The following is a 91815-nucleotide window of genomic DNA, read 5'->3' on the forward strand; positions in this document are numbered from 1 at the left end:
AGTCGCCATTACCGCCATCATGCGAAAACTCATCGTTCTCGCCAACGCGCTGTTGCGGGACAACCGCCTCTGGACGCCAAAAGCCGCTTGATCACAACGGATACTCTCAGGCGGGGTGCGCCGCCGCGCCGGAGAACAGGGTGACGATGGCCGGGCAGAACAGCTTCAGGTCGCCCGGATCGCGCGCGGTGACCAGTGTGCCGTCGGTCACGACCGATTGGTCGACCCAGTGCGCGCCGGCATTGGTCAGGTCGGCCCGCAGCGACCGCCACGAGGTCATGACATGGCCGTTCACGCCGCCGGCGTCGATCAGGGTCCAGGGGCCGTGGCAGATCGCGGCGATGGGTTTGCCGGCCTGCACGAATTCCCGCACGAAGCGCACGGCGTCGTCATCCATCCGCAGATGGTCGGGGCTGGTCGTGCCGCCGGGCAGGACCAGCCCGTCGAATTCCGCCGCCGCCGCCTGTGCGACCGGCAGGTCGACGTCGTACCGCCTGGTCGGCGTGACATCGGATTTCATGGCCTGGATCTGGCCGGAATGCAGCGACACCAGCACCGTGCGCGCCCCCGCGTCGCGCAGGGCCTTGACGGGTTCGGTCAGTTCCACCTCCTCGACGCCGTCGGTGGCGAGGATCGCGATCGTCCTGCCGTCCAGCGCGCCCATGATGCTGCCCTCGTCCCGGCCGGCCATGTGCGCCTGGTGTCGTGTGGGGAAGGGCACAAGGCGGTCGTCGCCCTGATCGGTCAGCCGGCCGGGAAATTCGCCCAGGTTCTCCTGCAGGAAGGCATCTTCCACCCCGTCCTGTTCGTCGGACGGGCGGATCTGTCCGGCCCCGGCGCTGTCCGCGATGCCGACCAGGGCGCGGGCGGCCTCCAGATAGGCGGCGTCGCCGCCCTCGGGGCATCCGTCCTCCTGCCACAGCAGCCGGGCCTTCGCGCGGATGCGGGCCTCGCGGAGCGGGGAAAAATCGAGGGGATTGTCGGTCATCGTCGTTCTCCGTCTGCCGGCCCTGTCCGTGGGCAGCGCGGGGGATGCCGGCCCGTTCCCTCACATGACGGGGAGGCGCGCCACGTCAGGCCATCAGGCGCGTCAGCGGAATGCACAGGGTGATGACGACGCCGGCCGGCAGCCATTCGCGGTGCACCTGCCCGTGCAGCGCGCCCTGGACGGTGGCCCGTTCCAGCCGGCTGCCGAACCCGTTCTCGGGCGTGGGCGGCGTGACCGGGGGGCCGCCGATTTCGGTCCAGGTCAGTTCCATCATGTCGCCCGTCCGGGCGAGGGCGACGTTCAGCCGTCCGTCCGGGCACGAGAGCGCACCGTATTTCGCGGCATTCGTCGTGAATTCATGCAGCAGCAGGGCCAGGGAGGTCAGCATTGTGCCGGGCAGCACGATATCCGGCCCCGAGATCGCAAGGCGGCTGCCGTCGTCGTTGTCCAGCGGGGCCACGATCGCCGCAAGCAGGGCATGCAGCGAGGTTTCCGAAGGCGCGGGCAGGGCCTGGGACAGGTCGGGCATGGTCAGTTCATGGGCGCGTGCCAGGGCCATGACCCGCTGGGACAATGCGGCGGCAAAAGCGTCCGCGTCATCGGCCGACCGGGCGCTGAGGGCGATCAGGCCATTGACCAGCGCGAACAGGTTTTTCACCCGGTGGTTCATCTCGTGCAGCAGCAGGTCGCGCCGCGCGTCGGCGCGCTTGCGGTCGCTGATGTCGCGGGCGACCTTCGAGGCGCCGACGACGCGTCCGGCCTGGTCGCGCACCGGCGAGACCGTCAGCGAAATGTCGATCAGCGCGCCATCCTTGCGGCGGCGCACGGTTTCGTAATGATCGACGCCCTCGCCCGCCTGGATGCGGGCCAGGATGATCGCGTCCTCCCGCCGCCGGCTTTCGGGGATCAGCATGGTGATGGGGCGGCCGATCGTCTCGGCGGCGGTATATCCGAAAATACGCTCGGCCCCCGCGTTCCAGCTGAGGATGATCCCGTCCAGCGTCTTGCTGAGGATGGCGTCGTCGGAACTGGCGACGACCGCCGCCAGCCAGGCGTTGGCCGTGGGAAATGGCGGTTCCGGGAGCGGGGTTTCGGGGGCGGGGGGCGCGTCACCGGCAGGCTGTCGCGTTTGGTCGGCGGAAGATGACAACGGGCCGGATATCGGCATCAAACTGATGATTCCCCCTGGCTGGCCGATTTTCTCGGCTGGACCAGGGGAGCATGGCATTGTCCGGTGCGCGGCAGAAGCAAAAAAGCGGCCCCTGCCGGCCGGCGGGCGTGCTAGGCCGGTAATCCGTAGCGGCTCAGGGCCTGGTCGAGCATCGGATTGCGGATGTCCGAAATCGCCCGCAGGACGCCGTCGCGCCGGCAGTCGGACCGTTCGATGGCGCGCCGGATTTCCGCCGCGAGCGCGGTGTCGTCGCCGCAGGCCACCAGGGCCGCCCTGTCCAGCCGGGCGATGAACTGCCGCGCATGCGGCACGTCCTGAAGGTCGCGGGCAAAGTAGACGACCCTGACGTGATGCGTCGCCTCGACGGTGACCTGTTCCGATTCATTGGTGATCTGATCGGTGGATTGCGCGTGGACGGCGCCGGGTACCGCCAGCATCGGGGCCACGCCCAGGACGGCCGCAAGGGCAAGCGTCCGGAACACTGTCGTCATGGCGTATCCTCCTTCCTTGAATCCCGGGAGGGCTCATTCATTTCGGGGGCAGGTCTTGCGGCTGTCATGATTCGCATCGTGACGGCTCGGAAATTCCTTCGTATTTTTGTAGTCCAGAAAACGAAAAAAATCAAGAAAGGCCGGGTCGTGGGCCATGGCGCCGGCGCATGGATGCCCGGCCGGACCCTCGGAATCCGCCGTGCGGTCAGTCGCACAGTCCGAAGCCGGTCGCCTGGAGATGGAGATGACCGGCATGCAGTCCGTTATAATCGGGGGACAGTACGACGCCGAAGATCGCGCAGGCGCCGTCGCGGACGCGGCGCAGGAAGACGATGCGCGGGTCCGGTCCGTGGGTGGGCGCGCGCCATGCGCTGACGGGGATTTCGCGCCCGTCCTCCAGCACGAAGGCGGAGACGTCGATCGCGTCGGCGGTGGCGTGGCTGCTGATCGCGCCGGGGCGGTCGCGGATATCGCGACAGGCGAAGCTGCCGGCCTGACGGATGCCACGCAGGCCCATGCCGAACACCGCGCGGGCGGCCGGTTCCGCCACGTCGGTCTGGAACATCGACCAGCGCACCGCCAGACGGCAGGACGCCAGGAAACCGGCCGGCAGGGACGGCGCCGGCCCACCATCCACCCGTTCGCCATCCGTCACCGGGCAGGCCGCCGTTCCCCCTGCCGGCACGGGGCGAAGGCGCAGCGCCGACGTCGCCAGCGCCGCCCGGCACATCGCCCGGTCCGAGGACAGCACCCGCAGCTTGACCGGCGTCATGAAGGTGCGCGGCGCCCCCAGGTTCAGCGGCCGGGTCGGGTCGTAGGCGGGCGGCAGCCAGGCCCGATGGGTCGCGATCGCCATGCCGGCCGCGACAACCAGGGACCACAGCACGATCCGGCCCATCATTCGGCGTGATGGCATGACGGTACCCCTGCGGCAACGATGCGTCGTGGAAATCCTGGCCGCCCCATGGAAAAACGCAACCTTCGTCGCGATATATCCGTTCGACGCCCAGGCCGGGCGACCGGTGGCCGGACAATGCCCTGGTCGAAAATCCCGGGCCGTGCCGGCGCCGTTTCATAATGCGCCGGCGGCGGAAGAATCGGACAGGGAAGGAACGCGACATGATTGATGCGGACGAAGTGCGGCCCGGCATGCCCGTCGTCGGGTGCGATGGCCTTCAGGTGGGTGTCGTCCGGGCGGTGGAAGGCCGGGCCCGCCTGCAACTGACGGGCGCCGACGGCGCCTATCATTTCCTGCCGCTCACCGACGCGGTCCGGATCGCCGGACAGTCGATCGTCCTGGGCCGGCATGCCGCCGACGCCATCGGATCGTTCGACGAGGATATTCCCGCCGGCGAGGACACCACCTGACCGACACGGGACGCCCGGACCGGGTTCTCTCCCGGTCCGGGCTGTCGTTCATGAAAGGGGTCTATACCAACCCGCCTTGTGATTGACGTATAGCCAGGGCTCTGCCCTGGACCCGGCAGGGCCTGAGGCCCTGCACCCCAATCATTTGATAACGAATGGGTTTCCAAAGGGCGACTGCCCTTTGGTGGGTCAAGGGCAACGCCCTTGGCGGGGACATCTCATGCGCCTGGCGTCAGCAGCGCGGCCGGCATGAAGGGGCGGTTATCGGGCGTATCCCGGTGTCCGCGCCGGTCGCGCGCGATGGGCGTCGGCGTCGCGGTGGTTGGTTCGGGGGTCGGCCGTGGTGTGGTTGCTGTCGCGGATATAGGCGCTGAGTTCGTGGGTCACGTGTTCCGCTTCTTCCAGCCGGGCCTTGACGATATCGCCGATGCTGACCAGGCCGATGACGGCGCCGTCGTCGAGGACCGGCAGATGGCGGGTGCGGCGCTCGGTCATCCGGCGGCCGATTTCCATGATGCTTTCATCCAGCGTGGCGGTCGGCACGTCGCGCATCATGATGTCGCGCGCGGCCAGCCGGCCGAAATGCGCGCCGTGGGTGGACAGGGCCGTGACCAGCGTTCGTTCCGACACCAGCCCGGCCAGCCGTCCGGCCATGTCCATGACCGGAACCGCGCCGATGCGATGACGCACCATCGCGTCGGCGATCTGCCCCACCGGCATGTCCTCGCGGACGGTGAAGACGTGATGGCCCTTGTGGTCGAGCACCTGAAGAACGGTGGCGGTCATGGCAGCAGCCTCCCGCATCGCGTGGTGGAATGGAGTGCCCATCCGCGTCATGACTGACGTGTCGGCGGCATGCCTCAGGGCCTCAGGCCCTGGCGGGTTCGGGCAGAGCCCGACCTGTCCTGCCAGATGCGTCCTTGCTTTCGGCGGTTGGTATAAAGGGAAAATGGGACAGGCCGGGGCTACCGCAAGAGGCGCTGCCTCGGCGGCGGGGTGCTAGCGTACAGAATGTCGTGAGAGGCCGCGAGTGTTGCCCCGCCCGGCCCGGCGGACCGGAACAGCGCCGTGGTGCGCTGGACCAGCGGCCCGGGAAACAGGCCGAGCAGCACGGTCGCCAGCGCCAGCGCCGTCAGCAGGACGGTCGTCCCGGAGGCGGCGGCCCCGGCCGGGGCGGCGGTGTCGGGGGCGGGCGTCATCATGACCCGGGCGACGTTCAGGTAGTAGCACAGCCCGATGATGCTGCTGACGATCAGCGCGGCCAGAAGCAGCATCCGGTGGGCCGACATGCCGGCCGCGACGATATAGGCCTTGGCGAAGAAGCCGACGGCCGGCGGAATGCCCGCCAGCGACGCCAGCATGATCGACAGGGCCAGCGCCACGGCGGGCCGGCGGTGGAACATGCCGCGCCACGCGGCCAGGTCCGGCTGGTCGGGCGCCGCGCCGAGGGCGGCGAACGCGCCCAGGGTGGCCGCCGCATAGGCCGCCAGGTAGAACGCGGCGCTGCCCGCGCCCAACGGCCCCGCCGACAGCAGCGCCACCAGCAGATAGCCGATATGGGCGATGGACGAGCCGGCCAGCAGGCGCTTCAGCTTCGTCTGTCCGAACGCCAGCAGGTTGCCGCCGACCATGCTCAGCACCGCGACGATTGCAAGATCCTGGGCGGGCCAGGCCGTGCCGGTCAGGTCGGTCATCGCGAAATAGCGGGCCAGCGCCACGAACAGCGCGATCTTCGAAACCACGGCGATGAAGGCCGCGACCGGTGTGGGCGCGCCGTCCAGCACGTCGGCCAGCCACAGGTGGAAGGGGGCGGCCGACAGCTTGAAGAACAGGCCCGTCAGCACCAGCAGCGTCGCCGCCATGGCCAGCGCCGGTTCGGCCGGGTTGGCCGCCAGCGGGACGGTGAAGCGCAGGTCGCCGGTTTCGGCATAGGCCAGCGCCAGGCCGAACAGCAGGATCGCCGAGGAGGTGCCGGCCAGCACCAGATATTTCATCGCGGCCTCGACGGCGTCGGGCAGGCGGGGGCGATAGGCGATCAGCCCCAGCAGCGACAGGCTGAGGGTTTCCAGCCCCACGAAGAACGCGATGGCGTTGGCGCTGCCGGCGACGACGACCGCGCCCAGCGTGCCCAGCAGCAGCAGCAGATGGGCCTCGTCCGCGCGTTCGCCCGCCATCTGTCGCCAGGACATGGCCAGGATGCCGCCCGACGACAGCAGGATCAGCCCAGCGCCGTAGGCGAACCAGGCATCGGCCGCAAACAGCCGCGCCATATCGGCGGCGTGCGGCGGCGCGGGGGACCACAGGCCGGCGAAGGCGAGGCCGAGGGTGGCCGCCGCGATGATCGCCCCGGCCACCGTCCCGCTTTCCCGTCCCGGCCGGCGACAGGCGATGGCCAGCAGCAGGACCAGGATGCCCGCCGCCAGGACCAGCACCGGCGCCGGCACGTCAGGCAGGGCGGCGATCAGGGTGGCCGTCATGGGCGCGGCCCCCCGGTTAGGGCGGCGTGGGGTAGGGCGGAATGGAGCAGGGGCGCGGGCAGCGACAGGTCGAGCACCGGCTGCGGATACAGGCCCAGCGCCAGCAGCAGCGCCATCGCGGCCCCCAGCACCGCCATGTGTCGCGCCCCGAAATCCGGCAGGGCCGGCCAGCCGTCGCCGGGCGGGGGGCCGAGGAAGGCCCGGCCGACCATCGTCAGCGCATAGAGCGCCGACAGCACCAGCCCCGCCGCCCCCAGGATCGCGATGGGCGGGCTGATGCGCCAGGTGGCCAGCAGCACCAGGAATTCGCCGACGAAATTGCCCAGCCCTGGCAGGCCCAGCGACGCAATGGCGAAGACCAGGCCCGTGGCGGACAGATGCGGCAGCGCCGGCCACAACCCGCCCATGCGGCGCAGGTCGCGGGTGTGCAGCCGGTCCTGCAACGCGCCGGCGATGACGAACAGGGCCCCGGTGCTCAGTCCGTGGGCCACCATCTGCACCACCGCGCCGGCCACGCCCAGCGGCGAGGCCGAGAATACCCCCAGCAGGACGAAGCCCAGGTGGCTGACGCTGCTGTAGGCGATCAGCCGCTTGATGTCGTCCTGCACCAGCGACAGCCACGCGCCATACAGGATGCCCAGCGCGCCCAGCGCCAGCGCCACCGGGGCGAAGCGTATCGCCGCGTCGGGAAACAGCAGGACGACGAAGCGGATCAGCCCGTATCCCCCGGTCTTGAGCAGCACGCCCGCCAACAGCACGCTGCCCGCCGTGGGGGCCTGGGTGTGGGTGTCGGGCAGCCAGACATGCAGCGGCACCACCGGCAGCTTCACCGCGAAGGCGACGAAGAAGCCCAGCATCAGCCCCATCGCCAGCACCGGCGACAGATGGGTCGTGGCCAGGGCGAAGTAATCGAAGGTCAGGATGCCGGTCTGCTGCTGGTGCACGAATGCCAGCCCCAGGATCGACAGCAGCATCAGCAGGCCGCTGCCCTGCGTGAACAGGAAGAATTTGAAGGCCGCGCGGGTCCTGTCCTCGTGCCCCCACACGGTAATCAGCACATACAGCGGCACCAGCATCAGTTCCCAGAAAAAGAAGAACAGGAACAGGTCGGTGGCGATGAACACGCCATCGACGCCGGCGATGGTCGCCAGCAGCAGGGCATGAAACGTGCCGGGTGTGTCCGTGATATCGCGCGACGCCAGCAGGACGCACGGAAAGGACAGGACCACCGTCAGCCACAGCAGCACCAGGCCCAGCCCGTCCATGTCGCAGCGCAGGGTGATGCCCAGCGCCGGAATCCACGGGGCGGAGGCATGCGCCAGCCACGGCCCGCCCCCCGCCGGCACGGCCCAGGTGATGTAGGCCAGCAGGGCCGCCAGCAGCACCAGGGTCGCGACCGCGACGGGCCAGGGCGCGCGCGGCGATGCCCGGCCGGCCAGCCAGGCGGCGGCGGCGCCCACCAGCGGCAGCAGCACCAGGGCATACAGCGCCATCATGGCCGCACCGCCAGGCACAGTGCGGCGACCGTGCCGGCGGCGATCCAGCCGGCATAGCGTCGGACCTGCCCGTCCTGCATCCGGCCCAGCAGCCGCGCCCCCCATCGCGTCGCGGCGGCCAGCAGGTCGGGCACGCGGTCGAACAGGTCGCGGCGGTTCAGCCACCCCAATGCCAGGAACGGCCGGACCAGCAGCAGCCCGTAGGCGGCGTCGAACCCCCAACCCGCGCGGGCCGCGCGCGCCAGCCCGTCATCGGCAGGGGCGGGGGCTCCGGCGCGCGGACGCCACAGGCCCCAGGCCACGGCGATGCCGGCCAGCGGCGCCAGCGCCCCGGCCAGCAGCAGCACCCCCGCGCCCCCTTCCGCGCCCTCCGTCGTCGGGGGGCCGAGCACCGGCGCCAGCAGGCGGAACAGCAGGTGCACCGGGGCGATGGCGTCGGGCATTTCGATCAGGCCGCCGGTCAGCGCCAGCACCGACAGGCCGGCCAGCGGGATGGCCATCGACGCTTCCGTCCGGCCCGTGGGCGCGGTGCGGACCGGCCCCAGGAACACGATGAAGACGCAGCGCGAGATATAGAGCGCGGTCAGGAAGGCCCCCAGCAGCGCCCCCGCCCACAGCACGGGGCCGGCGCGCCACGCCTGCTGCAGGATCGCTTCCTTGCTGTAGAACCCGGCGGTGACCAGCGGCAGGCCGGCCAGCGCCGCCGCCCCGGCCGCGAACGCGGCGAACACGCCCGGCATCGCGCGCCCCAGCCCGCCCATGCGGAAGATGTCCTGCTGGTGGTGCACGCGCAGGATGACCGCGCCCGCCGCCATGAACAGCAGCGCCTTGAAGACGGCGTGCGTCACCAGATGGAAGATCGCCGCCCCCCACGCGCCGGTGCCCAGGGCGAGGAACATGTAGCCAAGCTGGCTGATCGTCGAAAAAGCCAGGATGCGCTTGATGTCGGTCTGCGCCAGCGCGCTGCCGGCGGCCAGCAGCAGCGTGACCAGCCCCAGCACGGCGATGGCGGTCATCACCGCCGGCGCGGCCAGGAACAGCGGGTGCAGCCGCGCGATCAGATAGACCCCGGCGGTGACCATGGTCGCGGCGTGGATCAGCGCCGACACCGGCGTGGGGCCGGCCATGGCGTCGGGCAGCCACACCTGGAACGGCGCCTGCGCCGACTTGGCCAGCGCGCCGCCCAGCAGCAGGGCGGCGGCGGCCTCGGCCACCGGGCCGCCGGGCTGAATGGATCGCAGCACGCCTGCGATCTCCAGCCCGCCGGTCCGGGTGGCCAGCAGCAGCAGGCCGCACAGCAGCGCCGCATCGCCGATGCGCGTGACGATGAAGGCCTTGCGCGCGGCGACGCCATTGGCGGCCTCGGCATACCAGAAGCCGATCAGCAGGTAGGAGCACAGCCCCACCCCTTCCCAGCCGACATACAGGCACAGCAGGTCGGACGACAGCACCAGCACCAGCATCGCGGCGACGAACAGCGTCATGCAGGCGAAGAAGCGCGCCACGTCCGGATCGCCGCGCATGTAGCCGCAGGCATAGAGATGGATCAGGAACCCCACCCCGGTCACCACCAGCATCATCACCAGCGACAGCGGGTCGAGCGTGAAGGCGATGCGGGCATCGAACCCGCCCACGCGCAGCCAGTGCCACAGCACGACATCCAGCCGGTGCGCGGGCGGCGGCGCCGACAGGAAGCGCACGGCCAGCCACAGCGTCAGCGCCGCCGCCAGCCCCACCGCGCCCGCGGCCAGCAGCCGGGCCGCCGGGGGCGGCATGCGCCCGGCCGACAGCAGCAGGATCGCGGCGGCCGCCAGCGGGCACAGGACGATCAGCGGCGGCAGCAGGGCAAGCATGGTCCCTTATCCCTTCAGGCGGTTGCCGGTATCGGCGTCCAGCGTCGGGCGGCCGGCGGCATGCAGGCGCAGCAGAATCGCCAGCCCCACGGCGGCCTCGGCGGCGGCCAGCGCCAGGATCATCAGGAACATGACCTGGCCGTCGGCCGCGTGCCAGCGCATGCCGGCGGCGACGAAGGCCAGGGCGGCGGCGTTGAGCATGATTTCGATCGACATCAGCATGAACAGCAGGTTGCGCCGCACCAGCACCCCCAGCAGGCCCAGCGCGAACAGCATGCTGGCCAGCAGCAGGGCCTGGGCCGGCGCGGCGGTCATGGCGCATCCTCGCCGCGGATATGCCGGCCGATGCGAAAGGCGCTGACCAGGCCGGCCAGCAGCAGGAACGACGCCAGCTCCACCATCAGGACATAAGGCCCGTACAGCGCCAGCCCCACCTGCCGCGTGTCGATGACGGCGATCGGCCCGCCATCGGGGGCGGCCACCACCAGCGCATCGGCCAGCGCCGCCAGCAGCAGCGCGGCCAGCAGCCCCGGCCCGATCCAGCCGCGCGGCGCGATCCAGCTGTTTTCGCGCAGGCGGTCCGGCCGGCCGAGATTGAGCATCATGACCACGAACACGAACAGCACCATGATGGCGCCGGCATAGACGATGACCTCGAGAATCGCGGCGAACGGCGCGCCCAGCACGTCGAAGACGCAGGCCAGCGCCAGCAGCGCCACCACCAGGTACAGCAGCGCGTGGATCGCGACCGCGCGCGTCACCACCATGAAGGTGGCCCAGACCGCCACCAGGGCGGACAGCAGGAAGGGCATGCTGGTGGTCATGGCAGCAGGCTGTGCAGATCGACGGGCGGCTGCTCGCGTTCGGCCTCACCCTTGTCCTTGCCGGGGATTTTCACGCCCGAGACGCGATAGAAGCTGTAGTCGGGATATTTCCCGGTGCCGCTGATGAGCAGGTCCTCCTTTTCATAGACCAGGTTCGGGCGGACATACTCGCTCATCTCGAAATCCGGGGTGAGCTGGATGGCGTAGGTCGGGCAGGCTTCCTCGCAGAATCCGCAGAAGATGCAGCGGGAAAAATTGATCCGGAAATAGTCCGGATACCAGCGCCCGTCCTGTTCGGCCTTCTGCAGGCTGATGCAGTCCACCGGGCAGGCCACCGCGCACAGGTTGCACGCGACGCAGCGTTCCAGCCCGTCGGGGTCGCGCGACAGGATGATGCGTCCGCGATAGCGGGGCGGCAGCGCGGGCCTGGTTTCCGGATAGCCGACGGTGACGCGCCGATGGCCCAGATGCAGGAACGTCAGCCACAGGGTACGCAGGATTCCGAACATGGCATGTCCCCCCGTCAGCCCGGCGCGCGCAGCAGCAGCACCGCGCCGGTCGCGACGATGTTGAGCAGCGACAGCGGCAGCAGAACTTTCCAGCCCAGCGCCATCAACTGGTCGTAGCGTGGGCGCGGCAGGGCGGCCCGCAACAGGATGAACAGGCACACCAGCGCGCCGGTCTTGGCGGCGAACCACAGGGCCGGCGGCAGCACCGGCCCCTGCCAGCCCCCCAGGTACAACGTCGTCACCAGGGCCGAGACCAGGACGATGCCGGCATATTCGCTCAGGAAGAACATCCCGAACTTCATGCCTGAATATTCGGTGTGGAAGCCCGCGCCCAGTTCGTTCTCGCCTTCGGGCAAATCGAAGGGCAGGCGGTGGGTTTCCGCGATTCCGGCCAGCAGGAACACCACGCAGCCCAGGCATTGCGGAATGACGAACCACAGGCCCGCCTGCGCCTGCACGATGTCGCGCAGGCCGAACGATCCGGCCGTCATGACCACGCCCAGCGTCGACAGGCCCATGAACACTTCGTAGCTCATCATCTGCGCCGCCGCCCGCATGCCGCCCAGCAGCGCGTATTTGCTGTTCGACGCCCAGCCCGCCAGCACCACGGAATAGACCCCCAGCCCCATGGTGGCGAACACGAACAGCAGGCCGATATTCAGGTCGCCGGCGATGCTCCACAGCGCGGTGACGGGAATGACCCCGAAGGCCAGCAGGACCGTCATCATGCCGATGGCCGGCGCCAGGACGAAGACCGGCCGGTCGGCGAAGGGGGGAATCCAGTCCTGCTTGAACAGGATCTTGATGCCGTCGGCCACCGCCTGGAACAGGCCGCCCGGCCCGACGCGGTTGGGGCCGTAGCGATCCTGCCACAGGCCCAGCAGCCGGCGTTCGGCCCAGGTCAGCATCGTGGCCAGCCCCAGCAGCACGACCAGCGTGGTGGCGATGACAAGCAGCGGCGGGGGCGTCATGGCGTATCGTCCCCGTGAGGCTGGACGATCGCCCAGGCGGGGGCGGCGAAGGCGCGCAGGGCCATGTGCGGCGGGCACAAGGCGATGCCCGGCGGCAGGGCCGGATCGCGGATGACGGGCAGGACCACCCTTTGGCCATTGAGGCGCAATGCGATCGTGGGCGTGGCGCCGCCGTCATCGGCGATGCGTAGCGCGGCGGCTTCGACGCGGGCGGCGATGGGGGGCGACAGGGTGCTGAGCTCCTCGGTCCCGAACAGGCGGGGTTCGGGCAGCAGCAGGATTTCCCCCGCGCGGGGGACAAAGGGGGCGGGGATGGCGGTGGCGTAGGCGGAACGGGGGCGCGGGGTTTCGTCCTGGCGTGCGCCGTCCAGCAGGCGCACGCCGGCGTCGCCGCCGCGCATCGGCCCGCCGATTTCCTGCTGGAAGCGATTCAGGGACTGGACCGAATTCCAGCCCGGCGCCTGGTAATAGGGGACCAGCGCGCCGGGGATGGCGGGGCCGTACGCGCCCTCCATCGTGGGCGCCAGCGGGGTGTCCGGCGCCGCTGGAGGGGGACGGTCGCGGACGCTGATATTGGCCCGCACGGCGGTGCGGCCGCTGATGCGCGGCGGTTCGCTGCGGAGGCGCGCCCCGTCCAGGCGATAGGCGGCATCGGGCGCGGCCCGGCCGATCGGGGCCAGGGACGGGATCTCGGCGGCGATGGCGGCGACGATATCGTCCAGATCCTGCCAGACGGGGGCCGTCCCCGGATCGGCTGCCTGCGCCAGGTCGCGCGCCCAGCGCCAGCCGGCCTGAAGGGGCGGGTCGGGGAACAGGACCTGCAGGAAGCGTTGCGCCCGCCCCTCGGTGCTGACCAGGGTGCCGCCGCATTCGGCGAAGCTCGCCGACGGCAGGACCAGGTCGGCCCGGGCGGACAGCGGGGTCGCGGTGTGGTCGATGACCACCAGATGCGGCACGGCGGCCAGCAGGGCGTCGAGCGCCGCCGGGTCCAGCCGGCGGGTCAGATCGTTTTCCATCACCACCAGCGTGCCGATGCCGCCGTCCCGCGCCAGCGCGCGCACTGCGTCCAGCGACAGCCCGTCCATCAGCGCCAGCCCCATGCTGTCGCAGTCCGGCAGGATCAGCGACAGCGCGGCGGCGCTGTTGTGCGCCGCCAGCGCGGCGGCGATGGCGGCGGCGGCCTGCGGCAGCGCCGCCGTGCCGTACTGGGTGCCGGCGACGATCAGCGGACGGGCGGCGGCGCGCAGGGTCGCCGCGATGTCGGCGGCCAGCCGGGCCGCGTCTTCCGGCAGGTCCGGCACATCGGGGGCCGTGGGGTCGATGCCGTGCGCGATGGCGAAGCCCAGGCGGGCGATGTCGTCCGGCGCGGCGCGATAGGTGGCGCGCGCGATCGGGTCCAGATCGGTCGGGCCGGGGGTGGCGACGAACAGCGGCGAGCATGCCTCCGCCCCCAGGGTGCGGACGGCGGCGTCCATCCAGCGCGGGATGCGCGCGGCGTCGGCGATATCGAAGGCGGCCTGCCGCACCGCCTGCCGCAGGGCCAGGCCGGCGCGGGGGGCGGTGACGGTGACGTTCTCGCCCAGGATCAGCACGGCGTCGGCCGATTCCATGTCATGCAGGGTGGGGTTGCGCGCGGGACTCGCGCGCAGCAGGTCCGCGACCAGGCGCGCCAGCCCGTGCTCCGGCTCGGCCATGCCGGTCGAAAACCGCGCCGGCCCGGCCAGCGCGCGCAGCGCGAAATTGGATTCCAGCGATGCGCGGCTCGACCCGATGCCGACCACCGGTCCGTCCTGCGCCATCATCTGGAAGCGGCGCAGGGCGTCCTGCACCGGCACCGGCGTCGGGCGGCCGTCGATCCGGGCCAGGGGCGCGCGCAGGCGGGACGGCGCGGCGGTGAAGCCATGGCCGAAGCGCCCCCGGTCGCACAGGAAATAGCGGTTGACCGCGTCGTGATAGCGGTTGAGCACCCGTCGCGTGCTGTCCTGCCGCGCATTGACGATGGTGTTGCAGCCCACGGCGCAATGCGTGCAGACCGAAGGCGCGCCCCGCAGGTCCCATTTGCGGCTGTAGACCGCCGAGAACGGCTTGTCGGTGAACACCCCGGTCGGGCAGATTTCCACCAGGTTGCCGCTGAAGCCGTTTTCCAGCGCGCCGTCGGCATGGCGGCCGAAATAGACGTCGTTATGGGTGGCGAAGGCCGCCAGGTCCTCGCCGCCCGCATAGTCGCGATAGAACCGCACGCAGCGATAGCAGGCGATGCAGCGATTCATCTCGTGATTGACGAAGGGGCCGAGATCCTGGTTGCGATGGGTGCGCTTGGTGAAGCGATAGCGGCGGACGGCGTGGCCGGTCATCACCGTCATGTCCTGAAGATGGCATTCGCCGCCTTCCGCGCAGACCGGGCAGTCGTGCGGGTGGTTGGTCATCAGCCATTCCACGACGCTGGCGCGGAATTCGCGGGCCTCGGCATCGTCGATGGACAGGATCGCGCCGTCGGTGGCCGGCGTCATGCAGGCCATGACGATGCGGCCGGTGCGGTCGTCGGGGCCGCTGTATTGCCGCACGGCGCATTGCCGGCACGCGCCGACCGACCCCAGTTCGGGGTGCCAGCAGAAATAGGGCAGGTCGGCCCCGGCCTCGAGACATGCCTGAAGCAGGTTCTCGCCCGGCCGGGCGGGGCAGGGGCGGCCGTCGATATGGATCGTCGCCATTGCCCGGCGTCCCCCTATGCGGCCTGGCGCAGCGGGCAGCCGCGCTGGTGGATGTGGGCCTCGAAGTCCGCGCGGAACAGGCGCAGCCCGCTGGCCAGCGGCGCCATCGCGCCCGGCGCGTGCGCGCAGAAGGTGCGGCCCATCGGCCCCAGCAGGCGGGCATGGTCGGCCAGGCGGTCCAGGTCCTCGGGCGCGCCGCTGCCGTCCTCGATCGCGGCCAGCAGCCGTTCGACCCACGGCAGCCCGTCGCGGCAGGGCGTGCACCAGCCGCAGGATTCCTGGGCGAAGAAATGTTCCAGGTTATGCAGCATGCCGATGGGGCAGGTCCGGTCGTCCAGCAGGATGGCCTGGCCGGTGCCCAGCCGGCTGCCGGCCTTTTCCACCGCGCCGTACTCCATCGCCACATCGACCTGCCCGGCATCGAGGAAGGCGGTGGACGCCCCGCCCGGCAGCAGCGCGCGCAAGGCGTAACCGTCGCGCATGCCGCCGGCATGCTGTTCGATGATCTCGCGCAGGGGGGTGCCCATCGGCAGTTCCCAGGTGCCGGGGCGACGGACGCGCCCGCTGATGCCGTACAGCTTGGTCCCGCCGTCGGGGCCGAGGCCCAGCGCGCGGAACCACTCCGCGCCGTTGGCGACGATGTGCGGCACGTTGCACAGGGTCTCGACATTGTTGACGACGCTGGGCGCGCCCCACAGCCCGCCGACCTGGGGGAAGGGCGGCTTGCTGCGCGGCTGGGCGCGCTTGCCTTCCAGTGCGGTCAGCAGCGCCGTTTCCTCGCCGCAGATATAGCGCCCGCCGCTGGTATGGACATGGATGTCGAACCCGAAGCCGGAGCCCAGGATGTCCGCGCCCAGCCAGCCGGTGGCGCGGGCATCGGCGATGGCGCGGGTCAGGCGGTCCAGCGCCACATGATATTCGCCGCGCAGGAAGATCACCCCGTGGCCGGCCTGGATGGCGTAGCCCGCGACGATCATGCCCTCGATCAGTTGCAGCGGGTTGCCTTCCATCAGCAGCCGGTCCTTGAAGGTGCCGGGCTCCATCTCATCGGCGTTGGCGATCAGGTATTTGCGGCGGGTGGCGGCCGGCTCCTTGGGCACGAAGCTCCATTTCTGGCCGGTCCCGAACCCCGCCCCCCCGCGTCCGCGCAGGGTCGAGCGCGTCACGACGTCGATCACCGCGTCCGGCGTCATGTCCCGCAGGGCCGCGCGCGCGCCCCGCCAGCCGCCGGCCCTGCCGTACGCGGCGCAGTCGGGCGGGCCGGCGGCGGGGTCGATCATGGCGGTCAGCGGCCGTTCGGTCATGTCGGCGGTCCCTCGGGCGTGTCCGCGGCCAGGGCGTTCGCGATCCGGTCGATGCCCGCTTCGTCCAGGTCGCCATGCAGCGTGCGATCGACCAGCATGGCGGGGGCGTGGTCGCAATGGCCCAGGCAGACGATGGGCAGCAGCGTGACCGCCCCGTCCGCCGTCGTCTGGCCCGGCCGGATGCCCAGCCGGTCGCACAGGCGCGCGCACAGGGCGTCGCGCCCCATGATCCAGCACGACACGCTGTCGCACATCAGGATGACGTGGCGGCCCACCGGCCGGCGGAAGACCAGGTTGAAGAAGGTGGCGACCCCGTCGAGGTCGGCCGGCGACAGGCCGAGCAGGCCGGCGACGTCGGCCAGATGCGCGTCGCTGACCCAGCCCAGGCGGGCCTGCACCGCCATCAGGGCGGGGATGGCCGCCATGCGCGCATGGTGCTCGGCCGCCGCCATGGCCGCGATGTCGGCCCGCAGGTCCGGCGGCAGGGGGGCGTCAGCGGTCGACATCGGCCATCACGAAATCAATGCTGCCGATGATGGCGATCAGGTCCGCGATCATGGTGCCCCGGCTTATCAGCGGGATCATCTGAAGATGCGGGAAGGACGGCGTGCGGATGCGCGTGCGGTAGGACATCGTCCCGCCGTCGCTGACCAGATGGTAGCTGTTCAGCCCCTTGGTGGCCTCGACGCAGGCGCGGGCCTCGCCCGGCGGAATGACCGGCCCCCAGCTGACGTTCAGGAAATGATGGATCAGGGTTTCGATGTCATGCATCGTCCGCGCCCGGGGCGGCGGCGTGGTCAGGGGATGGTCGGCCTTGATGGGGCCGGCCGGCATGTTGTCCACGCACTGGCGGATGATGCGTAGGCTCTGGCGGATTTCCGCGATATGCACGACGACGCGGTCGTAGCAATCGCCGTTCGCAGCCGTCGGGATGTCGAATTCAAGCTGGTCGTAACAGGCATAGGGCGCCTGGCGGCGATAGTCCCATGCCAGCCCGCAGGCGCGCAGGCCGGGGCCGGTCACGCCCCATTCCACGGCCTCGCGCACCGTGTAGGCGCCCACGCCCCTGGTGCGCGCGCGAAAGATGCCGTTTCGCATCACCATCTTGTCGTATTCGTCCAGGCGGCGGGGCAGGTAGTCCAGGAAGGCGCGGACCAGGCCATCCCAGCCGCGCGGCAGGTCCATCGCCACGCCGCCGATACGAAACCACGCGGGATGCATGCGAAAACCGCAGATGGCCTCGATGATCTCGAACACCCGTTCGCGGTCGCTGAACATGTAGAACACGGGCGACAACTGCCCGACGTCCTGCGTCATGGTGCCGTAGAACACCAGGTGGCTGGCGATGCGGAACAGTTCGGCCAGCATCACGCGGATCATCTGCGCGCGGTCGGGCACGGTGATGCCGGCCAGCTTTTCCACCGCCATGACATAGGGAAAATTGTTCATCACCCCGCCCAGGTAATCGACGCGGTCGGTGTAGGGGATGAAGCTGTGCCAGGACTGGCGTTCGCCCATTTTCTCGGCGCCGCGATGGTGGAAGCCGATGTCGGGCACCGCGTCCACGATCCGTTCGCCGTCCAGTTGCAGGACGATGCGGAACACGCCATGCACGCTGGGGTGGTTGGGGCCGAGATTGAGGAACATGAAGTCGCTGTTTGCGGAATGCCGTCGCATGCCCCATTGGGCGGGGTCGAAGCGCAGGGCCTCCTGCTCGGCGAATTCCTGGTCTTCGGTCAGGCTGTAGGGCGGCATCTCGGTGGCGCGGGCGTAATGGTCCTTACGCAAGGGATGGCCGGTCCAGGTCGGCGGCGTCAGGATGCGGCGCAGGAACGGGTGCCCGTCGAACACGATGCCGAACAGGTCCCAGACTTCGCGTTCGTACCAGTTCGCGTTCGGCCACAGGTCGGTGATGGTGGGGGCATGCGGACTGTCGGCCGGCAGCGGCACCTTCAGGCGCAATTCATCGCCCGGCCCGGCAAACGACATCAGGTGATAGACCAGCGTGAAGGCGCTGTCCGGCTGGTCCGCGCGATGCGTGCGCTGCCGTTCGTCGATCGCGGTCAGGTCGAACAGCATGCGTAGGCCGGCGTCCGGCTGCCGCAGCCGCGCCATTGCCCCGTGCAGGTGTTCCCGGGCGATCCAGACGGTCGGCACCTCGTCACGCGTGCGTTCGACGGCCAGCACGATGGGGGGAACGGTGTCCGAGATCTGCGCCAGCATCGTGGCGTCGCGCGCATCGGCGGGGCGGGGCGGGGCGGTGACGCTCATCGGCCCGGGCGCTCAGATCGTGTCGGGCGCGCGCAGGTCGCGCGCCGCCCGTCGTGCGTCGCGCTTCATGTCGCGCAGGCTGGGCGGGGTCACGCGCTCGACCCCCTGGGGGCCGATCATCCAGCTTAATGGCCGGCGCTGGGTGGCGATGGAGCGTTGCAGCAGCATCAGCCCTTCCAGCAGCGCGTCGGGCCGGGGCGGGCAGCCGGGGACGTAGACATCGACGGGCAGGAAGCTGTCGACGCCCTGCACCACGCTGTAGATATCGTACATCCCGCCGGAATTGGCGCAGGAACCCATCGAGATGACCCAGCGCGGTTCCAGCATCTGGTCGTACAGATATTTGATGATCGGGGCCATCTTCACGAAGACGGTGCCGGAGATCACGATCAGGTCGGCCTCGCGCGGGGTGGCGCGCAGTACCTCGGACCCGAAGCGGGCGATGTCGTACTTGCTGGTGAAGGCCGTCGCCATTTCGACATAGCAGCAGGACAGGCCGAAATTGAACGGCCAGATCGAATTCTTCTGCCCCCAGGATACGAAATCCTGAAGTCGGCCCATGACCAGGTTGCGGCGTATGGTCTCGGTCACGCTATGGGGCGCGCCGCCCGTCTCCGGGCCGCCCGCTGCGGGTGTCCCCCCTGCCGGGGTCATGGTCCAGCGCATGTCCTATCCCCTGTCCGGCCGTGCGCGGGGCGTCGGGCCCCAATCCAGCCCGCCGCCGCGCCACAGGTAGGCCAGCGCCGCCGCCAGGAAGAAGATGAAGACGACGATCGCGCCGTATCCCCGCCATCCGGCCTCGGTCGCGACCGGCGCCCAGGAAAACAGGAAGACCGATTCCACGTCGAAGATGACGAAGAACATCGCGATCAGGTAGTATTGTATCGGCAGGCGCAATTGCGCCGAACCCACGGGCAGGATGCCGGATTCGAACGGCAGGTTCATGGACCGGCCCCGCGCCGGGCCGACGCGCCGCGTGCCCGTGATGGCCGACAGGGCCAGGATCACGACGAGAAGCCCGGCGATCGCCGCCGCATAGGCCGTCAGGGGGTGCAGAGACAGGAAGTCCGACAAGGCCATCACCCCCGTGTCATCGTGACCGAGATTGCGGGACAGGCTGTGAGTGTCGCGTGGGACGACAACGTGGCCCCCCGGCAAAAGTTCGGGTCCGGGGGACGGGGTTTTTAAGAGCCTGTTTGAAAATGTGGGCTGGCGAGCGAGAGCGGAGCGCAGTGAAGCGCCCGGCGTGTGTTTTTGAGCACCGAAGCGGAGCGGCCTTATGGGCCGTGAGCATCGGAGCGCAGAAAACGCGCGTCGGATCGCCGCCAGCGCGCATTTTCAAACAGGCTCCAAGGAATGGGCGCGCCGGCGCGATTACCAGATCCAGCGGCCGACATGCGCCTTCAGTTCATGGTCGGGCACCTTGACCAGATCCTTGTCCAGCACGCCGATGACCCGGCAGCCGACCTCGGGGACGAGATTCTGGGTAATGACGGCGCTGGTGCGCGCGGGCGCCACCACTACCAGCGCGTCGTCCAGTGTCTGGCGCGCGTTGATCTGCGCCGCCACCAGGCGGGCGAATTTCTGCTTTTCCAGACTGTGCAGGTCATGGCGCGGGGCCAGGGCGTGATGGGCGGTGGAATCGCTGTGGAAACTGGCCCCCGGCGCGTCGTCCCCCAGATCGGAGGACTGCTTGTGCGCCGCCGTCGAATCGAACGATGCGATGCTGTGCAGGGCGTGGTTGTCATCCGCCTGCACAAAGCGCGCGTGCTCGCCATCCGCGATGACGAAAAGAATATTCTGTTTCCTGTGCATGATGTCGTGTTCCGCCGCGATCCGAGGAAATGAACAACGCCGGGCGTGCCCGCCCGTTCTACATAGGCCCCCCTCTATATAGGCATCGTCGTGCCCGTCATCGGTTCGACGAAGACCAGGTGGTCGATGACGGATTCGACGCCTTTCACGTTTTCCGCCGCCACGCGGGCCGCCGTCCGCAATCGGGAATCGAAGATCGCGCCGCTGAGTTCCACCACCCCGTTATGGACCTGGACGTTGATGAAGCTGGGGCCGGCCCAGCGCGGCTCGTTACGGTATTCCTCGAGGATGGCGGCGCGGATGCTGTCGTCGTCGGTGGTGCTCTCCTGCGGCGTCAGGACCTGGAGCAGGGCGCGCAGGATGTCGGCGCGCGACAGGATGCCGACCAGCCGCGCGCCGTCGAGCACCGGCAGGCGCTTGACGTGATGATGGACCATCTCGTCCACCGCGTCCTCGACCGGGGACGTGGCGGCGATGGCGATCGGCTCCGCGGTCATGACGTCGCCGACCGTGCGCCCGTGGGTGCGGACATACTCGGCCGCCGCCCGGCCGGGGGATTGCAGCAGCGTCCCCAGCCACGAGCGCATGCCCTCGGTGCCCAGTTCGCTGCGGCGCAGCAGGTCGCCTTCGGTCAGGATGCCGACCAGTTGCCCCTGCGACGTCACCACCGGCACGCCGCTCATCTTGTTGGACAACATCAGACGCGCCGCTTTTTCGATGGTGTCGAACGGATCAATCGCGATGGCCGGCGACGTCATGATGTCCCTGACCTGCATGACACGCGCCCTTTCCCGTGGTGTGGAACGGACATGCGTCCCGGCGGACGGGGGTGCAATCCTGCTCGTGGATTCGTGATCCTGGCCGATCGGCGCAGGGGGTGTGGATCGGCGGCCCGCACGCGATCTGTTCAAAAAAGGGGGCTGTTCAAAAAAAGGGGGCGGCGATGACCGATCTGATCGACGACACGGTGCGCCATCGCTTCGAGCTTCATGCCGAAGGCGGGGTGGCGTTCGTGGCTTACACCGTGGAGGGCGGGCGGCTGGTGCTGGGCCATACCTCGGTTCCGCCCGCGCTGGAGGGGCGCGGCATCGGGTCGGCGCTGGTGCGCGCGGTCCTCGATGAAGCGCGGGGGCGGGGGATGCGGGTGGTGTCGCGCTGTTCGTTCGTCACGGCCTATATCCGCCGCCACCCGGATTATGCCGATCTGCTGGTGCGCGGCGCCTGAGGATCGGTGGTGGACTCCGGCGTCCGCCGCGTCGCCAGCGGGCGTTCGGGCAGGAACAGGATGGCGACCAGCGACAGGGCGATGATCGCGGCGCCGGCCAGGAAGGTCGTGGCGATGGCGTGGCGGTAGAGCGCGACCGTCGCGGCATGGTCCCGCGCTGAACCCGCGCCCGCCGGTACGCTCCGGGCCAGGATGACGCCGGCCCCGGCGACGCCGGCCAACCCGCCCAGCGACCGGAAGAACGCCAATGTCGCGGTGCCGACGCCGCGATGGGCGACGGGCAGCGCGTTCTGCACGGCGATGGTCATGTTCGGCGTGACCAGCCCGAGGCCGCATCCCAGGGCCGTCATCGCCGGTTCGATCACGCCCAGCCCGCGCGCGGTGGCGCTGGCCCAGCCGAGGATCGCGAAGGATGCCAGCGCCAGCGTCAGGCCGCCGATCTGCGCCGGCTTGTAGCGGCCCGAGCGCAGCAGCACCCGCCCGTTGAACACCGACGAGGCGACGACCCCGATCATCAGCGGTCCGGTCAGGAAGCCGGAATGCGACGGGCTGACCCCCATGACCAGCTGGAAGAACAGCGGAAAGAACAGGCCCGCCCCCATCAGCCCCATGAACGCCAGCGCCAGGACCAGGCTGGCCACGACGAACAGCCGGTCGTGGAACAGGCCGGGCGGCAGGACCGGTTCCGGCACGCGGCGGATATGCCGGACGAACAGGAACAGCAGCAGCGCCGCCGCCGCCGCCAGGCCCGCGGTCGGCGCGGACGCCCATGCCCATTCCGACCCCCCCAGGGTCAGGACCAGCAGGAAGGCGGTGGTGGCCCCGGTCATCAGCAGGGCGCCCGGATAGTCGATCCGCCGCGCGCGGACCGGGTGACGAAACCGCCGCAACGCCCGCGTGACGACCAGCAGCGCGGCGGCGCCGATCGGCAGGTTGAGGTAGAAGATCCAGTGCCAGGACAGCAGGTCGGTGACGACCCCGCCCGCGACCGGCCCCAGGACGCTGCACACTGCGAATACGGACGCCACCATGCCCTGCCGCCGGCCGCGCCGGGCGGCGGGCACCAGGTCGCCGATGATGATCTGGGTGAGCGGCAGCAGGCCCCCCGCCCCCAGCCCCTGGATCGCGCGGAACAGGATCATCTGAAAAAGGCTGTGCGCTGCGCCGCACAGTACCGACCCCAGCAGGAAGGCCAGCACGGCCCCGGTCAGGACCGGCTTGCGGCCGTACTGGTCGGCCAGCTTGCCGTAGAGCGGCATGACGCTGGTCGAGGCCAGGACGTAGGCCGACACGATCCACGACATATGGGTGACGCCGCCCAGGTCGCCGACGATGCGGGGCAGGGCGGTGGCCACGATGCTCTGGTCCAGCGCGCCCAGCGCCAGGACGATCATCAGGCCGCGCACCACCGCGCGGATTTCCGCCGGTGTCGGTGCGTCGGGATCGGGCGGGGCGTCGTCGGGCGGGAGGGGCACGGCCGTCATTGTCCGATCTCGGCCAGCGGTTCGATGGCCGCGCGGATCGCCTGTCGGGCGTCCGGCGACAGGCGGGCCAATGCGCCGGCCAGCCAGTCGGTGCGGCGCCGGCGCAGGGCGGCGATGGTCGCCTGCCCTTGCGAAGTGACGGCAAGGCCGGTCCGTCGCCGGTCGTGGGGCGAGGACGCGCGGTCCAGCAATCCGGCGGCGACCAGGGATTTGACATGGGCGCTGATCGTCGGGCCCCGCACATTCTCGCGGCGCGCCAGTTCGGCGACACCGATGCCCGGATGGTCCATGACGACGGTCAGCAGAAGGGTCTGCAAGGGGGAAAGGCCGGCTTCGCCGTCCTCGCGCCGCAGCCGGCGATAGAGGCGGTGCAGCGTCGGGCGCAGGGTTTCGGCCAGGTCGGCGGCGTCGTCCAGGGGGCCGGTGTCGGCGGGTAAGGTTGGGGACGGCATGGTCGAAGGACCCGTTGCTGCTTAGGTAGAAAACCTATCTATATGCATTGTTGGCGGCTGTGCAATATTGATGCGTGCAATTCCCCGCGCGACTCTATAGCATAGCGCGCGGCTGGACTTTTTGGCCTCGGCAGGATCGCACAAGAGCCGCTCGGCGAAGTTCTGGTCTCTCCATTTTAAAAAGTCTCGATGCCACGCATGTTCGCGTGGAAGCCCGAATATCAGGAGACCTGCAATGGCGACAGGTACCGTAAAGTGGTTCAACTCGGAGAAGGGTTACGGCTTTATCCAGCCGACCGACGGCTCCAGCGATGTGTTCGTGCATATCAGCGCGGTCGAGCAGGCCGGGCTGCGTAGCCTGAACGAGGGACAGAGCGTCAGCTACGAGCTGGAGAAGGGCCGTAACGGCAAGACCTCCGCCGTGGGTCTGAAGGCGGAGTAAGTCCCAGGCCCGGTCGGACGGGGTGACCGGTCCGGCCGGGCCAGGCGATCGTCCCGGTGACGGTGACGTATCCGGAAATGGCGGCGTTCCCTTTTTGGGGGCGCCGCCATTTCTGCTTTCGGGGCGTCGTGCGGCGGCGGATTTTGGTGGGGACGCCGATTGAGGTAATGCTGATGGCCCAACCGTGTCACGGGGCGGCGCGCGACGGCGCCCGGCGGGTTTTTCGGGGCCTCGGCCCCCGGTCGTGAGGGGTAGCAGAGGTCCGATGACAGCGTTTCTTGCTCGGCGTCATGTTCTGGCAGGGGTGGCCGGGGGGGCGATGGCGACCTTGCAGCCCGGGGGCCGCGCCGCGCGGGCCGCCGGCATGGATGACTGGACGTTCTATCGGCGGCATTTCGTTTCGCCCGACGGGCGTGTGATCGACAATGGCAACGGCAATGTCTCCCATACCGAGGGGCAGGGGTATGGCATGCTGTTCGCGCAGGCGTTCGACGACCGTGAAACGTTCGACAGCCTGTTTCGCTGGACGGAAAGGACGTTGCGTCACCAGGGCGATGCGCTGCACGCCTGGCATTACCTGCCCGATGCGCCGAACCACGTGCCGGAAAGCGAGAACGCGACGGACGGCGACCTGCTGATCGCGCTGGCGCTGACCCTGGCGGGCGACCGCTGGGGGCGGCAGGACCTGACCGCTGCCGCCTGCGCGATCTATGCCGCGCTGCGCGAAAAAATCGTGGTCCAGGCGGGGGCGTACACCGTGCTGCTGCCGGGCCTGTACGGGTTTGCCTTCCCGGACCGCGTGGTGCTGAACCCGTCCTATTACATCATGCCGTCCTTGCTGGCGGGGGCGCTGCTGGACGACGCCGGCCTGTGGATGCGGGTGGTGCGCGACGGGCGGCGCCTGTTGCATCAGGGGCGCTTCGGGCGGTGGAACCTGCCGCCGGACTGGCTGTCGCTGCCCAGGGTCGGCGGCGTGCCGGGAATCGCCCAGCCCTGGCCGCCCCGCTTTTCCTACGATGCCATCCGCGTGCCGCTGTACCTGCAATGGGCGGGGATGCTGGATGCGCCGATGCGGACGTCGCTGCGGCGATATTGGGGGGCATGGGGTGCGGACGGCCTGCCGGCCTGGGTGGATCTGAAGACCGGCGAACGTGCGCCCTATGGCGCCCCGCCCGGCTTCCACGCGCTGGGCGTCGCCTGCGGCCTGGCGGACCCGTCGGATTTTCCCGCGATGGAGGCCAACACCAATTATTATTCCGCGTCGCTGACGCTGCTGTCGCGGCTGGTGCAGGAGGGGATGGCCGCCGGCATCATGCGCCAGGCGGCCTCGGGGGGGTGATGTTGCGGGCCGGAAAGCGTGCCGATCTGCCGTTCTTGCAGTGGATTGGTTCTATGTTATAAAAATTTCCCAATCATTTTACTCTGCCTCCGGACCGTCGTGGAAGCGGTGTTCGGGTTTCATGCGGCGAGGGTAAGGATATTTGGGATGATATCGGGACCGGTGGTGCCGGCCGGGCCGTGAAGAAGGGCTGGCATCCGCCCTGATGCGGCTAAGGCGGGGGCCGGGCCGCGATGCCTATTTCCCGATGGATGGTGTTTCAGGGGTGCCTTGATGGCAAACGATACCGACGCCGATTTCCCGTTGTTGAACGCCGCATTGCCGTCGGCGGGTCCGGCCGGCGTGAATGATGCCGGCGCCACCGATGTCTCGGGCCTGCGGGTCGCGGTGGGCGAGCCGTCGTTTCCCTATCGCGCCTTCGACAATCTCGACCGGATTCACCCCGGTTCCGTCGCATCGCGGGCCGCGCCCGCCGACCCTTCGCCCCTCCCGGCGGCGGTGGCGGCCCCGGCCACGCCGCTGTCGGGCCTGGCGGGGTTGGGCGGCATCGAACCGCCCGCCCCGTGCGATGGCGGCGTCTTGTCCGGCCTGGCCGCCGTGCCGGCTGCAGCGGCCCCGGCGTCTTCCTTCCCCGCGTCGGCGCGGCCGCCTTCGGCCCCTTCCGATGCGCCGCACGGCCTTGCGGGGCTGGCCGGCCTGGGTGGTCTTGGCGGCGTGCCGGCCGGCGGGATGTTCTCCGCTCCGGCGGCCCAATCCCCGGCGGCCCAGTCCCCGGCAGTGGAACGCGCGCCCGTGCGTTCGCCCGAGCCCGCGCGCGGCATCAGCCTGAGGGAGATGTTCTCGGTCCTGCGCCGGGCGGCCCCGCCTGCCGGGCCGTCGGACACCAGCCTTCGGGATATTTTCCGCTGACCGCGCGGATGTCCTGCCATCGCGGCATGGGGCCTGGGACGATGACGGATGCGGCGGCGAAGGGTTTTCGATGCCGTTGATCTGTTGTGTTTCTCCCAAAGGCGGTGTGGGCAAGAGCACGATGGCGGCGAACCTGGCGAGCGCGCTGGCATCGGACGCGACGCTGCGTGTCGTCGCCGTCGATCTGGACCCCCAGAACATGCTGCGCCTGCATCTCGGCGTGCCGCTGCATCAGGTGCGGGGCTTCGCCCAGATGCTGGATCAGCCCCATCTTTGGCACCAGGTGGGGCAGCGCACGGTCGATGGGGTGACGGTTCTGCCGTACGGCGCGATGGACATGGGGGCGTCGGTGAACATATCGGCCCGGCTGGAACAGGCCCCCGCCCTGCTGGCCGAGCCGCTGCGGATTCTGGCCGCCGACCCCGCGACGATGGTGATCGTCGATACCGAACCCGGCCCGTCGGCCGCGTTGCGGGCGATCCTGCCGCATGCGGATGTGCTGCTGACGGTGCTGGCGGCCGATGCGGCCTCGGCCGCCCTGTTTGCGGACATCGAGTCCGGGCGGGCGTACGGCCATGGGCTGCCGGCGGCGCAGTATTTCATCATCAACCAGTTCGATCCGATGACGCGCCTGGGGCCGCGCATCGCCCGCAGCCTGGCCGCCCAGATGGGGCCGCGCCTGCTGGGGATGGTGCATCGCGACGAATACGTGCCCGAGGCGCTGGCGGCGCAGCAGAGCGTCGCCGCCTATGCCCCGCGCGCGCAGGCCAGCCACGACATCGCCGGCATCTGCCGGAAATTGCTGATGGCGCTGGGGCGGCGATGAAGGCGAAGACGATGGCCCGCCGCTCCTCCGGCCTGCTCGGCAATCGCCTGGTGAGGTGGCTGAGCTACCGTTGCGCCCGCCTGGCCGAGGGGCGGCACGGGTCGAAATTCCTGGCGGCGTGCGGGCTGGCGGGTTCGGCGACGGCGCTGATGGCGACGCTGGCGCTGCTGTCCGACGACCAGCAACTGGTGGTGGCGGCGGCGGGCATCGTGCTGTTCTTCGTCGTCGACCGCCGGGAGGGTGGCGAGGCGACCCTGTTCCTCAAGATCCTGTCGCTGGTCGTGTCGTTCCGCTATGTCGCCTGGCGCCTGACCGAGACGGTGGAATGGCGATCCTGGCCGCAGGCGTTTCTGAGCACCGGCCTGCTGCTGGCCGAGGGCTACGCCCTGATGATGCTGGTGCTGAGTTATTTCCAGACGCTGCATCCGCTGGAGCGCAAGCCGGTGCCCCTGCCCGACGACGTGTCGGCCTGGCCCAGCGTGGATGTCTATGTCCCGACCTATAACGAGGACCTGGCTATCGTGCGCGGAACGGTGCTGGCGTGCATGAGCATGGACTGGCCCGCCGACCGGCTGAACGTCTATATCCTCGACGACGGCCATCGCGAGGAATTCCTGGAGTTCGCGCAGGCGTGCGGCGCGGGCTATATTTCGCGCCCGAACAATGCCCATGCCAAGGCGGGCAACCTGAACCACGCGATGTCGGTCACCCGGGGCGAGTACATCGCGATCTTCGATTGCGATCATGTGCCGACCCGCGCCTTCCTGCAGACCACCATGGGCTGGTTCCTGGTCGATCCGGGCGTGGGGCTGGTGCAGACGCCGCATCATTTCTATTCTGCCGATCCGTTCCAGCGAAACCTGTCGGAAGGGCGCAATGTGCCGCCCGAAAGCAACGTATTCTATGGCCTGGTCCAGGACGGCAGCGATTTCTGGAACGCGTCCTTCTTTTGCGGTTCGTGCGCGGTGCTGCGGCGCCGGGCGCTGGACCAGGTGGGCGGGATCGCCACCGAGACCGTGACCGAGGACAGCCACACCGCCCTGAAGATGCAGCGCCTGGGGTGGTCCACCGCCTATCTTCGCATGCCGCTGGCGGCCGGGCTGGCGACCGAGCGGCTGATCCTGCATATCGGCCAGCGCATCCGCTGGGCGCGCGGCATGATCCAGATCCTGCGCCTGGACAACCCGCTGCTGGGGCGTGGCCTGACATTGCCGCAGCGGCTGTGCTACTTCTCGGCCATGGCGGGGTTCCTGTTCGCCATCCCGCGTCTGGTGTTCCTGAGCGCGCCGCTGTCGTACCTGCTGTTCAACCAGACCCTGATCGCGGCCTCGCCCGTCGCGCTGCTGGCCTATGCCGCGCCCCATTTCTTTCACTGCATCGCCACCTCGTCGCGCGTGCAGAAGAACTGGCGCTATTCGTTCTGGAGCGAGATCTACGAAACCGTGCTGGCGCTGTTCCTGGTGCGGATCACGATCGTTACCCTGCTAATGCCCCGGCTGGGGAAATTCAACGTGACGGACAAGGGCGGCATCCTCGATCGTTCCTATACCGACTGGCGGGCCATCTATCCCAACCTCGTTTTTCTGAGCGTGCTGGCCTGCGGGGCCGGCTGGGGGGTGTGGCGGCTGCTGGCGGTCCACAACGACCGGCTGACTATCGATGCATTGTGGACGAACCTGGCCTGGATCGGCGTCAGCATGCTGATCGTGCTGGTGGCCATCACCGTGGGGCACGAGACGCGGCAGGTGCGGCGCGACGCGCGGATTGCCGCCACGCTGCCGGTGACCCTGCGTACCGCTGACGGCCGCCTGTGCCGGGGCACGACCATCGACGTGTCGCGCGGCGGCTGCCGCGTGCAACTGGACCTGGCGGCGGGCGAGACGTTCGTTTCCGGCGCCTCGGTGCATATGTTGCTGGAGCCGCACGATCCGCCGGTCAGCGCCCGTGCGCTGGCCCTGCGGGACGGCGTGGTGAACCTGCAATGGACCCCGGCCACCCTGCAGGATGAGGCGCGCTTGATCCGTTTCGTGTTCGGCCGTGCCGATGCATGGGTTTCGTGGGCGGACTACCCGCCCGATCGTCCGCTGCGTAGCCTGTGGATGATCGTCTCCAGCCTGCGTAGCCTGGCGACGCGCGGCGACCGTCCGGCCAGCGCCAGCCGCGATGCCCACGCGGCCAAGGCCGCGCGGCGCGCGCGGCAAAGCGTCAGCGTCAATCGCCGCCGCTCGGTCACGGTGGAACCCCGCAAGACCGGCGCCCCCCTGATGCTGGCGGGAATGCTGGCGCTGTCGTCGGCGCTGCTGTTCCCGGGCGTGGTGCGGGCGGAGACAAGCCCGGCTGGCCCGATTCCGCCGCCGGTGGATCCGGCCGCGCTGACGCCCGCATCGGTTGACCCGGCCGCGCCGATTCCGTCCGGGCCGCCCCCCTCCACCAGTGCGCCGTCCGGAGGCGATGACGCCGTTCTGCTGCCCGAGCATGCCGGCGCGTCGCAGGGTGGCGATGCCGTGCCGGCCGCGCCGCCGGCTGCCCAGCCCGCCCAGCCCGCCGACGCCCCGGCCGGCGATTTGCCGGGCACCTCCACCCGGACGCGCACGCTGCGTCAGTTCGGCGCGCCGCAATCCCTGCGGATGACGCCCTTCGGGGCGATCCAGGGGCTGAATTTCGGCATTCCCGGCAGCCAGGTCGTCACCGCCGCGCACCTGACCCTGAGCGGGGCGATATCGCCGGCCCTGCTGCCGTCGGCCAGCAGCGTGACCGTCCGGCTGAACGACCAGTATATCGGCACCATTCCCGCCGATCGCGACCATCCGACTTTCGGGCCGGTGACGTTCCAGATCAACCCGGTGTTCTTCCTGGGGCAAAACACGATCAATTTCACCTTCGCCGGGCAGGAGGACGCGGTCGGAACGGGGGGGCAGGGGTGCAGCAATCCGTACAGCGGCATGTTGTGGGCCGAGGTGTCGGGCCAGTCGACGCTGGCGCTGACCACCGCCCCGCTGCCGCCCCGGCGGATCCTGTCGCACCTGCCGGCCCCGTTCCTCGACCCCACGGTCGCCGAACCCGCGGTGGTGCCGTTCGTGCTGCCCGCGGGGGCGGAGGCCGCGACGCTGAAGCCGGCGGCGGTCGTCGCGTCGTGGTTCGGCCGGCTGGCGGACTTCCACAGGGTCGGCTTCCCGGTGTCCGAGACCGCGCCGGCGTCGGGCAATGCGGTGGCCGTGGGCGTGCTGTCGCGCCTGCCGCCCGCCATCACGAAGGGGGTCGCGGTCGGTGGGCCGACACTGGCGGAAATCGCCAATCCGAACGATCCATTCGGCACCATCCTGCTGGTGACCGGCCGCACCGAGGACGAGGTGGCCGCCGCCGCCCGCACCCTGGTGTTCATGCCCGAATCCCTGGCCAGCGCGCCCAGCCAGACGGTCGTGCCCGTCAGCGTGCCGGCGCGCCGGCCTTATGACGCCCCGGCCTTTATCCCGACCGACCGGGTGGTCCGCTTCGGGGAGCTGGTCAGCGTCGGCGCGCTTCAGGGTTATGGCTATGTGCCCGGCACGCTGGCGGTGCCGTTCCGCATTTCGCCGGACCTGTACACCTGGCGCGACCGGCCCTTCATTGCCGATTTCCGCATCCATACCCCGTTGGCCAGCAATTTCGACCTGCAGCAGACGCGGGTGGATGTCAGCCTGAACGGGCTGTACCTGCACAGCTATGCCTGGCGTCCGCCACGGAAACTGCCGGGCTGGATCGCGCAATATCTGCCGCTCGATTCGGCGCTGGAGGCGGACCGGCTGGCGCTGCCGCCATGGGGCGTCTACGGCCAGAACGAATTGCAGTTCTATTTCGACGGCCGCCCGATGGCCCGGCGGGATTGCAGCGTGGTGGCGCAGGACATGGCCGTCAGCGTCGATCCGGATTCGACCCTCGATTTCCGTCGCGCGCATCATTTCACCACCCTGCCCAACCTCGCCTATTTCGCGAACAGCGGCTTTCCGTTCACGCGGATGGCGGATCTGTCGGACACGGTCGTGGTCCTGCCGGACCAGCCCGGACCGGCGGTGGCGACGGCGTTCCTGGATTTGATGGGGGTGCTGGGCTCCTATACCTGGTTTCCGGCGGAACGGGTGACGATCGTGGGCGCCGGCGGCATCGGCGCCGTCGCTGACCGCGACCTGCTGGTCATGGGCATGGTGCAGAACAGCGGCCCGATCGCCACGTTGCTTGGCCAGACCCCGTACCGGATCGAAAACGGACGCCTGCGCGTGGCCGAGCGCAGCATCCTGAACGGCATCCGCTATGCCTTTGCCGACGCGGCGCCGGACGCATTGCGGACGGTGACGGTGAACGGCTCTCTGGGGCTGGAATCCGGCGGGGCGCTGATCGGCGCGCGCTCGCCGTTCGCGGCGCACCGTTCGATGGTGATGATGCTGGCGGGCACGCCGCAGGGGCTGGACGAACTGGTCCATGCCCTGCAGGTTCCCACGCGGCAGCGCGGCATTCAGGGTGACCTGACGGTCATCAACGGCGACAAGATCGTGGCGTCGCGCAACGGGCCGACCTACACGGTGGGAACCCTGCCCTGGTGGCTGTGGTTCGACTGGTTCCTGCGCGGCCATCCGGTCCGCGTGACGCTGTTCGCCGCACTCGGCGCATTGGTCGCCGGCCTGGCGCTGCACAAGGAGATGTCGCGGCGGGCGGCGCGGCGCAAGGCCTATCTCGACCCGCGTGACGCGCCTGGCCCCGGCAACGGGGATGGGCGGGCGCAGTGACGAGGGCGCTGGCGGGAACCGGTATCGGATTGCTGCTGCTGGGGGCGTCACCGCTGGGGCTGTCGACAATCGCGCGCGCCCAGGTCGCGGCCCCGGCCGCGGACCAGAATGCGGGGCTGGTCGCGATCCTGCTGGAGCGGGCGCGATATTGGTACGATCACGGCCAGATGGACCACGCACAGCAGGCCCTGGCGCAGGCGCGGCAGATTGCGCCGGGCGATACGCGGGTCATGGCGCTGTCGGGCGAATGGGCGTTGCATTCCGGTGACCTGGAGGGCGCGCGCAAGGTGGCGCAGTCCCTGACCGCCATCGCGCCGACGGCGCCGGAGACCCTGAGGCTGAACCAGGTGCTCCAGGCGCAGGCCGTGCCCGACTCCAGCATCGCGCAGGTTCGCCAACTGGCGCGGGAGGGCCACACGGGCGCCGCCGCCGCCGGATATCGCCGGTTGTTTCCCAACGGGCCGCCGCCGCAATACGCGGTGGAATATTACGAGACCCTGGCCGGTGCGATAGGCTATCGCGAGGAGGGACGCGAGGGGCTGAAGAAACTGGTCCAGGCCGATCGCAACAACATGGCCGCGCAGATCGCCTATGCCCAGGTGCTGACCTGGCGCGTGCAGACCCGGACGGACGGGCTTGCACGCCTGCAGCAGATGGCGGGGCTGCCGAACCTGCAGCCCCAGGACCGTGACGCGATCCGCCAGGCGTGGCGCGCGGCGCTGAACTGGCTGCAGGAAGCACCGGAGAGCGTGCCGTACTTCGACGCCTGGCTGGCGATCAACCCGGGCGATGCGGATGTCCAGGCCCTGCGGTCCAAGGCTCAGGCGGGGGTGTCCGAGCAGGCGGTGCTGGAGCGCACGCAGGGCTTTCAGGCGTTGGGCAGCAACGATATCGAAGGGGCCGGGACGCATTTCGCCGCCGCGCTGGCGCGTGCGCCCAATGACGGTGCGACGTTGGGCGGCCTGGGGTTGGTCCGCGCGCGGCAGGGCCGGCCGCAGGAGGCGCGCGACCTGCTGGAAAAGGCCATGCAGGCCGACCCCGAGAACGCGGCGCAATGGCGCGACGCCCTGAACGGGCTGAAGGTTTCGCAGGCCTATTCCCAGGTGCGGGCCTTGCTGGAGCAGGGACATCTCGACGAGGCGCGGCGGCTGGCGGATGACATGCTGGCGCTGGACCCGTCACAGACCGGGTTGCTGGCGCTGAAGGCGGATATCGAACACCGGCAGGGTCATCAGGCCAGCGCCGAGGATTTGTACCGGCAGGTCCTCCGCAAGGAGCCGAACAACCAGACCGCGTTGCAGGGGCTGTATCACCTGCTGGCAGGCTCGGGGCGCGCGCAGGAGGCGGCGGCGCTGATGGATCGCCTGCGCCGGCTCTCGCCGGCGTTCGAGCGGCAGGTCCAGGCGAGTGACCTGGTGGCGCGGGCCGAACGCACGACGAACCTGGATGAAAAGATCTCGTTGCTGCGGCAGGGGCTGGATACGCAGGGCGGCGATCCGTGGGTTCGGCTGCATCTGGCGCAGGCGCTGGTGCAGGCCGGCAACCGCGATGAGGCCCGAGAGGTGATGGCCCCGCTGCTGGCGGACGATCGGCACCCCAGTGTTGCGGCATTGCAAGCCAGTATCTATTTCGCCAACCAGAACAACGATATGCGGACCGTGCGCCTGCTGCTGGCGCGCCTGCCGCGTGCCGGCATGACCGCCGATATCCGCCGCATCGCCGATCGGGCGCAGGACCAGGAACTGGTCGAGAACGCGCCCGTCGATCTGTCGGAGGCCCGGCTGTATTTCCTGCAGATTGCCCGCAAGGGGCATGACCCGGACGGCGCGCGGGGGCGGTTGATCGCCAATGCGATGATCGACCGGCACGATCCGGCCGGCGCGGCGCGGGTGTTGCAGGCGTTTCTCGACGCCACGCCGTCGCCGCCGGTGGCGCAGCGCCTGGCCTATGCCGGGACGTTCCTGCGGATGCAGCAAGCGCAGAAAGTCCGCGACATGCTGGAGCACGTCGATGACGCCAGCCTGGACGACCAGCAGCAACAGGTCCGTCGCGACCTGCAGACCGGCCTGGCCGTCATGACGTCGGACCGCCTGAACGCGCAGGGCCGGCAGGCCGACGCCTTCGACGTGTTGCAGCCCGCGCTGTCCGGCAGCCAGCCCAGTCCGGCGGCCCGCCTGGCGCTGGCGCGGCTGTACCAGTCCAGTTCCCGGCCCGCGATGGCATTGTCGATCAGCAAGGCGGTGGTGGCGCACGACCCGACCGACCTGGACGCCCGCCTGTCGGTCGTGCGGCTGGCGCTTCAGACCGACGATCCGGACGAGGCCGACAACCAGCTGCGCGAGATGACCGAGCAGGCGCCGGCCGACCCGCGCACCTGGCTGGCCTCGGCCGCCATCCACAGGGCCGGCGGCAACTGGGTCGCCAGTCTGGACGACCTGTCGCGCGCCCGCGCGCTGCGCCGCCAGCAGATCGGCGCCGACCGGGCCGGGGAGGGTGTCGACGGCCCGGCCGAAAACCCGTTCCGCGCCTTGGCCGCGGACGCGCATGCCGCACAGCCGGGCGAGCAGGACCCGATCCTGGCCCTTATCGACAACGACGTGACCAGCACGGCGCGGGAATTCGCCCCGTTCGTGGAGATCAACCCGGTGTTCAGGGGGCGCTCGGGCATCGGGTCGAGCAAGCTGACCGAGGGCGACCTGGCGATGACGGGTTCGCTCGCCGTCGGGCCGGGCCGGGTGTCGCTGGGCCTCACGCCGACGGTGCTTGCGTCTGGCGCCGACGACATGATGGAGGCCACCGAGGGCAGTGCGGTCGGCGTTGCGACGGACGCCGCCTATACGTGGAAGTGGCTGAAGGCCGATGTCGGGTCGTCCCCTCTGGGCTTCCGCATCATGAATGTGCTGGGCGGTGTGGAACTGAGCCCGCAGGTGGCGAACCGCCTGCGCCTGCGGGTCACGGCCGAACGCCGCGCGGTGACGGACAGCCTCCTGGCCTATGGCGGGTGGCGCGATGCGTCTGGCGTGAACTGGGGCGGGGTCGTGCGCGATCGTGCCCACGGGCAGCTTGAATATGGCGACGAGATGATGTCGTTCTATGCCGGGGGTGGATTTTCCTACCTTCAGGGCAAGCGCACCCAGGACAACGAGGAATACGAGGCCGGGGCCGGCGGCAGCGTCTCGGTCTTTCATGACGCGGTGCATGACGTGCGGCTGGGCATTGACATGAACTGGTTCAAATACAACAACAACCAGTACCTGTTTACCTTGGGGCATGGCGGATATTTCTCGCCGCAATCCTATTTCGCGCTTCTGGTGCCGGTACGGTACGCGGGTCATCAGGGCAACTGGACCTGGCAGATCGGCGGATCGGCGGGCTATCAGTCCTATTCCCAGCGGGATGCCGAGCGCGATCTTACGGCAGAACAGGACCCGAATTACCTGGCGCGCGCGCGGTCGGCTTCGGGCCTGGTGGGCGGTGCGGACGCGCTGCTGTCCTATCAGGTCACGCCGACGCTGCGCGTGGGCGGCAATTTCATCTATCAGAAGGCCGGGCCGTGGAGCGAGACGACGGCCGGCCTGTCCGTCCATTACGATTTCATGGGTATGCCCTGACATGTCTGCTGACCTGACGCTTTTCCTGCGCGAATTCGCCCGCGCGTTCGACGAACAGGCGGGCGCGCCGGCGCGGGATCGCTTCCTGCGCGGGGTCGGCGCACGCATGGCCGAGCGGCTGGTGCTGCCGCCCTGTGCGACGATCGAGGCGATGGAGCACGAGATGAACGCCCTGCTGGCGCTGGTCGGCTGGGGGCGGGTCGGCCTGTCGCTGGATCGGGGGCGGCAGGTCCTGCAGATCCGCCATGCCGGGCTGCCTACGCTGGGCGGTATGGGCGTGCCTTCGGGATACTGGCTGGCCGCGTGCCTCGCGGGGGTATACGAAACATGGATCGGCCGGCAGCCGGATGCGGTGGGCGGCTGCGCGATCACCTGGCGGCCGGATCAGCCGCGCGAGGGTGACGCGTTCGTCATGGAATATGGAAGCGTCTGACGCTTTTGGTCTGGAAAAAGGAATGAGGGCGGAATGCACCCGTTACTGGTCGGTCTGACCGTGCTGTTGATTGGCGATAGTCACATCACTTTCAAGAACTCGCTGCTGGCGACGCTGCCCGACGAACTGGCGCGGCAGGGGGCGAAAGTCGTCACCTATGGCCTGTGTTCGTCGAAACCCGAGGATTGGGTGGATGAAAAGCCCGCGAACGCGTGCGGCTATACGATGCGCGTGGGGGTCGAGCCGATCAAGCTGTTCATGGGCAAGGACCAGGCCCCGCCGAACATGACGGCGCTGGTGGCCCAGTGGCATCCCAACGCGGTGATTACGGTGTTCGGCGACGCGATGGCCGGATATGGGCAGAAGACGCTGCCCCGCGACTGGATCGACGAGCAGGTGCACGCCCTGGTGGGGCAGATCGGGTCCGCGACCTGCATCTGGGTCGGGCCGACCTGGGGGCAGTACAACCCCCGCTACGGCAAGACCGACCAGCGTGTGACGGAACTGGCGGCCCTGCTGAAGCAGGACGTGGCGCCCTGCCATTACATTGATTCGACCACCCTGTTCCAGCCGGGCAAGGTCGAGACCGAGGACGGCGTCCACCTGACCGCCCCGTTTTACCAGAGCTGGGGCAACGACCTGGCGAAGGCGATCATTCCCCTGCTGGCGCAGAAGCAATAGCGGCGTGGGCGGACTGGGGGTCGGGCGCCCCAAGCCCGCCCCTGCTGCGCGCCGTTCGTCAGCAGCCGTTCGGGGGCGGCGTCCATCCCCAGGCCGGACAGCCAGCGCGCCATCATCCTTGGATATGTAACAAGTGTCACGTCGCCTATCCTGCCGCGATACGGATGACATCCGGGCCGATGACGGCAATGACACAGGCGGGACAGGTCGGGCGTTGCCCGAACCCACCGGGGCCTGAGGCCCTGGACGTGGTCATGAATGAAATGAAACCCAGGTTCCGCACGATGCCGATCATTTCCCGCCTGTCCCGTGCGCTGTGCGGCGTCCTTCTGGCCGCCGGACTGGTCCGGCCCGCGGATGGCGCGGACAGCGTGGACCATGGCGCGGCGCTTTCGGGCAATGTCGATGTCGTGGGGCGGTTCGCGCAGGCCGAGCCGTCGGGGATCGCCCTGCTGCCCGACGGGCGGCTGGTGCTGTCCTTTCCCACCAGCGCCCAGGATCATCCGGGGCCGCGCCTGGCGACATGGATGGATGGCCGCCTTCTGCCGTTTCCCAGCGCGGCCGCGCAAAGGACGTTCCTGTCGCCGCTGGGCATGACGCGTGACGCCAGGGGGCGCCTGTGGGTGGTGGACGAAGGGATGGTGGCCGGCGTCCGGGCCGCGCCGCGGCCCGCCCTGATCGGGATCGACCCCGCGTCGGGCGCGCTGTTCGCCCGCATCGCCCTGCACGCGCCGGCCGTCCGGCCGGATTCCCATGTAAACGACGTGCGGGTCGATCTGACGCATGGGGCCGCGGGGACGGCCTATCTGTCGGACACGTCGCAGGCCGGCCATCCGGCGTTGATCGTCGTCGATCTGGCGCGCGGGCAGGCGCGGCGCGTGCTGGCCGACCGGCCCTGTGTCAGCGCCGAACCCGGCTTCGCGATGGAGGTGGACGGCCGGATGGCCCGCTACGACCTTGCCCATCCCGCCATGGGGCAGGGGGGCGTGAACGGCATCGCCCTGGACCGGGACGCCAGCCGCCTCTACTGGGCGCCGCTGTCCTCGCGCCGCCTGTACAGCGCGCCCACGGCGCTGCTGGCGGACCCGGCGGTCACGGACGACGCACTGGAACGGGCGGTGCGTGACGAAGGGGAGGCCGGCGTCGCGGACGGCATGGCCACGGCGCGGGACGGCAGCCTCTACATCACCGATATCGAACGCCACGGCGTCCTGCGGCGCACGCCGGACGGGCGGCTGTTCATGGTCGTCCACGATCCGCGCCTGATCGCCCCGGACAGCCTGGCGCTGGACGGGGACGTGCTGTGGATGACGGTGGGGCAATGGTCGCGCCTGCCCGTCTTCCACGGGGGGCGGGACATGCAGGAACGTCCCTATCTGCTGGTCCGCATCGCGCCCGTTGCGCCCTGATCGGCGTCAGCGCTTGCCCTTGCGCCGCTTCTCCTTCGCGGCGGCCTGCGACGGGGCGGAGGCGCCGCCGCGCGCGCGGTCCAGGACGAAGCGCGCGTAATCGTCCATGTCGCCGTCGAAGGGCGCCACCGTATTGTCGGCGGCGAGCCAGAGCCGGTCGGCCACCAGTTCCATCAGCGACCGGTCGTGGGTAATCAGGATCACCGCGCCCTCGTAATCGTTCAGCGCGTCCAGCAGGGCGCGGCGGCTGTCGATGTCCAGATGGTTCGTCGGTTCGTCCAGGATCAGCAGGTGCGGGGCGGCCATCGCCACCATGTTCAGCAGCAGGCGCGCGCGTTCGCCGCCCGACAGGGCCTCGACCGTCGTGCCCTGTTTCTCGAAATGGATGCCGAACTGCGCCAGGCGCGAGCGATGGGACTGGTCGCTGTCGGTCGGGCGGGCGGCACGGATGATGTCCAGCGGCGTATCGGAGGGATTCAGGGCCTCGATCTGGTGCTGGTGGAACCAGCCGACCTCCATCCGCCCGGATCGCGTCACCCGTCCGGACCGGGCGGCCAGCGCGCCGGCGGCCATCTTGGCGAAGGTCGATTTGCCGGCGCCGTTCACCCCCAGCAGCCCGATCCGGTCGTCCACATCCAGCCGCAGGTCCAGCCCCGCCAGGACGGGCGCGTCGTCGCCATAGCCGATCTCGACCCCCTCCAGCCGCATCAGCGGCGGGGCCAGCGGGCGCGGCGGCGAGGGCAGGATGAAGGGGGAAACCCGGGCCTCGATCGTGGTGGCGACGGGTTCCAGCTTGGCCAGGCGCTTCATGCGGCTTTGCGCCTGCGCGGCCTTGCTGGCCTTGGCCTTGAAGCGGTCGACGAAGGATTGCAGGTGGGCGCGCTCGGCCTCCTGCTTGGCGCGGGTGGCGCTTTGCAGGCGGATCTTCTCGGCGCGCTGGTGCTCGAACGAATCATAGCCGCCGCTGTACAGTTCCAGCTTGCCTTCGGTGACGTGCAGGGTGAAATCGACCGAATTGTTCAGCAGCTCCCGGTCGTGGCTGATGATGAGCGCGGAATGCGGATAGCGCGCCAGCCGGGCCTCGAGCCACAATGCGCCTTCCAGGTCCAGATAGTTCGTCGGCTCGTCCAGCAGCAGCAGGTCGGGCTGTGAAAACAGGGCGGCGGCCAGCGCCACGCGCATCCGCCATCCGCCCGAGAACTCGGCCATCGGCCGGTCGAGGTCGGCGGTGGAGAAGCCCAGCCCGTTCAGGATCTCGGCGGCGCGGGCGGGCGCGCTGTCGGCGTCGATCTCGATCAGGCGCGACCAGATGTCGCCCATGCGTTCGGGTTCGGCGGTCTCCAGTTCCGCCATCAGCGCCGCGCGTTCGGTGTCGGCGGCCAGGATCGTATCGATCACGCTGGTGGGCGTCGCGGGATGTTCCTGGTCCACGGCGGCGACCCGGGCGGCCTTGGGGATCGCGATCTCGCCGGAATCCGGCTGCAACTCGCCCATGATAAGCTTGAACAGGGTCGATTTGCCGACCCCGTTGCGTCCGACCAGGCTGACTTTCGACGGGTTCGGCAAGGTCACCGAGGCACGGTCAAAGAAGCGCCGCCCCCAGGCGTTGAAGACGAGAGAGTCGATCTGAAGCATGAGGCAGGCCACACCGTTCGGGACAAAAGGACGGGACAGGACAGGGCGCGCGTTGCCGCGCCCCGTGGGTCTGATGCCCCGGTGTTCTAGGGTATGGTCGGGGAATTGGCGAGGCGCTTTCTCCGGATCGGGCGTTGCCCGAACCCACCCGTTACCCAGGATCCGGGGCCTGAGGCCCTGGACCCCGATCAGGGAAAAACGACTGGGTTTCCAAAGGGCCGAGCCCTTTGGCGGGTTTCAGGGCAGCGCCCTGAGCCGTGCCGCCGAGGCGCGCGCGTCGATATTCAGCGGCTCTTGGCGGAATTGACGAGTTTTGAAGTTTTCTCCTGAGGCTGGGGCGTCGCACGAAGCGTCTCCGGCTCGCCGATATGGAACTCCCCGACCAGGCGGGACAGTACGGTTGCCTCCTTGTTCAAGGAATGGGAGGCCGCGCTCGACTGTTCGGACATCGCGGCATTCTGCTGGGTCACGCGATCCATCTGGCTCATGGTGGCATTGACCTCGCTCAGTCCGCTTGCCTGGTCCCGCGCCGCCAGTGAGATCCGGGAAATGAATTCGCTGAGCCGCCCGACCTGGCTGACGATGCGGTCCAGCGCAGTGCCCGTTTCGCCAACCAGCTTCACGCCGCGACCGATTTGCTCGCTGGACGTGGAGATCAGGGCTTTTATCTGCTTGGAGGCCTCGGACGACCGTTCGGACAGCGCCCGCACCTCGGTGGCGACGATGGCGAAGCTGCGGCCGGCGTTGCCCGCCCGGGCGGCCTCGACCGCCGCGTTGACCGCCAGAAGATTGGTCTGGAACGCTATTTCATCAATCAGCCCGAGAATGTGCCGGATTTCACCGACCGCGTCCTTTATTCCGGCCATTGCCGCGACAGTCTGCTTCACCACCACGCCGGAGTGCTCGGCGTCGGCCGAGGCGCTGCTGACAAGCGTATCGGCGACACTTGCCCCCTCGGCGGTCTTCCGGACGGTGGCCGTGATCTGGTTCAGGGCGGCGGTGGTTTCTTCCAGGCTGGCGGCCTGCTGTTCGTTCCGTCGGGACAGATCCTCCGAGGCCACGGCGATCTGCGATGAACCGGCCGTCACGCTCCGTGCCGAGAACGCAATGGATGTTATGACCTCCTGCAGCTTGTCCATTGCGATATTGAAATCTTCACGAAGCACCTCGTATTCGGGCGCGAAGCGTGCACGCAGGCGAAACAGCAGGTCGCCACCGGCGAGACGCTCCAGCCCGTTTCCCAACGCCTTGACGACGTCTTGCAATTCGGCGGCTCGGGCGGCCTGCGTGGCCTGGGCTTCGGCGCGCAGCACCTCGGCCTGGCGACGGCTCTCGGCAGCCGCCTCCTCGTTGCGCCGGCCCGTGGCCAGGGCAACGCGGAAACCGTCGAGGGCGACCGCGATGGTGCCGGTTTCATCGCGTCGGTGCTGGCCCATGACGGGCCGGGCGTAATCGCCGCGGCTGAGCGTCTCGACCGAAGCCAGCAGGGATTCCATCGGGCGGCGGACCAGCACGACGACCATCAGATAGAGCGTCCCCAGGACAAGGAGCGCGGTGACGATCCCCCCCAGGATCATCATCCTGACGTCCTGCCAGACCGGCGTCGCAAACACGTCTTCGGGGATATCGACGATGATGGCCCACGTCGTCTTGAGATTCGGGATGGCGAACGGATAGATCACGCGTTCGATGGTCCTGCCGTGGATTTCGTGCAGGATACGGGAGCGACCGTCGGCGAGGGCCGCGGCGAGTTCCCTGGCGCCGTCCCCCGCATAGGCCGTCATCAGAAGATGCGCGTCCGGATTGGTCACCCAGGTGCCGTTTCCGGACACCAGCATGACATGACCGCTGCCGAAGGGCCGCATGGTGCCCAGCATGCGCGAAAGCCGGTCGAGGGGCGCGTCGATCCCGGTGACGCCGATCGCCTTGCCGCCGAATTTCACCGGATAGGCAAAGGAAACCATCTCGATGTTGCTGCCTTCATCGACATAGGGTTCGGTAATGATGCCCTTGCCCTGCGACATCGGCAGTGTGTACCACGACTGCGAATAATGGGCCGGCAATGCCGAGAATTCGAGCTTGCCGTCGCTTCCGCGCAGCCAGTAGGGATTGAAGATCCCGGACGTGTTGTCCCCTGGCGCCTTTGGATCGCTCGTTCCGTCGAAGCCGAGCGGGGCCTCTTCCATCCACGAGCCATAGAGATCGGGGAACCGGCGTTCGTTCATCCGGAGCATGGCCACGATGAGGCCACGGTCATGCAACCCGGCCTCATGCGCGGCTTCCACGGCGCCGCTCATCAGGTTTGCCGCCGAATTCTGCTCGGCCAGCTTTGTCGCGACTTCATTGGCGGCGATCTGCGCCTCGGCCTCGGCCTGGGCATATACGAAACCTTCGACGCGTGTCTTGGTGGTCCAGGCCAGCAATGCGATCGCGCAGCAAAGAATGACGGCGAATGCGGCCCCGGCGGTGCCTATCAACTTATGGGAAAGGGATTCAAAAAACCGTCTCTGCGGGACAGGCGTCATGTAGCTGGCTTCTCTCATGCGAAGAAGGTTTAAGGATTTATTTCTGGATAATTCACTTTTGTAAGTCAATGCGACTCCGCAAGGACATGTCTGCCGTCCGCACCGTGCATCCCAGGGGCGCATCCCAGGGGGCGCGTCCCAGTGGGTGCGTCCTGGTGCGATCGCACAAAACGGTGAGGCGTCGCGCGGCGTTGCCGATACGGGATTCACCGGACGGATGAACGATCGGCGGCAGGGGCGCGTTGTCTGGCCTCCAGAAGCCGGGCAGGTCGGAGAAGGCGCGATGACAGAGCCGCGAAGCGGGCCGCGAAAGGAGGGCGGGGCGTCCGGACCCGCGTCCCTGTTCGATCCGGGGACGCTGCTGCGCCTGGGGGCGATCGGCCTGGTCATGATGGGGGTCGTGACCGCCTTCGCCTGGAGCGCCGGGTGGCTGTCGCCGCGCCGGCTGACGCAGGCGCGGATGATGGACGCCCTGGCGGCGGTGGACGGCGTCCATCCCGGCTTCCGGCGCAACCACGCCAAGGGGGTGTGCGTCGCCGGCTGGTTCGAGAGCAGCGGCCAGGCCGCGTCGCTGTCGAAGGCGGCCGTGTTCCGGCCCGTCCGCTCGGCGGTGATCGGGCGCTTCGCGCTGGCGGGCGGCATGCCGTTCCAGGCCGACGCCCCGGCCAAGGTGCGGAGCATGGCGTTACGCATCATGCCCCCCGACGGGGCGGAATGGCGCATGGGGATCAACGACATTCCGGTGTTCGTCGCGCGGACGGCGCGGGAATTCCGCGACCTGCTGCTGGCGACCCGCCCCGACCCCGCGACGGGCAAGCCCGATCCGGCGCGGGTGGGGCCGTTCCTGGCCGGCCATCCGGACGTCGCGCGTGCGCTGGCCCTGGTGGGCGCGCGCCCCATCTCCCCGGGCTTTGGCGACGACACCTATCGCAGTCTCGACGCCTTCCGCTTCATCAACGCGGATGGCGTCTCCACCCCGGTACGCTGGGAGATGGCGCCGATGCAGCCGGGAGGACCCGCAGGCGCCGTGACCGGCCAGGATTATCTGTTCGACGACCTGCTCACCGCCCTGGGCCGGCATCCGCTGTCCTGGCGGCTGATGGTGACAATCGGCGCGCCGTCCGACCCGACGGCCGATCCGACCCTGCCGTGGCCTGCCGACCGCCGGCAGGTCGAGGCCGGAACCCTGACCCTGGACGTCGCGCAGAGCGAGGATGGCGGGCTGTGCACCGGCATCACCTACGACCCGCTGGTGCTGCCGCCCGGCATCGCACCGTCGGACGACCCGATCCCGGCCGCGCGATCGGCGGCCTATATGCGCTCGTTCACCCTGCGCGCGGGCGAGGTCAAGCTGCCCAGCGCCATTACCCCCGCGATGATCGCGGCGAAGGAAAGGCCATGAACCCCGTTGTCCGCTTTTCCGCCCTGGCGCGGGTGCTGCACTGGCTGATGGCGGCGATGGTCCTGGGCATGCTGTTCGTCGGCGTGTTCATGGCCGCGACCGAAGGGCCGGCCTATGCCAGGCTGGTCGCCCTGCACCGCCCGATGGGCGTCGCGATCCTGCTGCTGGCCTGCGTGCGGCTGGCCAACCGCCTGCTGGTGCCGCCGCCGCCGCTGCCGGCCGGCATGCCGCGGGTCCAGCGGATCGCCGCCCTCGGTTCGCACATCATGCTCTACGCGCTGATGTTCGCCATGCCGCTGGTCGGCTGGGGGATGCTGTCGGCGGGGGCCTATCCGGTCGTGCTGTGGGGGCCGGTGCGGCTGCCGCCGATCCTGCCGCACGATCCGGCGTTGTTCGCGGCGCTGCGCCACCTGCATGGCTGGCTGGCCTTTACCCTGTTCGGCGTGATCGTCATCCATCTGGGCGCGGCGCTGTTGCATGGGCTGATCCTGCGGGACGGAGTCTTTGCGGCGATGGCCTCGTGGCGGCGCGGCCGGCGGGACGGCATCTGACAGGGACGGGTGGGCGAGACCGGCATGATTGCCCATTTTTCCGATCACGCCGCCAACGAGCGGACCTTCCTGGCCTGGATCCGCACCGCGCTGGCCGTCATGGCGTTCGGGTTTCTTGTCGAACGGTTCGACCTGTTCCTCCAGGTTGCGGCGGCGTCGCTGGGCGGCCACCGCGTCTTCGTCGGCCGGCACCTGTTCGGCGATATCGTCGGCCTGCTGCTGTTGCTGCTGGGCGGGGCGATGATGGTGGTCGCGACCCTGCGGTACCGGCGGATCCGTCGCGGGATCGAGGCACAGGACATGCAGGCGGGCGGCGGTGGCCGGACCGACCTTGTCCTGATCGGGATCCTGCTGTTGCTGGGCGGCGCGCTGTTTGTCTATCTGGCCTACAATGTCCTGGCGTCGCCGTAAGGACATGCCATTGCCCGATCAGATTAAAAGAAAAATTAAAATATAGTTGCGCGGCGGCAAACTGCCTTAGGCTGTCGCCGTGGCCGGGTGTCCGCGTTGCGCGCGTGCCGGTCTGAGGACACGGGCATAACGCTTGCGCGCGGCGGTGGTGGGTCGATGAGGCATGCGGGGCCGGGATCGGGAATGTGGCATCCTGTCTGGCTGCTGGCCGGCCTGCTGGCCCTTTTGTACATCCCCCCGGCGCGCGCCGTGTCGCTGAACCTGCTGATCTGGGAGTGGGACCTCGATCCCGGCCTGGTGAAGGCATGGACCGGCACGACCGGAACCGAACTGAACCAGATCATCTTCGACAATGGGGAGCGGCGCGACCTGCTGATTGCCAGTGCCGACGCGCCGATCGACATGGCGGTCATCGACAGCGCCCATATCGACGCGCTGGGCCAACGCGGGCTGCTGGTCGATCAGGACCGGTATCCCCTGCCCCCCGAGGCACGGAGCGAGGCACGGTGGCGGTCGATGTGCGGCCGGTACGGCATTCCCTATATCTGGGGGGGCACCGGCATCGTCTATCGCGCCGACCGGGTGAGCACCCCCCCGGAATCATGGGCCGACCTGCTGCGCCCCGCGCCCGCCCTGGCGGGCCATGTCGCGATGACCGACGACCAGGAGGAGATTCTGGCTGCGGCCCTGGGGTTTCTGGGCCGGCCGATGTACAGCGGCGACCCCGAGGAGCTGAAGCAGGCGTTTGCGATCCTGAAGGCGCAGGTTCCGGCCGTGCTGACCTACAGCCTGCCGGTCACCGCGCAGCAGGAGAAAAGCTTTCGCGACCGGATCTTCATCGGGCTGGGCAATTCGGGGGACCAGAGAACCCTGAACATGACCAGCGGCGGGTCGCGGTCATGGCGATTCGTAACCCCCCGGGATGGCGCCATACTGTGGGTGGACTGCCTGGCCGTCCTGGCCCGGTCCCCCCATCCGGATCTGGCGGAGCGCTTCATCGCCTTCCTCGCCCGTCCGGACAATGCCGCCCGGAACGCGATTTTCCTGCAACAGCCGACGACGAACCTTCATGCCGCCGCCCTGCTGCCGCAGACGATGCGGGACGACCCGCAGATCTATCCGCCGGCGGGGATTCCGGTCACGTATCGCCGGTCCGCGCCGACGGACAGCCTGCCGCTCCGTCGTCGGATCCTGAGCGCCCTGATCGCCATTCATGACGCTCAATAAACGCGCGCTTGCCCTGATTTTCCCGATCGTGCTGCTGGGATACGCCCTGGCGGGGGGACTGGCCTGTTACGGCTACCGGACGGCGCTGATCGGCTTGCAGAAGGCGCGGCTGGACCAGGAGGTCTTCCAGCTCAAATCCTCCTATGCCGATTATGTGTCCCTCGGGTCCCGGCTGTTGTACGTTGTGCGTAACAGCAACGCCTTCCTGCTGTTTCTCAACGAAACCGACGAGGCGTACCGGACGCGCGCGCTGGCCGTCGGCATCCAGGACAGTCTCCAGTCCCTGGATCCGCGGGACGATACGTTCGTGTCGTGCAGTATCTTTCAACCCGATGGCCGGCTGGTCTTCCATTCCGACAATGGCCAGGATCCGTTCAGCACGGCAGGCGAGCGCCAGCGGGCTTTCGCACGGGCGGCGATCGCGGACGAGGCGCCGACGCGCTCGGCGCTGATCGTCGAGGATGACGGCCTGCCCTATCTGCTGATGTCCAGCCTGGTGCAGGCGCGGACCGCCCGCCAGCCCGTCCTGTCGCAACGGGAGCAGGCGGTGCTGTTGCAGATCGCGATCCGCCCGGTTCATTTCCAGGCCCTTCGGAGCGCGCTGGAGGCCGAGTACAGGACCCGGATCGAACTGTCCGCGACGCCCCTGGCGCCGAACGGCGAACTGTCGGCCGTCACCCGCCTGGCGCCGGACCTGTATGCCCGCCTGACGCCGCCCGATTCCTACCTGCATGGCCGGTTCCGCAGGATCGCCACCATCTCGGTCGTGATGAGCCTGAGCCTGAGCCTGGTGTCGATCGGCGTGCTGATGGTGCTGGTGCGGCGTTTCGTCACCGGCCCGGTGGAGGAACTGGACCGGCAGGTGAGCGGCATCATGGCGCAGCAGCGCGAGACCATCGACCTGCCCGGCACCGGCGAGGTCGGACGGCTGGCGGCGAATGTCAGGCGCCTGCATTGGGAACTGGACCAGGCGCTGAAGCGGACGCAACGCCTTTACGAGACGGATTCGGTGACGGGGATCGGCAACCGGATCTATTTCAATGAAATGCTGGAGCGTTTTTTCCACGAGGAAAGGACCACCGGGCAGCCGGTCACCATGCTGTTCATCGACCTCGATAATTTCAAGATGGTCAATGACGGGTACGGTCATCGCGCCGGCGACGCGCTGCTGGAGGCCGTGGCCCATGCCCTGGTCCAGGCCCTGAGCGAGACCGCCCGCGCCTGCGATGCGGCGCCCGGCATCGCCGCCCGGTTCGCGGGGGACGAATTCGCCGTCCTGGTGCAGGCCGGCCCGCGGACTGCTTATGTGCAGGACCTGGTCCGTTCCATCCTTGCGCTGTTCCAGGGGGGATTCAGTGTCGATGGGGTTCGCCATCCGGTCACCGCCAGCATCGGCGTGGCCTCGGCGCCGGAAGACGCCCTCACGACGACTCTGCTGATATCGTGCGCCGACCATGCCATGTACCACGCCAAGGCCAGCGGCCGGAACACCGCCGCCTTCCATGGCGACCTGCCCACCGTTGCCCTGACCGGGAAATCTCCGCGGAACCGGTAGGGAGGGAGGCTGGTTCATCAGATGCGGGTATCGGGACGGATGCCCGTCCGGGGCGAGAGATGCAGGATATAGGTCGGGTTGCGGATCAGCCGGCCCGGCCCGGTGGCGACGGTGCGGACCGTATGGCTGAGTTCGATCTCGTCGTGATGTTCCAGCGCGACCGAAAAGACGTGCTGCCGCCACGACAGCGCGGCCTCGAACTCGGACGCTTCCTGCCCGTAGCGCAGGCTCATCCCGTCCTGCCGGACGATCTGCCCGCCGGCCAGGGTCAGCATCGCGACACCGGCGGCCACCGTCGCGGCATGGCCGATATGGCGGAACAGATGGTCGTGCAGGCGCGGCAGGATGTGGCGCATCAGCACCGAAGACAGGATCGCCGCCATCGCCACCGCCAGCCCGACGGTCATCGCCCGGGTCGTCAGCAGCCCGAAGCCGGCGTACAGGCCCAGCTTCATCAGATGCAGCAGGATCTCGTTCGCGGCCCGGGTCGCGACGATTTCCTCCTTGCACAGGCCCAGGCGGCGATAGAACCCGTTGAAGACCAGCCCCACCGCCCCGGTAAAGCCCGACAGGAACCCGGCCGCCGCCCCCGTCGCGACCAGCCACCCCAGCCGGACCGGCCGGTCGGAAACCGGGCGCGGCGCGCGGAACAGAAGCGGCAGGTTGCCCATCAGGAACAGGCCCAGCAACACATCCAGATAGGCCGGGTTCATGCGGCTCAACCCCCAGGCGCCCAGCGCCGCGAAGGGCAGGGCGGCGGGGGCGAAGCGCCAGACCACCGCCCAGCGGATGGACCGGCGGAACGTGGCGATGCGGGCCAGCGAACTGGCCGCCGTGCCGATCGACAGGGCGGCGGGCACCTGCGCCGCCGGGACGACCAGCCCCAGCAGAGGCATCAGGATCAGCCCCGCGCCGCCGCCCGAGACGGTGCTGAGGCCGAAGGCGAAAACCGAAGCGACCAGGATCAGGCACCAGACGAGCATGCGTCGCAATTTCCGTGATCGGGGCACATGTCGCGGGGGCGACGGCGGGCCGTTGACGGCATCATCATGACGTCCGGCCCTGCTGAAATCAGGTTAAAACCTCCCAATCTGCCGCACCTGCCCTTTCGTGGGGGGCGGGCGGCTTCTATCGTCGGCGTCGCTGTCGTGGTCCGTCGGCCGGACCCTGTGGAATGGAGAACCCCGATCGTGTCGGGCATGAGATCGTGACGGGGATCGGTGCGACGACCCGCCTGCTGCTGGTTGAGGACGACCCCGATACCGCCGCCTATGTCCGCAACGGCCTGGCGCATGAGGGGATCGCCGTCACGATCGCCGACAACGGGATCGACGGCCTGTCCACGGCCTTGGGCCGGGAATGGGATGCGATCGTGTTGGACCGGATGCTGCCGGGCATGGACGGCCTGTCCATCCTGACCCGCCTGCGCGAGGCCGGCAGCCATATTCCGGTCATCTTCCTGACGACCATGGACGGGGTCAGCAGCCGCGTCGGCGGATTGCGCGGCGGGGCCGACGATTATCTGGTCAAGCCGTTCGCCGTGCGCGAACTGGCGGCGCGCATCGCCGTCCTGCTGCGCCGGGTCGGCCCGACGCGGCATGTGACCGCCCTGCGGGTGGCGGGGATCGTGCTCGACCTTCTGACGCGGGAGGTCACCCGCCATGGCCGGAAGATCCTGCTTCAACCGCAGGAAGTGAAGATCCTTGAATATTTCATGCGAAATCCCGAGACGATCCTTTCGCGCCAGATGCTGCTGCATTATGCCTGGAACGTGGATTTCCCGGTCCGCACGAATATCGTCGAAACCCATATCAGCCGCCTGCGCGACAAGCTGGGACATGACGGCCGGCAACTGATCCAGACCATCCGGGGTGTGGGCTATGTCATGAGGGACAGCGATCTTGGCAGCATTCCCCCCGGCTAGGGGCCGGATCGCCGCGATCGTCAGGGTCGTTTCCAGTCTCTCGTTCCGGATCGTCATTCTGTTCGCGGGTTTCCTGATGCTGTCGGGCATGCTGGTCATCCTGCTGTCGGGCCTGCACAGCCAGCGCTCGCTGCAAGGCCAGATCCGCCATGCCGTGGCGACCGAGCGGGCGGAGGTGCTGTCGGCGGCGGGGGGGCAGGATCTGGGGCACATGCTGCCCGTGGTCCGGAACCTGGTCCGGAACGAACCCGCGTTCTTCTATCTGCTGCAAGATGCGTCCGGCGCGGTCCTGGCCGGCAACATGCTGCATCTTCGCCCGGTTTCCGGCAGCCGCTGGCTGTCCTGGGCGCACCGGCTGCCCTTTGGGCTGAACGATATCCCGGTCTATGGCGAAGGGGTCGTGCTGGCGGATGGCGGCTATTTCTTCGTGGGCATCGATGCCTCCCCGCTGAGCCGGCTGCGGCGCGACATCGGGGCGATCGTGATCTGGAGCCTGTGCGGATTCTGCGTGCTGGGCATCGGCGGCGGCCTGATCCTGAGCGCCGTGATCCTGCGGCGGATCGAGACGATCAGCGTGACCGCCCGCCGGATCATGAGCGGCGATATCTCGCAGCGGATTCCCTATCAGGGGACGGACGACGAATTCGACCATCTCGCCCACAGCCTGAATGCGATGCTGGAACAGAACGAAAGGCTGATCGCCAGCCTGCGGCAGGTGTCCAACGATATCGCGCATGACATGCGCCGTCCGCTGTCGCACCTGCGCCAGCGGCTGGAGACCGCGTCCCTTGCCGAGCATACGCCCGCCGGGTTCCGGGCGGCGATCGACGATGCGGTCATCGACCTCGATCTGGCACTGGAGATCTTTTCCTCGCTTCTGCGCCTGTCGCGGATCGAGGGCGGGATCGCGACCGACACGATGATGCCGGTCGCCCTCGACACCGTGACGGCGCAGGTCGCCGAACTCTATCGCCCGGCGGCCGAGGACCGGCATCAGGCCCTGCTCGTCGCGTCCCCGGTGTCCGGGACGGTCGCCGGCGATCCGGTCCTGCTGATGCAGATGCTGTCCAACCTGGTGGAAAACGCCCTCAACCACACGCCGGACGGCAGCCGGATCACCATCAGCGGCGTGGCGGACGGCGAGCGGGTGACGCTGGTCGTGGCCGATGACGGGGCCGGCATTCCCACGGGCAGCCGCGAGCGTGTCTTCGACCGTTTCGTGCGCCTCGACAGCAGCCGCTCGGTGCCGGGCAGCGGCCTGGGGCTGAGCCTGGTGCGCGCGATCGTGCGCCTGCATGGCGGGAGCATCACCCTGTCGGACAACCGGCCCGGTTTGCGCTGTACGATCGTTCTGCCGCATATCGCCTTATTCAACCCTGTGCGGGATGCGGGCCCGGCCAGGGAACAGCCAGGAAACATGATGTGAGCACCACGTCCGAACGACCGGAATCGCGCCCTCTGGCTGTCGTGACCGGGGCGACCGGTGGAATCGGGCGGGAAATCGTCGCCCTGCTGGTCGGTTCCGGCTATCGCGTGACGATCCTGGCGCGCGGGGGCGCGGCTTCGCCGGGCGTTGCGTCCGGCGGCCCCGCGTGGGGGGCGCATGTCGCGGCGGTGTCCTGCGACCTGGCCCGGGTGGAGTCCATCGCCCAGGCGGCGGCCGCCATCGTGGCGGCGGGCGATCCGGTCATGCTGCTGGTTCATTGCGCGGGGGTCATCAGCCCGGGGCAGGGCGATGGCCTGTGCGGCGACGGCGTGGCGCGGCAGGTTGCCGTCAATCTGACGGCCCCGATGCTGTTGACCTCGCGGTTGCTGGAATGCATGCCGCGGGGCGGCCATGTCGTGTTCGTCAATTCCATGGCCGGCGTGATGCCCCTGCAGGGCAGCGGGGTCTATGCCGCGACCAAGTTCGGGCTGCGCGGCTATGCCCTGTCGCTGGCGCTGGACCTGCGCCCGCGCGGCATCCGCGTGTCGTCCGTCTTCCCCGGGGCGGTCGATACGCCGATGCTGTGGCGGGAAATGGCGGAAGGCGGGTCCGTCCTCAATTTCGTCAGCCCGCCCGCCGCCCCCGCGGACGTGGCGCGGCGGATCGTCGCGGTCTGCCGCCGGCCGCGGCGCGAGGTGTTCCTGCCCCCGCTGGACGGAATGTTCGCCAATCTCTGCCTGCTGCTGCCCGGCGTGTTGCGCCTGTCCCTGCCGCTGCTGACCTTCAGTGGCCGCCGGGGCTATCGCCGGTTCCAGAAGCGTTGCGGGCCTGTGGAATAGGCATGAAGGCAAGGGCTTCGCCCTTGACTCACCAAAGGGCGCAGCCCTTTGGAAACCCAGGACTTTAATAAACGAATGGGATGCATGGGCCGCGGATCTGGCGCGGGATTCCGCTTTCCTTTCGCTTATTTGTTCTCTATATGTTCCAATCCCGGAGGGGGACATGACGAGAACGGACCGAACCGACATGCTGGCCCGCCTGCGCGGGCAGATCGCCCGGATGGAGCGGAATGCCGCCCGCGTCGCGCCGGATGCGGGATGGGGCGATGGTCCGGCGCCCTGGGGGCTGGCGGTGCCCGAGATCGACCGGCATCTGCACGGCGGTCTGCTGCGCGGTGCGGTGCATGAGGTGATCGGCCAGGGCGGGGACATGACGCTGGCGGTCCTGCCGGCGCGGTTCGTCGCCCATGTCCTGGGGGTGGGCGACGGCCCTGTGGTCTGGATCGGGGGCGGCCTGTTCGACCTGCATGCGGACGGGCTGGTCCGGGCGGGGGTCGATCCCGGCCGCCTGCTGGGTGTCGCGGCGGGGCGGGACGACATGCTGGCGGTCTGCGAGGATTCGGTGCGGGCCTGCGGCGTCGCCGCGGTGGTGGCGGAACTGGACGGCGCGCTGTCGCTGACGGCGTCGCGCCGCCTGCAACTGGCGGCCGAGGGCTCGGGCGCCACCTGTTTCCTGATCCGCCGGTCGCGGCGGCCGGACGATCGCACCCTGTTCCAGCCGACGGCCAGCGCGACCCGCTGGCGCATCGCCGCCCTGCCGTCGCCCGCCCCCATCGCGGGGGTGCGGGGCGTCGGCGCGGCGCGCTGGTCGGTGGATCTGCTGCGGTGCCGGGGCGGGCGGCCGGGCTCATGGATCGTGGAGGTGGGGGATGCGCCGGATCGTCTCGTTATGGCTGCCGTTCCTGCCGGTCGAGCGACTGCGGCGGCGGCATGCCCTGTCGCCGGACCGGCCGCTTGTCACGCGGTCGCATGACGGGCGCCGGCAGGTGATCGCCGCCGCCGACCCGGCCGCCCGCGCCCAGGGGGTCGTGCCCGGCCAGCCCCTGGCCCAGGCGCAGGCGCTGGTCCCCGACCTCCAGGTCCTGGCGGCGGACCCGGATCGCGATGCCGCCGATCTGGCGCGGCTGGCCGGCAGGTGCCTGTGGATGTCGCCGCTGACCGCGCCGGACGGGGTGGACGGGATCTGGATCGACGCGTCCGGCTGCGCGCACCTGCATGGGGGCGAGCCTGCGATGCTGGGCCGGTTGCTGGACGACCTGGGGCGGCTGGGCCTGTCCGGCCGGGTTGCGATCGCCGACACGCCGGGGGCGGCCCATGCGCTGGCCCGGCATGGCCGGTCGCGGCTGGCGGTGCTGCCGGCGGGCGCGCCGGAGACCCTGTTCGATTCCCTGCCGGTCGAAGCCCTGCGGATTGCCGGCGACACCGCCGACATGCTGCACCGGCTGGGCCTGGGGCGGATCGGCGCGGTGCGCGCAGCGCCGCGCGCGCCGCTGGCCCGCCGCTTCGGGCCGCTGCTGCTGACGCGGCTGGACCAGATGCTGGGGCGGGTGGCGGAACCGATCCGGCCGGTCCTGGCGCCGGAGATCGTCCAGGCCCGGCGCGGCTTCGTCGAACCGATTTCCACGCCAGACGCCTTTCGCGTCGTGATCGACGCTCTGGTCGCCGAGGCCTGCACGGCGCTACGCCGGCGGGGCGAGGGCGCGCGGCGGCTGGATCTGGTCTTCGAACGGGTGGACGGGACGGCGCGCGCGGTCCGGGTGGGCACGGCGCGGGCGGTGCACGATCCGGCGCATCTCGGCCATCTGCTGGCGGAACGGATCGAAAGCGTGGAACCCGGTTTCGGGGTCGAGGCGATGCGCCTGCTGGTCACGGCGGCCGAACGATGCGCGCCGGTCCAGGATGGCGGAGGCCGGAGGGGGATCGGGGATGAGGCGGACCTGTCGGTGCTGGTCGATCGGCTGTCCAATCGCCTGGGGCCGGAGCGGGTCTTTCGCCTGGCCCCCGTGGCCACCCATGTGCCCGAGCGCCGCCAGCGCCGGGTGCCGGCCGACCGTGCCGGCGGGGGCGGGACCTGGTCGGCCGACTGGCCGCGCCCGATCCGCCTGTTGCCGGCGCCGGAACCGGTGCGGGTGACCGCGCTGCTGCCCGATCATCCGCCGCGCGCCTTCATCTGGCGCCGCTCCCGGCACGAGGTCGTGCGGGCCGACGGGCCGGAACGGATCCTGGGCGAATGGTGGCGACCCGCGACCGATGCCGACAACGACCGGGTGCGCGAGTACTGGACCGTCGAGGACCGCGACGGCCGGCGCTTCTGGCTGTTCCGCCGGGGGGACGGGCAGCATGTCTGGTCGGGCGATCAGGGATGGTTCCTGCATGGCTTTTTCTGAAAGCCCGCTTGAAAACGCATTTTGCCGGCGATCCGACGCGCGTTTCCTGCGCTTCGGTGCTCACGGCCCTCAAGGCCGCTCCGCTCCGATGCTCGCAAACCCACGCCGGGCGTGCCGCTGCGCGACACTCTCGCTCGGCAAAAAGCGTTTTCAAACGGGCTTTGAGAAATCGCTTGAGCACGCCTGCCACGGGGGCCGGTCGTGACAGGCTATGTCGAATTGCAGGCGATCACGAATTATTCGTTCCTGCGCGGGGCCAGCCATCCGGATGAACTGTTCGCCCGGGCGAAGGCGTTGGGGTACGCGGCGCTGGGGGTCGTGGACCATAACAGCGTGGCCGGCATGGTGCAGGCCTGGACGGCCGCCGAAAAACATGGGGTGCGTCTGGTCGCGGGATGCCGGCTGGATCTGGTGGACGGGCCGCCGCTGCTGGCCTACCCGACCGATCGCGCCGCCTGGGGACGGCTGTGCCGCCTGCTGACCGAGGCGAAGCGGCAACGCGACGATCGCGATCCGGGCCTGCGGCGCGTGGATCTGGCCCAGGGAAGCGACGGGCTGATTCTGGTTCTGCTGCCCGACCGGCCGGACGACGCCCTGGCGCGGGACCTGGCCTGGCTGCGCGGCCTCTGCGGCGCCGAGGGGACCGATCGGGGCTACATGGCCCTGACCCTGCGCCGGCGGCCGGGCGATGCCGTGCGGCTGCATCGTCTGGCGGACATGGCGCGGGCGGCCGGCGTGCCCGACGTGGTGACGGGGGATGTGCTGTACCACGTGGCCGAACGGTCGGTGTTGCAGGATGTCCTGACCTGCATCCGCGTGGGCTGCACGGTCGATCTGCTGGGCGACCGGCGCGAAGCCTATGCCGACCGGCACCTGAAATCGCCGGCCGAGATGGCGCGGCTGTATGCCGATCATCCCGCCGCACTGGCTCGCACGGCCGAGATCGCGGCCCGCTGCGGGTTCTCGCCGGCCGATCTGCGCTACCAGTATCCGGCGGAAAGCGACGACCCCGCCGAGGCCCCGCAGGACCGGCTGGACCGTCTGGCCCGCGCCGCCCTGCGCGACCGCTACCCCGCCGGCGTGCCGGACGGGGTGCGCGCGCAGGTGGAATACGAACTCGACCTGATCCGCCGGTTGGACTACGCGCCCTATTTCCTGACGGTGCACACCATCGTCCGCCAGGCGCGCGCGCAGGGCATCGTCTGCCAGGGGCGCGGATCGGCCGCCAATTCGGCCGTCTGCTACGCGCTGGGCATTACCGAGATCGACCCCGCGACGTCGAACCTGCTGTTCGAACGCTTCCTGTCGGCCGAACGGCGGGAACCGCCCGATATCGACGTCGATTTCGAAAGCGATCGGCGCGAGGAGGTCATCCAGTGGATCTACCGGCGGTATGGCCGCGACCGCGCGGCGCTGTGCGCCACCGTGATGCGCTATCGGGCGCGCGGCGCGCTGCGCGACGTGGGCAAGGTGATGGGCCTGCCCGCCGATGTCACCGGCCTGCTGTCGACGCATCTGGGCGGCATGTCCTTCGACGAGGGCGCGTTTCATGAGCGGGCGCGGGAACTCGGCCTCAACCTGCACGATCGCCGTCTGCTGCTGACCTTGCAACTGGCGGGCGAACTGATCGGCTTTCCCCGCCAGTTGGGCACCCATCCGGGCGGTTTCGTGCTGACCCGCGACCGATTGGACGATCTGGTGCCCATCCAGCCGGCGGCGATGGAAGACCGGCAGATCATCGTATGGGACAAGGACGATATCGACGCGTTGCGCTTCATGAAGGTCGATGTGCTGGGCCTGGGCATGCTGGGCTGCATGCGCCGCGCGTTCGAGCTGCTGGAGGACCATCACGGTTTGCGCCTGAGCCTGGCCGGCATTCCCCATGATGACGCGCCCACTTATGCGATGATCCGCCGCGCCGACACCATCGGCACCTTCCAGATCGAAAGCCGGGCGCAGATGGCCATGCTGCCGCGCCTCAGGCCCCGGGAATTCTACGATCTGGTGGTGCAGGTCGCCATCGTGCGCCCCGGCCCGATCCAGGGGGACATGGTCCACCCCTACCTGCTGCGGCGCGAGGGGAAGGAGAAGGTGCACTACCCGACCCCGGAGATGGAGAAGATCCTGAAAAAGACGTTGGGCGTCCCGCTGTTCCAGGAACAGGCGATGCAGATCGCCATCGACTGCGCCGGCTTCACCCCCGGCGAGGCCGACGAACTGCGCCGCGCCATGGGCACCTTCCGGGGCGAGGGCACGGTGTCCTATTTCCGCGAGCGGCTGATTGCCGGCATGACGGCGCGGCATTATCCGGCGGAGTTCGCCGAACGTATCTTTCGCCAACTGGAAGGATTCGGATCGTACGGCTTTCCGGAAAGCCATGCGGCATCCTTCGCCCTGGTCGCCTATGCCTCATCGTGGATGAAATGCCATTATCCGGACGTGTTCTGCGCGGCCCTGCTGAACAGCCAGCCGATGGGCTTCTACCGCCCGGCGCAGATCGTGCGCGACGCGCGGGCGCATGGCGTGTGCATCCGTCCGGTCTGCGTCAATGCGTCGCGCTGGGAGTGTACGCTGGAACGACGGGAAGGCGCGGGGCTGGCCGTGCGCCTGGGCCTGCGGATGGTCAAGGGCCTGTCCAATCGGGACGCGGCCGATCTGGTGGCCCACCGCATGCCGCCGTACGAGAGCCTCGACGATGTGTGGCGTCGCGCGGGCCTGCGGCCCGATGCGCTGGAATGCCTGGCCCAGGCCGACGCCTTCCAGGCCCTGGGCCGGGACCGGCGCGCCGCCCTGTGGGATATCAGGGGGCTGGCGGACACACCCCTGCCGCTGTTCGCGGCGGCGGACAAGGGCCGCAACCGTCCGCTGCCCGAATTCGTCGAGCCTGATGTCGCGCTGGCGCCGATGACCGAGGGACAGGACGTCGTCGAGGATTATCACGCCACCGGCCTGACTCTGCGCCGCCATCCCGTCGCGTTCCTGCGCGATGCGTTGCAGGCGCGCGGCATGGTGGCCTGCGCCGACCTGCGCCGGCTGCGCGACGGATGCCGCGTCGTCGTGGCCGGGCTGGTGCTGATGCGCCAGCGGCCCGGCACCGCCCGGGGCGTGATGTTCATGACGATCGAGGACGAAACCGCGATGGCCAACCTGATCCTGTGGCAGGATCGCATCGCCGCGCAACGCCAGCTTGTGCTGTCGGCCCGCCTGGTGGCCTGCCATGGCAGGCTGCAACGCGAAGGGGAGGTGACGCACATCGTCACCGACCGGTTGGAAGACCTGACGCCGCTGCTGCGCGATATCGGCCGCGCGGATCTGCGGCCGGGTACGCCGCTGGTCATCCCGTCGCGGGATTTCCGATGATCGGGGTCGGGCAACGCCCGACCTGTCCTGCCAGTCGATACGGCGCTTACCGCGCCCACGCGACGATCGCCGCGCCGACCTCCTGTAGAACGGTTTCCTGCTGCGCCTGGCTCAGGCCCGGCGCATCGTAATAGCAGGCCATCAGCAGGGGCGCGTGTCCGGCGCGCCGCACGATCGCATAGTCATTGCACGCGCCGTTGCCCGTGCCGGTCTTGTCACCGGCGATCCAGCCTGGCGGAAATGCCGCGCGCAGGCGCGCCGAGCCGGTCCGGCAGGCGACCATCCAGCCTTCGAGCGTCGCTTGCGATCGGGGGCTGAGGACATGGCCCAGCAAAATCGTCCGGGCGGTTTCCACGATCGCGCGGGGCGTGGTGGTATCGAGATCGCCCGATTTACGGCTGGCCGCCACTTCATAGCGATCGAACCGCGTCGTCCCGTCGCCCAGCTTCCGCACATAGGCGGTCAACGCCTGCGGCCCGCCGACCCGCGCCAGCAACAGATTCGCCGCACCGTTGTCACTGTACAGCACAATGGACGCGCAGAGTGTTCCGACGGACAAGGCGCCCTGCGCCACATGGGCCGCGGAGACCGGGGAATAGCCGACGATATCCTTTTCGCCATACCGAACGAGGTCCGACAGGCTGTCGCGGCCGGCATCGACACGGGACAATATCAGGGCGGCAAGCACGCCCTTGAACGTGCTGCACATGAGAAAACGCTCGTCGGCCCGATGGGCCAGAGATCGCCCCGAGCCGGTATCGACGGCCCATACCCCCAGCCTTCCGCCATGTCGCCGTTCGATGGCCGCCACGGTGTCGTCCGCGACGTCATGCGCATGCGCGGTCCCTGTCGCAATCAGGGCAGGAACGCACAGACCCAGGCTGCGACGTGTAAGTGCAGAGCGCATGTTTTCAGAGTGCCTTTACGCAACGGAGAGGCTGGAGGGGCAATATGGGAAGCAGACAGAAAGAACATGGTCGTTTTATGGTTGCGTCGATCATGAATGAAACGACTGGGTTTCCAAAGGGCAATGCCCGTTGGCGGGTTTCAGGGCAGCGCCCTGAGGCATGCCGCGAAGCGCCATTCGCAATGCCTTTTCACCTTCCCTCCCACCGGGCGGGGGCGCCGGTTCCGAACGCGGCGACGCCGCGATGGAAATCGTCGCTGCCGTAGCAGCGCCGGATCAGGTCGGAAATGTCCGGCGTCGCCTCGTCGCCCAGCCGGCGCAGCGTTTCGCGCGTGACGTCGATGGTGATCGGCGCATGTTCGCGTACCCGCCGGCAGAGTCTGGCGATGCTGTCATCCAGGCCCTCGGGGGGGACGATGGCGTGGAGATAACCGGTGCCGGCCAGGTCTTCGGCTGTCGGCAGTTCGGCCAGCAGCGTCATGCGCTTGACCCAACTGAGTCCCAGCGTGCGTTCCAGCCGACCGAGATTGGCCGCCGACAGGCAGTTCCCCAGGGTCCGGGCGATCGGCACGCCGAAGCGCGCGCCCGTCGCCGCGATGCGAAAATCGCAGCTATTGGCGATGGCCAGGCCGCCGCCGACCGCCCAGCCCTCGACCACCGCGAGGGTGGAGATCCTGATCCGCTCCAGCCGGGCGATGCACTGGTCGATTCCGCGTTCGTACGCCACCCCGTCCTCGCCCGAACGGAAATCGCGGAACTGCGCGATATCGGTGCCGGCGACGAAGGCCTGGCCTCCGGCGCCGCGCAGGACCGCGATCCGGACGGTCGGGGTGGCGTCGATCTGTTCGATCGCGGCCCCGAGGTCGCGATACATCTGCCAGGTCATGGCGTTGCGGGCCTGGGGCCGGTCGAAGACGATGAAGGCCACGTCTCCGTCGATCGCAAGGCGCACCTGTCCGGCGGCGGGGTCCTGCTGTGATGACGGGGGGCTCATGACGCGAACGCTCCATCGGCCGCGAGGCCGGCGATCGCATCGTCGGACAGGCCGCGTTCGGCCAGGATCTCATGCGTGTGTTCGCCCAGCAGCGGCGGCGGGCGGCGCACAGTCTGCGGCGTGCCGCGCAGCTTTACCGGGAAACCGATATTGGGGATCGTGCCTTCGACCGGATGGGGAATATCCATCTTCATCTCGCGGAATGTGCCGTGGTCGCTTTCAAACGCCTCGGGATAGGTGTTCATGCGCCCGGCGGGTATGCCCTTGGCCAGCAGGGTTGCCACCCATTCCTCGGACGGGCGGGTCATGAAGGTCTTTTCCAGTTCCTCGATCAGCACGACCCGGTTGGCCAGCCGGTCGGAAATCGTGGCGAATCGCGGGTCGTCCAGCAGGTCGCGCCGGTCCAGCTCGCTGCAGAGCAGGACCCATAATTTCTGGTTCGTCGCCCCCATTACGAAATAGCCGTCCGACGAGCGCACCGCCTGGTAGGGCGCGCTCATGCGGTTGGCGGTTCCCAGCGGTTCGGGAATCGTGCCCTTTCCCCAATATTCCGAGATGTCCCATATGGAAAATGCAAGAGCCGAATCGAACAGCGACGCGTCGATGAACTGGCCGCGTCCGCTCTTCTCGCAACCGATATAGGCCGCCAGGATCGCATAGGTCGCGAACAGGGCGCAGCCGATATCCGCCACCGGTACGCCGGCCTTGACCGGCGGGCCGCCGGGATGCCCGGTCACGCTCATCACGCCCGACATGGCCTGCGCCATCAGGTCGAAGCCCGGTCGCGCGGCCCACGGTCCGGTCTGGCCGAAGCCTGATATGCTGGCATAGACCAGGCGCGGGTTGATCCGCGACAGTGTCTCGTAATCGATGCCCAGCTTGCGGACCACGCCGGGGCGGTAATTTTCCACGACGATATCGGCGGTTTTCACAAGATCGAGGAAGATTTTCCGCCCCGCCGGGTTCTTGAGGTTCAGCGCGATGCTGCGTTTGTTCCTGTTCATGTTCAGGAACCCCATGCTGTCATCACCCTTCATGCGAAACCCCATGGCGCCGCGCGTCTGGTCGCCGGTGCCCGGCGGTTCGATCTTGATGATGTCGGCGCCCAGGTCGCCCAGTAGCATGGTGCAGACCGGCCCGGCCATGACCTGCGTGATGTCCAGAACCCGGATGCCGGCCAGCGGCAGCGGGCGGGCGGCGGCCGGGGCGGGCCCTGTCCCGTCCTTCAGCCGGTCGTCTTTTCCATCGTGAGGAACAGATGTGTTTTCGGACTGGAGCATGCTGTCCATCGTCGCGAACCCTCCGTGTTTATCCCGTTTTCGTGATTGAACGGGTATCGGTATTTTGCATTCATAATTCATAATTCCGATGTGCTACAAGCATTCCGACAGGGCCGGGGCGAGAGTACTCCGTTCTGTGAGAGGCCAGGAACCGCCCCGCCGGTCCATGCTGCCAGTCGGGACCGACGACGGCGAACTCAAAAAAAAACAAGAAACGAGGCCGACAATGTTCCAGGGCAAGACGATGACGCCGACCGCCTATCTTCGTCACACCTTCACGACCGCGCCGGGCCGGGTCTTCGGCCTGGTCTGCGTCATGTATTTCATCACCTATGTCGATCGCGTGAACATCTCGACCCTGGCGCCCGTGATGGCGCGCGATCTTCACCTGTCGAACGTGCAATTGGGGCTGGCGCTATCCGCCTTCGGCTACCCCTACGCGCTGCTGCAGATCGCGGGCGGCAGCCTGGCCGACAGCCTGGGGCCACGCCGGACGCTGGTGTTCAGCGGCATCATCTGGGGGGCGGCGACCATCCTCACCGGCCTGGTGGGGGGCCTGTTCTCGCTGATCGCGATCCGGGTCCTGCTGGGCATCGGCGAGGGCGCCACCTTCCCCGCCGCCACGCGTGCGGTGGCCGCGTGGGTTCCGTCCACCCGGCGCGGCTATGCCCAGGGCATGATGCATTCCTCGTCGCGCCTGGCGAACGCCCTGACGCCGCCCCTGACCGTGATGGTCGCCTTGTGGCTGGGCTGGCGGGGGGCCTTCATGGTGCTGGGCTGCGTCAGCCTGTTCTGGACGCTGGCCTGGGCGTTCATGTTCCGCGACCGGCCCGCCGAACATCCCGCCGTGACCGCCGGCGAGTTGGCCGAGCTTCCGGTCATCGAACCGCACCGGGCGGGTGCGCGGGCGGGCGACATTCCCTGGCGCGCGCTGGTGCGCGCGATGATGCCGGCGACGCTGATCTATTTCTGCTATAATTGGACGTTGTGGCTGTACATCACGTGGCTTCCCAGCTTCTTCGTGCAGGCGTACGGGCTGGACCTGAAACATACCGCCGTCTTTTCCTTCGGCGTGTTCGCCGCCGGCGTGGTCGGCGACACCTGCGGCGGCCTGTTCACCGATTATCTGTATCGCCGCCATGGCAACCTGCCGCAGGCCCGGCGCCAGGTCATCATCACCAGCATGATCGGTTCCATGCTCTGTCTGGTACCGGCGCTGTTCATCCATAATCTGACGGCCATCGGAATCGCGCTGGCATCGGCCTTCTTCTTCCTGGAATTGACTGTGGGGCCGATCTGGGCGATCCCGATGGACATGGCCCCCCGATACGCAGGCACCAGCAGCGGAATCATGAATACGGGCTCGGCGATCGCCGGCATCCTGTCGCCGTTCGCCTTCGGCCTGATTATCCAGCTGTCACATAGCTACAGCCTGCCGTTCCGGTCGTCCTGCTGCTGCTGGGGGCCGCGCTGGCGTTCCACTACCTGCCTTCGGGACCGGATGCGGCCCCCGCGTCGTCGAACCCTGCGTCGCCCCGGCCGGTGCATACGATCGGCAATGCCCATGGCCGCTGATATCCCCGGCGTGGCACGTCCGCGCCCCCTGATCGGCCGGAGGACCCAGGCGTCATGACCGCCCCCACGATCGTTCCACGCCTGAACCTTCACGACACGGTCACCACCGCGTTGCGCGGCATGATCCTCGACGGCGTGCTGGCGCCGGGCGAGAAGATCGCCGAGCGCGCCCTGTGCGAACGGTTCGGCATTTCGCGGACTCCGTTGCGCGAGGCGCTGAAGGTCCTGGCGTCCGAGGGGCTGATCGACCTGCTGCCCCGGCGCGGCGCGACCGTCGCGCAGATTACCGAGGCCGACATCCGGGACCTGTTCCCGATCATGGGCGCGCTGGAGGGCCTGGCGGGCGAGCTGGCCTGCGCGCGGGTCGATGCGCGCGACATCCGGCATCTGCGCGCGTTGCACGACCAGATGATGGACAGCTACGCACGGCGTGACGAGCATCGCTACCTGCGCCAGAACAGGAAGATCCACGAGACCATCTTCGCGCTGGCCCGCAATCCGGCCCTGTCCGAGATGTACCAGCAGATCCTGACGCGCATCCATGCCTGCCGCTTCATCCTGAAGAAATGTGACCGCGACTGGGCCGCCGCGGTCGCGGAACATGCCGAAATCATGGACGCCCTGGCGCAGCGCGACGGGGCGCGCCTGTCGCGGTTGATGCGCGATCACATCGCCGGGACCAGCGCGCGGATCGCGCTGGCCTCGCTGGACGGGAATGAGGAACGAGATGCTGTTTGAATTCGACGGCCAGACACCCGACCTGTCGGCCGAAACCGGCTATGTGGCGCCGAACGCCACCCTGATCGGCGCGATTACGGTTGGGGCGGACGCCAGCGTCTGGTTCGGCGCCGTCCTGCGCGGCGATTCCGAACGCATCGCCATCGGCGCCGGCAGCAATGTGCAGGACAATTCCGTCCTGCATACCGACCCGGGATTTCCGCTGGAGGTCGGCGAGGACGTGACCATCGGGCACATGGTTGTCCTGCATGGCTGCCGGATCGGCGCCGGATCGCTGATCGGCATGGGGTCGGTCATCATGAATGGCGCGCGGATCGGTCGAAACTGCCTGGTCGCGGCGGGCAGCCTGATCCCGGAGGGCAAGATATTTCCGGACGGCTCGGTGATACGCGGCCGCCCGGGCACGATCGTCGGACCCGTCACCCCGGCGCACGAGGCCATGATGCGGCGCGCCAGCCTGGCCTATCGGGATCGTGCGCGCCGCTATCGCGACGCGCTGCGCCCGGTGTGAAGGTCACGGCCCCGACCCCGATAATATCCCCCGATTCCAGGACGGACCATGGAACCTGATGCGGCGGCATCGCTTACCCTCATGCCCGAGGGAGAGCGCCGATGAGCCCGTCCGATCCTTCCGATTCCCCCAAGCCGGCCGAGCCACCCGTGCCCGACCGGGTGCCGCCGGGCGTCGATCCGCACAAGCCGGCCGGACCATCCCCGCCGCCGCACGAACACGAACCGCCCCTTGAGCCGGATCCCTACACCCGGACGGAGGTCCGTCCGGAACGGGGCGGATAAGCATCGGGCGGATGTCGATTTTTCCGCCCTCCCCCTACCAACGGGCCGGATATTCGCCATGTGCCTGGAGTAACCGAAGTACCTGACGGGAGGGAGATGCGATGTCGCAAGTCCCGGCGTTTCAAGATGGCCCACGCCCAGAACCTCCGGTTCCGGTGCCGCCATGGCCCGTGCCGCCCCCAGGCGACGTCCCCGTCCCGCGTCCGGACGAGGAGGATGAGGAGGACGAGGAAGATGAAGAGGACGAGGCCGATGACGCGGCCCGGCGCAGGCCGCTGAACCGGTAGCCTGACGGGCGATGGCGGCAAGCGGGGGCCGATTGACGTCGAAAAGGCATGACATGGGGCGCGCGTTGGCCGGCCCGAGGGCGAGTCCCTGACGCAACCGCGCATTCGCACTTGCGTCCGGCAGCAGCATTCCGCCGTCCAACACATTGATATCAAGAAAGATGGTGCCGACACTCGGAATTGAACCGAGGACCTACTGATTACGAATCAGTTGCTCTACCCCTGAGCTATGTCGGCCGGCCGATGAGGGCTATATCCGACCCGTGGCATGGCTGCAATATGCTGAATGACTATCCATCCCCCGAAATTGAATTATATGTGGGGGGGTGATGAGCGAGACGATCTCTGCCCGGACCACCCGCCTGGTCCGTGGGGCCGGCTGGTCCCGCCGGACGGCGGCCTTGCGCCATGTCTGGACCATCGACGGCCTGGTCGAATGCTCCGGATGCGGTCTGTTCCAGCGCATGCCGGCGCTGGAGCCGGGGCATCTGGCGTCCTGCGCCCGATGCCAGCAGACGCTGGAATGGCGGCGGCGGACGTCGCCCCTGCAGACCCCCCTGGCATTCTGCATCAGTTCCTGCGCGCTGTACTTGGCGGCGCTGGCGTCGTCGCTGATGACGCTGGATGTCTATGGCCGCGAACGGACCGTCAGCCTGCTGACCGGGCCGATGGAATTGCTGCACGAGGGTTGGGGCGAGGCCGGGTTGCTGGTCGGGATCGTCACCATCGTCGCGCCGGCGATCGTCATCGGCATGATGTTCGCGATCCTGTATGCCGCCAGCCGCCGCCAGATGCCGGACTGGGCGCCCCATCTGCTGATCTGGTACGAAAAGCTCCGTCCCTGGTCGATGGTCGAGGTCTATGTCCTGGGCATCTTCGTCGCCTATACCAAGCTGACGGATCTGGCCCATGTCGATGTCGGGCCGGCGGTCTACCTGATCGCGGCGCTGATGCTGACGATGGCGGCCACCGATTCGACCCTCGATACCGAACTGATCTGGCAGCATCGGCGCGTGGAGTCCATCACCCGGATGGAAAACGGCGAACGGGTGCGGGTCCGCCATGTGCGGATAGACGAGATCGACATGCCGCCGGTGGACCATCTGGTGGCGTGCCCCGCCTGCGGCCTGGTGGGCGAATTGAGCCGGCCGGTCAGCAATCTGCAATGCGTGGGCATGTGTCCGCGCTGCGACCACCGCGTCTGGCGCCGGGCGCCCCAGGCGCTGGCGCGGCCGACGGCGTTCCTGATTTCGGCGGTGATCTGCTATTTTCCCGCCAACCTGCTTCCGGTCATGACCTTCTTCAAGATCGGCGGCGGGGGCGGGCACACCATCATCGAGGGCGCGATCGAGCTGTGGCAGGACGGGATGGTGCCGCTTTCGCTGCTGGTCTTCTTCGCCAGCATCGTCGTGCCGATGCTCAAGATCCTCAGCCTCGGCTGGATGCTGATCGCGACCTGGCGGGGATCGTCCTTCGCGCTGGTGCAGCGGACGCGGCTGTTCCATGTCGTTGACATCATCGGGCGCTGGTCGATGATCGACGTGTTCATGGTGTCGATCCTGGTGGCGGTGGTGCGATTCAATTCGCTGGCCAATGTCACGGCGAATGCCGGAATGGTGTCCTTTGCCGCGGTGGTCGTCCTGACCCTGTTCGCGGCATGGAGTTTCGATCCGCGATTGATGTGGGACGCGGCCGGGCAGAACCGGCCGGCCCCCGGCGGCGGGCAGGCGTCCGCGGTGGTGCGTACGCGCGACGGCCATGCCGTGGCGGAAACTGAGATGATGGAGCCAGGGCAGGCGTGACGGACGACCCTCAAGATCATACCGGTGGACGATCGTCCGTTCCGCCGGAAGCCTCGGAGAGGCGGTTCCGGTTCTCGATCGTCTGGTTCGTTCCCATCGTGGCGATCGGCATCGCCGGCTACCTGGGCTGGCGCGGCTTCATGGGACGCGGGCCGGAGATCACGATCACCTTCGACACCGCCGACGGGCTGACCAGCGGCCAGACCCAGGTCAAGAACAAGGCCGTCCCGCTGGGCACGGTCGAGGCCGTCACCCTGACCCCGGACATGCGCCATGTCGAGGTCCGCGTGCGGATGAGCGCGCGCTCGGCGCCGATGCTGACCGATCATGCGCGCTTCTGGGTGGTCCGGCCCCGGCTGAACGGCGCCAGCATCACGGGGCTGGAGACCCTGATGTCGGGGGCCTATATCTCGATGGACCCGGGCGAGCCCGGCGGCCAGCGCACGACCGAGTTCAAGGGGCTGGAATCCCCGCCGGGCATCCGTTCCGACCAGCCGGGCAACACCTACACCCTTATCAGCGCGACCCTGGGGTCGATCGGGCAGGGGGCGCCGGTCTTTTTCCGCGACATCGACGTCGGCGAAGTCCTGGGCTACACCATGCCGCCGGGCGGCGAGGGGCCGATCCTGGTCCAGGTCTTCATCCGCGAACCCTATGACCGCTATCTGCGGACCGACACGCGTTTCTGGAACGTCTCGGGCGTGCAGGTCGGGTTCGGGGCCGGCGGGCTGAAGGTCAAGCTGCAATCGTTGCAGGCCCTGTTCTCGGGCGGGGTGGCGTTCGGCCTGGCGCAGCGGCGCGAGGCGCAGGGCGTGCCCGCGGCCCCCAAGAATTCGGTGTTCCGCCTGTACGAAAGCCAGGAAGCCGCCGATAATGCCGGCTATCGCGAGCGGCTGTCCCTGGCGACCTATCTGACCAGTTCGGTATCCGGGCTGGCGGTCGGGGCGCAGGTCACGATGTTCGGCATCCAGGTCGGGACGGTCACCAGCGTGAAGCTGGATCTGGACCCGAAGGCCGGGAAGGCCCGCGTCCGTGTCGGCATGGAGATCCAGCCCGAGCGGATCCTGGATGAGGACGAAATCCATCACGACGCCATGGCCGGCATGGTCCAGGCGCTGGTGGACAACGGGCTGCGCGCCTCGGTCGATACCGCCAGCTTCCTGACCGGCGAGGCGGTCATCGGCCTCAATTTCGTGAAGAACGCCACGCCCGCCGTGGTGCAGGCCGAGGGCACGACGCTGGTCATTCCCGGCAAGGCCGGCGGCATGGGCGGCATCATGGATTCGCTGTCCACCGTCGCGGACAAGATCGCCGCGATGCCGCTGACGCAGGTGGGCGAGAACCTGAACAATCTGCTGGCCCATTCCGACGCACGCATCAACAGCCCCGAGGTCCGGCAGGCGATCGCCGCCCTGCGGGATTCGCTGCGTAGCGTCCAGGGCCTGGCCGGCGACGCCCGCCACGGCATGCATCCGCTGTTCGAGCGCCTGCCGCAGATGAGCGAGCAGTTGGACAAGACGCTGAAGAACGCCAACGTCCTGCTGGCCAGCTATGGCGGGGACACCGATTTCCACCGCGACCTGCAACATATGCTGGTGCAACTGGACGAGGCCGCGCGGTCGCTACGCTTCCTGACCGATTTCCTCAATCGCCATCCTTCGGCGCTGATTACGGGACGCTAGTCGATGACATTGCCTGGGTACACATCGAACCACCGCCCCGCGTCGCGCCGGGCGGTGCTGGGGCGCGGTCTGGGCCTGCTGGCGGTCGCGGCCGTCGCCCCGCTGGCCGCGTGCTCGTCCGATCCGGCCTTCTATACGTTGGCTCCCTGGCCCGGCCCGGCCCAGGGCGGGGCGCCCGCGGTGATCGAGGTCCGGACCCCCACCGTCGCGCTGTCGCTGGATCGTGACCGGATCGTGGGCAGCGATGGTGATTATCGGATCAAGCTCAGCAGCGGCGATGCCTGGAGCGAATCGCTGCCGACCATGATCGCTCATGTGCTGACCGCGAACCTGCAGCAACGCCTGCCGGGGAGCGCGGTGTTCGCGCAGAACGATTCAGCGGCCGGCACGCCGCTGGCGGTGGTGGAACTGGATGTGACGCGCTTCGCGCGCGACGGCGCGGGGCGTGCCGTCCTGGCGGGCAGCCTGGCCGTCCACCCGGTTGGCGTGCCCGGATCGTCCAGCGTGCTGGGCCTGACCCTGCCGGTGCAGGGCGGGGGCACGCCCGGCATGGTGGCGGCGCTGAGCGGCTTGCTGGGACAGGTCGCCGATGAGGCGGCGGTACGGCTGCGAACCCTGGGTGCAGGCCTCAAAACGCTGCCCTGAAATCGGGGTCCAGGGCCTCAGGCCCTGGTGGGTTCCCCACCCAGCGGAAATAAAAAAGGGCGCCACAGGGCGCCCTTCGTTCGTCCGGAACCGTCGGAGACGATCAGAGCTTCTCGACCTGGCTGTATTCCAGATCGACCGGCGTGGAGCGGCCGAAGATCGAGACGCTGACCTTGAGGCGCGCCTTTTCCTCGTCCACTTCCTCGATCGTGCCGTTGAAGGAGGTGAACGGGCCGTCGGAGACGCGCACCTGCTCGCCGATCTCGAAGGTGACGGAAGGACGGGGGCGTTCCACCCCTTCCTGCGCCTGCTTCATGATCCGCTCGGCCTCGGCGTTGGGAATCGGCGAGGGACGGGTCTTGCTGCCCAGGAAGCCGGTGACCTTGGGCGTGTCCTTGACCAGATGCCAGGCGTCGTCGGTCAGTTCCATGTTGACCAGGACGTAGCCGGGGAAGAATTTCCGCTCGGAGCTGACCTTCTGGCCACGGCGGACCTCGACGACCTCCTCGGAGGGCACCAGGATATCGCCGAAATGGTCGGACAGCCCCTTCTGCGCCGCCTGCTCCTTGATGTGCTGGGCGATCTTCTTTTCGAAGCCTGAATAGACGTGAACGACGTACCAACGTTTTGCCATGGTCCGTTCCTCAGCCTCCAAGCCCAAAAAGTTCACGTACGCCGAGGCCGATGATCTGGTCGACGACAAAGAAAAATGCCGACGTCAGGGCGGCCATGGCCAGCACCGCCCCGGTCGTCACCAGTGTGGCGCGACGCGTGGGCCATGTGACCTTGCCCGCTTCCGCACGGACCTCTTGCACAAATTTCGCGGGACTGACCGACACGAAACACCCTTCTTGTAACACCACGCCGCCGTCCATCCGGCGAGAATGGCGGACGGGGCTGAAAAACGCCTCAACTGCATGTCGGGGCACCGTAATGCACCGCACGGGGTCAACCCGAACGGGGCGGTTGGCAGGGGCGGAGGGTCTCGAACCCGCAACCTCCGGTTTTGGAGACCGGCGCTCTAGCCAATTGAGCTACACCCCTGCATGCCGCCTTCGGCGCCGACCAAGAGATAGCGGAAAGCTGTCCCCTTGGCCACCCGTGCGAACCCGGCGCAGGCAGCGGAAAAAAGTATGCCCGGCCGGCAAAGTCAAGGGGGTGCGTGCGATTCCCGTGACCAGGGACCCTGAGCATGGGGGAATGGCGGCGTATTGCATGTGGGCGGGACTTGCCGCCGGGCGGGGTTCGGCGTTATGAACGTCGCCATGGGCGGGCGTAGCATAGTGGTAATGCAGTAGCCTTCCAAGCTTCTGAGGAGGGTTCGATTCCCTTCGCCCGCTCCATTTCCCCATCCTGAAAAATGATCCCGGTATGGTGGTGCGGCATGTGCGCGCGTCATGCGCCGGGGAAATTGTCGGGGCTGCATGTCCGATTCGCCCCTTCGCCCCAATGTGGTCCTGGCGACCTGTTGCCTGAGCCTGCTGCTGGTGATGATGGACGTGACCATCGTCAACGTGGCGCTGCCGTCGATTCGCGCCGATCTGGGCGGGCGGTTCTCGACCCTGCAATGGGTTGTCGATGCCTATACGCTGGTGGTGGCCAGCCTGCTGGTGCTGGCGGGGTCCACCGCCGACCGCATCGGCCGCAGGCGGGTCTTCGTGACGGGAATCGCGACCTTCTGCCTGGGCTCGGTCCTGTGCGGCCTGGCGCCGTCCGCCCTGGCCCTGGTGCTGGCGCGGGGGTTCCAGGGGCTGGGGGGCGCCATGCTCAACCCGGTGGCGCTGTCGATCATCGCCAATGTCTTTACCGCCCCCGGCGCGCGGGCGCGGGCGATCGGGATGTGGGGGGCCATGTCGGGCGTGGCGCTGGCGCTGGGGCCGCTGGCGGGCGGCGTGCTGACGACGTACGCGGGGTGGCGGGCGGTGTTCTGGGTCAATGTGCCGGTCGGCCTGCTGGCGATCTGGCTCAGCCGGCGGTTCATCCCCGAATCCCGTGCCGTACGGGCGCGGGCGATCGACGTCCCGGCGCAGGTCCTGGTCGCGCTGACGCTGGCCGCCGTGACGGCCGCCCTGATCGAGGTCCGGGATTATGGCTGGCGCGCCCCGGCGATCGGCGGGGGGCTGGGGCTGGCGGGGCTGGGCGTGGTGGCCCTGGTCGCGGTGGAACGACGTCGCGCGCAGCCGCTGCTGGATGTCCGCTTCTTTCGCGCGCTGCCGTTTACCGGCGCGATCCTGATCGCGATCTGCGCCTTTGCCATCTTCAGCGCCTTCCTGTTCCTGAACACGCTGTACCTGCAGGACGTGCGGGGCCTGTCCCCTCTGCGCGCGGGGCTGTGCACGCTGCCGTTCGCGCTGGGGGTCATGGCCTGCGCGCCGCTGTCGGGCCGGCTGGTGGCCGCGCGGGGCGCGCGCCTGCCGCTGCTGCTGTCGGCGACGGGGCTGGGGGGCGGGGCGCTGCTGCTGACGGGGCTGGCCGATGCGACGCCGCTGGGCCTGCTGGCGGTGTCCTACGGGCTGTGCGGGTGCGGATTCGGCCTGTGCAACGCGCCGATCACCAATACCGCCGTGTCGGGCATGCCGCGCGACCAGGCGGGGCTGGCCGCGGCCCTTGCCTCGACCAGCCGGCAGGTCGGCGCGCTGCTGGGGATCGCGGTATCCGGCACGATGACGGCGTCGGCGATGGCCGGGGCGGGCCCTGCGGGGGCCGGCGGCGATCGGGTCGCCATGGCCCTGCTGCCGCTGGCCAGCCATCGTGTCTGGTGGGGCGTGGTGGCGCTGGCCGGCTTCATCGCGTGGCTGGGCCTGCTGTCGACCGGTGCGCGGGCCCGCGCCAGCGTCCTGGCGGTTCGTGCGATGCTGGAGGGCGGGGCGGGTTCCACCCCGGACATCCGCCCGGCCGGTCAGAGGACCGAGAGCACGCCCCCGTCCACATAAAGCGTCTGGCCATTGACGAAGGACGAGGCGTCGGAGGCCAGGAAGACCGCCGCCCCCTGCAATTCCTCGACCTTTCCCCAGCGGCCGGCGGGGGTCCGCTTTTTCAGCCAGGCGTTGAAATCCGGGTCCTCGACCAGCGCGCGATTCAGTGGCGTCTCGAAATAACCCGGCCCGATGGCGTTGATCTGCAGCCCGTGCCGCGCCCAGTCGGCGCACATGCCCTTGGTCAGGTTCTTCACCGCGCCCTTCGATGCCGTGTAGGGGGCGATGCCCGGCCGGGCGAGTTCGCACTGCACGCTGCCGATATTGATGATCTTGCCCTCGCCGCGCGGGATCATGTGCCGGGCGACCGCCGTGCCGACATAGAAGACGCTGTCCAGGTTCGTCCGCATCAGTTCCGACCAGTCCTCGGCCGAAAAACTGTCCAGCGGCGCGCGGCGCTGGATGCCGGCATTGTTGACCAGGATGCGGATGGGGCCGGAGGCCTCCTCCAGCCGGCGCACGCCGTCCTCGACGGCCAGGCGGTCGGTCACGTCGAACGCGCTGGTCAGAATGGTGCGCTCCACCCCGTCCGGGGCCGCCTGGCGCAGCAGGGCGGCGGCGGCGTCCAGGCGGGCGGCGTCGCGGCCGTTCAGCACCACACGCGCGCCGGCGTCGGCCAGGCCGGCGGCGATCGCCAGGCCGATGCCGCCGCTCGATCCCGTCACGAGGGCCAGCCGTCCGGTCAGGTCGAAAAGGGCAAGAGAAGACATGTTGGGCGGTTCCCGTTCCTGTTCTTGATAGGCCGGCCCGTATCGGGACAGGAACATGGCGGCCTTGTCCATATTTCCGGCGTCCATTTCACCTGCCCCGGACTATAAGTTTCCGTGAGCGATTCGACGCGGGCAGGCAGGGGTTTTAGGGCCGGGCATGACAGGCAGGACGCGGACAGGGGTCGGCTTGGCCGGGCAGGTGATCGAAATCCCTGCTCCGTCCCCCGTGGCCGGGGCGCGGGCGCAGGGCGGGCGGCCCACCATCATGGATGTCTCGGCGCGCGCCGGGGTGTCGCGCATGACCGTCTCGCGCGCCCTGCGCGCGCCTCACCTGGTGCGCGAGGACACGCGCCGCGCCATCGAACGTGCGATCGCGGAGCTGGGCTATGTGCCCGATCGCGCAGCGGAGGCCCTGTCCACCCGTCGCAGCGGATTCGTCGGCCTGGTGGTGCCCACCCTGACCAACACCAATTTCGCCGATGCCGCGCGGGGGCTGACCGAGGTTATCCGCCGCGAGGGATATGAGTTGCTGATTGGGTATACCGATTATGACGAAAACGCAATGCTGCGCCATGTGCGCGACATGCTGGCCCGTCGGGCGGAGGCCCTGGTGCTGCCGGCGGGGCCGCGCGGCCCCGCCCTGCGCGGCCTGCTGGCGGCGGAGACGATCCCGATCGTCCAGATGGCGGGGCTGGCCAGCCGGCCGGTGCACCGCATGGTCGGCTACTCGAATCGCGAGGCAGGCCGGATGGCCGCGCGGCACCTGATGGCGCTGGGCCACCGGCGCATCGGCGCGCTGGGGGCGGCGGGCGACGGGCTGTCCTGCGACCATCGTGGCGGCGAGCGCCTGGACGGCTTCGCCGAGGCGCTGCGCGAGGCCGGGCGGTCCGACGCGCTGGTGCTGCGCCTGGGCAATCCGCCGGTCTCGTTCACCCATGGCGCGCAGGCCATGGCCCATTTGCTGGACCTGGCGCCGGACCTGGAGGCCGTGTTCGCCGTGTCCGACCTGGTCGGCGTGGGTGCGCTGATGGAATGCCGCAGGCGCGGCGTGCGGGTGCCGGAGGATGTGTCGCTGATCGGATTCGGCGGGTTCGAGGTGGGGCGGCAGATGGTGCCCGCCCTGACCACCGTCGCGGTCGATTTCCGCGCCCTGGGCGAGCGGACGGGGGGCATGGTGCTGGACCTGCTGGCCGGCCGATCGGACGTGCCCCGGATCGTCGATCTGGGCGTGACGCTGGTCGAGCGCGAAACGACCGCCTTCCGTCCGGCAGGCGGCACGTCCGCCGCATGCGCGCCCCCTTGACAAGAGGCCGGACGGCCCCTTCGGACGACGCTCGGGGCAATCGCCTCGGTTGCGTGACGCGGGGCAGCGTGCTAGACGCGCCGCCAGTGGCATCGGGTGCGTTCTGGCGCCTGCCGGCCTGCTGTAGCGACCAAGATCTGGGATGGAAAAACCGACCGTGGTTTCGGGTGGAACGACAACAATACCGATCGCCTCCGTTGCCAATGGCCTCGCGGGTCGTTACGCAACGGCACTCTATGAACTGGCCGCCGACCGGTGGTTGCTGGACGAGGTCCTGCCGCAGGCCGTGGCCCTGCGCGGGCTGATCGACGGCAATGCCGACTTCCGGGCTGTCCTGACCGACCGCACCCTGGACATCAGGGATGGCACGCGCGCGGTGCTGGCGGTGCTGGAGGCCCAGGGCTTCGGTGCGACCATCCGTAATTTCGTGGGCGTCGTCGCCCGCAACCGCCGCCTGTCCCGCCTGCCGGACATCCTTGACGCGCTGTCGGCGATCGCCGCCGCCAAGCGCGGGGAAGAGGTGGCCGAGGTCGTTTCGGCCCAGCCCCTGACGGACTTGCAGCGCATCCAGCTTCAGAGCCGCCTCGCCGAGGCCGGCTATTCCAGGGTCAACATTCAGGAGCGTGTCGATGCGGCGCTGCTGGGCGGTCTGGTCGTGCGCGTCGGCGCCCGGCTGTATGATACCAGCCTCAGATCCCGCCTGACCCGCCTGCACCACGCCATGAAGGGAGCCGCGTGATGGAAATCCGCCCCGCAGAGATTTCGGATATCCTCAAGCAGCAGATCGCCACGTTCGATACGCCTGTCGATATCGCCGAGACGGGGACGATCCTGTCCGTCGGCGACGGCATCGCCCGCGTCTACGGGCTGCAGAACGTGCAGTCCGGCGAGATGGTCGAATTCCCGGCGACCGGCCAGCGCGGCATGGCGCTGAACCTTGAAAACGACAACGTCGGCGTCGTCATTTTCGGCGATGACGCCGACATGCGCGAAGGCGACCCGGTGTCGCGCACCGGCGCGGTCGTCGAGGTCCCCACCGGCAAGGCCCTGCTGGGCCGCGTGGTCGACGGCCTCGGCAACCCGATCGACGGCAAGGGGCCGCTGGTCGGCGACGTCGTCATGAAGCGCGCCGACGTCAAGGCGCCGGGCATCATGCCGCGCCAGTCGGTCAGCGAGCCGATGCAGACCGGCATCAAGGCCATCGACGCCCTGGTGCCGATCGGGCGCGGGCAGCGCGAGCTGATTATCGGCGACCGCCAGACCGGCAAGACCGCCATCCTGATCGACACCATCGTCGCGCAGAAGTCGGTCAACGCGCTGGGTGACGACACGAAGTCGCTGTACTGCATCTATGTCGCGATCGGGCAGAAGCGCTCGACGGTCGCGCAGCTGGTCCGCACGCTGGAGGAAGCGGGCGCGATGGAATATTCCATCGTGGTCGCCGCCACCGCTTCCGAGCCCGCCCCGCTGCAGTACCTGGCCCCCTACGCCGCCTGCGCGATGGGCGAGTATTTCCGCGACAACGGCATGCATGCGCTGATCGTCTATGACGATCTGTCCAAGCAGGCGGTGGCCTATCGCCAGATGTCGCTGCTGCTGCGCCGTCCGCCGGGCCGCGAGGCCTATCCGGGCGACGTGTTCTTCCTGCATTCCCGTCTGCTGGAACGCGCGGCCAAGATGTCGGACGCCTATGGCGCCGGGTCGCTGACGGCCCTGCCGGTCATCGAGACCCAGGCCGGCGACGTGTCCGCCTACATCCCGACCAACGTGATCTCGATCACCGACGGCCAGGTGTTCCTGGAGACCGACCTGTTCTACCGCGGCATCCGTCCGGCGGTGAATGTCGGCGGCTCGGTCTCGCGCGTCGGCTCCGCCGCGCAGATCAAGGCGATGAAGCAGGTGGCCGGCAAGATCAAGCTGGAGCTGGCGCAGTATCGCGAAATGGCCGCGTTCTCGCAGTTCGCCTCGGACCTCGATCCGGCGACGCAGAAGCAGCTGGCCCGCGGCGCGCGCCTGGTCGAGCTGCTGAAGCAGCCCGAGACCTCGCCCCTGGTGGTCGAGGAGCAGGTGGTCGTGCTGTTCGCGGGCACCCGCGGCTTCGTCGATGCCGTGCCGGTCGACAAGGTGATCGCCTACGAGCGCCAGCTGCTGGCCGAGATGCGTACCGCCGGCAAGGACATCCTGGCCTCGATCCGGACCGAACGGCAGATCACCAAGGACAACGAAGCCCGTCTGACCGAATTCCTGACGTCGTTCGGCCGTCAGTTCGCGGGCTGAGGGACAGCAGGCACCCATGGCTTCCCTCAAGGAACTCCGCGCGCGGATCGGAAGCGTCAAATCGACGAAGAAGATCACCAGCGCCATGAAGATGGTGGCAGCGGCCAAGCTGCGCCGGGCCCAGACCCGCGCCGAGGCCGCGCGCCCCTACGCCACGGCGATGCGCCGGATGCTGTCCGAACTCGGCCGCAGCGCGAAAGGCCAGTCCGGCCTGCCGGCGCTGCTGGCCGGAACGGGGAACGACAAGGTCCATCTGCTGGTCCCGATGACCAGCGATCGCGGCCTTGCGGGCGCCTTCAATGCCAACATCAACCGCGTGACGCGGAACCTGGTCCGACGCCTCCAGGCCGAGGGCAAGACCGTTCGCCTGCTGCCGGTGGGGCGGAAGGGGCATGACTACCTCACGCGCGAGTTCGCGGACCTGATCGTCGATCATGTCCATGGTTCGGGCGGCAAGGAAATCCCGTTCTCGGCCGCCGCCGAACTGGGCGAGGCGATCACCAGCCGGCTGGGAAAGGGCGAATTCGACGTCTGCACGGTGATCTACAACCGGTTCAACAACGTCATGTCCCAGACGCCGACCGAGTTGCAGCTGATTCCGCTGGCGATGCCGGAGAACGACGACGCCGCCGTGCCGGATGCGCCGGTCTACGAATTCGAGCCCGGCGAGGAAGATCTGCTGTCCCGCCTGCTGCCGCGCAACCTCCAGGTCCAGCTCTATGCGACCATGCTGGAGAGCGCCGCCGGCGAGCAGGGCGCGCGCATGACCGCGATGGACAGCGCCACGCGCAACGCCGGCAAGGCTATCGACCGCCTGACACTGACGTACAACCGTACCCGTCAGACCAACATCACCAATGAACTGATCGAGATCATCTCGGGCGCCCAGGCTGTCTGAGATCCGGTCTCCTCGCCGCAGGAGCTGACTATGTCGGAAACCACACAAAACGAGGCTCCTGCCGCCGCGCAGGGCCAGCCGCAGAAGAGCAACGTCGTCGGGCGCGTGACCCAGGTGAAGGGCGCCGTCGTCGACGTGCAGTTCGAGGGCACGCTGCCGCACATCCTCGATGCGCTGCATGTCACGTTCAACGGCCAGACCCTGGTGCTGGAAGTGGCGCAGGAGATCGGCGAGCATGAAGTGCGCTGCATCGCCATGGACTCGACCGACGGCCTGGTCCGCGGGACCGAGGTGGTCGACACCGGCGCGCAGATTTCCGTGCCCGTCGGCCCCGGCACGCTGGGCCGCATCCTGAACGTCATCGGCGAGCCGATCGACGATCGCGGCCCCGTCAAGTCCGACAAGCGCTACCCGATCCACCGCAAGGCCCCGGCGTTCGACGAGCAGGCCGCCGCGACCGAGATCCTGGTCACCGGCATCAAGGTCGTCGATCTGCTGTGCCCGTACCTGAAGGGCGGCAAGATCGGCCTGTTCGGCGGCGCCGGCGTCGGCAAGACCGTCATCATCCAGGAACTTATCAACAACATCGCCAAGGCCCACGGCGGCGTTTCGGTGTTCGCCGGCGTCGGCGAGCGCACGCGCGAAGGCAACGACCTGTATTACGAAATGCAGGACGCGGGCGTCATCAAGCTGGGCGAGGACACCACCGAGGGGTCGAAGGTGGCCCTGGTCTACGGCCAGATGAACGAGCCGCCGGGGGCCCGCGCGCGCATCGCCCTGTCCGGCCTGTCGCTGGCCGAGTACTTCCGTGACGAGGAAGGCCAGGACGTCCTGTTCTTCGTCGACAACATCTTCCGCTTCACCCAGGCCGGCGCCGAAGTGTCGGCGCTGCTGGGCCGCATCCCCTCGGCCGTGGGCTACCAGCCGACGCTGGCGACCGAGATGGGCGCGCTGCAGGAGCGCATCACCTCGACCAAGAAGGGTTCGATCACCTCGGTCCAGGCCGTCTACGTCCCGGCCGACGATCTGACCGACCCGGCGCCCGCCGCGACCTTCGCGCATCTCGACGCCACGACGGTGCTGAACCGCTCCATCGCCGAGATGGGCATCTACCCGGCCGTCGATCCGCTGGATTCGACCTCGCGCTCGCTGGATCCCAAGATCGTCGGCGAGGAGCATTACCAGGTCGCCCGCGACGTGCAGCGCATCCTGCAGACCTACAAGTCGCTGCAGGACATCATCGCGATCCTGGGCATGGACGAACTGTCCGAGGACGACAAGCAGGTGGTCGCCCGCGCCCGCCGCATCCAGCGCTTCCTGTCGCAGCCCTTCCATGTCGCCGAAGTCTTCACCGGCGCGCCGGGCAAGCTGGTGTCGCTGGAAGACACGGTGCGCTCGTTCAAGGCGATCGTCGCGGGCGAGTACGACCATCTGCCGGAAGGCGCGTTCTACATGGTCGGTTCGATCGAGGAAGCGGTGGCGAAGGCCGAGAAGATGAAGGAATCGGCCTGAACGGTCGGATCCGGCGCAAGGAAGACAGCCCATGCCGATTGAGGTCGAGATCGTCAGCCCCGAGAAAGTCCTGTTCTCGCGTGCTGTCGATATGGCGGTAATGCCGGGCCTGGAAGGCGATATCGCCGCCATGCCCGACCACGCGCCGATGATGCTGCTGCTGCGTGGCGGCGTGGTCGAACTGTATCAGGACGGGGCGGTGACCGACCGGTTCTTCGTGGCGGGCGGCTTCGCCGACCTGACCGCGACGCGCTGCACCATCCTGGCCGACCAGGCGACCGTACTGTCCGACCTGTCGGTCGATGCGGCCCAGGCCCGCCTGGCGGCGCTGGAGGCCTCGTACGAGGCCGCCGACAAGATGAACGTGCCGGCGCTGGACCTGCTGATGGAAAAGATGCAGTCCGCCCGCGCCGAGATCGAGGCCGCCGGCGGCCCGGCCGCCTGAACGGGGCCGGCGACGATCCGGACGGCTGGAACAGCACCCTTCGGGGTGCTGTTTTCATATGTAGAGGGAAGGTCGGGCTCTGCCCGAACCCGGCAAGGGCCTCGGCCCTTGCATCCCGTTCGTTTCAAAAGTCCCGGGTTTCCAACGGGCCAGGGCCTTTGGTTGCCTTGACTTCACCCCCGCCCGCGATAGCCCGGCACATCCTGGGGTGGAATCCACACCCCCTGCGGCGGCTCGCCGCTCTGCCAGAACACGTCGATGGGCATGCCGCCGCGCGGATACCAGTAGGCGCCGATCCGCAGCCAGACCGGCGACAGCAGATCGACCAGCGTGGTCGCGATCTGGACCGAGCAGGACTCGTGGAACGCGCCGTGGTTGCGGAAGCTGGTCAGGAACAGCTTCAGCGACTTGCTTTCGACGATCCACTGGTCGGGGACATAGTCGATGACCAGATGCGCGAAATCGGGCTGCCCGGTCACGGGGCAGAGCGAGGTGAATTCCGGCGCGGTGAAGCGGACCAGATAGCGGCGGTCGGGATAGGGGGCGGGGACGCGCTCCAGCGTCGCCTCCTCGGGGCTGGCGGGCTGGATCGAGGCCTGTCCAAGCTGGGTCAGCGTCTGGCTGCCGTCATCCGGGCGGGGGGGTGCGCTCACGTCGCGTGTCCTTTGTTGCCGAGGGGCGGCCGGGCCGCCATGTCCGGGAGGGGTGATGTCAGAGCGGCATTCCCGCCGTCAAGCGGCAGTTTTTTCGCCCGCCAAAGCCTTCGCGCCGGTATCGGGCCATGATAACAGGACGACATGGCACGCGCATCCTCAGCGGGTTTCCCCGATCCTGTCCTCATTACCACCACCGATGAGCTGACGGCCGTCGTCGACAGGCTGCGGCAGGAGCCCTTCGTCACCATCGACACGGAATTCGTGCGCGAACGGACGTACTGGCCCGAGCTGTGCCTGGTGCAGTTGGCCGGCCGGGACGAGGTGGTGGTGGTCGATACCTGCGCGTCGGGGCTCGACCTGGCGCCGCTGGGCGTGCTGCTGGATGACGCGCAGGTCGTCAAGGTCTTCCATGCCGCCCGGCAGGATCTGGAGATCTTCCTGCATATCTTCGGTCATCTGCCGGCGGCGCTGTTCGACACGCAGGTGGCGGCGATGGTGGCGGGCTATGGCGACCAGGTGGGGTACGACAATCTGGTCGCGTCCCTGGTCGGCGCGCATATCGACAAGGCGCACCGGTTTTCGGACTGGTCGGCGCGGCCGCTGTCCGCCGCCCAGATCAGCTACGCGGCCGCCGACGTCACCTATCTGCGCGCCGTCTACGAACTGCTGCTGGACCGTCTGGAGCGGGAAGGACGGATGGGGTGGGTGTCCGCCGAACTGGCGGTCCTGTCCGACCCCGCGACCTTCCGGCCCGACCCCGAGACCCTGTGGGAAAGGATGCGGCCCCGGACGTCGAACCGGCGCATGCTGGGCACCCTGCGCGCGATCACCGCGTGGCGCGAGCGCGAGGCCCAGCGGGTGAACGTGCCCCGCCAGCGCCTGCTGAAGGACGAAAGCCTGCTGGAAATCGCCGCGACGGCGCCCCAGGATGTCGACGCCCTGGCGCGCATCCGTGGCGTGTCGCGCGGCTTCGCCGAGGGCCGTAGCGGCGCGGGCCTGCTGGAGGCCGTGGCCGCCGCCCGGGCGCTGCCCGACGCGGCCCTGCCGCGCCAGGCCCGTGGCAAGGATGGCCCCCGGCCGTCGCCCGCGCTGGTTGCGTTGCTGAAGGTGCTGCTGGCCGCGTGCTGCGAACAGCATGACGTGGCCCCCCGCCTGGTGGCGTCGTCCGAGGATCTGGACCGGCTGGCGCTGGAGGCCGAACCCGACCTGCCGCTGATGACCGGCTGGCGCCGGGAGGTCTTCGGCGAGGATGCGCTGGCGCTGAAGGCCGGGCAGATGTTGCTGGGCGTCGATGGCAGCCGGGTGAAACGGATTCGCGCCTGACGATCCGCACACCGGTTTTACCGGGGTTGTGAACAGGTTATGCCCAGCCTTGTCCACAAGATTTTGTGGTGGAATAGTTGAGTCGACCACAAGATAAGCCTAATTTCCGGTCATCCTTCGTCAGGAGATGGTGGCATGGCAATGGAATGGACCGAGGAGACGATCACGCGTCTCCGCGAGCTCTGGCAGCAAGGGCTGTCGACGGCTGAAATCGGTCGGCAACTGGAAGTGACGAAGAACGCGGTGGTGGGCAAGGCGCATCGCCTGGGTCTGCAGGCACGTCCGTCCCCGATCCGCAGGCCGGCGGCATCGGCCCGTTCGACAGTCAAGGCGCCCGCGACCCCGGCGGAGTCCATTCCCGCCCCGGCCCAGGAAATGACGGCCCCGTCGGTTTCGATCCCGGCCGCGTCCGTTGCACCGGCCGGCATGCCGCCCGCGACGACCCAGCCGCCGCAGCCGGTGGCTGAGGTCCGTCCCGTCGCGGCCACCCCGGCCGAGGTCGCGCGTCCCGTAGTGGCCGCCCCGGTTCCGCCCGCCCCTCCGGTCGTGGCGCCTCCGGTCGCCGCGCCGCGGGCCGAAGCCCCTGTTACCCCCCCGGCGGACGAGGAAGCCGTACCCGCTGCCCGTCCCGAGGTCCGCGTGCCCCTGCGCGCCGTCGCGCCGCCGGCCCCGCGCCGCAGCGGCCTGACATGCTGCTGGCCGCTGGGCGATCCGGGAACGCCGGGCTTCCACTTCTGTGGCGCGACACCGGTGCCGGGCAAACCCTATTGCGTGGAGCACGCCCAGCTTGCGTACGTGAAGCTGCGCGACCGGCGCGACAACGTCGCCTGAAGATGTCTTCCGCCCCGGTCGGGGCGCGGAATGAAAAAAGCCGTTGCGGACTCCGCAACGGCTTTTTTTTTGAGGCGCGGCATCCCCCGCCGGCGGACCGGCGGGAGAGGTCGGGTCAGGGTGTTTCCGGTTCGGCCAGCTCGGACGGGGCGGCCACCGGAGCGGGGGTCGTGTCCACCTCGCCGGGCAGTGGGCTGGCGCCGGTAATCATCTCCAGCTGGCCGGTGACCTGGCCGCCGTCCTCGACCTGCAGGCGGCGGCACTTGGCCTTGCCGATCAGGCGTCCGGTGGTGCGGATGGTCAGGCTGCCCCGCACGGTCAGCGTGCCGTCGATGGTGCCGGCGAGGTCCGCATCCTCGACCTCGATCTCACCCCGGAACATGCCGCCCTGGGCGACCTGAAGCTCCGTCGCGTGGATCATCGAGGATTCGACCGTGCCCTCGACCACCAGGCGCTCGGCGTCCTGGATGGTGCCCTGCACGCTGATGCCGCGTCCGACCACCAATGTCCGGCGCTCCGCGCTGTCCTTGCGGCCGGCCGGGGACAGGCCCGGACGGGCCGGGGAGGGGGTGCCGGGGGCAGTGGGGGACGGTGCGGGCGGGAACGGGGCGCGGGCCATTGCGGCGGTCTCCTTGGACGGAACGGAAGAGGGGGATGCGGCGGCGGGACGCGGGGACGGAGCCCCCGACGGCGGCGGCGGGAAACTCGTCTGCGGATTGGCCGGGCGGACCGGTTTCTCGTCTTCGGGCTTGCGTCGTTTGAACAAGGGTACCCCGCTGAATGCAGTCTGTGATGGTGCCGGATGGGCTGGAAGATTGGTTTCAAAAAACCGCTGTGCAGTACAATTACACGCACGAGTCGGGGCGGAACAAGGGCGAAGCGCCAAGTTTGCGGACTTGAAATGTCCGCCATTGCGACCCTTTCGTCCCGGTGTTAGCGAAGGGGGCTTGTGATTGACGATATTGGTTATTTGATGGCGCGGCGACCGGAAAGATCCGGGCCGCCGACAGGGGGAGCGAACATGAACGCGATGGACGGTGGCGCGGGGGCGGGGGCGGGATGCCGCTTCGATCTGCTGGGGATCGGAAACGCGATCATCGACGTCCTGGCCCCGGTCGATCCGTCATTCCTGCTGGATCACGACATGGTCCCCGGCAGCATGACGCTGATCGACGCGGCGCGGGCCGAGACGCTGTACAACCTGATCCACCGCGAAAGGGAAATGGGCGGCGGATCGGCCGCGAACACCTGCGTCGTGGCCGCCAACATGGGCGCGCGGGTGGCGTACCTGGGCAAGGTCGCGGACGACGCCCCGGGCCGGGCCTTCGCCGCGGATCTGCAGGGGTCGGGCATCTTCTTCCCCTCCAGCTTCCTGACCGGGCGCGCCGCCGACGGGCAGCCGACCGCGCGCTGCCTGGTGCTGGTGACGCCCGACGGGCAGCGGACGATGAACACCTATCTGGGGGCCTGTGTCTCGTTCGGGCCGGAGGACGTGCTGGCCGACCTGGTGGCCAGCGCCCGCGTGACCTACCTGGAAGGCTATCTGTTCGACCCGCCGCACGCGCAGGAGGCCTTTCGCCGGGCCGCGTCGCTGGCGCACGAAGCCGGACGGCAGGTCGCGCTCTCGCTGTCCGACCCGTTCTGCGTGGCGCGTCACCGCGCCGCCTTCCGCGACCTGGTGCATGGCCATATCGACATCCTGTTCGCCAATGAGGAGGAAGTCTGTTCGCTGTACCAGACCGAGGATTTCGAGGCGGCGATGGAACATGCCGCCGCCGACACGCACTTCGCCGTCCTGACGCGGTCCGGACAGGGCAGCGTCATCATCCGCGCCGGCGAACGGATCGACGTCGCGCCCGTGGCGACCCAGGTGGTGGATACGACGGGCGCGGGCGACGCCTATGCAGCCGGCTTCCTGGCCGGATGGACGTCGGGCCGCTCGCTGGCCGAATGCGGCCGCCTGGGCAGCGTCGCGGCGTCCGAGATCATTTCCCATTATGGCGCGCGGCCGCTGGTCAACCTGCGCCAGGACATGGAGCTGTAGTCCGCCTGTCGGATCAGCCGCCCAGGAAGAAGGCGACGCCCCCGCCCCGTCAGCCTGGCGGGGGCGCCATGGCCGGCGCCGGGTCGCAGGATGCCTGACAGAATCTTGATCGCCGTGGATTATCCCGCCCCGTTGGGGCCGATCAGGTGCGGCGCGCGAACGGCCACCGGCTACTGGCGGGCGGCGTGGACATGGTCTCCTTATGGCCGCCGGGACGCTGTTGCGCGCGGGGCGCGCCCCCGCCGGGCGGTGGGGGCATGAAGTTTCGCGTGCAATCCGCGTGCGTCCCCTCTATCAACCCCGGGAATACGGAATCATCTGTCGGTCCTGTCCGTGACGCAAGGGCGCCCGGGCCGGCCGGCGCGCCCGTCGGGTGCCCCGCGAAGGAAGTCAGGTCACACACGTTATGGATATCCGCAATATCGCCATCATCGCCCATGTCGACCATGGCAAAACCACGCTGGTGGACCAGCTTCTGAAACAGTCGGGCTCGTTCCGCGAGAACCAGCACGTGGCCGAGCGTGCGATGGACAGCAACGACCTGGAACGTGAGCGCGGCATCACGATCCTGGCCAAATGCACGTCGGTCGTCTGGAAGGACACCCGCATCAACATCATCGATACGCCGGGCCACGCCGATTTCGGCGGCGAGGTCGAGCGGATCCTGAGCATGGTCGACGGCGCGGTCGTGCTGGTCGACGCGGCCGAGGGCGCCCTGCCGCAGACCAAGTTCGTGGTCGGCAAGGCCCTGGCGCGCGGCCTGAAGCCGATCGTTGTCGTGAACAAGATCGACCGCGGCGACGCCCGCCCCGACGAGGTGCATAACGAGATCTTCGACCTGTTCGCCGCCCTGGGCGCGAATGACGAGCAGCTGGACTTCCCGATGCTCTACGCCTCGGGCCGCCAGGGCTGGGCGGATGAGGAACTGGAAGGCGCGCGCAAGGACCTGTCGCCGATGTTCGACCTGATCGTGCGGCATGTGCCGGCGCCGACGGTGGACAAGGACGCGCCCTTCGCCATGGTCGCGACCATCCTGGAAAACGACAACTTCCTGGGCCGCGTGCTGACCGGCCGGGTGGAGCAGGGCCGCGCGAAGGTGAACATGCCGGTGCGCGTGCTGCGCCCCGACGGGTCGGTCGTCGAGACCGGGCGCCTGACCAAGCTGCTGTCGTTCCGCGGCCTGGACCGGGTGCCGGTGGACGAGGCCGAGGCCGGGGACATCATCGCCGTCGCGGGTCTTTCCGAGGCCACGATCCCCGAGACCATCGCCTCGCCCGAGGTGACCGAGCCGCTGGCCTCGACCCCCGTCGATCCGCCGACCCTGTCGATGACCTTCCGCCTGAACGATGGCCCGCTGGGCGGCCGCGAGGGCAAGAAGGTGACATCGCGCCAGATCCGCGACCGCCTGTTCAAGGAAACCGAGGGCAACATCGCCATCCGCGTGACCGACAGCCCCGAGAGCGAGGCGTTCGAGGTGGCGGGCCGCGGGGAACTGCAGCTTGGCGTGCTGATCGAGCAGATGCGCCGCGAGGGCTTCGAACTGACGATCGGCCGCCCGCGCGTGCTGTTCCACACCAACGAGGAAACCGGTGAGCGCGAGGAGCCGTTCGAGGAGGCCCTGATCGACGTGGACGAGCCCTATTCGGGCGTCGTGGTCGAGAAGATGGCCCTCCGCAAGGGCCTGATGCAGGACATGCAGCCGTCGGGCGGCGGCAAGGTGCGCCTGACCTTCCTGATCCCGTCGCGCGGCCTGATCGGCTATCACGGCGAATTCCTGACCGACACGCGCGGCACGGGCATCATGAACCGCCTGTTCGCGGGCTACCAGCCCTGGGCCGGGCCGATCGAGGGCCGCCGCAACGGGTCGCTGATCTCGTCGGAAGACGGGGCGACGACGCAGTATTCGCTGTACTCGTTGCAGGATCGCGGGACGCTGTTCGTCGATGCCGGCGAGAAGGTCTATGTCGGCATGATTATCGGCGAACATTCGCGCGAGAACGACCTGGACGTGAACGCTGTCCGCGAAAAGAAGCTCACGAACATCCGCGCCGCCGGCAAGGATGAGGCGCTGCTGCTGACGCCGCCGCGCAAGATGAGCCTGGAGCAGGCGATCGCCTATATCGAGGACGATGAGCTGGTCGAGGTCACGCCGTCGGCGGTGCGTATCCGCAAGCGCTACCTCGACCCGCATGAGCGCAAGAAGCGCGGCAAGGGCGCGTCCAACTGATCGCCAGGGCCGGGTGGTCCGCCAGGACGGCGGGCCACCCGGCCAGACATCATTCGTAATGTTTCAGAAATTGCGATTGCGTTGCAATTAAGGCACTACAAGTTAGACTGGCCTTAGATTTACGTATTTTAATGCGAGACGCACATGGTCCGGCATGCTAGCAAAAGCACGCCAGACCGTGTGCGGCATCATGCTTCCTCGAATCGGGGGGCGTCTCCGGGCATCGGTCTATAGGCATTGGGATGACGTCCTGATTTCTGGAGAGATTCTATGATCGTTTCGACTCGTCGGTTCCTGGCCGCCCTTTCGACTGTTGCCCTGATGGGCGCAGCCGTTCCGGCGATCGCGCAGGAGGCCCCTGCTGCTCCGGCTGCCCCCGCTGCTCCGGCCGCGCCCGAGGCCGCTGCCCCCGCCGCCCCGACCGCTCCGGCCGCCCCCACCGAGGCGCCGAAGGCGAAGAAGCATCACAACAAGCACCACAAGAAGACCACGCCGCCGGCCGCCAACTGATCGGTCGCCGATGACGGCCGGCCAGGATTTCGGTCCCGGCCGGTACGAAAAAGGGCGGAGACGGGGTAACCCGCCTCCGCCCTTTTTTTGTGCCTACGACGCGTACCGGTCGATCGACAGGTCCAGATGCGGGATGTTGGGTCGCCGGCCGGCGATCAGGTCGGCCAGCAGCCGGCCCGAGCCGCAGGCCATGGTCCAGCCCAGGGTCCCGTGCCCGGTATTGAGCCACAGGTTGCCGAAGCGGCCGGACGGGCCGACGATCGGCGTGCCGTCGGGTGTGTTCGGCCGCAGGCCGGTCCAGTAGGTGGCGCGCGACAGGTCGCCGCCGCCGAACAGTTCCGAGAAGGAAAGTTCCAGCGTCTGGCGCCGGTCGGGGCTGAGCCGCAGGTCGTAGCCGGTCAGTTCGGCGGTGCCGCCGATGCGGATCCGCTCGCCCAGCCGCGTGATCGCCACCTTGTAGGTCTCGTCATTCACCGTCGAGACCGGGGCGCGGCTTTCATCGGTCAGCGGCACGGTCAGGGAATAGCCCTTCACCGGATAGACTGGCATGCGGATGCCCAGCGGCCGCAGCAGCAGCGGCGAATAGCTGCCCAGCGCCAGCACGTAGGCGTCGCCGGTGATCCGCCCGGCCGTGGTCCGCACGCCCAGGATCTCGGTCGCGCCGGGTTCCAGGGCCTCGATGGATGTCTCGTAGCGGAAGGTGACGCCCAGTTCCTCGGCCTTCTGCGCCAGGCGCTGGGTGAACATGTGGGCGTCGCCCGATTCGTCGCCGGGCAGGAACAGCCCGCCCTTCAGCAGATGCCGCGCCTGCGCCAGGCCGGGTTCGCGCGCAATGATGCGTTCGACATCCAGCAAGTCGTGCGGCACGCCGCTTTCGGCCAGCAGGCGCATGTCGTCCTGGGCGTGCGCGACCTGTTCGTCGGTGCGGAACAGCTGGATCAGCCCGCGCTGGCGGTCGTTGTAGGTGATGCCGGTTTCGTCGCGCAGCGCGGTCAGGCAGTCGCGGCTGTATTCCGCGATCCGCAGCATCCGGGTCTTGTTGATGTCGTAGGCATGTTCGTTGCAGTTCAGCAGAAGCTGGGTCATCCAGCGGAACATCGCGAAATCGACGCGCGGGCGGATGACCAGCGGGCTGTGCTTCTTCAGCATCCAGCCCAGCGCCTTGCGGGGCAGGCCGGGCATCGCCCAGGGCGTGGAATAGCCTGGCGAGACCTGTCCGGCATTGGCGAACGAGGTTTCCATCGCCGCCGCCGGCTGGCGGTCGATCACCTCGACCTCATGACCCAGTTTCGCCAGATACCAGGCCGAGGTCACGCCGATGACGCCCGCCCCCAGAACGATGACCTTCACGCGCTTGATCCTTTCTGCATGTCGTCGATGACCGCATCGTCGGTGACATGGGCGCGGTGGTAGCGCGCGCCCAGGCCGGTCAGGAGTTCGTAGCCGATGGTCCCGGCGGCGGCGGCGACGGTATCCAGCGGATTGTGCGGGCCGATCAGGTCCAGCGCGGTCCCGGCGTCCAGCGGGCCGTCCCCCAGGTCGGTCACGTCCACCGCCAGGCAATCCATGGAAATCCGCCCGATGACCGGCAGCTTCACCTCCGGGCGGCCGGGCAGGATGGCGATGCCGCGCCCGCCCAGCACGCGGGGGAATCCGTCGCCATAGCCCACGGCCAGGGTCGCGACATGGCTGGGCCGGTCGGCGATGAAGGCCGCGCCGTAGCCCACCGCCGTGCCGGGGCCGATCCATCGCGTCTGCACGACGCGGGCCTGGAGGCGCACCACCGGGCGCATCGGGTTGGGGTGGCCCGGCGTCGGGTTGATGCCGTACAGCGCCGCCCCCGGACGGACCATGTCGAACCGCCAGTCCGGCCCCAGGAACAGGCCCGACGACGCGGCCAGGCTGGCCGGGGCGCGGGGCAGGCGCGCGCGCAGCCGCAGGAAGGCCGTGCGCTGGGCCAGGTTGGCGGGGTGCGCGGGGTCGTCGGCGCAGGCCAGGTGGCTCATGACCAGCAGGGGGACGATGCCGGCCAGGGGGGCGGCCCGCGCCATCAGCATGTCCACATCGCCGTCCGACAGGCCGAAGCGCGACATGCCGCTATCGACCTGCAAAGCGGCGGGCAGGGGGGTGTCCAGCCGGCGCGCCAGCTCCTGCCACCGGGCGATCTGATCCATGCTGTTCAGGACCGGCGCCAGCCCCAGCCCGTGCAGGTCGGCCTCGGTCCCCGGCATGGCGCCGTTCAGGACGAAGATGGTGCTGTCGGCCCCGAGCAGCGGACGGATGGCGGCCCCTTCGGCCAGATGCGCGACGAAGAAGACGCGGCAGCCGGCGGCGGCCAGCACCGGGACGATCCGGTCGGCGCCCAGCCCGTAGGCATCGGCCTTGACCGCCGCGGCGCAGGTCGTGCCCGGCCCGACCCGATCGTGCAGCAGCCGGTAATTCGCGGCGACGGCGCCCAGGTCGATGGTCAGCAGGCCACCGGCCCACGCGGCGGGCGGATCGGGGCGGTACTGTCGCGCACTGGGATGCATCGCGGCCTCCGAAAGGGAGAGGGCGCCATGCTATAACAGGAGCGCGAGGCGACGCCACCCCGCAGGGACGATCCGGATACAGAACGAGCCCGCATGCCGGGTTGGAGTCCTTACGCCCGGTCGGGCACGCCCTTGCTGGTGGAATATTCGAAATGCAGCGCGGTGTCGGGCCGCACGATCGGGTGGATCGCATGGGCGGCCATCGCGCCCTCGCTGAAGCCTTGCAGGATCAGCTTCAGCTTGCCGGGATAGGTCGCCACGTCGCCCACGGCGAACACGCCCGGCAGGCTGGTTTCGCAGGTCGAGGGCACGACGGGGATGGTGCTGCGTACGGAATCCATCCCCCATTGCGCGATGGGGCCGAGGTCGGTCGACAGGCCGAAGAACGGCAGCAGGCGGTTGCCCGGCAGGATGCGGGTGTCGCCGTCCAGGGTCGCGACTTCCACCCCCTCCAGCGCGCCGTCGGCGCCGTGCAGGCCGTGCAACTGGTAGGGAACGACCTTTTCGATCAGGCCGGCGGCCACGGCCTCGTCCAGTTGGCGCAGGCTTTCGGGGGCGGCGCGGAAGCGGTCGCGGCGGTGTACCAGCCAGATCTTCTCGGCGATGTCCTTCAGCGACAGCGCCCAGTCGATGGCGGAATCGCCGCCGCCGGCGATCACGATGCGCGCGCCGGCGAAATCGGCGCGGCGGCGCACGTAATACTGGACCGCGCCCGTGGCCTCGAACCCGTCCAGCCCGGCCAGCGGCGGGCGGTTGGGGCCGAATGCCCCGGCCCCGGCGGCGACGATGACGGCGCGGGCGCGGATGGTGTCGCCGCGATCGGTGCCCAGCACGAAATCGCCCCGGTGGCCGGTCAGGCGCTCCACCCGCCGGCCCAGCAGGCGCGGCACGTCGAAGGGGGCGATCTGCCGGTCCAGCGCCTCGACCAGGGCCGCGCCCTCGATCGCCGGATGGGCGGGAATATCGTAGATCGGCTTTTCGGGATACAGGGCGGCGCACTGGCCCCCGACCTCGTCCAGGGCGTCCAGCAGCACGCAGTTCAGCTTCAGCATGCCGCATTCGAACGCCGCGAACAGGCCGGCGGGGCCGGCGCCGATGATGGCGACATCGGTCGAAAGGGAGGGGGCGTCCGTCATGGTCGAAATCCGTATTCCTGGGCGGGTCGATACTGGGCAAGGGTTGTGCGGCCTGCGCGGGCCGAGCGCAAGCGTGGCCCTTGTGCGGGCGGTGGCCCCGCGCGCAGAATGGCCGCATGGAATCGCTTGTCGTCATGTTGCCCGACCAGGGGGCGACCGAGGATCTGGCGCGCGCCGTCGCCGGGGCGTCCGTGGCCGGGGACGCCATCCTGCTGTCGGGGGTGCTGGGCGCGGGCAAGACCGTGTTTTCCCGCGCCTTCCTGCGCGCCGCCTGCGATGATGCGGACATGGAGGTGCCCAGCCCGTCCTATACGCTGGTGCAGGCCTACGACGCGCCGTCCGGCACCATTTCGCATTTCGACCTCTGGCGCCTTGACGGCCCCGACGCGCTGCACGAACTGGGCTGGGACGATGCCTGCGAGGGGATCGTGCTGGTGGAATGGCCCGATCGGCTGGCGGAACTGACCCCTCCGGACGCCCTGCGGATCGAGATGCGGGTCATGGACGATGGCGGGCGGCAGGCGGTGCTGGAAGGCTGGGACGGCCGTCCCGTGATGGCGGCGCTGGCGGCGGACCGAGGCGAAAGGAGTCAAGGCGGATGAGCGTGCCCGTACCCGACCGCGCCATGGTCTTCGCCGCCGGGGTGGGTGGCCGGATGCGTCCGCTGACCGAGAATACGGCCAAGCCGCTGCTGCTGGTCGATGGGCGCAGCATTTTAGACCATGTGCTGGACCGGCTGGACAACGCGGGCGTGCGCGACGTCGTGGTCAATGCGTTCTGGCAGGCCGACCGCGTGGCGGCGGTGCTGGACGCCCGCGCGGCCGCCGGGTCCGGTCCGCGCGCCGCGATCCGGCGCGAGGACGCGTTGCTGGAAACCGGGGGCAGCGCCGCCGCCGCGCTGCGCGACGGGGATCTGGGCCCCGATCCGTTTTTCCTGCTGAACGGCGATTCGCTGTGGTTGAACGGCCCGGTTCCTGCCTTGCGGCGGCTGGCGGCGGCCTTCGATCCGGCACGGATGGACGCGCTGCTGCTGCTGGCGGGGGTGACCCGCGCGGTGGGCGAGGTCGGGCGTGGGGATTTCACGCTGGACTCCGCCGGCATCCTGCGCCGGCCGGCCGAAGGGGCGTTGACGCCCTATGTGTTCGCGGGCGTGCAGATCGCAACGCCGGCCCTGTTCGCGGATGCGCCGGCGGGGGGCTTCAACATGAACGCGCTGTGGGACCGGGCGATCGGGCGGGGGCGGCTGGCCGGCATCGTGCATGACGGGCTGTGGTGCCACCTGTCCCGCCCGCAGGACCTGGAGGCCGCGTCGCACGCCCTGCGCGCCGCGCGCGACCCGGACGCGGCGAACGGGGATGCGATCGTATGACCCGTGCGGTCACGATCCCGCCTCATGTCCCGTTTCTGGATCAGGTCGCGGCCCGCTGGATGGCCGAGGTGGGGGACGACCCGCAGCGCACCGGGCTGGGGCTGATCCTGCTGCCGAGCCGTCGGGCCGCCCGTGCGTTGACCGAGGCTTTCCTGCGCCGCAGCGACGGGCGCGCCCTGCTGCTGCCGCGCATCGCCGCGATCGGCGCGCTGGATGAGGCCGGGCTGGCGCTGTCGGGGCTGGAGGCCCTGGATCTGCCGCCGCCGGTCGAGCCGCTGCGCCGCCTGACCACCCTGACGTGGCTGATCCTGCAAGTGGGCCATGCGTTCGGCGACGTGCGGACGGTGGACCAGGCCTGGCCGCTGGCCGAGGCGCTGGCCGCGCTGATGGACGAAGCCGAGTGGGCGGAATGCGACCTGGCCGAGCGCCTGCCGGCGGCGGCCGAGGGCGATTTCGCCGAACATTGGCAACGGACGCTGGAATTCCTGTCCATCGTCACCGACGTCTGGCCGGCCTGGCTGGCGGAACAGGGGGTGATGAACCCGGTCGCGCGCCAGGTGGCGCTGCTGCACGGGCAGGCGCGGCGGTGGCGCGCCGACCCCCTGCCGGCGGACGAACGGGTGTGGGCCGTGGGCTTCGCCGACGCCATGCCCTCCACCGCTGCGATGCTCGGCGCGGTGCTGGACATGCCGGCGGGGCGGCTGGTGCTGCCCTGGGTCGATCTGTCGCTGGACGACGCGGTGTGGTCGGCCCTGCCGGACGGACATCCGCAGGCCGGTACGGCGCGGTTGCTGGCCGATCTGGGGCAGGATCGTGCGGCCCTGGGGGTATGGGACGACTCGCCGGGCGGCGGCGCGCCGGAGTGTCCGGCGGGGCGGGGGGGCATGCTGGGCCGCGCGCTGCTGCCGGCGGCGGCATTGGGCGCGTGGCTGCACGACCCGGCGCCCGTGGACCTGATCGGCCTGTCGATCCTGCGCGCCGCCGACCAGCAGGAGGAAGCGGCGGCCATCGCGCTGGTGCTGCGTCAGGCGATCGCCGTGCCCGGCCGGCGCGCGGCGCTGGTGACGCCGGACCGCGGGCTGGCCGGGCGCGTGGCGGTCGAACTGGCGCGCTGGGGCGTGGTGGCCGACGACAGCGCGGGCGAACCGCTGGGCGCGACCCCGCAGGCGGCGTTCCTGCGCCTGGTCGTGCGGGCGGTCACCGCCGGCCTGTCGCCGGTGGCGCTGCTGTCGCTGCTGAAGCACCCGCAGGGGGCGTGCGGCCTGTCGCCGGGGGCCTGCCGCGCCTCGGCCCGGCTGCTG

80 protein-coding genes, 3 tRNA genes and 2 pseudogenes are annotated in these 91815 nt (G+C 69.0%); 46 read left to right on the plus strand and 39 right to left on the minus strand.

Going from position 1 to position 91815, the window contains the following annotated elements:
* Nucleotides 1-106 precede the first annotated feature (106 nt).
* The 5 genes and pseudogenes from HLH21_RS17060 to HLH21_RS12990 all read right to left on the minus strand — a co-directional run bounded on the left by HLH21_RS17060 (nt 107) and on the right by HLH21_RS12990 (nt 3566).
* Nucleotides 107-664 carry a type 1 glutamine amidotransferase domain-containing protein gene (locus HLH21_RS17060; RefSeq protein WP_246379735.1) on the minus strand — a complete coding sequence of 186 codons (558 nt, stop codon included), beginning with the start codon at nt 662-664 and terminating at the stop codon, nt 107-109.
* 201 nt (nt 665-865) lie between these two features.
* Nucleotides 866-988, minus strand: a pseudogene (locus HLH21_RS17065) (DUF2934 domain-containing protein); the annotation flags it as partial.
* 85 nt (nt 989-1073) lie between these two features.
* Nucleotides 1074-2156, minus strand: coding sequence for a PAS domain S-box protein (locus HLH21_RS12980; protein ID WP_182944179.1), 1083 nt, complete (start codon nt 2154-2156; stop codon nt 1074-1076).
* Nucleotides 2157-2269: 113 nt separating this feature from the next.
* Nucleotides 2270-2650 (minus strand): UrcA family protein, encoded by a 381-nt coding sequence (locus HLH21_RS12985; protein WP_182944180.1) that lies wholly within the window; start codon nt 2648-2650, stop codon nt 2270-2272.
* A gap of 205 nt (nt 2651-2855) precedes the next feature.
* Complete coding sequence (locus HLH21_RS12990) at nt 2856-3566, minus strand: extensin-like domain-containing protein (RefSeq protein ID WP_182944181.1); 711 nt, start codon at nt 3564-3566, stop codon at nt 2856-2858.
* A gap of 203 nt (nt 3567-3769) precedes the next feature.
* Here HLH21_RS12990 and HLH21_RS12995 point away from each other — a divergent pair, with 203 nt between their 5' ends.
* Nucleotides 3770-4018, plus strand: coding sequence for a DUF2171 domain-containing protein (locus HLH21_RS12995; RefSeq protein ID WP_182944182.1), 249 nt, complete (start codon nt 3770-3772; stop codon nt 4016-4018).
* Nucleotides 4019-4279: 261 nt separating this feature from the next.
* On the opposite strand, the gene HLH21_RS13000 is transcribed toward HLH21_RS12995, so the two are convergent.
* From HLH21_RS13000 to HLH21_RS13075, 16 genes are all read right to left on the minus strand, one after another.
* Complete coding sequence (locus tag HLH21_RS13000; RefSeq protein ID WP_182944183.1) at nt 4280-4804, minus strand: CBS domain-containing protein; 525 nt, start codon at nt 4802-4804, stop codon at nt 4280-4282.
* 179 nt (nt 4805-4983) lie between these two features.
* Nucleotides 4984-6495, minus strand: a complete 1512-nt coding sequence (locus tag HLH21_RS13005; RefSeq protein WP_182944184.1) for an NADH-quinone oxidoreductase subunit N — start codon at nt 6493-6495, stop codon at nt 4984-4986.
* Nucleotides 6492-7991: a complex I subunit 4 family protein gene (locus HLH21_RS13010; protein ID WP_182944185.1), complete on the minus strand. Its 1500-nt coding sequence runs from the start codon at nt 7989-7991 to the stop codon at nt 6492-6494. Before HLH21_RS13010 ends, HLH21_RS13005 begins: the two co-directional genes overlap by 4 nt.
* A complete protein-coding gene (nuoL, locus tag HLH21_RS13015) occupies nt 7988-9844 on the minus strand; it encodes an NADH-quinone oxidoreductase subunit L (RefSeq protein WP_182944186.1) in 1857 nt (618 codons plus the stop codon). The genes HLH21_RS13010 and nuoL overlap by 4 nt, the downstream gene beginning before the upstream one ends.
* A gap of 6 nt (nt 9845-9850) precedes the next feature.
* Entirely contained in the window at nt 9851-10159 is a 309-nt protein-coding gene (gene nuoK, locus HLH21_RS13020) for an NADH-quinone oxidoreductase subunit NuoK (protein WP_182944187.1), read from the minus strand.
* The gene (nuoJ, locus tag HLH21_RS13025) at nt 10156-10668 is read right to left on the minus strand and encodes an NADH-quinone oxidoreductase subunit J (RefSeq protein ID WP_182944188.1); all 513 of its coding nucleotides are present in this window, start codon (nt 10666-10668) and stop codon (nt 10156-10158) included. Before nuoJ ends, nuoK begins: the two co-directional genes overlap by 4 nt.
* Complete coding sequence (gene nuoI / locus HLH21_RS13030; RefSeq protein ID WP_182944189.1) at nt 10665-11177, minus strand: NADH-quinone oxidoreductase subunit NuoI; 513 nt, start codon at nt 11175-11177, stop codon at nt 10665-10667. Before nuoI ends, nuoJ begins: the two co-directional genes overlap by 4 nt.
* Nucleotides 11178-11191: 14 nt before the next feature.
* Entirely contained in the window at nt 11192-12148 is a 957-nt protein-coding gene (gene nuoH, locus HLH21_RS13035) for an NADH-quinone oxidoreductase subunit NuoH (RefSeq protein WP_182944190.1), read from the minus strand.
* Nucleotides 12145-14859: an NADH-quinone oxidoreductase subunit NuoG gene (nuoG, locus tag HLH21_RS13040; RefSeq protein WP_182944191.1), complete on the minus strand. Its 2715-nt coding sequence runs from the start codon at nt 14857-14859 to the stop codon at nt 12145-12147. The genes nuoH and nuoG overlap by 4 nt, the downstream gene beginning before the upstream one ends.
* 14 nt (nt 14860-14873) lie before the next feature.
* Entirely contained in the window at nt 14874-16163 is a 1290-nt protein-coding gene (gene nuoF, locus HLH21_RS13045; RefSeq protein ID WP_182944192.1) for an NADH-quinone oxidoreductase subunit NuoF, read from the minus strand.
* A complete protein-coding gene (nuoE, locus tag HLH21_RS13050; protein WP_182944193.1) occupies nt 16160-16669 on the minus strand; it encodes an NADH-quinone oxidoreductase subunit NuoE in 510 nt (169 codons plus the stop codon). Before nuoE ends, nuoF begins: the two co-directional genes overlap by 4 nt.
* Nucleotides 16656-18434, minus strand: a complete 1779-nt coding sequence (gene nuoC, locus HLH21_RS13055) for an NADH-quinone oxidoreductase subunit C/D (RefSeq protein ID WP_182944194.1) — start codon at nt 18432-18434, stop codon at nt 16656-16658. The genes nuoE and nuoC overlap by 14 nt, the downstream gene beginning before the upstream one ends.
* A gap of 12 nt (nt 18435-18446) precedes the next feature.
* Entirely contained in the window at nt 18447-19100 is a 654-nt protein-coding gene (locus HLH21_RS13060; protein ID WP_373319639.1) for an NADH-quinone oxidoreductase subunit B, read from the minus strand.
* Nucleotides 19101-19103: 3 nt separating this feature from the next.
* Complete coding sequence (locus HLH21_RS13065) at nt 19104-19514, minus strand: NADH-quinone oxidoreductase subunit A (protein ID WP_182944196.1); 411 nt, start codon at nt 19512-19514, stop codon at nt 19104-19106.
* Nucleotides 19515-19808: 294 nt separating this feature from the next.
* Nucleotides 19809-20249 (minus strand): host attachment protein, encoded by a 441-nt coding sequence (locus tag HLH21_RS13070; protein WP_182944197.1) that lies wholly within the window; start codon nt 20247-20249, stop codon nt 19809-19811.
* A 74-nt stretch (nt 20250-20323) separates the two neighbouring features.
* Complete coding sequence (locus tag HLH21_RS13075) at nt 20324-21007, minus strand: CBS domain-containing protein (RefSeq protein WP_246379718.1); 684 nt, start codon at nt 21005-21007, stop codon at nt 20324-20326.
* Between the two features lie 185 nt (nt 21008-21192).
* Between HLH21_RS13075 and HLH21_RS13080 the strand changes: the two genes are divergently transcribed.
* Nucleotides 21193-21474 carry a GNAT family N-acetyltransferase gene (locus tag HLH21_RS13080; RefSeq protein ID WP_182944199.1) on the plus strand — a complete coding sequence of 94 codons (282 nt, stop codon included), beginning with the start codon at nt 21193-21195 and terminating at the stop codon, nt 21472-21474.
* Here HLH21_RS13080 and HLH21_RS13085 read toward each other — a convergent pair.
* Together HLH21_RS13085 and HLH21_RS13090 are read right to left on the minus strand one after the other, a co-directional pair.
* The gene (locus HLH21_RS13085; protein WP_220789811.1) at nt 21444-22949 is read right to left on the minus strand and encodes an MDR family MFS transporter; all 1506 of its coding nucleotides are present in this window, start codon (nt 22947-22949) and stop codon (nt 21444-21446) included. The two genes, HLH21_RS13080 and HLH21_RS13085, sit on opposite strands and share 31 nt — an antisense overlap.
* A gap of 5 nt (nt 22950-22954) precedes the next feature.
* Nucleotides 22955-23410, minus strand: a complete 456-nt coding sequence (locus HLH21_RS13090) for a MarR family winged helix-turn-helix transcriptional regulator (RefSeq protein ID WP_182944200.1) — start codon at nt 23408-23410, stop codon at nt 22955-22957.
* 235 nt (nt 23411-23645) lie between these two features.
* On the opposite strand from HLH21_RS13090, the gene HLH21_RS13095 reads away from it, so the two are divergent.
* The 9 genes from HLH21_RS13095 to HLH21_RS13135 all read left to right on the plus strand — a co-directional run bounded on the left by HLH21_RS13095 (nt 23646) and on the right by HLH21_RS13135 (nt 37820).
* Nucleotides 23646-23852 carry a cold-shock protein gene (locus HLH21_RS13095; RefSeq protein ID WP_182944201.1) on the plus strand — a complete coding sequence of 69 codons (207 nt, stop codon included), beginning with the start codon at nt 23646-23648 and terminating at the stop codon, nt 23850-23852.
* A gap of 265 nt (nt 23853-24117) precedes the next feature.
* Nucleotides 24118-25191 carry a glycosyl hydrolase family 8 gene (locus HLH21_RS13100; RefSeq protein WP_182944202.1) on the plus strand — a complete coding sequence of 358 codons (1074 nt, stop codon included), beginning with the start codon at nt 24118-24120 and terminating at the stop codon, nt 25189-25191.
* Nucleotides 25192-25464: 273 nt separating this feature from the next.
* Nucleotides 25465-26100, plus strand: a complete 636-nt coding sequence (locus HLH21_RS13105) for a hypothetical protein (RefSeq protein ID WP_182944203.1) — start codon at nt 25465-25467, stop codon at nt 26098-26100.
* A 70-nt stretch (nt 26101-26170) separates the two neighbouring features.
* Nucleotides 26171-26926, plus strand: coding sequence for a cellulose biosynthesis protein BcsQ (bcsQ, locus tag HLH21_RS13110; RefSeq protein ID WP_182944204.1), 756 nt, complete (start codon nt 26171-26173; stop codon nt 26924-26926).
* A gap of 11 nt (nt 26927-26937) precedes the next feature.
* Entirely contained in the window at nt 26938-31686 is a 4749-nt protein-coding gene (gene bcsA, locus HLH21_RS13115) for a UDP-forming cellulose synthase catalytic subunit (RefSeq protein ID WP_182944205.1), read from the plus strand.
* Complete coding sequence (locus HLH21_RS13120; RefSeq protein ID WP_182944206.1) at nt 31683-35297, plus strand: cellulose synthase subunit BcsC-related outer membrane protein; 3615 nt, start codon at nt 31683-31685, stop codon at nt 35295-35297. The genes bcsA and HLH21_RS13120 overlap by 4 nt, the downstream gene beginning before the upstream one ends.
* 1 nt (nt 35298) lies before the next feature.
* A complete protein-coding gene (bcsD, locus tag HLH21_RS13125) occupies nt 35299-35730 on the plus strand; it encodes a cellulose biosynthesis protein BcsD (protein ID WP_182944207.1) in 432 nt (143 codons plus the stop codon).
* 33 nt (nt 35731-35763) lie between these two features.
* A complete protein-coding gene (locus HLH21_RS13130; protein WP_182944208.1) occupies nt 35764-36411 on the plus strand; it encodes an SGNH/GDSL hydrolase family protein in 648 nt (215 codons plus the stop codon).
* 284 nt (nt 36412-36695) lie between these two features.
* Nucleotides 36696-37820: an SMP-30/gluconolactonase/LRE family protein gene (locus HLH21_RS13135; RefSeq protein ID WP_182944209.1), complete on the plus strand. Its 1125-nt coding sequence runs from the start codon at nt 36696-36698 to the stop codon at nt 37818-37820.
* Between the two features lie 6 nt (nt 37821-37826).
* Here the strand turns inward: HLH21_RS13135 and HLH21_RS13140 are convergent, their stop codons facing one another.
* Together HLH21_RS13140 and HLH21_RS13145 are read right to left on the minus strand one after the other, a co-directional pair.
* Entirely contained in the window at nt 37827-39455 is a 1629-nt protein-coding gene (locus HLH21_RS13140) for an ABC-F family ATP-binding cassette domain-containing protein (RefSeq protein ID WP_182944210.1), read from the minus strand.
* 284 nt (nt 39456-39739) lie between these two features.
* A complete protein-coding gene (locus HLH21_RS13145; protein ID WP_246379720.1) occupies nt 39740-42103 on the minus strand; it encodes a methyl-accepting chemotaxis protein in 2364 nt (787 codons plus the stop codon).
* Between the two features lie 160 nt (nt 42104-42263).
* On the opposite strand from HLH21_RS13145, the gene HLH21_RS13150 reads away from it, so the two are divergent.
* From HLH21_RS13150 to HLH21_RS13170, 5 genes are all read left to right on the plus strand, one after another.
* The gene (locus tag HLH21_RS13150; protein ID WP_182944211.1) at nt 42264-43382 is read left to right on the plus strand and encodes a catalase family peroxidase; all 1119 of its coding nucleotides are present in this window, start codon (nt 42264-42266) and stop codon (nt 43380-43382) included.
* Entirely contained in the window at nt 43379-43933 is a 555-nt protein-coding gene (locus tag HLH21_RS13155) for a cytochrome b (RefSeq protein WP_182944212.1), read from the plus strand. The genes HLH21_RS13150 and HLH21_RS13155 overlap by 4 nt, the downstream gene beginning before the upstream one ends.
* A 24-nt stretch (nt 43934-43957) precedes the next feature.
* Nucleotides 43958-44344, plus strand: a complete 387-nt coding sequence (locus tag HLH21_RS13160) for a YidH family protein (protein WP_182944213.1) — start codon at nt 43958-43960, stop codon at nt 44342-44344.
* Nucleotides 44345-44527: 183 nt separating this feature from the next.
* Complete coding sequence (locus tag HLH21_RS13165) at nt 44528-45571, plus strand: polyamine ABC transporter substrate-binding protein (protein ID WP_246379721.1); 1044 nt, start codon at nt 44528-44530, stop codon at nt 45569-45571.
* A complete protein-coding gene (locus HLH21_RS13170; RefSeq protein ID WP_182944215.1) occupies nt 45558-47126 on the plus strand; it encodes a diguanylate cyclase domain-containing protein in 1569 nt (522 codons plus the stop codon). The genes HLH21_RS13165 and HLH21_RS13170 overlap by 14 nt, the downstream gene beginning before the upstream one ends.
* Nucleotides 47127-47143: 17 nt before the next feature.
* Here the strand turns inward: HLH21_RS13170 and HLH21_RS13175 are convergent, their stop codons facing one another.
* The gene (locus HLH21_RS13175) at nt 47144-48109 is read right to left on the minus strand and encodes a sulfite exporter TauE/SafE family protein (protein ID WP_182944216.1); all 966 of its coding nucleotides are present in this window, start codon (nt 48107-48109) and stop codon (nt 47144-47146) included.
* A 191-nt stretch (nt 48110-48300) separates the two neighbouring features.
* Between HLH21_RS13175 and HLH21_RS13180 the strand changes: the two genes are divergently transcribed.
* From HLH21_RS13180 to HLH21_RS13205, 6 genes are all read left to right on the plus strand, one after another.
* Complete coding sequence (locus tag HLH21_RS13180; RefSeq protein WP_182944217.1) at nt 48301-49050, plus strand: response regulator transcription factor; 750 nt, start codon at nt 48301-48303, stop codon at nt 49048-49050.
* Nucleotides 49028-50476 carry a sensor histidine kinase gene (locus HLH21_RS13185; RefSeq protein WP_246379723.1) on the plus strand — a complete coding sequence of 483 codons (1449 nt, stop codon included), beginning with the start codon at nt 49028-49030 and terminating at the stop codon, nt 50474-50476. Before HLH21_RS13180 ends, HLH21_RS13185 begins: the two co-directional genes overlap by 23 nt.
* A complete protein-coding gene (locus tag HLH21_RS13190; RefSeq protein ID WP_264811854.1) occupies nt 50473-51315 on the plus strand; it encodes an SDR family NAD(P)-dependent oxidoreductase in 843 nt (280 codons plus the stop codon). Before HLH21_RS13185 ends, HLH21_RS13190 begins: the two co-directional genes overlap by 4 nt.
* Nucleotides 51316-51478: 163 nt before the next feature.
* Complete coding sequence (locus tag HLH21_RS13195) at nt 51479-52288, plus strand: ImuA family protein (protein WP_182944218.1); 810 nt, start codon at nt 51479-51481, stop codon at nt 52286-52288.
* Nucleotides 52185-53702, plus strand: coding sequence for a Y-family DNA polymerase (locus tag HLH21_RS13200; protein WP_182944219.1), 1518 nt, complete (start codon nt 52185-52187; stop codon nt 53700-53702). Before HLH21_RS13195 ends, HLH21_RS13200 begins: the two co-directional genes overlap by 104 nt.
* A 201-nt stretch (nt 53703-53903) precedes the next feature.
* Nucleotides 53904-57062 carry an error-prone DNA polymerase gene (locus HLH21_RS13205; protein ID WP_182944220.1) on the plus strand — a complete coding sequence of 1053 codons (3159 nt, stop codon included), beginning with the start codon at nt 53904-53906 and terminating at the stop codon, nt 57060-57062.
* 46 nt (nt 57063-57108) lie between these two features.
* On the opposite strand, the gene bla is transcribed toward HLH21_RS13205, so the two are convergent.
* The 3 genes from bla to HLH21_RS13220 form a co-directional block, all read right to left on the minus strand.
* Entirely contained in the window at nt 57109-57873 is a 765-nt protein-coding gene (gene bla, locus HLH21_RS13210) for a class A beta-lactamase (RefSeq protein ID WP_220789812.1), read from the minus strand.
* A 286-nt stretch (nt 57874-58159) separates the two neighbouring features.
* Nucleotides 58160-58963, minus strand: a complete 804-nt coding sequence (locus HLH21_RS13215; RefSeq protein ID WP_182944222.1) for an enoyl-CoA hydratase — start codon at nt 58961-58963, stop codon at nt 58160-58162.
* Nucleotides 58960-60252, minus strand: coding sequence for a CaiB/BaiF CoA transferase family protein (locus HLH21_RS13220; protein WP_182944223.1), 1293 nt, complete (start codon nt 60250-60252; stop codon nt 58960-58962). Before HLH21_RS13220 ends, HLH21_RS13215 begins: the two co-directional genes overlap by 4 nt.
* A gap of 217 nt (nt 60253-60469) precedes the next feature.
* Between HLH21_RS13220 and HLH21_RS13225 the strand changes: the two genes are divergently transcribed.
* From HLH21_RS13225 to HLH21_RS17180, 5 genes are all read left to right on the plus strand, one after another.
* The gene (locus HLH21_RS13225) at nt 60470-61876 is read left to right on the plus strand and encodes an MFS transporter (RefSeq protein ID WP_246379732.1); all 1407 of its coding nucleotides are present in this window, start codon (nt 60470-60472) and stop codon (nt 61874-61876) included.
* Complete coding sequence (locus HLH21_RS13230; protein WP_182944224.1) at nt 61873-62556, plus strand: GntR family transcriptional regulator; 684 nt, start codon at nt 61873-61875, stop codon at nt 62554-62556. Before HLH21_RS13225 ends, HLH21_RS13230 begins: the two co-directional genes overlap by 4 nt.
* Nucleotides 62546-63067, plus strand: a complete 522-nt coding sequence (locus HLH21_RS13235) for a gamma carbonic anhydrase family protein (RefSeq protein ID WP_182944225.1) — start codon at nt 62546-62548, stop codon at nt 63065-63067. The genes HLH21_RS13230 and HLH21_RS13235 overlap by 11 nt, the downstream gene beginning before the upstream one ends.
* Before the next feature lie 101 nt (nt 63068-63168).
* A complete protein-coding gene (locus tag HLH21_RS13240; protein ID WP_182944226.1) occupies nt 63169-63351 on the plus strand; it encodes a hypothetical protein in 183 nt (60 codons plus the stop codon).
* Between the two features lie 155 nt (nt 63352-63506).
* Nucleotides 63507-63638: a hypothetical protein gene (locus HLH21_RS17180; protein ID WP_264811850.1), complete on the plus strand. Its 132-nt coding sequence runs from the start codon at nt 63507-63509 to the stop codon at nt 63636-63638.
* A 162-nt stretch (nt 63639-63800) separates the two neighbouring features.
* On the opposite strand, the gene HLH21_RS13245 is transcribed toward HLH21_RS17180, so the two are convergent.
* Nucleotides 63801-63875, minus strand: a tRNA-Thr gene (locus HLH21_RS13245).
* A gap of 92 nt (nt 63876-63967) precedes the next feature.
* Here HLH21_RS13245 and HLH21_RS13250 point away from each other — a divergent pair.
* From HLH21_RS13250 to HLH21_RS13260, 3 genes are read left to right on the plus strand one after another with little or no spacing between them, the layout of a single operon-like run.
* Nucleotides 63968-65440 carry a paraquat-inducible protein A gene (locus HLH21_RS13250; protein ID WP_182944227.1) on the plus strand — a complete coding sequence of 491 codons (1473 nt, stop codon included), beginning with the start codon at nt 63968-63970 and terminating at the stop codon, nt 65438-65440.
* Nucleotides 65437-67122 carry a PqiB family protein gene (locus HLH21_RS13255; protein WP_182944228.1) on the plus strand — a complete coding sequence of 562 codons (1686 nt, stop codon included), beginning with the start codon at nt 65437-65439 and terminating at the stop codon, nt 67120-67122. The genes HLH21_RS13250 and HLH21_RS13255 overlap by 4 nt, the downstream gene beginning before the upstream one ends.
* A gap of 3 nt (nt 67123-67125) precedes the next feature.
* Nucleotides 67126-67767: a PqiC family protein gene (locus HLH21_RS13260; RefSeq protein ID WP_182944229.1), complete on the plus strand. Its 642-nt coding sequence runs from the start codon at nt 67126-67128 to the stop codon at nt 67765-67767.
* Nucleotides 67768-67870: 103 nt separating this feature from the next.
* Here the strand turns inward: HLH21_RS13260 and nusG are convergent, their stop codons facing one another.
* The 3 genes from nusG to HLH21_RS13275 form a co-directional block, all read right to left on the minus strand.
* On the minus strand, nt 67871-68401 hold the full coding sequence (nusG, locus tag HLH21_RS13265) for a transcription termination/antitermination protein NusG (protein ID WP_182944230.1): 531 nt from the start codon (nt 68399-68401) through the stop codon (nt 67871-67873).
* A gap of 10 nt (nt 68402-68411) precedes the next feature.
* The gene (gene secE, locus HLH21_RS13270; protein ID WP_182944231.1) at nt 68412-68606 is read right to left on the minus strand and encodes a preprotein translocase subunit SecE; all 195 of its coding nucleotides are present in this window, start codon (nt 68604-68606) and stop codon (nt 68412-68414) included.
* A gap of 128 nt (nt 68607-68734) precedes the next feature.
* Nucleotides 68735-68811, minus strand: a tRNA-Trp gene (locus tag HLH21_RS13275).
* A gap of 225 nt (nt 68812-69036) precedes the next feature.
* On the opposite strand from HLH21_RS13275, the gene HLH21_RS13280 reads away from it, so the two are divergent.
* A tRNA-Gly gene (locus tag HLH21_RS13280) sits at nt 69037-69110 on the plus strand.
* An 81-nt stretch (nt 69111-69191) separates the two neighbouring features.
* Nucleotides 69192-70700 (plus strand): MFS transporter, encoded by a 1509-nt coding sequence (locus tag HLH21_RS13285; protein ID WP_182944232.1) that lies wholly within the window; start codon nt 69192-69194, stop codon nt 70698-70700.
* On the opposite strand, the gene HLH21_RS13290 is transcribed toward HLH21_RS13285, so the two are convergent.
* Complete coding sequence (locus HLH21_RS13290) at nt 70667-71452, minus strand: SDR family oxidoreductase (protein ID WP_182944233.1); 786 nt, start codon at nt 71450-71452, stop codon at nt 70667-70669. The genes HLH21_RS13285 and HLH21_RS13290 overlap by 34 nt on opposite strands.
* 157 nt (nt 71453-71609) lie before the next feature.
* Here HLH21_RS13290 and HLH21_RS13295 point away from each other — a divergent pair, with 157 nt between their 5' ends.
* The 6 genes from HLH21_RS13295 to atpC all read left to right on the plus strand — a co-directional run bounded on the left by HLH21_RS13295 (nt 71610) and on the right by atpC (nt 77887).
* Nucleotides 71610-72755, plus strand: a complete 1146-nt coding sequence (locus HLH21_RS13295) for a LacI family DNA-binding transcriptional regulator (protein WP_182944234.1) — start codon at nt 71610-71612, stop codon at nt 72753-72755.
* Nucleotides 72756-72897: 142 nt separating this feature from the next.
* Nucleotides 72898-73494 (plus strand): ATP synthase F1 subunit delta, encoded by a 597-nt coding sequence (gene atpH, locus HLH21_RS13300; protein WP_182944235.1) that lies wholly within the window; start codon nt 72898-72900, stop codon nt 73492-73494.
* Nucleotides 73494-75032: a F0F1 ATP synthase subunit alpha gene (atpA, locus tag HLH21_RS13305; protein WP_182944236.1), complete on the plus strand. Its 1539-nt coding sequence runs from the start codon at nt 73494-73496 to the stop codon at nt 75030-75032. Before atpH ends, atpA begins: the two co-directional genes overlap by 1 nt.
* Nucleotides 75033-75048: 16 nt before the next feature.
* On the plus strand, nt 75049-75930 hold the full coding sequence (locus HLH21_RS13310) for a F0F1 ATP synthase subunit gamma (protein ID WP_182944237.1): 882 nt from the start codon (nt 75049-75051) through the stop codon (nt 75928-75930).
* 30 nt (nt 75931-75960) lie between these two features.
* Nucleotides 75961-77442, plus strand: a complete 1482-nt coding sequence (gene atpD, locus HLH21_RS13315; RefSeq protein WP_182944238.1) for a F0F1 ATP synthase subunit beta — start codon at nt 75961-75963, stop codon at nt 77440-77442.
* 31 nt (nt 77443-77473) lie between these two features.
* Nucleotides 77474-77887 (plus strand): ATP synthase F1 subunit epsilon, encoded by a 414-nt coding sequence (gene atpC / locus HLH21_RS13320; RefSeq protein ID WP_182944239.1) that lies wholly within the window; start codon nt 77474-77476, stop codon nt 77885-77887.
* Nucleotides 77888-78060: 173 nt separating this feature from the next.
* Here atpC and queF read toward each other — a convergent pair whose 3' ends face one another.
* A complete protein-coding gene (queF, locus tag HLH21_RS13325) occupies nt 78061-78540 on the minus strand; it encodes a preQ(1) synthase (protein ID WP_182944240.1) in 480 nt (159 codons plus the stop codon).
* A 144-nt stretch (nt 78541-78684) separates the two neighbouring features.
* Here queF and rnd point away from each other — a divergent pair, with 144 nt between their 5' ends.
* Complete coding sequence (rnd, locus tag HLH21_RS13330; protein WP_182944241.1) at nt 78685-79866, plus strand: ribonuclease D; 1182 nt, start codon at nt 78685-78687, stop codon at nt 79864-79866.
* A gap of 135 nt (nt 79867-80001) precedes the next feature.
* A complete protein-coding gene (locus tag HLH21_RS13335) occupies nt 80002-80697 on the plus strand; it encodes a GcrA family cell cycle regulator (protein WP_182944242.1) in 696 nt (231 codons plus the stop codon).
* 115 nt (nt 80698-80812) lie between these two features.
* On the opposite strand, the gene HLH21_RS13340 is transcribed toward HLH21_RS13335, so the two are convergent.
* A complete protein-coding gene (locus HLH21_RS13340) occupies nt 80813-81463 on the minus strand; it encodes a bactofilin family protein (protein WP_246379734.1) in 651 nt (216 codons plus the stop codon).
* Nucleotides 81464-81718: 255 nt separating this feature from the next.
* Here HLH21_RS13340 and HLH21_RS13345 point away from each other — a divergent pair, with 255 nt between their 5' ends.
* The 3 genes from HLH21_RS13345 to HLH21_RS13355 all read left to right on the plus strand — a co-directional run bounded on the left by HLH21_RS13345 (nt 81719) and on the right by HLH21_RS13355 (nt 85478).
* The gene (locus tag HLH21_RS13345) at nt 81719-82741 is read left to right on the plus strand and encodes an adenosine kinase (protein ID WP_373319636.1); all 1023 of its coding nucleotides are present in this window, start codon (nt 81719-81721) and stop codon (nt 82739-82741) included.
* Between the two features lie 406 nt (nt 82742-83147).
* The gene (typA, locus tag HLH21_RS13350) at nt 83148-84968 is read left to right on the plus strand and encodes a translational GTPase TypA (RefSeq protein WP_182944244.1); all 1821 of its coding nucleotides are present in this window, start codon (nt 83148-83150) and stop codon (nt 84966-84968) included.
* 270 nt (nt 84969-85238) lie between these two features.
* Entirely contained in the window at nt 85239-85478 is a 240-nt protein-coding gene (locus HLH21_RS13355) for a hypothetical protein (RefSeq protein WP_182944245.1), read from the plus strand.
* Nucleotides 85479-85571: 93 nt separating this feature from the next.
* On the opposite strand, the gene HLH21_RS13360 is transcribed toward HLH21_RS13355, so the two are convergent.
* From HLH21_RS13360 to HLH21_RS13370, 3 genes are all read right to left on the minus strand, one after another.
* Nucleotides 85572-86828: a D-amino acid dehydrogenase gene (locus tag HLH21_RS13360; protein WP_182944246.1), complete on the minus strand. Its 1257-nt coding sequence runs from the start codon at nt 86826-86828 to the stop codon at nt 85572-85574.
* Nucleotides 86825-88009: an alanine racemase gene (alr, locus tag HLH21_RS13365; RefSeq protein ID WP_182944247.1), complete on the minus strand. Its 1185-nt coding sequence runs from the start codon at nt 88007-88009 to the stop codon at nt 86825-86827. The genes HLH21_RS13360 and alr overlap by 4 nt, the downstream gene beginning before the upstream one ends.
* A gap of 110 nt (nt 88010-88119) precedes the next feature.
* Nucleotides 88120-89145, minus strand: coding sequence for an NAD(P)/FAD-dependent oxidoreductase (locus tag HLH21_RS13370; protein ID WP_182944248.1), 1026 nt, complete (start codon nt 89143-89145; stop codon nt 88120-88122).
* A gap of 116 nt (nt 89146-89261) precedes the next feature.
* Here HLH21_RS13370 and tsaE point away from each other — a divergent pair, with 116 nt between their 5' ends.
* The 3 genes and pseudogenes from tsaE to HLH21_RS13385 form a co-directional block, all read left to right on the plus strand.
* Nucleotides 89262-89747 (plus strand): tRNA (adenosine(37)-N6)-threonylcarbamoyltransferase complex ATPase subunit type 1 TsaE, encoded by a 486-nt coding sequence (gene tsaE / locus HLH21_RS13375; protein WP_182944249.1) that lies wholly within the window; start codon nt 89262-89264, stop codon nt 89745-89747.
* A complete protein-coding gene (locus HLH21_RS13380; RefSeq protein WP_182944250.1) occupies nt 89744-90514 on the plus strand; it encodes a nucleotidyltransferase family protein in 771 nt (256 codons plus the stop codon). Before tsaE ends, HLH21_RS13380 begins: the two co-directional genes overlap by 4 nt.
* Nucleotides 90511-91815 (plus strand): annotated as a pseudogene (locus HLH21_RS13385) (double-strand break repair protein AddB); the annotation flags it as partial. The gene HLH21_RS13380 and the pseudogene HLH21_RS13385, both read left to right, overlap by 4 nt.

The organism is Gluconacetobacter johannae (assembly GCF_014174305.1).
GTDB classification, from domain to species: domain Bacteria; phylum Pseudomonadota; class Alphaproteobacteria; order Acetobacterales; family Acetobacteraceae; genus Gluconacetobacter; species Gluconacetobacter johannae.

What these genes read in the sequence shown, in the direction of transcription:
- HLH21_RS13335 (WP_182944242.1), top strand. Translation starts at nt 80,002, where the DNA reads ATGGCAATGGAATGGACCGAGGAGACGATCACGCGTCTCCGCGAGCTC.
- nuoH (WP_182944190.1), bottom strand. Translation starts at nt 12,148, where the DNA reads ATGACGCCCCCGCCGCTGCTTGTCATCGCCACCACGCTGGTCGTGCTG.
- nuoL (WP_182944186.1), bottom strand. Translation starts at nt 9,844, where the DNA reads ATGCTTGCCCTGCTGCCGCCGCTGATCGTCCTGTGCCCGCTGGCGGCC.
- HLH21_RS13140 (WP_182944210.1), bottom strand. Translation starts at nt 39,455, where the DNA reads ATGCTTCAGATCGACTCTCTCGTCTTCAACGCCTGGGGGCGGCGCTTC.
- nuoE (WP_182944193.1), bottom strand. Translation starts at nt 16,669, where the DNA reads ATGTCGACCGCTGACGCCCCCCTGCCGCCGGACCTGCGGGCCGACATC.
- HLH21_RS13235 (WP_182944225.1), top strand. Translation starts at nt 62,546, where the DNA reads ATGCTGTTTGAATTCGACGGCCAGACACCCGACCTGTCGGCCGAAACC.
- HLH21_RS13380 (WP_182944250.1), top strand. Translation starts at nt 89,744, where the DNA reads ATGAGCGTGCCCGTACCCGACCGCGCCATGGTCTTCGCCGCCGGGGTG.
- HLH21_RS13155 (WP_182944212.1), top strand. Translation starts at nt 43,379, where the DNA reads ATGAACCCCGTTGTCCGCTTTTCCGCCCTGGCGCGGGTGCTGCACTGG.
- HLH21_RS13290 (WP_182944233.1), bottom strand. Translation starts at nt 71,452, where the DNA reads ATGTCTTCTCTTGCCCTTTTCGACCTGACCGGACGGCTGGCCCTCGTG.
- atpD (WP_182944238.1), top strand. Translation starts at nt 75,961, where the DNA reads ATGTCGGAAACCACACAAAACGAGGCTCCTGCCGCCGCGCAGGGCCAG.
- HLH21_RS13060 (WP_373319639.1), bottom strand. Translation starts at nt 19,100, where the DNA reads ATGCGCTGGACCATGACCCCGGCAGGGGGGACACCCGCAGCGGGCGGC.
- HLH21_RS13370 (WP_182944248.1), bottom strand. Translation starts at nt 89,145, where the DNA reads ATGACGGACGCCCCCTCCCTTTCGACCGATGTCGCCATCATCGGCGCC.
- HLH21_RS12980 (WP_182944179.1), bottom strand. Translation starts at nt 2,156, where the DNA reads ATGCCGATATCCGGCCCGTTGTCATCTTCCGCCGACCAAACGCGACAG.
- HLH21_RS13100 (WP_182944202.1), top strand. Translation starts at nt 24,118, where the DNA reads ATGACAGCGTTTCTTGCTCGGCGTCATGTTCTGGCAGGGGTGGCCGGG.
- alr (WP_182944247.1), bottom strand. Translation starts at nt 88,009, where the DNA reads ATGCATCCCAGTGCGCGACAGTACCGCCCCGATCCGCCCGCCGCGTGG.
- HLH21_RS13260 (WP_182944229.1), top strand. Translation starts at nt 67,126, where the DNA reads ATGACATTGCCTGGGTACACATCGAACCACCGCCCCGCGTCGCGCCGG.
- HLH21_RS13145 (WP_246379720.1), bottom strand. Translation starts at nt 42,103, where the DNA reads ATGCGCCCCTGGGATGCACGGTGCGGACGGCAGACATGTCCTTGCGGA.
- atpA (WP_182944236.1), top strand. Translation starts at nt 73,494, where the DNA reads ATGGAAATCCGCCCCGCAGAGATTTCGGATATCCTCAAGCAGCAGATC.
- bcsD (WP_182944207.1), top strand. Translation starts at nt 35,299, where the DNA reads ATGTCTGCTGACCTGACGCTTTTCCTGCGCGAATTCGCCCGCGCGTTC.
- HLH21_RS13195 (WP_182944218.1), top strand. Translation starts at nt 51,479, where the DNA reads ATGACGAGAACGGACCGAACCGACATGCTGGCCCGCCTGCGCGGGCAG.
- HLH21_RS13295 (WP_182944234.1), top strand. Translation starts at nt 71,610, where the DNA reads ATGACAGGCAGGACGCGGACAGGGGTCGGCTTGGCCGGGCAGGTGATC.
- HLH21_RS13170 (WP_182944215.1), top strand. Translation starts at nt 45,558, where the DNA reads ATGACGCTCAATAAACGCGCGCTTGCCCTGATTTTCCCGATCGTGCTG.
- HLH21_RS13230 (WP_182944224.1), top strand. Translation starts at nt 61,873, where the DNA reads ATGACCGCCCCCACGATCGTTCCACGCCTGAACCTTCACGACACGGTC.
- atpH (WP_182944235.1), top strand. Translation starts at nt 72,898, where the DNA reads ATGGAAAAACCGACCGTGGTTTCGGGTGGAACGACAACAATACCGATC.
- HLH21_RS13000 (WP_182944183.1), bottom strand. Translation starts at nt 4,804, where the DNA reads ATGACCGCCACCGTTCTTCAGGTGCTCGACCACAAGGGCCATCACGTC.
- nuoG (WP_182944191.1), bottom strand. Translation starts at nt 14,859, where the DNA reads ATGGCGACGATCCATATCGACGGCCGCCCCTGCCCCGCCCGGCCGGGC.
- nuoC (WP_182944194.1), bottom strand. Translation starts at nt 18,434, where the DNA reads ATGAGCGTCACCGCCCCGCCCCGCCCCGCCGATGCGCGCGACGCCACG.
- HLH21_RS13135 (WP_182944209.1), top strand. Translation starts at nt 36,696, where the DNA reads ATGCCGATCATTTCCCGCCTGTCCCGTGCGCTGTGCGGCGTCCTTCTG.
- HLH21_RS13105 (WP_182944203.1), top strand. Translation starts at nt 25,465, where the DNA reads ATGGCAAACGATACCGACGCCGATTTCCCGTTGTTGAACGCCGCATTG.
- HLH21_RS13070 (WP_182944197.1), bottom strand. Translation starts at nt 20,249, where the DNA reads ATGCACAGGAAACAGAATATTCTTTTCGTCATCGCGGATGGCGAGCAC.
- HLH21_RS13010 (WP_182944185.1), bottom strand. Translation starts at nt 7,991, where the DNA reads ATGATGGCGCTGTATGCCCTGGTGCTGCTGCCGCTGGTGGGCGCCGCC.
- HLH21_RS13065 (WP_182944196.1), bottom strand. Translation starts at nt 19,514, where the DNA reads ATGGCCTTGTCGGACTTCCTGTCTCTGCACCCCCTGACGGCCTATGCG.
- HLH21_RS13160 (WP_182944213.1), top strand. Translation starts at nt 43,958, where the DNA reads ATGATTGCCCATTTTTCCGATCACGCCGCCAACGAGCGGACCTTCCTG.
- HLH21_RS13175 (WP_182944216.1), bottom strand. Translation starts at nt 48,109, where the DNA reads ATGCTCGTCTGGTGCCTGATCCTGGTCGCTTCGGTTTTCGCCTTCGGC.
- HLH21_RS13355 (WP_182944245.1), top strand. Translation starts at nt 85,239, where the DNA reads ATGATCGTTTCGACTCGTCGGTTCCTGGCCGCCCTTTCGACTGTTGCC.
- HLH21_RS12990 (WP_182944181.1), bottom strand. Translation starts at nt 3,566, where the DNA reads ATGCCATCACGCCGAATGATGGGCCGGATCGTGCTGTGGTCCCTGGTT.
- HLH21_RS13220 (WP_182944223.1), bottom strand. Translation starts at nt 60,252, where the DNA reads ATGGACAGCATGCTCCAGTCCGAAAACACATCTGTTCCTCACGATGGA.
- nuoJ (WP_182944188.1), bottom strand. Translation starts at nt 10,668, where the DNA reads ATGACCACCAGCATGCCCTTCCTGCTGTCCGCCCTGGTGGCGGTCTGG.
- nuoK (WP_182944187.1), bottom strand. Translation starts at nt 10,159, where the DNA reads ATGACCGCCGCGCCGGCCCAGGCCCTGCTGCTGGCCAGCATGCTGTTC.
- HLH21_RS13095 (WP_182944201.1), top strand. Translation starts at nt 23,646, where the DNA reads ATGGCGACAGGTACCGTAAAGTGGTTCAACTCGGAGAAGGGTTACGGC.
- HLH21_RS13250 (WP_182944227.1), top strand. Translation starts at nt 63,968, where the DNA reads ATGAGCGAGACGATCTCTGCCCGGACCACCCGCCTGGTCCGTGGGGCC.
- nuoI (WP_182944189.1), bottom strand. Translation starts at nt 11,177, where the DNA reads ATGTTCGGAATCCTGCGTACCCTGTGGCTGACGTTCCTGCATCTGGGC.
- HLH21_RS12985 (WP_182944180.1), bottom strand. Translation starts at nt 2,650, where the DNA reads ATGACGACAGTGTTCCGGACGCTTGCCCTTGCGGCCGTCCTGGGCGTG.
- HLH21_RS12995 (WP_182944182.1), top strand. Translation starts at nt 3,770, where the DNA reads ATGATTGATGCGGACGAAGTGCGGCCCGGCATGCCCGTCGTCGGGTGC.
- HLH21_RS13075 (WP_246379718.1), bottom strand. Translation starts at nt 21,007, where the DNA reads ATGACGTCGCCGGCCATCGCGATTGATCCGTTCGACACCATCGAAAAA.
- HLH21_RS13240 (WP_182944226.1), top strand. Translation starts at nt 63,169, where the DNA reads ATGAGCCCGTCCGATCCTTCCGATTCCCCCAAGCCGGCCGAGCCACCC.
- HLH21_RS17060 (WP_246379735.1), bottom strand. Translation starts at nt 664, where the DNA reads ATGGGCGCGCTGGACGGCAGGACGATCGCGATCCTCGCCACCGACGGC.
- HLH21_RS13200 (WP_182944219.1), top strand. Translation starts at nt 52,185, where the DNA reads ATGCGCCGGATCGTCTCGTTATGGCTGCCGTTCCTGCCGGTCGAGCGA.
- HLH21_RS13215 (WP_182944222.1), bottom strand. Translation starts at nt 58,963, where the DNA reads ATGAGCCCCCCGTCATCACAGCAGGACCCCGCCGCCGGACAGGTGCGC.
- HLH21_RS13080 (WP_182944199.1), top strand. Translation starts at nt 21,193, where the DNA reads ATGACCGATCTGATCGACGACACGGTGCGCCATCGCTTCGAGCTTCAT.
- HLH21_RS13225 (WP_246379732.1), top strand. Translation starts at nt 60,470, where the DNA reads ATGTTCCAGGGCAAGACGATGACGCCGACCGCCTATCTTCGTCACACC.
- typA (WP_182944244.1), top strand. Translation starts at nt 83,148, where the DNA reads ATGGATATCCGCAATATCGCCATCATCGCCCATGTCGACCATGGCAAA.
- bcsA (WP_182944205.1), top strand. Translation starts at nt 26,938, where the DNA reads ATGGCCCGCCGCTCCTCCGGCCTGCTCGGCAATCGCCTGGTGAGGTGG.
- nusG (WP_182944230.1), bottom strand. Translation starts at nt 68,401, where the DNA reads ATGGCAAAACGTTGGTACGTCGTTCACGTCTATTCAGGCTTCGAAAAG.
- HLH21_RS13310 (WP_182944237.1), top strand. Translation starts at nt 75,049, where the DNA reads ATGGCTTCCCTCAAGGAACTCCGCGCGCGGATCGGAAGCGTCAAATCG.
- rnd (WP_182944241.1), top strand. Translation starts at nt 78,685, where the DNA reads ATGGCACGCGCATCCTCAGCGGGTTTCCCCGATCCTGTCCTCATTACC.
- nuoF (WP_182944192.1), bottom strand. Translation starts at nt 16,163, where the DNA reads ATGACCGAACGGCCGCTGACCGCCATGATCGACCCCGCCGCCGGCCCG.
- HLH21_RS13130 (WP_182944208.1), top strand. Translation starts at nt 35,764, where the DNA reads ATGCACCCGTTACTGGTCGGTCTGACCGTGCTGTTGATTGGCGATAGT.
- HLH21_RS13005 (WP_182944184.1), bottom strand. Translation starts at nt 6,495, where the DNA reads ATGACGGCCACCCTGATCGCCGCCCTGCCTGACGTGCCGGCGCCGGTG.
- atpC (WP_182944239.1), top strand. Translation starts at nt 77,474, where the DNA reads ATGCCGATTGAGGTCGAGATCGTCAGCCCCGAGAAAGTCCTGTTCTCG.
- bcsQ (WP_182944204.1), top strand. Translation starts at nt 26,171, where the DNA reads ATGCCGTTGATCTGTTGTGTTTCTCCCAAAGGCGGTGTGGGCAAGAGC.
- HLH21_RS13180 (WP_182944217.1), top strand. Translation starts at nt 48,301, where the DNA reads ATGGAGAACCCCGATCGTGTCGGGCATGAGATCGTGACGGGGATCGGT.
- HLH21_RS13345 (WP_373319636.1), top strand. Translation starts at nt 81,719, where the DNA reads ATGAACGCGATGGACGGTGGCGCGGGGGCGGGGGCGGGATGCCGCTTC.
- HLH21_RS13090 (WP_182944200.1), bottom strand. Translation starts at nt 23,410, where the DNA reads ATGCCGTCCCCAACCTTACCCGCCGACACCGGCCCCCTGGACGACGCC.
- HLH21_RS13150 (WP_182944211.1), top strand. Translation starts at nt 42,264, where the DNA reads ATGACAGAGCCGCGAAGCGGGCCGCGAAAGGAGGGCGGGGCGTCCGGA.
- tsaE (WP_182944249.1), top strand. Translation starts at nt 89,262, where the DNA reads ATGGAATCGCTTGTCGTCATGTTGCCCGACCAGGGGGCGACCGAGGAT.
- HLH21_RS13165 (WP_246379721.1), top strand. Translation starts at nt 44,528, where the DNA reads ATGTGGCATCCTGTCTGGCTGCTGGCCGGCCTGCTGGCCCTTTTGTAC.
- HLH21_RS13285 (WP_182944232.1), top strand. Translation starts at nt 69,192, where the DNA reads ATGTCCGATTCGCCCCTTCGCCCCAATGTGGTCCTGGCGACCTGTTGC.